This is a genomic window from Pseudomonas sp. UYIF39 (genome assembly GCF_029963765.1).
Lineage (GTDB): Bacteria > Pseudomonadota > Gammaproteobacteria > Pseudomonadales > Pseudomonadaceae > Aquipseudomonas.
On the sequence record NZ_JALBYU010000002.1, the window covers coordinates 230,687 to 342,651 of the forward strand.

108 protein-coding genes and 1 pseudogene are annotated in these 111,965 nt (G+C 59.9%); 51 read left to right on the forward strand and 58 right to left on the reverse strand.

Annotated features, from left to right (window positions below; genetic code table 11):
• Positions 1–62: 62 nt before the first annotated feature.
• The 6 genes from MO767_RS04010 to MO767_RS04035 form a co-directional block, all read right to left on the reverse strand.
• A complete protein-coding gene (locus MO767_RS04010) occupies positions 63–803 on the reverse strand; it encodes a hypothetical protein (protein ID WP_282479495.1) in 741 nt (246 codons plus the stop codon).
• Positions 804–860: 57 nt separating this feature from the next.
• Positions 861–1,241, reverse strand: coding sequence for a RidA family protein (locus MO767_RS04015; RefSeq protein WP_003229509.1), 381 nt, complete (start codon positions 1,239–1,241; stop codon positions 861–863).
• A gap of 24 nt (positions 1,242–1,265) precedes the next feature.
• Positions 1,266–3,371 (reverse strand): bifunctional GTP diphosphokinase/guanosine-3',5'-bis pyrophosphate 3'-pyrophosphohydrolase, encoded by a 2,106-nt coding sequence (gene spoT / locus MO767_RS04020; RefSeq protein ID WP_033059343.1) that lies wholly within the window; start codon positions 3,369–3,371, stop codon positions 1,266–1,268.
• A 56-nt stretch (positions 3,372–3,427) separates the two neighbouring features.
• On the reverse strand, positions 3,428–3,691 hold the full coding sequence (gene rpoZ / locus MO767_RS04025; protein WP_007894670.1) for a DNA-directed RNA polymerase subunit omega: 264 nt from the start codon (positions 3,689–3,691) through the stop codon (positions 3,428–3,430).
• Positions 3,692–3,858: 167 nt separating this feature from the next.
• Complete coding sequence (gene gmk, locus MO767_RS04030; protein ID WP_046045040.1) at positions 3,859–4,479, reverse strand: guanylate kinase; 621 nt, start codon at positions 4,477–4,479, stop codon at positions 3,859–3,861.
• 12 nt (positions 4,480–4,491) lie between these two features.
• Positions 4,492–5,355: a YicC/YloC family endoribonuclease gene (locus MO767_RS04035; protein ID WP_282479496.1), complete on the reverse strand. Its 864-nt coding sequence runs from the start codon at positions 5,353–5,355 to the stop codon at positions 4,492–4,494.
• A gap of 269 nt (positions 5,356–5,624) precedes the next feature.
• Here MO767_RS04035 and rph point away from each other — a divergent pair, with 269 nt between their 5' ends.
• Both rph and MO767_RS04045 read left to right on the forward strand, forming a co-directional pair.
• A complete protein-coding gene (rph, locus tag MO767_RS04040) occupies positions 5,625–6,347 on the forward strand; it encodes a ribonuclease PH (protein WP_010465211.1) in 723 nt (240 codons plus the stop codon).
• 28 nt (positions 6,348–6,375) lie between these two features.
• Complete coding sequence (locus tag MO767_RS04045) at positions 6,376–6,744, forward strand: DUF4870 domain-containing protein (RefSeq protein ID WP_282479497.1); 369 nt, start codon at positions 6,376–6,378, stop codon at positions 6,742–6,744.
• A gap of 81 nt (positions 6,745–6,825) precedes the next feature.
• Here MO767_RS04045 and MO767_RS04050 read toward each other — a convergent pair whose 3' ends face one another.
• Positions 6,826–7,605 carry an exodeoxyribonuclease III gene (locus MO767_RS04050; RefSeq protein ID WP_007934608.1) on the reverse strand — a complete coding sequence of 260 codons (780 nt, stop codon included), beginning with the start codon at positions 7,603–7,605 and terminating at the stop codon, positions 6,826–6,828.
• 82 nt (positions 7,606–7,687) lie between these two features.
• Between MO767_RS04050 and pyrE the strand changes: the two genes are divergently transcribed.
• Positions 7,688–8,332 carry an orotate phosphoribosyltransferase gene (gene pyrE / locus MO767_RS04055; protein WP_282479498.1) on the forward strand — a complete coding sequence of 215 codons (645 nt, stop codon included), beginning with the start codon at positions 7,688–7,690 and terminating at the stop codon, positions 8,330–8,332.
• Between the two features lie 72 nt (positions 8,333–8,404).
• On the opposite strand, the gene MO767_RS04060 is transcribed toward pyrE, so the two are convergent.
• From MO767_RS04060 to coaBC, 7 genes and pseudogenes are all read right to left on the reverse strand, one after another.
• Positions 8,405–8,788, reverse strand: a complete 384-nt coding sequence (locus MO767_RS04060) for a hypothetical protein (RefSeq protein WP_282479499.1) — start codon at positions 8,786–8,788, stop codon at positions 8,405–8,407.
• Complete coding sequence (locus MO767_RS04065) at positions 8,775–9,347, reverse strand: hypothetical protein (RefSeq protein ID WP_282479500.1); 573 nt, start codon at positions 9,345–9,347, stop codon at positions 8,775–8,777. The genes MO767_RS04060 and MO767_RS04065 overlap by 14 nt, the downstream gene beginning before the upstream one ends.
• Before the next feature lie 17 nt (positions 9,348–9,364).
• Positions 9,365–9,574 carry a hypothetical protein gene (locus MO767_RS04070; protein ID WP_282479501.1) on the reverse strand — a complete coding sequence of 70 codons (210 nt, stop codon included), beginning with the start codon at positions 9,572–9,574 and terminating at the stop codon, positions 9,365–9,367.
• A gap of 189 nt (positions 9,575–9,763) precedes the next feature.
• On the reverse strand, positions 9,764–10,669 hold the full coding sequence (gene argB, locus MO767_RS04075) for an acetylglutamate kinase (protein WP_008007602.1): 906 nt from the start codon (positions 10,667–10,669) through the stop codon (positions 9,764–9,766).
• 25 nt (positions 10,670–10,694) lie between these two features.
• Positions 10,695–12,098: pseudogene (locus MO767_RS04080) on the reverse strand (phosphomannomutase/phosphoglucomutase); the annotation flags it as partial.
• A 235-nt stretch (positions 12,099–12,333) separates the two neighbouring features.
• Positions 12,334–12,789 (reverse strand): dUTP diphosphatase, encoded by a 456-nt coding sequence (gene dut, locus MO767_RS04085; RefSeq protein WP_140675509.1) that lies wholly within the window; start codon positions 12,787–12,789, stop codon positions 12,334–12,336.
• A 5-nt stretch (positions 12,790–12,794) separates the two neighbouring features.
• Entirely contained in the window at positions 12,795–14,003 is a 1,209-nt protein-coding gene (gene coaBC, locus MO767_RS04090) for a bifunctional phosphopantothenoylcysteine decarboxylase/phosphopantothenate--cysteine ligase CoaBC (RefSeq protein WP_008150165.1), read from the reverse strand.
• A 136-nt stretch (positions 14,004–14,139) separates the two neighbouring features.
• Here coaBC and radC point away from each other — a divergent pair, with 136 nt between their 5' ends.
• Positions 14,140–14,814 (forward strand): DNA repair protein RadC, encoded by a 675-nt coding sequence (gene radC / locus MO767_RS04095; protein ID WP_282479502.1) that lies wholly within the window; start codon positions 14,140–14,142, stop codon positions 14,812–14,814.
• A gap of 48 nt (positions 14,815–14,862) precedes the next feature.
• Here the strand turns inward: radC and MO767_RS04100 are convergent, their stop codons facing one another.
• On the reverse strand, positions 14,863–16,449 hold the full coding sequence (locus MO767_RS04100) for an ABC transporter substrate-binding protein (RefSeq protein WP_282479503.1): 1,587 nt from the start codon (positions 16,447–16,449) through the stop codon (positions 14,863–14,865).
• A gap of 446 nt (positions 16,450–16,895) precedes the next feature.
• On the opposite strand from MO767_RS04100, the gene rpmB reads away from it, so the two are divergent.
• A complete protein-coding gene (rpmB, locus tag MO767_RS04105; protein ID WP_007894701.1) occupies positions 16,896–17,129 on the forward strand; it encodes a 50S ribosomal protein L28 in 234 nt (77 codons plus the stop codon).
• Positions 17,130–17,140: 11 nt separating this feature from the next.
• Positions 17,141–17,296: a 50S ribosomal protein L33 gene (rpmG, locus tag MO767_RS04110; RefSeq protein ID WP_007894709.1), complete on the forward strand. Its 156-nt coding sequence runs from the start codon at positions 17,141–17,143 to the stop codon at positions 17,294–17,296.
• Positions 17,297–17,411: 115 nt separating this feature from the next.
• Here rpmG and MO767_RS04115 read toward each other — a convergent pair whose 3' ends face one another.
• Positions 17,412–17,774 (reverse strand): cupin domain-containing protein, encoded by a 363-nt coding sequence (locus MO767_RS04115; RefSeq protein WP_095126919.1) that lies wholly within the window; start codon positions 17,772–17,774, stop codon positions 17,412–17,414.
• A 238-nt stretch (positions 17,775–18,012) separates the two neighbouring features.
• On the opposite strand from MO767_RS04115, the gene MO767_RS04120 reads away from it, so the two are divergent.
• Both MO767_RS04120 and MO767_RS04125 read left to right on the forward strand, forming a co-directional pair.
• Complete coding sequence (locus MO767_RS04120; protein WP_282479504.1) at positions 18,013–19,506, forward strand: aldehyde dehydrogenase; 1,494 nt, start codon at positions 18,013–18,015, stop codon at positions 19,504–19,506.
• Positions 19,507–19,666: 160 nt separating this feature from the next.
• Positions 19,667–20,809 carry an MFS transporter gene (locus MO767_RS04125; RefSeq protein ID WP_282479505.1) on the forward strand — a complete coding sequence of 381 codons (1,143 nt, stop codon included), beginning with the start codon at positions 19,667–19,669 and terminating at the stop codon, positions 20,807–20,809.
• 9 nt (positions 20,810–20,818) lie between these two features.
• Here the strand turns inward: MO767_RS04125 and MO767_RS04130 are convergent, their stop codons facing one another.
• Both MO767_RS04130 and MO767_RS04135 read right to left on the reverse strand, forming a co-directional pair.
• Positions 20,819–22,387 carry a phospholipase D family protein gene (locus MO767_RS04130; protein WP_282479506.1) on the reverse strand — a complete coding sequence of 523 codons (1,569 nt, stop codon included), beginning with the start codon at positions 22,385–22,387 and terminating at the stop codon, positions 20,819–20,821.
• 60 nt (positions 22,388–22,447) lie between these two features.
• Positions 22,448–23,881, reverse strand: coding sequence for a PLP-dependent aminotransferase family protein (locus MO767_RS04135; protein WP_282479507.1), 1,434 nt, complete (start codon positions 23,879–23,881; stop codon positions 22,448–22,450).
• Positions 23,882–24,060: 179 nt separating this feature from the next.
• On the opposite strand from MO767_RS04135, the gene MO767_RS04140 reads away from it, so the two are divergent.
• Positions 24,061–24,306, forward strand: a complete 246-nt coding sequence (locus tag MO767_RS04140; RefSeq protein ID WP_046053839.1) for a DUF1127 domain-containing protein — start codon at positions 24,061–24,063, stop codon at positions 24,304–24,306.
• A gap of 47 nt (positions 24,307–24,353) precedes the next feature.
• Here the strand turns inward: MO767_RS04140 and MO767_RS04145 are convergent, their stop codons facing one another.
• Positions 24,354–25,667, reverse strand: a complete 1,314-nt coding sequence (locus MO767_RS04145) for an FAD-binding oxidoreductase (RefSeq protein ID WP_282479508.1) — start codon at positions 25,665–25,667, stop codon at positions 24,354–24,356.
• Between the two features lie 147 nt (positions 25,668–25,814).
• Between MO767_RS04145 and MO767_RS04150 the strand changes: the two genes are divergently transcribed.
• The gene (locus MO767_RS04150) at positions 25,815–26,168 is read left to right on the forward strand and encodes a YkgJ family cysteine cluster protein (protein ID WP_007947437.1); all 354 of its coding nucleotides are present in this window, start codon (positions 25,815–25,817) and stop codon (positions 26,166–26,168) included.
• Between the two features lie 126 nt (positions 26,169–26,294).
• Here the strand turns inward: MO767_RS04150 and MO767_RS04155 are convergent, their stop codons facing one another.
• Positions 26,295–26,783, reverse strand: coding sequence for an Lrp/AsnC ligand binding domain-containing protein (locus tag MO767_RS04155; RefSeq protein WP_003206849.1), 489 nt, complete (start codon positions 26,781–26,783; stop codon positions 26,295–26,297).
• Positions 26,784–26,940: 157 nt separating this feature from the next.
• Between MO767_RS04155 and dadA the strand changes: the two genes are divergently transcribed.
• From dadA to MO767_RS04185, 6 genes are all read left to right on the forward strand, one after another.
• Positions 26,941–28,245 carry a D-amino acid dehydrogenase gene (gene dadA, locus MO767_RS04160; RefSeq protein ID WP_074880408.1) on the forward strand — a complete coding sequence of 435 codons (1,305 nt, stop codon included), beginning with the start codon at positions 26,941–26,943 and terminating at the stop codon, positions 28,243–28,245.
• Positions 28,217–28,570 (forward strand): RidA family protein, encoded by a 354-nt coding sequence (locus MO767_RS04165; RefSeq protein WP_008150191.1) that lies wholly within the window; start codon positions 28,217–28,219, stop codon positions 28,568–28,570. The genes dadA and MO767_RS04165 overlap by 29 nt, the downstream gene beginning before the upstream one ends.
• Before the next feature lie 96 nt (positions 28,571–28,666).
• Positions 28,667–29,740, forward strand: coding sequence for an alanine racemase (alr, locus tag MO767_RS04170; RefSeq protein ID WP_282479509.1), 1,074 nt, complete (start codon positions 28,667–28,669; stop codon positions 29,738–29,740).
• 127 nt (positions 29,741–29,867) lie between these two features.
• Positions 29,868–30,416, forward strand: a complete 549-nt coding sequence (locus MO767_RS04175; protein ID WP_008150195.1) for a cupin domain-containing protein — start codon at positions 29,868–29,870, stop codon at positions 30,414–30,416.
• 182 nt (positions 30,417–30,598) lie between these two features.
• Positions 30,599–31,012, forward strand: a complete 414-nt coding sequence (locus MO767_RS04180; RefSeq protein WP_282479619.1) for a c-type cytochrome — start codon at positions 30,599–30,601, stop codon at positions 31,010–31,012.
• 134 nt (positions 31,013–31,146) lie between these two features.
• Positions 31,147–33,069 (forward strand): acetyl-CoA hydrolase/transferase C-terminal domain-containing protein, encoded by a 1,923-nt coding sequence (locus MO767_RS04185; protein ID WP_282479510.1) that lies wholly within the window; start codon positions 31,147–31,149, stop codon positions 33,067–33,069.
• A 127-nt stretch (positions 33,070–33,196) separates the two neighbouring features.
• Here the strand turns inward: MO767_RS04185 and MO767_RS04190 are convergent, their stop codons facing one another.
• Together MO767_RS04190 and rep are read right to left on the reverse strand one after the other, a co-directional pair.
• Positions 33,197–33,769 carry a xanthine phosphoribosyltransferase gene (locus MO767_RS04190; protein WP_020799401.1) on the reverse strand — a complete coding sequence of 191 codons (573 nt, stop codon included), beginning with the start codon at positions 33,767–33,769 and terminating at the stop codon, positions 33,197–33,199.
• A 57-nt stretch (positions 33,770–33,826) separates the two neighbouring features.
• The gene (gene rep / locus MO767_RS04195; RefSeq protein WP_123367140.1) at positions 33,827–35,836 is read right to left on the reverse strand and encodes a DNA helicase Rep; all 2,010 of its coding nucleotides are present in this window, start codon (positions 35,834–35,836) and stop codon (positions 33,827–33,829) included.
• 262 nt (positions 35,837–36,098) lie between these two features.
• On the opposite strand from rep, the gene MO767_RS04200 reads away from it, so the two are divergent.
• The gene (locus MO767_RS04200) at positions 36,099–37,772 is read left to right on the forward strand and encodes a bifunctional diguanylate cyclase/phosphodiesterase (RefSeq protein ID WP_282479511.1); all 1,674 of its coding nucleotides are present in this window, start codon (positions 36,099–36,101) and stop codon (positions 37,770–37,772) included.
• Between the two features lie 108 nt (positions 37,773–37,880).
• Here the strand turns inward: MO767_RS04200 and MO767_RS04205 are convergent, their stop codons facing one another.
• Positions 37,881–39,278 (reverse strand): NorM family multidrug efflux MATE transporter, encoded by a 1,398-nt coding sequence (locus MO767_RS04205; protein WP_282479512.1) that lies wholly within the window; start codon positions 39,276–39,278, stop codon positions 37,881–37,883.
• A 159-nt stretch (positions 39,279–39,437) separates the two neighbouring features.
• Here MO767_RS04205 and MO767_RS04210 point away from each other — a divergent pair, with 159 nt between their 5' ends.
• The gene (locus MO767_RS04210; protein WP_149630691.1) at positions 39,438–40,358 is read left to right on the forward strand and encodes a LysR substrate-binding domain-containing protein; all 921 of its coding nucleotides are present in this window, start codon (positions 39,438–39,440) and stop codon (positions 40,356–40,358) included.
• A 183-nt stretch (positions 40,359–40,541) separates the two neighbouring features.
• The gene (locus MO767_RS04215) at positions 40,542–42,518 is read left to right on the forward strand and encodes a methyl-accepting chemotaxis protein (protein WP_282479513.1); all 1,977 of its coding nucleotides are present in this window, start codon (positions 40,542–40,544) and stop codon (positions 42,516–42,518) included.
• Positions 42,519–42,581: 63 nt separating this feature from the next.
• Here MO767_RS04215 and MO767_RS04220 read toward each other — a convergent pair whose 3' ends face one another.
• The 11 genes from MO767_RS04220 to MO767_RS04270 are packed head-to-tail and all read right to left on the reverse strand — an operon-like array spanning position 42,582 to position 58,990.
• Positions 42,582–44,012 carry a VWA domain-containing protein gene (locus MO767_RS04220; RefSeq protein WP_282479514.1) on the reverse strand — a complete coding sequence of 477 codons (1,431 nt, stop codon included), beginning with the start codon at positions 44,010–44,012 and terminating at the stop codon, positions 42,582–42,584.
• Positions 44,013–44,069: 57 nt separating this feature from the next.
• Positions 44,070–44,576, reverse strand: coding sequence for a hypothetical protein (locus MO767_RS04225; protein ID WP_282479515.1), 507 nt, complete (start codon positions 44,574–44,576; stop codon positions 44,070–44,072).
• A gap of 4 nt (positions 44,577–44,580) precedes the next feature.
• Positions 44,581–45,315: a hypothetical protein gene (locus MO767_RS04230; protein ID WP_282479516.1), complete on the reverse strand. Its 735-nt coding sequence runs from the start codon at positions 45,313–45,315 to the stop codon at positions 44,581–44,583.
• A 34-nt stretch (positions 45,316–45,349) separates the two neighbouring features.
• On the reverse strand, positions 45,350–46,894 hold the full coding sequence (locus MO767_RS04235) for an SUMF1/EgtB/PvdO family nonheme iron enzyme (RefSeq protein WP_282479517.1): 1,545 nt from the start codon (positions 46,892–46,894) through the stop codon (positions 45,350–45,352).
• Positions 46,884–48,107: an FtsX-like permease family protein gene (locus MO767_RS04240; protein ID WP_282479518.1), complete on the reverse strand. Its 1,224-nt coding sequence runs from the start codon at positions 48,105–48,107 to the stop codon at positions 46,884–46,886. The genes MO767_RS04235 and MO767_RS04240 overlap by 11 nt, the downstream gene beginning before the upstream one ends.
• Positions 48,091–48,792, reverse strand: coding sequence for an ABC transporter ATP-binding protein (locus tag MO767_RS04245; protein WP_282479519.1), 702 nt, complete (start codon positions 48,790–48,792; stop codon positions 48,091–48,093). The genes MO767_RS04240 and MO767_RS04245 overlap by 17 nt, the downstream gene beginning before the upstream one ends.
• A gap of 10 nt (positions 48,793–48,802) precedes the next feature.
• The gene (locus MO767_RS04250) at positions 48,803–50,794 is read right to left on the reverse strand and encodes a vWA domain-containing protein (RefSeq protein ID WP_282479620.1); all 1,992 of its coding nucleotides are present in this window, start codon (positions 50,792–50,794) and stop codon (positions 48,803–48,805) included.
• Positions 50,794–51,822: a hypothetical protein gene (locus MO767_RS04255; protein WP_282479520.1), complete on the reverse strand. Its 1,029-nt coding sequence runs from the start codon at positions 51,820–51,822 to the stop codon at positions 50,794–50,796. Before MO767_RS04255 ends, MO767_RS04250 begins: the two co-directional genes overlap by 1 nt.
• Positions 51,823–51,825: 3 nt before the next feature.
• Entirely contained in the window at positions 51,826–54,537 is a 2,712-nt protein-coding gene (locus MO767_RS04260; protein WP_282479521.1) for a virulence factor SrfC family protein, read from the reverse strand.
• Positions 54,534–57,599, reverse strand: coding sequence for a virulence factor SrfB (locus MO767_RS04265; RefSeq protein ID WP_282479522.1), 3,066 nt, complete (start codon positions 57,597–57,599; stop codon positions 54,534–54,536). Before MO767_RS04265 ends, MO767_RS04260 begins: the two co-directional genes overlap by 4 nt.
• Positions 57,600–57,616: 17 nt before the next feature.
• Positions 57,617–58,990 (reverse strand): SrfA family protein, encoded by a 1,374-nt coding sequence (locus tag MO767_RS04270; RefSeq protein ID WP_282479523.1) that lies wholly within the window; start codon positions 58,988–58,990, stop codon positions 57,617–57,619.
• A 267-nt stretch (positions 58,991–59,257) separates the two neighbouring features.
• On the opposite strand from MO767_RS04270, the gene MO767_RS04275 reads away from it, so the two are divergent.
• Entirely contained in the window at positions 59,258–60,469 is a 1,212-nt protein-coding gene (locus tag MO767_RS04275) for an aldose 1-epimerase family protein (RefSeq protein WP_282479524.1), read from the forward strand.
• A gap of 6 nt (positions 60,470–60,475) precedes the next feature.
• Here MO767_RS04275 and MO767_RS04280 read toward each other — a convergent pair whose 3' ends face one another.
• Positions 60,476–61,969 carry a YifB family Mg chelatase-like AAA ATPase gene (locus tag MO767_RS04280; protein ID WP_282479525.1) on the reverse strand — a complete coding sequence of 498 codons (1,494 nt, stop codon included), beginning with the start codon at positions 61,967–61,969 and terminating at the stop codon, positions 60,476–60,478.
• A 178-nt stretch (positions 61,970–62,147) separates the two neighbouring features.
• Entirely contained in the window at positions 62,148–62,318 is a 171-nt protein-coding gene (locus MO767_RS04285) for a hypothetical protein (protein WP_282479526.1), read from the reverse strand.
• A 245-nt stretch (positions 62,319–62,563) separates the two neighbouring features.
• Between MO767_RS04285 and MO767_RS04290 the strand changes: the two genes are divergently transcribed.
• Together MO767_RS04290 and MO767_RS04295 are read left to right on the forward strand one after the other, a co-directional pair.
• On the forward strand, positions 62,564–62,842 hold the full coding sequence (locus tag MO767_RS04290; protein WP_282479527.1) for a type II toxin-antitoxin system RelE/ParE family toxin: 279 nt from the start codon (positions 62,564–62,566) through the stop codon (positions 62,840–62,842).
• Between the two features lie 8 nt (positions 62,843–62,850).
• Positions 62,851–63,156 carry a HigA family addiction module antitoxin gene (locus MO767_RS04295; RefSeq protein ID WP_282479528.1) on the forward strand — a complete coding sequence of 102 codons (306 nt, stop codon included), beginning with the start codon at positions 62,851–62,853 and terminating at the stop codon, positions 63,154–63,156.
• A gap of 55 nt (positions 63,157–63,211) precedes the next feature.
• Here the strand turns inward: MO767_RS04295 and MO767_RS04300 are convergent, their stop codons facing one another.
• Positions 63,212–63,739, reverse strand: a complete 528-nt coding sequence (locus tag MO767_RS04300; RefSeq protein WP_282479529.1) for a Bro-N domain-containing protein — start codon at positions 63,737–63,739, stop codon at positions 63,212–63,214.
• A gap of 390 nt (positions 63,740–64,129) precedes the next feature.
• Positions 64,130–64,390 (reverse strand): accessory factor UbiK family protein, encoded by a 261-nt coding sequence (locus tag MO767_RS04305; protein WP_123365066.1) that lies wholly within the window; start codon positions 64,388–64,390, stop codon positions 64,130–64,132.
• A gap of 417 nt (positions 64,391–64,807) precedes the next feature.
• Here MO767_RS04305 and glnK point away from each other — a divergent pair, with 417 nt between their 5' ends.
• From glnK to sutA, 4 genes are all read left to right on the forward strand, one after another.
• The gene (glnK, locus tag MO767_RS04310; RefSeq protein WP_002555808.1) at positions 64,808–65,146 is read left to right on the forward strand and encodes a P-II family nitrogen regulator; all 339 of its coding nucleotides are present in this window, start codon (positions 64,808–64,810) and stop codon (positions 65,144–65,146) included.
• Positions 65,147–65,181: 35 nt separating this feature from the next.
• Entirely contained in the window at positions 65,182–66,519 is a 1,338-nt protein-coding gene (locus MO767_RS04315; protein WP_056738728.1) for an ammonium transporter, read from the forward strand.
• A 214-nt stretch (positions 66,520–66,733) separates the two neighbouring features.
• Positions 66,734–67,159: a secondary thiamine-phosphate synthase enzyme YjbQ gene (locus tag MO767_RS04320; protein WP_128604654.1), complete on the forward strand. Its 426-nt coding sequence runs from the start codon at positions 66,734–66,736 to the stop codon at positions 67,157–67,159.
• 102 nt (positions 67,160–67,261) lie between these two features.
• Complete coding sequence (gene sutA, locus MO767_RS04325; RefSeq protein ID WP_282479530.1) at positions 67,262–67,582, forward strand: transcriptional regulator SutA; 321 nt, start codon at positions 67,262–67,264, stop codon at positions 67,580–67,582.
• A gap of 82 nt (positions 67,583–67,664) precedes the next feature.
• On the opposite strand, the gene MO767_RS04330 is transcribed toward sutA, so the two are convergent.
• From MO767_RS04330 to MO767_RS04355, 6 genes are read right to left on the reverse strand one after another with little or no spacing between them, the layout of a single operon-like run.
• Positions 67,665–68,375 carry an HAD-IA family hydrolase gene (locus MO767_RS04330; RefSeq protein WP_282479531.1) on the reverse strand — a complete coding sequence of 237 codons (711 nt, stop codon included), beginning with the start codon at positions 68,373–68,375 and terminating at the stop codon, positions 67,665–67,667.
• Positions 68,372–69,271, reverse strand: a complete 900-nt coding sequence (gene xerC, locus MO767_RS04335; protein ID WP_008150257.1) for a tyrosine recombinase XerC — start codon at positions 69,269–69,271, stop codon at positions 68,372–68,374. The genes MO767_RS04330 and xerC overlap by 4 nt, the downstream gene beginning before the upstream one ends.
• Before the next feature lie 2 nt (positions 69,272–69,273).
• On the reverse strand, positions 69,274–69,999 hold the full coding sequence (locus tag MO767_RS04340; protein ID WP_282479532.1) for a DUF484 family protein: 726 nt from the start codon (positions 69,997–69,999) through the stop codon (positions 69,274–69,276).
• Between the two features lie 13 nt (positions 70,000–70,012).
• Positions 70,013–70,843, reverse strand: coding sequence for a diaminopimelate epimerase (gene dapF, locus MO767_RS04345; RefSeq protein ID WP_282479533.1), 831 nt, complete (start codon positions 70,841–70,843; stop codon positions 70,013–70,015).
• A gap of 4 nt (positions 70,844–70,847) precedes the next feature.
• Positions 70,848–72,095 carry a diaminopimelate decarboxylase gene (lysA, locus tag MO767_RS04350; RefSeq protein WP_111448322.1) on the reverse strand — a complete coding sequence of 416 codons (1,248 nt, stop codon included), beginning with the start codon at positions 72,093–72,095 and terminating at the stop codon, positions 70,848–70,850.
• Between the two features lie 9 nt (positions 72,096–72,104).
• The gene (locus MO767_RS04355; protein WP_282479534.1) at positions 72,105–72,278 is read right to left on the reverse strand and encodes a lipoprotein; all 174 of its coding nucleotides are present in this window, start codon (positions 72,276–72,278) and stop codon (positions 72,105–72,107) included.
• Between the two features lie 351 nt (positions 72,279–72,629).
• Between MO767_RS04355 and cyaY the strand changes: the two genes are divergently transcribed.
• The 3 genes from cyaY (at position 72,630) to rnk (ending at position 73,728) form a co-directional block, all read left to right on the forward strand.
• Positions 72,630–72,962 (forward strand): iron donor protein CyaY, encoded by a 333-nt coding sequence (gene cyaY, locus MO767_RS04360; RefSeq protein WP_282479535.1) that lies wholly within the window; start codon positions 72,630–72,632, stop codon positions 72,960–72,962.
• A gap of 4 nt (positions 72,963–72,966) precedes the next feature.
• Positions 72,967–73,191: a DUF1289 domain-containing protein gene (locus tag MO767_RS04365; protein WP_082555745.1), complete on the forward strand. Its 225-nt coding sequence runs from the start codon at positions 72,967–72,969 to the stop codon at positions 73,189–73,191.
• A 126-nt stretch (positions 73,192–73,317) separates the two neighbouring features.
• Positions 73,318–73,728 (forward strand): nucleoside diphosphate kinase regulator, encoded by a 411-nt coding sequence (gene rnk, locus MO767_RS04370; RefSeq protein ID WP_282479536.1) that lies wholly within the window; start codon positions 73,318–73,320, stop codon positions 73,726–73,728.
• Between the two features lie 7 nt (positions 73,729–73,735).
• Here the strand turns inward: rnk and MO767_RS04375 are convergent, their stop codons facing one another.
• From MO767_RS04375 to MO767_RS04385, 3 genes are all read right to left on the reverse strand, one after another.
• On the reverse strand, positions 73,736–76,582 hold the full coding sequence (locus MO767_RS04375) for a class I adenylate cyclase (RefSeq protein WP_282479537.1): 2,847 nt from the start codon (positions 76,580–76,582) through the stop codon (positions 73,736–73,738).
• A 205-nt stretch (positions 76,583–76,787) separates the two neighbouring features.
• A complete protein-coding gene (locus MO767_RS04380; RefSeq protein WP_008150272.1) occupies positions 76,788–77,033 on the reverse strand; it encodes a TIGR02647 family protein in 246 nt (81 codons plus the stop codon).
• 216 nt (positions 77,034–77,249) lie between these two features.
• Positions 77,250–77,546, reverse strand: a complete 297-nt coding sequence (locus MO767_RS04385) for a hypothetical protein (RefSeq protein ID WP_046045090.1) — start codon at positions 77,544–77,546, stop codon at positions 77,250–77,252.
• Between the two features lie 124 nt (positions 77,547–77,670).
• Here MO767_RS04385 and MO767_RS04390 point away from each other — a divergent pair, with 124 nt between their 5' ends.
• Positions 77,671–78,330, forward strand: coding sequence for a glutathione S-transferase (locus MO767_RS04390; RefSeq protein WP_282479538.1), 660 nt, complete (start codon positions 77,671–77,673; stop codon positions 78,328–78,330).
• 131 nt (positions 78,331–78,461) lie between these two features.
• Here MO767_RS04390 and argH read toward each other — a convergent pair whose 3' ends face one another.
• Positions 78,462–79,856 carry an argininosuccinate lyase gene (argH, locus tag MO767_RS04395; RefSeq protein WP_282479539.1) on the reverse strand — a complete coding sequence of 465 codons (1,395 nt, stop codon included), beginning with the start codon at positions 79,854–79,856 and terminating at the stop codon, positions 78,462–78,464.
• A gap of 459 nt (positions 79,857–80,315) precedes the next feature.
• On the opposite strand from argH, the gene MO767_RS04405 reads away from it, so the two are divergent.
• The 7 genes from MO767_RS04405 (at position 80,316) to rsd (ending at position 86,729) form a co-directional block, all read left to right on the forward strand.
• Complete coding sequence (locus MO767_RS04405; protein ID WP_282479540.1) at positions 80,316–81,062, forward strand: LytTR family DNA-binding domain-containing protein; 747 nt, start codon at positions 80,316–80,318, stop codon at positions 81,060–81,062.
• Positions 81,063–81,199: 137 nt separating this feature from the next.
• Positions 81,200–82,141 (forward strand): hydroxymethylbilane synthase, encoded by a 942-nt coding sequence (hemC, locus tag MO767_RS04410; protein WP_282479541.1) that lies wholly within the window; start codon positions 81,200–81,202, stop codon positions 82,139–82,141.
• On the forward strand, positions 82,138–82,905 hold the full coding sequence (locus MO767_RS04415) for a uroporphyrinogen-III synthase (protein WP_282479542.1): 768 nt from the start codon (positions 82,138–82,140) through the stop codon (positions 82,903–82,905). The genes hemC and MO767_RS04415 overlap by 4 nt, the downstream gene beginning before the upstream one ends.
• Before the next feature lie 16 nt (positions 82,906–82,921).
• Positions 82,922–84,076 carry a uroporphyrinogen-III C-methyltransferase gene (locus tag MO767_RS04420; RefSeq protein WP_282479543.1) on the forward strand — a complete coding sequence of 385 codons (1,155 nt, stop codon included), beginning with the start codon at positions 82,922–82,924 and terminating at the stop codon, positions 84,074–84,076.
• Positions 84,073–85,311 carry a heme biosynthesis protein HemY gene (locus MO767_RS04425; RefSeq protein ID WP_282479544.1) on the forward strand — a complete coding sequence of 413 codons (1,239 nt, stop codon included), beginning with the start codon at positions 84,073–84,075 and terminating at the stop codon, positions 85,309–85,311. Before MO767_RS04420 ends, MO767_RS04425 begins: the two co-directional genes overlap by 4 nt.
• Positions 85,312–85,540: 229 nt before the next feature.
• Positions 85,541–86,092 (forward strand): disulfide bond formation protein B, encoded by a 552-nt coding sequence (locus MO767_RS04430; protein WP_282479545.1) that lies wholly within the window; start codon positions 85,541–85,543, stop codon positions 86,090–86,092.
• 178 nt (positions 86,093–86,270) lie between these two features.
• Positions 86,271–86,729, forward strand: a complete 459-nt coding sequence (gene rsd, locus MO767_RS04435; protein WP_282479546.1) for a sigma D regulator — start codon at positions 86,271–86,273, stop codon at positions 86,727–86,729.
• A gap of 63 nt (positions 86,730–86,792) precedes the next feature.
• Here the strand turns inward: rsd and MO767_RS04440 are convergent, their stop codons facing one another.
• Positions 86,793–87,458 (reverse strand): FKBP-type peptidyl-prolyl cis-trans isomerase, encoded by a 666-nt coding sequence (locus MO767_RS04440; RefSeq protein WP_282479547.1) that lies wholly within the window; start codon positions 87,456–87,458, stop codon positions 86,793–86,795.
• A 192-nt stretch (positions 87,459–87,650) separates the two neighbouring features.
• Between MO767_RS04440 and MO767_RS04445 the strand changes: the two genes are divergently transcribed.
• A complete protein-coding gene (locus tag MO767_RS04445) occupies positions 87,651–88,694 on the forward strand; it encodes an AlgP family protein (protein WP_282479548.1) in 1,044 nt (347 codons plus the stop codon).
• Here MO767_RS04445 and MO767_RS04450 read toward each other — a convergent pair.
• Positions 88,691–89,155, reverse strand: a complete 465-nt coding sequence (locus MO767_RS04450; RefSeq protein ID WP_282479549.1) for a TIGR02444 family protein — start codon at positions 89,153–89,155, stop codon at positions 88,691–88,693. The genes MO767_RS04445 and MO767_RS04450 overlap by 4 nt on opposite strands.
• Before the next feature lie 50 nt (positions 89,156–89,205).
• Between MO767_RS04450 and MO767_RS04455 the strand changes: the two genes are divergently transcribed.
• The 5 genes from MO767_RS04455 (at position 89,206) to MO767_RS04475 (ending at position 95,040) form a co-directional block, all read left to right on the forward strand.
• Positions 89,206–91,116: an ATP-binding cassette domain-containing protein gene (locus MO767_RS04455; RefSeq protein ID WP_282479550.1), complete on the forward strand. Its 1,911-nt coding sequence runs from the start codon at positions 89,206–89,208 to the stop codon at positions 91,114–91,116.
• Positions 91,116–91,697 (forward strand): mechanosensitive ion channel family protein, encoded by a 582-nt coding sequence (locus MO767_RS04460; protein WP_282479551.1) that lies wholly within the window; start codon positions 91,116–91,118, stop codon positions 91,695–91,697. Before MO767_RS04455 ends, MO767_RS04460 begins: the two co-directional genes overlap by 1 nt.
• A gap of 116 nt (positions 91,698–91,813) precedes the next feature.
• Positions 91,814–92,446 carry a homoserine/homoserine lactone efflux protein gene (gene rhtB / locus MO767_RS04465; RefSeq protein ID WP_282479552.1) on the forward strand — a complete coding sequence of 211 codons (633 nt, stop codon included), beginning with the start codon at positions 91,814–91,816 and terminating at the stop codon, positions 92,444–92,446.
• 212 nt (positions 92,447–92,658) lie between these two features.
• On the forward strand, positions 92,659–94,557 hold the full coding sequence (locus MO767_RS04470; protein WP_282479553.1) for an FTR1 family protein: 1,899 nt from the start codon (positions 92,659–92,661) through the stop codon (positions 94,555–94,557).
• 27 nt (positions 94,558–94,584) lie between these two features.
• On the forward strand, positions 94,585–95,040 hold the full coding sequence (locus MO767_RS04475) for a YaiI/YqxD family protein (protein ID WP_150657632.1): 456 nt from the start codon (positions 94,585–94,587) through the stop codon (positions 95,038–95,040).
• A 28-nt stretch (positions 95,041–95,068) separates the two neighbouring features.
• Here MO767_RS04475 and elbB read toward each other — a convergent pair whose 3' ends face one another.
• The gene (elbB, locus tag MO767_RS04480; protein ID WP_282479554.1) at positions 95,069–95,737 is read right to left on the reverse strand and encodes an isoprenoid biosynthesis glyoxalase ElbB; all 669 of its coding nucleotides are present in this window, start codon (positions 95,735–95,737) and stop codon (positions 95,069–95,071) included.
• 115 nt (positions 95,738–95,852) lie between these two features.
• Between elbB and MO767_RS04485 the strand changes: the two genes are divergently transcribed.
• Entirely contained in the window at positions 95,853–97,088 is a 1,236-nt protein-coding gene (locus tag MO767_RS04485) for a sterol desaturase family protein (RefSeq protein ID WP_282479555.1), read from the forward strand.
• Here the strand turns inward: MO767_RS04485 and MO767_RS04490 are convergent.
• Positions 97,069–97,692, reverse strand: coding sequence for a DedA family protein (locus MO767_RS04490; RefSeq protein ID WP_282479556.1), 624 nt, complete (start codon positions 97,690–97,692; stop codon positions 97,069–97,071). The genes MO767_RS04485 and MO767_RS04490 overlap by 20 nt on opposite strands.
• 208 nt (positions 97,693–97,900) lie before the next feature.
• Here MO767_RS04490 and hemB point away from each other — a divergent pair, with 208 nt between their 5' ends.
• Positions 97,901–98,914 (forward strand): porphobilinogen synthase, encoded by a 1,014-nt coding sequence (hemB, locus tag MO767_RS04495; protein ID WP_282479557.1) that lies wholly within the window; start codon positions 97,901–97,903, stop codon positions 98,912–98,914.
• Positions 98,915–98,932: 18 nt separating this feature from the next.
• Positions 98,933–101,155: a polyphosphate kinase 1 gene (ppk1, locus tag MO767_RS04500; protein WP_282479558.1), complete on the forward strand. Its 2,223-nt coding sequence runs from the start codon at positions 98,933–98,935 to the stop codon at positions 101,153–101,155.
• 106 nt (positions 101,156–101,261) lie between these two features.
• On the opposite strand, the gene ppx is transcribed toward ppk1, so the two are convergent.
• The 5 genes from ppx to MO767_RS04525 form a co-directional block, all read right to left on the reverse strand.
• Positions 101,262–102,764, reverse strand: coding sequence for an exopolyphosphatase (gene ppx / locus MO767_RS04505; protein ID WP_282479559.1), 1,503 nt, complete (start codon positions 102,762–102,764; stop codon positions 101,262–101,264).
• A 235-nt stretch (positions 102,765–102,999) separates the two neighbouring features.
• Entirely contained in the window at positions 103,000–103,737 is a 738-nt protein-coding gene (locus MO767_RS04510; protein WP_282479560.1) for an amino acid ABC transporter ATP-binding protein, read from the reverse strand.
• On the reverse strand, positions 103,724–104,374 hold the full coding sequence (locus MO767_RS04515; protein WP_150657625.1) for an amino acid ABC transporter permease: 651 nt from the start codon (positions 104,372–104,374) through the stop codon (positions 103,724–103,726). Before MO767_RS04515 ends, MO767_RS04510 begins: the two co-directional genes overlap by 14 nt.
• The gene (locus tag MO767_RS04520; RefSeq protein WP_046053786.1) at positions 104,371–105,039 is read right to left on the reverse strand and encodes an amino acid ABC transporter permease; all 669 of its coding nucleotides are present in this window, start codon (positions 105,037–105,039) and stop codon (positions 104,371–104,373) included. Before MO767_RS04520 ends, MO767_RS04515 begins: the two co-directional genes overlap by 4 nt.
• A gap of 36 nt (positions 105,040–105,075) precedes the next feature.
• Positions 105,076–105,861, reverse strand: coding sequence for a transporter substrate-binding domain-containing protein (locus MO767_RS04525; protein ID WP_033060641.1), 786 nt, complete (start codon positions 105,859–105,861; stop codon positions 105,076–105,078).
• A 256-nt stretch (positions 105,862–106,117) separates the two neighbouring features.
• Between MO767_RS04525 and MO767_RS04530 the strand changes: the two genes are divergently transcribed.
• The 5 genes from MO767_RS04530 to MO767_RS04550 all read left to right on the forward strand — a co-directional run bounded on the left by MO767_RS04530 (position 106,118) and on the right by MO767_RS04550 (position 111,357).
• Positions 106,118–106,825 (forward strand): FadR/GntR family transcriptional regulator, encoded by a 708-nt coding sequence (locus MO767_RS04530; RefSeq protein ID WP_282479561.1) that lies wholly within the window; start codon positions 106,118–106,120, stop codon positions 106,823–106,825.
• A gap of 120 nt (positions 106,826–106,945) precedes the next feature.
• Positions 106,946–107,275: a thioredoxin TrxA gene (trxA, locus tag MO767_RS04535; RefSeq protein WP_008150340.1), complete on the forward strand. Its 330-nt coding sequence runs from the start codon at positions 106,946–106,948 to the stop codon at positions 107,273–107,275.
• A 248-nt stretch (positions 107,276–107,523) separates the two neighbouring features.
• Positions 107,524–108,783, forward strand: coding sequence for a transcription termination factor Rho (rho, locus tag MO767_RS04540; RefSeq protein ID WP_007942421.1), 1,260 nt, complete (start codon positions 107,524–107,526; stop codon positions 108,781–108,783).
• Positions 108,784–108,922: 139 nt separating this feature from the next.
• The gene (ubiD, locus tag MO767_RS04545; RefSeq protein WP_056738783.1) at positions 108,923–110,389 is read left to right on the forward strand and encodes a 4-hydroxy-3-polyprenylbenzoate decarboxylase; all 1,467 of its coding nucleotides are present in this window, start codon (positions 108,923–108,925) and stop codon (positions 110,387–110,389) included.
• Positions 110,389–111,357 carry a CDP-6-deoxy-delta-3,4-glucoseen reductase gene (locus MO767_RS04550; RefSeq protein WP_282479562.1) on the forward strand — a complete coding sequence of 323 codons (969 nt, stop codon included), beginning with the start codon at positions 110,389–110,391 and terminating at the stop codon, positions 111,355–111,357. The genes ubiD and MO767_RS04550 overlap by 1 nt, the downstream gene beginning before the upstream one ends.
• A gap of 14 nt (positions 111,358–111,371) precedes the next feature.
• Here MO767_RS04550 and MO767_RS04555 read toward each other — a convergent pair whose 3' ends face one another.
• A complete protein-coding gene (locus MO767_RS04555) occupies positions 111,372–111,848 on the reverse strand; it encodes a sn-glycerol-3-phosphate transporter (protein WP_282479563.1) in 477 nt (158 codons plus the stop codon).
• Positions 111,849–111,965 lie beyond the last annotated feature (117 nt).

The window sequence follows — 111,965 nt, forward strand, 5'->3', positions numbered from 1 at the left end:
GGGCAAGGAATTCGACGGTGCAGGCTAAAGAAAAAGGAGCCCGCAGGCTCCTGTATTCTGTATCACTGTTTTTCCAGCAACCACTTGCGATCACCCGGGGTGAACTGCGGCATTTCATCCGCCTGTGCGGTGTTCACTGCCTGGAGGATTTCCAGTTCCTTGCCCTTGCGCGCAAAGATCCAGGTGTTGCCCTGACCATTGGCCTGTAGCCACATGTTGTCATTGCCGCCGCTCATCGACGCGCAATCACCGGCCAGGCACAGGGCATAGCGATCCGTCCCCGGCAGGCCGGCAACCTGGCCGTCAGCCTGGAATTGCACGGTATTGCCTTCACCGGGACCGCTGACGACTTTCCAGCTGCCGCCCATGTAGGCCGAATAAAGCGCGCGCTCGAAGCTGGCGCCGATGGGTGCGCCGTCTGGCACCTGAACCTGCGCGCGGTCAAAAGTTTGCTCCGGCTCATTGTCGCTGGCGACCTGGCTCAATTGCTTGCCGTCACGCTTGAGCTCACTGCTCGAGCTGCCATAAAAGTCGATTTTCCAGGCGCCGGACTGTTCGCCCAGCAGCTTGCCGTCGACATTTTCAAAACCGTTGGTGTAGCGGGCCTGCCCGGCCTTGGTGTTGACGTCCCATTCCAGGTTCGGGCCATAGGCCTGGAGCGCTTCGCGCAGGGGGCCGCCTTTGGCTGCTGCATCGATCGCCACTTGATTGATCCAGGTGCCGCTGATGTCACGGTCGGCAGGGTTGCTGGCACAACCGCCCAAGAGTAGGGCGACCAGCGAGAGAGCTAGCGCTTGGCGCATGGTGGAATCCTTTCAAAGCAAGATCGGCGCAGCCTTTAGAAGGCTGCGCCGGACACATTACTCGATGACCAGAATGGCATCCATCTCAACCTGAGAACCCTTTGGCAGGGCCGCTACGCCGATCGCGGCGCGAGCAGGGTAAGGCTGGTCAAAGTACTTGCCCATGATCTCGTTGACCTTGGCGAAGTGGCTCAGGTCGGTGAGGAAAATGTTCAGTTTGACGATGTCCTTGAACGAACCGCCAGCGGCTTCAGCCACGGCTTTGAGGTTCTCGAATACCTGGACGGTCTGGGCTTCGAAGCCTTCAACCAGTTCCATGGTTTTTGGGTCCAGAGGAATTTGACCCGACATGTAAACGGTGTTGCCAGCCTTGATCGCCTGGGAGTAAGTGCCGATGGCGGCCGGGGCCTTGTCGCTGGTGATAACTGTTTTGGTCATGAATGACTCCTTGTAATGAGTGGCTTACGCACGCATGCGAGTGATGCGAATCACCCCGGTCAGGGCGCGCAGTTTCTTGATCACGCGGGCCAGGTGTACGCGGTCGTGCACGCTGACCACCAGTTGGACCACGCTGATGCGACCATCGCGTTCGTCCATGCTGATTTTTTCGATATTGCCGTCGGCCGCGTTGACGCTGCTGGCCAGCAGAGCGATCAGGCCGCGCTGGTGTTCCAGCTCGACGCGCAGCTCGACATTGAATTCGCCGGTGACATCCTTGGCCCACGAGAGCTGGATGCATTTTTCCGGGTTGTGGCGGATTTCGCTGATGTTGCGGCAGTTGTCCAGGTGCACGACCATGCCTTTGCCCGCGGACAGGTGGCCGACAATCGGGTCGCCCGGGATCGGTGTGCAGCACTTGGCGTAACTGAGTACCAAGCCTTCGGTGCCGCGAATCGCCAGCGGGCCTTCCGCGCTCGGCAGCTGTTCTCCTTCACCAAGCAGTCGGCGGGCGACCACATAGGCCATGCGATTACCCAGGCCGATGTCTTCGAGCAGGTCTTCGATCAGTTCCAGGCGGTACTCGGTGAGCATCGCCTTGACGCGCTCGGCCGCGACTTTTTCCAGCGAGCTGTCGAAGCCATTCAGCACTTTGTTCAGCAGGCGTTCGCCGAGGCTGATGGATTCGGAGCGGCGTTGCAGTTTCAGCGCATGGCGGATGTGGGTCCGCGCCTTGCCGGTGACCACGAAGTTGAGCCACGCCGGATTCGGTCGTGCCCCGGGGGCGCTGACGATCTCGACCGTGGAGCCGCTTTGCAGCGGTTCGGACAGCGGTGCGAGACGTCGATTGATCCGACAGGCAATGCAGCTGTTGCCCACGTCGGTGTGCACCGCGTAAGCGAAGTCGACCGCCGTGGAGCCTTTGGGCAGCTCCATGATCCGGCCTTTGGGCGTGAACACGTAGACCTCGTCCGGGAACAGGTCGATCTTCACGCTCTCGATGAATTCCAGCGAGTTGCCGGCCCGTTGCTGCATCTCCAGTACGCCTTTGACCCACTGGCGGGCGCGGGCGTGAGTACCTTTTGGCTGCTCGTCGCCACTGGACTTATAGAGCCAATGGGCGGCGATGCCGTTGTTGGCCATCTCTTCCATTTCACGGGTGCGGATCTGAATCTCGATCGGTACACCGTGCATGCCGAACAGCGTGGTGTGCAGCGACTGATAGCCGTTGGCCTTGGGGATCGCGATGTAATCCTTGAAGCGCCCCGGCAACGGTTTGTACAAATTATGCACAGCACCCAACACGCGGTAGCAGGTATCGACCTTGTCGACGATGATCCGGAACGCATAGACGTCCATGATCTCGTTAAAGGCCCGACGCTTGCCGCGCATTTTCTTGTAGATGCCGTAGAGGTGTTTCTGACGACCGCTGACCTCGCCCTGAATGCCGTCGATGGCCAGGCAGTGGCTGAGTGATTCTTCGATCTTGTTGACGATTTCCTTGCGGTTGCCCCGGGCGCGTTTGACCGCCTGGTTGATCCGTGCGGAACGCATCGGGTGCATCGCCTTGAAGCCGAGGTCTTCGAATTCTATGCGGATGGCGTGCATGCCCAGCCGGTTGGCGATAGGCGCATAGATTTCCAGGGTTTCCTTGGCGATTCGTCGGCGTTTTTCGCCGGACAGGACTTCCAGGGTACGCATGTTGTGCAGGCGGTCAGCCAGTTTGACCAGGATCACGCGAATGTCGCGGGCCATGGCCATGGCCATTTTCTGGAAGTTTTCGGCCTGGGCTTCGGCTTTGGTTTCGAAGTTCATCTGGGTCAGTTTGCTGACCCCATCGACCAGTTCGGCCACGGTTTCGCCGAATTGCGCTTGCAGCGCTTCCTTGGCAATACCGGTGTCTTCGATCACGTCATGCAGCATCGCAGCCATCAGGCTCTGATGATCCATGTGCATGTCGGCAAGAATATTCGCAACCGCGAGTGGGTGCGTGACGTACGCCTCACCGCTACGGCGGCGTTGGCCGTCGTGGGCTTGTTCGGCGTAGAAGTACGCTCGGCGGACCAGGTTGACCTGGTCCTTGCCGAGGTAGGTCGATAAGCGATCGGCAAGGGCGTCTATGCTCGGCATGATGAATCCTGCCGTTCGCTGTGATCCCGCGCCGTGCTACGTCGACCAGGCATGGCTTAGACTGCCTCGTTGGACTCGTCCTCGAACGCTGCGAACAGCGGTTCGTCTTCGACGATTTCAGCGTTGGCGATGAACTCGTAGCTCATCAGGCCTTCAGCGATTTCACGCAAGGCTACAACGGTAGGCTTGTCGTTTTCCCACTGAACCAGTGGCTCTTTGCCGCCGGTGGCCAGTTGACGGGCACGCTTGGTAGACAGCATGACCAGCTCAAAGCGGTTTTCCACGTGGTTTAGGCAATCTTCAACGGTTACGCGGGCCATGGTATTCCTCGGAGCGAATGCAATATGCGCGCTGCCCGGTTGGGCGAGCGGACTCAACAGTTTAAAAAATCACCAGCGATTAGGGAAGCGCTGATTTTTTGACCAAGCCCTTCAACGCGCTGCAAGTGCCAATGTAAAGCCCTTGCAACGGTTTTGGGAAGAGCTGTTTAGCCGAGCAATTCGGCCAAAAGTTTTCCGTTTCGCTGCTGTTGACGCTTCTGATGCAGCTGATTGGCACGGAAAATCGCCTGCAAATCGCGCAGCGCGTGGGCGAAATCGTCGTTGATGATCAGATAATCGTAGTCGACGTAGTGGCTCATTTCGCTGACGGCTTCGCGCATCCGGCCTTCGATGATCTCGTCGCTGTCCTGGCCGCGATTGGTCAGGCGCTGGTGCAAGGCTTGCAGCGACGGCGGCAGAATGAAGATCGAACGGGCCTGGGGCATCAACTTGCGTACTTGCTCGGCGCCTTGCCAGTCGATTTCAAGAATCAGGTCGTGACCTTCATCCAGGGTTTGCTGCAAATGGCTTTGCGAGGTGCCGTAGAGATTGCCGAACACTTCGGCACGCTCGAGGAAATCCCCATGTTCGATCATCTTCACGAACTCGCTGCGTTCGACGAAGTGATAGTTCACGCCGTTCACTTCACCGGGGCGCATGGCGCGGGTGGTGTGGGAGACCGAGACGCGGATCTCCTGATCAGCGTCGGTCAGGGCCTTGACCAGGCTGCTCTTGCCCGCGCCCGAAGGTGCGGAAATGATGTACAGGGTGCCGGTGCTGTGGGTCATGTCAGGGTTGCCTTACTCAATATTCTGCACTTGTTCGCGCATCTGCTCGATCAACACTTTGAGGTTGACCGCCGCCTGGGTGCTGCGCGGGTCGAAGGCTTTGGAGCCCAGTGTGTTGGCTTCGCGGTTGAGTTCCTGCATCAGGAAGTCCAGGCGCCGACCGGCAGCGCCACCGGATTTGAGCACCCGGCGAACTTCGATGATGTGAGTGCTCAGGCGATCCAGTTCTTCGGCGACGTCGCTCTTTTGCGCGAGCATGACCATTTCCTGTTCCAGCCGCTGCGGGTCCATCTCGGCCTTCATGTCGGCGAAGCGGTCGAGGACTTTCTGGCGCTGGGTGGCGAGCATCTGCGGGACCAGTCCACGCAGGGTCACCACGTCTTCTTCAATGGAGGTCAGGCGATCATTGATCAACCTTGCCAGCTCCGCGCCTTCGCGCTCGCGGCCAGCCTTGAGCTCTTTCAGACCTTCGTTGAACAGTGCCAGTGCTTCGGCATTCAGGGCTTGCGGGTCGGTTGCGTCGCCCACCAGCACGCCGGGCCAGGCCAGGACTTCCAACGGGTTCAGCGCGGCCGGATTCTTGATCAGGCCGGCGATGGTCTCGGCGGCGGCGACCAATTGGGCGGCGCGTTCGCGGTCCACTTGCAGTGGTTTGTCGGTATTTTCTTCGGTGAAGCGCAGGGTGCATTCGAGCTTGCCCCGGGAGATACCCTGGCGCAGGGCTTCGCGGACGGCGCCTTCGAGGTCGCGAAAGGACTCCGGCAGGCGCAGGTGCGGCTCCAGGTAGCGGCTGTTGACCGAGCGCAGTTCCCAGCTCAGGGTGCCTTGGGCGCCGGCTTTTTCGACGCGGGCGAAGGCGGTCATGCTGTGCACCATGGAGGTACCTCGCAATGCAGGTTCATGCGTTACCAAAGGTTTCGCAGGCCTGATCTATATGAATTTAAGCCCAGAGGCAGCAAAGGCGCAGGATTGTAGCGCAGTGGGGCGAATGCGCCCAAACACGCGGAGTGACAAAGGGCTGCAGGTCGTCGGCAAAGCGCTGTTCAGGGCCTTCAGTCGTCGGGGGATTTTTTAGAAGTGCCCACTCGTGGCCCTGCGGCTCTATAATGCTCCGCAGTTTTCCGTCCTCCGTACAGGTATTCCCTATGAAACGTCCAAGTGGTCGCGCTGCCGATCAGCTCCGCTCGATCCGCATTACCCGCAACTACACCAAACACGCCGAGGGATCTGTACTGGTCGAGTTCGGTGATACCAAAGTCATCTGCACCGTCAGCGTCGAGAACGGCGTGCCGCGTTTCCTCAAAGGTCAGGGCCAAGGCTGGTTGACCGCCGAATACGGCATGCTGCCGCGCGCCACTGGCGAGCGTAACCAGCGTGAAGCGAGCCGCGGCAAACAAGGCGGCCGCACCCTGGAAATCCAGCGTCTGATCGGCCGTTCCCTGCGCGCTTCGCTGGACATGTCCAAGCTGGGCGACGTCACCCTGTACGTCGACTGCGACGTGATCCAGGCTGACGGCGGCACCCGCACCGCGTCCATCACCGGCGCCATGGTTGCACTGGTCGATGCCTTGAAAGTGATCAAGAAGCGCGGCGGCCTGAAAGGCGGCGACCCGCTGAAGCAAATGATTGCTGCCGTATCGGTGGGCATGTACCAGGGTGAGCCGGTACTCGACCTCGACTACCTGGAAGACTCGGCCGCCGAGACCGACCTGAACGTGGTGATGACCAGCACGGGTGGTTTCATTGAGGTTCAGGGCACTGCCGAAGGCGCACCGTTCCAGCCGGAAGAACTGAACGCTATGCTTGAGTTGGCGAAGAAAGGCATGACCGAAATCTTCGAGCTGCAAAAGGCTGCACTGGCCGACTGATCGGACTGCTCCACGCAAGGAGGACGCCATGAGTGACGAGCAACAGTTGCTTCCCACACCGAGCAAAGAGGTTCGGCAGTGGGCAATGTTTTGTCACCTGTCCGCCTTGCTGGGGATCTGGGTTCCGTTCGGTACGCTGATCGGCCCGCTGATTCTCTGGCAGATGAAGCGCGAGATGGACCCGTTCATCGATGCTCAAGGCAAGGAGGCGCTGAACTTTCAGCTCACCGTCGCCATTGCCTCCGCCATCTGCTTGCTGCTGATGGTGGTGATCGTCGGGTTCTTCCTGTTCGGTCTGTTAGCGATCGGTGCGCTGGTGCTGACGATCATTGGTGGCGTGAAGGCCAATGAAGGGGTGCCTTACCGGTATCCATTCACCTGGCGGTTGATCAAATAATCACCTCGTTTCCTGTAGAAATGAGGCGCGCACAAAAAAGCCGACACTGATGTCGGCTTTTTTGTGTCTGCGAAAAAACGCTTAGATGGTCAGCGTCCAGTCGTAGTCCACGATCAGCGGCGCGTGCTGCGAGAACCGTGGCTGACGAGGCAAGCGCGCGCTACGTACGAAACGGCGCAGACCCGGCGTCAGCAACTGATAGTCGAAACGCCAACCGAGGTTGAGCATTTCAGCCTGTTCGTTATCCGGCCACCAGCTGTACTGGTCACCTTCACGGCTGACTTCACGCAGGGCATCGACATAGCCCATGTTGCCGACAATCTCGTCCATCCAGGCACGTTCAGGTGCCAGGAAGCCCGGGGATTGCTGGCTGTCACGCCAGTTTTTGATATCCAGCTTTTGTTGCGCCACGTACAGCGAGCCACAGTAAATGTACTCGCGACGTTTGCGTCGCTGTTTATCCAGATAACGGGCGAAATCGTCCATTAGCTTGAACTTCTGGTTCAAGTCTTCATCGCCGTTCTGCCCCGAAGGGAGCAGCAAGGTCGCGATGCTGACCTTATCGAAATCGGCTTGCAGGTAGCGCCCGTAGCGGTCGGCCGTCTCGAAGCCGAGACCGCTGATGACTGCCTTCGGTTGCAGCCGCGAATACAAAGCCACGCCACCTTGGGCGGGAACTTCGGCTTCGCAGGCATAAAGGAAGTAGCCATCCAGTTGGAAGGCTGGATCGTCCAGTTCAAAGGCGGAGGCGCGGGTGTCCTGCAGGCAGATGACGTCGGCATTCTGTGCTTGCAGCCAACTGAGCAACCCTCGCTCCACTGCAGCCTGAATACCATTGACGTTCACACTGATGATCCGCATAAATGGCCCCAAAAATCGCGTGCGTGTATGATACACGGCGTCAACCTAATTAGCTAAATCCGTGGTATTTGGGGTTTTTTTCATGCAAGCGTATCAGCGCGATTTCATTCGTTTTGCCATCGATCGCGGCGTTTTGCGCTTCGGCGAGTTCACCCTGAAGTCCGGACGCACCAGTCCTTACTTCTTCAATGCCGGCCTGTTCAACTCGGGCTCGGCCCTTGCGCAGCTGGGTCGTTTCTATGCGGCGGCCATCGTCGAGAGCGGTATTCCGTTCGATGTATTGTTTGGCCCAGCGTACAAAGGCATCCCTTTGGCGGCGACCACCGCAGTGGCCCTGGCTGAACATCATGACCGAGATTTGCCATGGTGTTTCAACCGCAAGGAAGCCAAGGCTCACGGCGAAGGCGGCAGCCTGGTCGGCGCACCGTTGACCGGCGACGTGCTGATCATCGATGACGTGATCACCGCAGGCACTGCAATCCGTGAAGTGATGCAGATCATCGCTTCCCAGGAAGGTGCGAAGGCTGCGGGCGTGCTCATCGCCCTGAACCGTCAGGAGCGTGGCAACGGCGAGTTGTCGGCCATCCAGGAAGTGGAGCGTGACTTCGGCATTCCGGTGATCAGCATTGTTTCGCTGAACCAGGTGCTCGAATTCCTGGCTGACGATCCGCAGCTCAAGCAACACCTGCCGGCGGTTGAAGCCTACCGCGCGCAGTTCGGCGTCTGACCATAACCCCACAGGGTTGTGTAGGCCAAAAAGACCCCGCTCAGTCGGCCTGAGCGGGGTCTTTTTTTGCCGTCAGCGAAGCCTTCGCCATTTCCCTATCAGCTTTAGCGCCACCCCGAGGTTGAACAGCGCAAGCACCATCAGTGCAAACACAACCATCACGTAAAGTGTGCGATCTACGTCAAAGTCCCAAAGATTCAGCGTGCTGCTGACCATGATTTTCACGGCGGCTGGCAAGTTGACGTAAAACAGCGCCAGGAAGGCGCTGGTCAGAGGGAAGGCGCAGGCGAACAAAACGTTCGTTACCTTTTTTCGACTACGTTTTCTGGCGAGCGGGCCAGATTGGCTTTCATCCAGCTCCAGTGCTTCATGCAGCCTCCGCCACGCCAGGTTGAACATGAAGGTGGTCAAGGTCAGCAGCAATCCACTGACCGCCACGACGTCACTGAACGGCATTGATCCCCAGCGTTGCGCAGAGCAAGTTGTGGGAATCCTCACTGATCTCGAATTGCCCGGCACTGCCTTTACGTTTTGTGATGGGTTTGAAGGTCGGTTCGTTCTGCGTGATCAGCATGTTCAGCTCATCACGAATGACGTCCGAACTGATTACCACCAGGTACACCGTCTGCGCATGTTCCGCAGACTCGATCACGGCTCGCATGCTGTGCTGCAGAATATCGTCCAGCTGATTGCGAAAGCGTGAAACCGTGTTTTTCAGCAGGGTTTTGCTTTGGCTCTGGGTCAGCTGAAATATCGTCGATATCTGCGATTCGGTCGGCAATGTCTGCCCGAAGTAGCTTTGAATCAGATACAGCAAGCGGTCCTGTTTCGCTTCATCGGCCCGACTCGGCATGCCGCCTTCAACTAGCATTTTCAAGTATTCGGTCAGGCTCGCCTTGGCGATACGCTGTAAGGCATGAGCGATTTCGCTGTCGGAAATTTTCAGGGTCTTTTTGACCGGCTCCTTCTGCTCCTGCTCGAAAGCCTGGGCGTCGATCGTGAACGAGATCTGCATGGCTGAGTCTCCCGTGATCACTTACCGGATTTTGGATAAGGGTCGTCCGTTGCGTCTCCTTGGCCGCTGAGGATTTTCCAGCCGTTTTGTACGTGCAATGAATCCAGGCGTTGCGGGCAGGGCGGCAAGGATTTTTTCGATTGGTTGGAATATTCGTAGCCGCAGTCGGCGCATTCGTAGGTGCCTGCGGAAACGTCGCTGCCGTAAGGTGCGTAAACTTTTTGCATGGGGTAGTTCTCCTGTGGATACAGGGAAGATCCTATGCAGATTGATTCCTTTGTGATGTCAGACGTTTCGCTTAATCAGGTCAGGCATTTCCTGCACGAATAAAAAAGATCGCAGCTTTCGTCAGCTCCTACGGAATATTCGTACATCCATAGGTGCTGCTGAAGGCTGCGATCTTTTGCGTTTTTGAATCAGTGACGCTTGCGATTGCTGATCAAGGTCCCCACACCGGTGTCGGTGAAGATTTCCAGAAGAATCGCATTCGGCACCCGGCCATCGATGATCAACGAGCTGCCCACGCCACCTTGCACGGCTTCCAGCGCGCAACGGATCTTTGGCAGCATGCCGCCGTAGATGGTGCCGTCGGCGATCAAGTCGTCGACCTGTTGGGTGGTCAGGCCGGTCAGGACTGTGCCCGACTTGTCCATCAGACCGGCGATGTTGGTCAGCAGCATCAGCTTTTCAGCTTTAAGCGCTTCGGCGACTTTACCGGCCACCAGGTCAGCGTTGATGTTGTATGACTCGCCGTTGGCGCCGACACCGATTGGCGCGATCACCGGGATGAAGTCACCTTTGACCAGCAGGTTCAGCAAGTCGGTGTTGATCCCAACCACCTCGCCGACCTGGCCGATGTCGATGATTTCCGGTTGAGTCATCTCCGGCGTCTGGCGCGTTACGGTGAGCTTTTTCGCACGAATCAGCTCGGCATCTTTACCGGTCAGGCCGATGGCGCTGCCGCCATGACGGTTGATCAGGTTGACGATGTCCTTGTTGACCTGGCCGCCGAGGACCATTTCCACCACGTCCATGGTTTGCGCGTCAGTCACGCGCATGCCATCGATGAAATGGCTCTCGATCGACAGGCGCTTGAGCAGGTCGCCGATTTGCGGGCCGCCGCCGTGAACCACCACCGGGTTAATGCCGACGGCTTTCATCAGGACGATGTCGCGGGCGAAGCCGGTTTTCAGCTCCTCGCTTTCCATCGCGTTGCCGCCGTATTTGATCACCAGCGTCTTGCCGACATAGCGGCGAATGTAAGGCAGCGCTTCGGACAGGACCTTGGCGGTGTTGGCGGCGGCTTCGCGTTCGAGGGTCATTCAGGGCTCCGGGTGCTTCAGAAGATCAAAACGGTAATTGGAGATCAGGTGCAACACGCTTCAACTGGACGTGGAAAACATCCTTGATGCGCTGCAATTCCGCCTCGTCATCGGCCTCGAAGCGCAGCACCAGCACCGGTGTGGTGTTGGACGCGCGCACCAGGCCCCAGCCTTTGGCGTAGTCGACTCGCACGCCGTCAATGGTGGTCAGGTCGGCGCCTTCGCCCCACTTCGCGTCGTGCAGTGCATCAATGATGCTGAATTTGCTCTCTTCGGTCACATGGATATTGATTTCCGGCGTAGAAATATCGTTCGGGAAGGTCGCAAACAGCTCTTCCGCGGTGGATTTTTCTTTGCTGAGGATCTCCAGCAGACGCGCAGCGCTGTAAATGCCGTCGTCGAAACCGAACCAGCGTTCCTTGAAGAAGATGTGCCCGCTCATTTCGCCGGCCAACAGGGCGCCGGTTTGTTTCATTTTCTTTTTGATCAACGAGTGACCGGTCTTCCACATGAGCGGACGGCCGCCGTATTCCTTGATCAGCGGCGTCAGGCGACGGGTGCATTTGACGTCGAAGATGATCTCCGCGTCAGCGTTGCGCGCCAGCACGTCACGGGCGAACAGCATCAGCAAGCGGTCCGGGTAAACGATGCTGCCGGTGTTGGTCACCACGCCGACGCGGTCGCCATCGCCGTCGAAGGCCAGGCCGAGGTCAGCGTTGGTTTCCTTGACCTTGGCAATCAGGTCCACAAGGTTTTCAGGCTTGCCCGGATCCGGATGGTGATTCGGGAAGTTGCCGTCGACGTCGCAGAACAGCGGGATGACTTCGCAGTTCAGGGCTTCAATCAGTTGCGGGGCAATCACGCCGGCCGCGCCGTTGCCGCAGTCGACCACGACTTTGAGGCGACGAGCCAGTTTGATGTCCTCGACGATTTCGGTGTTGTAGCGGTCGAGGATCTCGACCTTGGTGATGCTGCCCTTGCCGCTGCTCAGGTTGTTGGTCTTGAGGCGTTCGTGCAGGGCCTGGATCTGTTCGTTGGCCAAGGTGTCGCCAGCGATGACGATCTTGAAGCCGTTGTAGTTCGACGGGTTGTGGCTGCCGGTGAGCATCACGCCGGACTTGCCGGCCAGTACGTTGGCGGCGTAGTACAGCGCAGGCGTTGGCACCAGGCCGACGTCGCTGACGTGGCAACCGCTGTCGGCGAGGCCTTTGATCAGTTGTTCGACCAGTTCCGGACCTGACAGGCGACCGTCACGGCCGACGGACACGTTGGGTTCGTCCTGGGCCAGGCTCTGGGAGCCGATGGCGCGACCGAGCCAATAAGCGGTTTCAGCGTTCAAGAATTCCGGGACGGTGCCGCGAATATCGTAGGCGCGGAAAATGCTGTCGGGGAACTTGGGTGCGACTTGGGCTGGGCTGCTCATTACTGGAAATGCTCCATCTCGAAGGGTGGCAGGACCTGCTGCGAAGAACTCGTCGACAGGCTCAAACTGAAGGGTATGACGTCGTTTTCCACTGAGAGTTCGTGGTGTGCAAAGGCCATGACCCCGACATCAGCGTTTAATGGAACGGCCAATGCCTTGATTTTCAGTGATAAACCATTCAGATGAACTTTGTGTAGTTCAGTGCAAAACCTGTGGGAGCAAGCCCGCGCCCACAAAGTCATCAATGGCTGCCGGAATGCCCGAAACCGCCAGTGCCGCGCTCGGTTTCAACGAACTCTTCGACCATCTCGAAGTGCGCTTGAACCACCGGCACCAAAACCAGTTGAGCCAAACGCTCGCCGACCACGATGTTGAAGTCGGTCTGGCCACGGTTCCAGCACGACACCATCAGCGGGCCTTGATAATCAGAGTCGATCAGGCCGACAAGGTTGCCCAGCACGATGCCGTGCTTATGGCCCAGGCCCGAGCGCGGCAGAATCAGCGCCGCCAGGCCTGGATCGCCGATGTACACCGACAGGCCGGTAGGAATCAGCAAGGTTTCGCCCGGCTTGATGACGGTGTCTTTTTCCAGCATGGCGCGCAGGTCGAGGCCGGCGGAGCCTGGCGTGGCGTACTGCGGCAGCGGGAAATCGGTACCGATGCGAGGGTCGAGGATCTTGGCTTGCAAAGTGTGCATGTAAATTAAACCTGGTTCAGACGTTCGGCGATAAAAGTGATCAGCTGGCGAGCAATCTTGCTCTTGCTGGTCTGGGCGAAAAGTGTGGCGTGTAGCTGGCGGTCGATTACGCTGCAGGCGTTTTCTTCGCTGTTGAAGCCAATGCTCGGGTTTGCGACGTCGTTGGCGACGATCAAATCGAGGTTCTTGTCTTTCAACTTGCGGGCAGCGTAATCGAGCAGGTGTTCGGTTTCAGCGGCGAAACCGACACTGAACGGACGGTCAGGGCGGGTGGCGATGGTGGCCAGAATGTCCGGGTTACGCACCATCTGTAGCAACAAGCCGTCGCCGTTCGTAGGGTCTTTCTTGAGTTTCTGTGGGGCGACGACTTCCGGACGGTAGTCCGCGACCGCTGCCGAGGCGATGAACAGGTCGCAAGGGATCGCGGCTTCACAAGCGGCGAGCATGTCGCGGGCGCTGACCACGTCGATGCGGGTGACGCGATCCGGGGTCGGCAGGTGCACCGGGCCGGTTATCAGCGTTACGCGGGCGCCGGCTTCCACTGCGGCCTCGGCCAGGGCAAAGCCCATTTTTCCGGAGCTGTGGTTGGTGATGTAGCGCACCGGGTCGATGTTTTCCTGGGTCGGGCCGGCGGTGATCAGCACGTGTTTGCCGGTCAGCGCCTGACGCTGGAAGCAGTCCGCCGCACACTGAGCGAGGTCGGTGGCTTCGAGCATGCGGCCCATGCCGACATCGCCGCAGGCCTGGCTGCCGGAGGCCGGGCCGAAGGTTTTCAGGCCGCGGCTTTCGAGGGTTTGCAGGTTGGCCTGGGTGGCCGGGTCGCGCCACATGGCCTGGTTCATCGCCGGGGCAACGGCGACCACGGCGTCGGTGGCCAGCACCAGCGTGGTCAGCAGGTCGTCGGCAATGCCTTGGGCCAGGCGGGCAATGAGGTCCGCGGTGGCGGGGGCGATCAGCACCAGGTCGGCCCATTTGGCCAGCTCGATGTGGCCCATGGCAGCTTCGGCCGCCGGGTCGAGCAAATCGAGGTGGACTGGATGCCCGGACAAGGCCTGCATGGTCAGCGGTGTGATGAACTCGCTGCCGCCGCGGGTCATGACCACGCGCACTTCGGCGCCCTGGTCGATCAAGCGGCGAACCAGGTCGGCGCTCTTGTAGGCAGCGATACCGCCGCCGACGCCCAGAACGATGCGTTTCCGATACAGCCGCTGCATAGGTCTGCCTTTCATTTCGTTGATGACTGCATGGCGATACCCCCTCCCCAGGGATGAAATCGCCCGCAAAAAAGATGGGCTACGATATCACAGCGACCGCTACGGAACAGCGGCGCCCACAGACCAGGGAGGTGCTATGAGTATTCGCGATTGGCCCGCGGCGGAACGGCCGCGGGAGAGGTTGCTTGAGTTGGGCTCGGGGAGCCTTTCAGACGCCGAATTGCTGGCGATTTTTTTACGAACCGGCGTGTCGGGTAAAAGCGCGGTAGATCTGGCGCGACACCTGTTGAATCAGTTTGGCAGCCTGCGCTCACTGCTCGAGGCCGATCAGGAAGCGTTCAGCAGGCAATTGGGGCTCGGGCCGGCGAAATTCGCTCAGTTGCAAGCGGTCCAGGAAATGAGCCGGCGGCATTTGGCCGAACGTGCGCGCCAAAAATCGGCGCTGGAGAATCCGCAGGCGGTTCGTGATTACCTGAAGTCAATGTTGCGCCATGAGCCTCACGAAGTGTTCGGCTGTCTGTTTTTGGATTCCAGGCATCAAGTGCTGACCTTTGAAGTGCTGTTTCGCGGATCCATCGACAGCACTAGTGTCTATCCGAGACAAGTGGTTAAACGCGCGTTGGCCCACAACGCCGCAGCGTTGATCCTCTGCCATAACCATCCGTCGGGCAATACCAACCCCAGTCAAGCCGACCGAGTGCTGACCAAGCGCCTGCAAGAGGCGCTGGATTTGATCGATGTGCGGGTGCTCGACCATTTCATCATCGGTGACGGCGATCCGCTGTCCATGGCCGAGTACGGGTGGATGTGACTGGGTGCCGGAATTAACTGAGTCCCACAGGTTTTGTGGCGACGCCGACTACTTGATGATGACCTTCGAGTAATCCTGGCGGCCGAACGGGCTCACTTGATACCCCTCAACGTCCTTGCGCGTCAGCGCGAACGCCGTCGGGTGCGCTAGCGGCAGCCACAGCGCCTGCTGCTGGATCTGTGCCTGGGCCTGTTCGTAGAGCTTGGTACGCACACCTTGCTCGCCGGTGGTCTTGCCGGCGCTGATCAGCTTGTCCAGGTCCTGGTTGCAGTAGCGTGCGAAGTTAGTGCCGGATTTGACTGCGGCGCAGGAAAACTGCGGCGTGAGGAAGTTGTCCGGGTCACCGTTGTCGCCGGCCCAGCCCATGAACAACAGGTCGTGTTCACCGGCTTTGGCGCGGCGAATCAGCTCGCCCCATTCGATCACCCGAATCTCGGCCTGGATGCCGATTTCCGCGAGGTCCGATTGCAGCATTTGAGCGCTGAGGCTCGGGTTCGGGTTGAGCAGACTGCCAGAAGGTCGGGTCCAGATGGTGGTCTGGAAACCGTCCTTGAGCCCGGCCTTCGCCATGAGCGCTTTGGCTTTTTCGACGTCATGCGGATAACCCGGCAGGCCTTTGGCATAGCTCCAGGTGTTCGGCGGGTATGGACCGTTGGCAGGTTCGGCGGTGTCTTCGAACACGGCTTTGACGTAGCTGGCCTTGTCGAACGCGAGGTTGATCGCCTGGCGCACTTCAGGCTTGTCCAGCGGCGGATGCTGGCTGTTGATACCGACGAACGCGGTCATGAAGGCGTCAGTCTTTTCCACTTTCAGGGTCGGTTCTTTCAGCGCGGCCTGTACGTCCAGAGGCTTGGGCGACAGGGCTATCTGGCACTCGTTTCGGCGCAATTTCTGCAAGCGCACGTTGGCGTCAGGGGTGATGGCGAAAATCAGCGGATCCACCGAAGGCTTGCCGCGGAAGTAGTCCGGGTTGGCCTTGTAGCGGATCGAGGCATCTTTCTGGAAGCGCGTGAAGATGAATGGCCCGCTGCCGATTGGCTGGCTATTGAGCTTCTCCGGGGTGCCGGCTTTCATCAGTTTGTCGGCATATTCGGCGGAATAGATCGAGGCGAAGCCCATGCTCAGGGTGGCAAGGAAGGTCGAGTCCGGGTGATCGAGGGTGAAACGCACGGTCAGCGGGTCCAGTGCGTCGATCTTCTTGATCAGCGCCGGCAACTGCATCGACTGCGCGTGCGGGAAGCCGCTCTGGGCGACTTTGTGCCAAGGGTTTGCCGGGTCGAGCATGCGGTCGAAGCTGAATTTCACGTCTTCGGCGGTCATGTCGCGCGACGGGCTGAAGTACTCAGTGCGGTGGAATTTCACCTGCGGGTGCAATTTGAAGACATAGGTCAGGCCGTCGGGCGTGACTTCCCAGCTGTCGGCGAGGCTGGCGACCACTTTGCCGCTGGCGGTATCGAAGTCCACCAGACGGTTCATCAGCACGTCGGCCGAGGCGTTGGTGGTGGTCAGCGAGTTGTATTGCACCACGTCGAACCCTTCCGGGCTTGCCTCAGTGCAAACGCTCAGAGCGGCGGCATGGGCCAATGGGCTCAGCAGAAGAGGGGCGAGCAACAGCGGTAGGGCAGCGAGGCGCATGGTCGGATTCCTTTACAGATCGAAGGCCCATCTGCAAGTGCAGTCTGGAAAAGGCTTACCCTAGTGGGCTCTTTTGTAAATGACTATCCCCTTTTTCATTTTAAGGGGACTATGTGCGACTGTTTTCGGTGAGTGCAGGCTGAGAAAAATCCTGAATCGGTGTGTTGGCCGGTTCTCTGCGACGAGCGGTCTCTATCGACGAGAGCCTTTATCCAAGGGGCTCGAAGCCCGGAAAGCGGGGTTTTTATCAAGTCTGTTCACACGGAATGTTGTTGCTCTCCAGTCTTTCTGGTATAAAGCAGCGCTCTTTTCTAGGGGCCCGGTTCCTTCACTGTAGGTGTAGCCGGTAAGACCTCTAAAGAAACGCGGCGCCTGGCGCCAAATGACTGAGAGATTAAGCGGCCAACCCATGCCGGGTTGGGCATGTGGTTTTAGAGGGCTGAGGCATGTCGAGAGTATGTCAAGTTACCGGTAAGGGTCCGGTGACTGGGAATAACATTTCCCACGCAAACAACAAAACCCGTCGTCGTTTCCTGCCGAACCTGCAGCATCACCGCTTCTGGGTTGAAGAAGAGAAACGTTTCGTGCGTCTGCGCGTATCTGCCAAAGGCATGCGTATCATCGACAAGCGTGGCATCACTGTCGTGCTGGCCGAAATCCGCAAAGCTGGCAAGATCTAAGGGAGCTAATCATGCGTGAATTGATTCGTTTGATTTCGAGCGCCGGTACTGGTCACTTCTACACTACCGACAAGAACAAGCGCACTACTCCGGACAAAATCGAGATCAAGAAATTTGATCCGGTTGTTCGTAAGCACGTGATCTACAAAGAAGGCAAAATCAAGTAATTGATTTTTCCGACTTACGAAAAAGGCCCGTATCGCGAGATACGGGCCTTTTTTGTTGCCTGTAGATAGGCGTTACCTGTCAGGGCCTCTTCGCGGGCCCAAGCAGCTTAAGTCTTCAGGCCTTCTGTTCAAACACCACATAGATCTTGCGGCACGGTTCCAGCACCTCCCAGGTGCCTCTGAACCCGGCCGGGATCACGAAGCGATCGCCCACGCGCAGGGTCTTGCCGTTGCCTTCGTTGTCGCGCAGCACTGAAACCCCCTGAACAATTTCGCAGTATTCATGCTCGGTGTAGTTCACATGCCACTGGCCGACTTCGCCTTCCCAAACGCCTGCGCTCATCTGGCCGCAAGGACTGTTGTAGTGGTTGTACACTGCTTGTTCAGGGTCGCCCTTGAGGACTTTCGCCGGGTCTGGCCGATAGCGATCGGGCTGGGTGGTGGCCTGGCTGAAGTCGACGATGTCCTGGATGCTCATTGTTGTTATCCCCCGTGATTGCGGCGCGGTTGGTTGGAAAGTCCAAAGTCTATGTTTATTAAAATGAACATCGCAAGGCCGTTTGCCGGCCTCGTGTCAAATATATTGAAACTTCACCTGCCGCTGGTTTAGGGTGGCGGTTGCCTTGGGCCGAAAAAGCAGGCTGGCCGGGCAGTATTCCTGAGGACGCCCGCGAAGAACGCGGGGCGCTCGTATTCAACAAGAGGAGGACACTCGAATGACCACCCTGACTCGTGCCGATTGGGAACAACGGGCTCGCGATCTGAAGATCGAAGGCCGCGCCTACATCAATGGCGAATACACCGATGCTGTCTCTGCCGAGACCTTCGAGTGCATCAGCCCGGTCGATGGCCGTCTGCTGGGCAAGATTGCCAGCTGTGACGCCGCCGACGCCCAGCGCGCTGTTGAAAACGCCCGCGCCACTTTCAATTCCGGCGTCTGGTCGCGCCTGGCGCCGACCAAACGTAAAGCCGCCATGATCCGTTTCGCCGGCCTGCTGAAACAGCACGCCGAAGAGCTGGCCCTGCTTGAAACCCTGGATATGGGCAAGCCGATCAGCGATTCCCTGTACATCGACGTTCCAGGTGCGGCGCAAGCCCTGAGCTGGAGCGGTGAAGCCATCGACAAGATCTACGATGAAGTGGCCGCGACTCCCCATGACCAGCTGGGTCTGGTGACCCGCGAACCGGTCGGCGTAGTCGGCGCGATCGTGCCGTGGAACTTCCCGCTGATGATGGCCTGCTGGAAACTCGGCCCGGCGCTGTCCACCGGTAACTCGGTGATCCTCAAGCCATCCGAAAAATCGCCGCTGACCGCCATCCGCATCGCCGCGCTGGCCGTCGAAGCCGGTATTCCGAAAGGCGTGTTGAACGTCCTGCCAGGCTACGGTCACACCGTCGGCAAGGCCCTGGCCCTGCACAATGATGTGGACACCCTGGTGTTTACCGGTTCGACCAAGATCGCCAAGCAACTGCTGATCTACTCCGGCGAATCGAACATGAAACGCGTCTGGCTCGAAGCCGGCGGCAAGAGCCCGAACATCGTGTTCGCTGATGCACCGGACCTGCAAGCTGCCGCTGAATCGGCTGCCGGCGCCATCGCCTTCAACCAGGGCGAAGTCTGCACCGCCGGCTCGCGCCTGCTGGTGGAGCGTTCGATCAAGGATAAATTCCTGCCGCTGGTGATCGAGGCCCTCAAAACCTGGAAACCAGGCAATCCGCTGGACCCGGCAACCACCGTCGGCGCGCTGGTGGATACTCAGCAGATGAACACCGTGCTGTCCTACATCGAATCCGGCCACACCGACGGCGCCAAACTGGTGGCCGGTGGCAAGCGCATTCTTCAGGAAACCGGTGGCACCTACGTTGAGCCGACGATTTTCGACGGCGTCAGCAACGCGATGAAAATCGCTCAGGAAGAAATCTTCGGCCCAGTGCTGTCGGTGATCACTTTCGATACCGCCGAAGAAGCCATTGCGATTGCCAACGACACCCCTTACGGCTTGGCCGCAGCGGTGTGGACCAGGGATATTTCCAAGGCTCATCTGACTGCCAAGGCACTGCGCGCTGGTAGCGTGTGGGTCAACCAGTATGACGGCGGCGACATGACGGCCCCGTTCGGTGGCTTCAAGCAGTCCGGCAACGGTCGCGACAAGTCGCTGCATGCGTTTGACAAGTACACCGAGCTGAAGGCGACCTGGATCAAGTTGTAAGCTCAATACAACGCAGATCCTTTGTGGGAGCGAGCTTGCTCGCGATAGCGGTATGACAGTCGACGTCAATGTTGAATGTTGCTCCGTCATCGCGAGCAAGCTCGCTCCCACATTGCGTTGTGCGGCGGTTAAAAAATAACAATCCACAGGAGCGTGGGAAATGCGTTGGGCGACTTATTTCGCCGTATTGGCGTCTGTCTTGAGTGTCGGACTCGCGCTGGGCGTCAGCATGCCGTTGGTGTCGTTTCGCCTGGAAGGCTGGGGTTACGGCTCGTTCGCTATCGGCGTGATGGCAGCGATGCCCGCCATTGGCGTATTGCTGGGGGCCAAGATATCCAGCCATCTGGCCGCGCGTCTGGGCACGGCCAATCTGATGCGTTTGTGCCTGTGGGCCGGGGCGTTGTCCATCGGTTTGCTGGCGCTGTTGCCGAGCTATCCGATTTGGTTGGTATTGCGGCTGATGATCGGGGTGATCCTGACCCTCGTCTTCATCCTCGGCGAAAGCTGGATCAACCAGCTTGTGCTGGAAGAGTGGCGCGGGCGATTGGTGGCGCTGTATGGCAGCAGCTATGCGCTGAGTCAGTTGGCCGGGCCGTTGCTGCTTGGCGTACTGGGCACCGAGCACGATTACGGATTCTGGGTCGGCGTCGGTTTGCTGATGGCGGCACCGCTCCTGTTGCTGGGCCGCAGCGGCGCGCCGACCAGCGAAGCCAGCAGCGTGACCTTCAGCGACTTGCTGGGCTTCTGCCGTGGCCTGCCGGCGATTGCCTGGGCGGTGTCGCTGTTCGCAGCGTTCGAAGCGATGATCCTGACGTTGTTGCCGGTTTATTGCCTGCGTCAGGGCTTTACGACGGAAATTGCGTTGGCGATGGTCAGCACGGTGGTGGTGGGTGATGCCTTGCTGCAATTGCCGATTGGCGCACTGGCTGATCGCTTGTCGCGACGTACGTTGTTCACCGGGTGTGCGGTGGTCCTGCTGATATCGAGCCTGGCCATCCCGTTGTTGATCGACACGTTGCTGATCTGGCCGTTGTGGGTGTTGTTCGGTGCCAGTGCCGGCGGCTTGTTCACCTTGTCACTGATCCTGATCGGCGAGCGCTATCGCGACGATGCGCTGGTGCGCGCCAATGCGCATATCGCGCAGCTGTGGGGGATCGGTTGCCTGATCGGACCGCTGGCGGCTGGTGCGGGCAGTCAGTGGGTCAGCGGGCATGCGTTGCCACTGCTGATGGCGGCCGGGGCGCTGGGGTTGGTGATTCTGCTGTCGCGGCAAGGCGCGTTTGGTGCCGTTCAGCCGGCATAGATCAAAAGTTCACAACATCCGTTCCAGGCCGACGGTGGTGCTCATCCACGCATTGAAGCGACGCCACCAAGTCCCCGGCTCCTTGGTCAGCGTGTGCAGTTTGCCGTCATCTTCGGTGACCCAGACAATCTGGCCATTTTCCAGCTTGGCCTGATAACTCAGGGCCGGCGCCATGCCTTGAAACGCCAGTTCACGCACGCGCGCGGCGAGTTCCGGGCTGTCCACCAGCACCCCGACTTCGGTGTTCCACAGCACTGAGCGTGGGTCGAAATTGAACGAGCCAATGAAAGACTTCTGCTGGTCGAAAATCATCGCCTTGCTGTGCAGGCTGGAGTCGGAGCCGCGGTAGGACTTGCTGTAGAACAGATGGGGTCCGCTGCCGCCGCCTTCGCCAGGCTGGCGACGCAATTCGAACAGCTGCACGCCATGCTCCAGCAGTGCCTTGCGATACGGCGCGTAGCCGCCATGCACCGCTGGGACGTCAGTGGCTTCCAGTGCGTTGGTCAGCAGGCTCACCGACACCCCGGCATTGGCGCGCCCGGTCAGGTACACCAGCCCCGGCTGGCCGGGTACGAAGTAGGCCGAAACCATGATCAGCTCTTTGCTGACACCATTGAGCTCGGGCGCCAACTGCGTGGTCAGCAGCAACTGCGGGTCGGGCTCGCCGTCGGCCAGCACCTTGCTCGGCGCGTCCCACAGTGCCTGGTTCCAGGCCCAGATCAACTCCCGACGCCAGATTGCCAGGCGCGGGTGAGTGGTGTAGGTCGTCAACTGCTGGTAGAGCGCGTGATTCTGTTTGCGCGTTTCCTCAAGCGATTCTTCCAGTCGGGTCCGGGTGTTTTCCAGGTCTCTGGCCGTCGGTTTGCTCGAGAGGAACTCGTCGATCGGCTTGCTCAGCGCACTGTTCCAGTATTGGTCAAAACTGTGCCCCAGCTGTTCGGCGACCGGGCCGACGCCGAGCATGTCGATGTCAGTGAAATTCAGGTTGGGTTCGGCATCGAAGTACTCATCCCCCAGATTGCGTCCACCGACAATGGCCATGCTGTTGTCCGCCAACCAGAGCTTGTTGTGCATGCGCCGGTGTTGCTGCGACAGGTTGAACAACCGTCCCGCCGTTCGTGTCACGCCGGTACTGCGGCCAAGGTGCAATGGGTTGAACACACGGATCTGGATCTGCGGATGCGCCGCCAGCGTGGCGATGATGCGGTCCAGGCCATCGCTGGTGGTGTCGTCGAGCAGAATGCGTACGCGCACACCGCGGTCGGCAGCCTTGAGCAGTTCATCCACCAACATCCGTGTGCTGATGCCGTCGTGAACGATGTAGTACTGCAAATCCAGGCTGCTTTGGGCGTTGCGGATCAGCTCGGCGCGGGCCGTGAAGGCTTCGGTGCTGTCGGACAGCAGGCGAAAGCCGGATTGCCCCTCGTGGGGCGCCGCCTGAGCCTGGATCGAGCGGCCGAACGCCGAGTCACTGGCGGGCAGCGCCTGGCTCGGTTCGCGCGGAACGTTGAACGTTGCACAGCCGCCGAGGAGCGAGGCGAGAAGCAGAAGAGCGAGCAGGGGCTGTCTGACTCTCACGTGGGATCGTTCCGATTGGCGGCAGGTGTCGACATGTGGACGCTGGATTCCCGAGAAAGGTCAGTCGGTGATGCAGTCGGTTTCCGCGAGCAGTTTGATCGCTGCGGCGCCGACCTTGCGCACTGCTTCTTCAATCTGTGGCGTAGGCTTGGCAGCGTAGTTCATCCGCAAGCAATTGCGGTATTTGCCCGACGCCGAAAAGATGCTGCCGACGGCAATCTGTACGCCTTGATCATGCAGCGCACGATTCAGTTTCAGGGTGTCAAAACCCTCCGGTAGTTCGACCCAGAGCATGAAGCTGCCCTGGGGGCGACTGGCGCGGGTACCGGCCGGAAAATAGCGGCTGACCCAATCGATCATCACGTCGCGATTGCGTTGGTATTGGGTGCGCACCCGCCGCAAATGCGGTTCGAAGTGCCCGGCCTTGAGAAATTCGGCAATCGCGATCTGCGGTTGCGGCGCGGTAGAGCCGGTGCTGATGTATTTCATGTGCAGCACCCGTTCCAGATACCGTCCCGGCGCCACCCAACCGATACGCAGCCCCGGCGCCAGGGTCTTGGAAAAGGAACTGCACAGCAGGACGCGGCCGTCTTCGTCAAAGGATTTGATCGTGCGTGGGCGCGGGTAGGTGTAGGCCAGTTCGCCATACACATCATCCTCGATGATCGCCACGTCGAAACGCTGTGCGAGTGTCAACAACGCGCGTTTGCGCGACTCCGGCATGATGTAGCCCAACGGGTTGTTGCAGTTGGGGGTCAACTGTATGGCCTTGATTGGCCATTGTTCCAAGGCGAGTTCGAGGGCATCGAGGCTGATCCCGGTGAGCGGATCAGTGGGGATTTCCAGGGCTTTCATGCCCAGGCCTTTGAGGGTCTGCATGGCGCCGTGAAAGCTTGGCGAATCCACGGCGACAATGTCGCCCGGCTCGCAGATGGAGCGGATGCTGGTGGACAGCGCTTCGTGACAACCGGTGGTGATCACCAGGTCGTTGGCGCTCAACTGGCAGCCGGAATCGAGCAGCAGGCGGGCGATCTGTTCGCGCAGTTCGAGGGTGCCGTAGATGTTGTCGTAATACAGACCGGGCATGTCCTGGCGCCGGCTGATTCGCGCCAGGTTGCGCAGCAGCGGTTTCATGGTCGGCGTGGTGATGTCCGGCATGCCGCGACCCAGTTGCACGACGTCCTTGCGTGGCACGGCGCGAATCAACTCCAGTACCTGATCCCACTGGGAAATATCCACCGGACGCTGGGCCGGGCGACCAATGGCCGGAAGCTCCGGCAGTTCGCGACCCACTGGTACGAAGTAGCCCGACTTGGGTTTGGGGGTCGCCAGGCCGCTGTCTTCCAGCACGCGATACGCCTGTTGCACCGTGCTCAGGCTGACGCCGTGTTCAACACTCAACGCCCGCACCGACGGCAGCCGGTCACCGGGGCGATAGAAGCCCTGTTCGATACGCGTGCCGAGCAGTTCGGCGAGGTTGACGTAAAGGGTCATGGTGCAGTCTCGGTGTGGGTGATTCGGTTAACCAGTACAGATGGGTCGAAAATATGGGATTCAGACGCTGAAATGCAAAATCTGTATGGAGTTAATACAGTCTCGTTGAATCTGTAATGCTTTTTGCCGTCCACGCATCATGAAAGCTCTGGCTACCCAAGTAAACAGGAGCAATCAAAATGAACGGCTTGAGCGATGTGCGGCTGACGTTACACAGTCAGGAACTGGCGGCAGGGCAAATCAACGGCGCACGCGAGGCGGTCATGCGCAACGCACCGTCCGGCCTCAGTCGCTGGGGTCTGTTCTGGCATCGTCTGCACACGCGCAAGGCGTTGCTGGAGCTCACGACTGAGCAGCTTAAGGACGTCGGGTTGAGTCGGGAGCAGGCGCGGGAGGAGGGGCTTAAACCGTTTTGGCGGATCTGACTTCTGACGATCGTTCCCGCGCAGGAGCGTGGGAACGATCATCTACCTCAAGCCAACTCTTTAAGCCGATGCCACAACATCCCCAGCGCCAACAACGGCGAGCGCAAATGCTTACCGCCAGGGAACGTGATATGCGGCACCTTGGCAAACAGATCGAACCCTCCACTCTGCTGACCACTGATAGCCTCAGCCAACAACTTCCCCGCGAGGTGCGTGGCATTCACGCCATGACCGGAATAAGCCTGGGCGTAATACACATTCGGCTGATCCTTGAGCCGGCCGATCTGCGGCAGACGGTTGGCGCCGATGCCGATCATCCCGCCCCATTGATAGTCGATCTTCACGCCGGCCAGTTGCGGGAAAACTTCCAGCATCTTGGGCCGCATGTAGGCGGCGATGTCCTTCGGGTCGCGACCTGAATAATGGCAGGCGCCGCCAAACAGCAGGCGGCGGTCCGCCGAGAGCCGATAGTAATCCAGTGCCACCCGTTGATCGCAGACCGCCATGTTCTGCGGCAGTAGCGAGTGTGCCAGCGCTTCACTCAAGGGTTCGGTGGCGATGATGTAGCTGCCGGCGGGCAGCACCTTGCCGCTGAGTTCGGGATTAAGTTCATTGAGGTAGGCGTTGCAGCCCAGCACCAGCGTCTTGGCGCGGACCGAACCTTGGGAGGTGTAGACCTTGACCTCTGGGCCGTAATCAATGCGAGTGACTGCCGATTGTTCGAACAGCTTCGCCCCCAACTGCTGCGCTGCGGCCGCTTCGCCCAATGCCAGGTTCAGCGGATGCAGGTGCCCTGAGCCCATGTCGATCAAACCGCCGACATAGCGGTCGGAACCCACTACGGAATGCATTTCACTGGCTTGCAGCAGACGGGTTTCGTAACGGTAACCGAGGCTACGCAGCTCTTCGGCGTCCTCGGCAAAACCTTCGAGGTCTCGGGGTTTGTTCGCCAGATCGCAATAACCCCAAGTCAGGTCGCAGGGGATCTGAAAACGCTCGACGCGCTGTCGGACGATTTCTACCGCTTCGAGGCCCATGAGTTTCATCTGACGCACGCCGTCCGCACCGACCACGTCAGTAAACTGATCGAGGCCATGGCCGACGCCACGAATCAACTGCCCGCCGTTGCGGCCGCTGGCGCCCCAACCGATTTTGTGGGCTTCGAGCAGGATCACACTGAAACCGCGTTCGGCCAGTTCGAGCGCCGTGTTCAACCCGGAGAACCCGCCACCGACCACGCACACGTCAGCCACCAGGTCGCCTGTGAGCACCGGATGATCGGGCTGCGGCAGGCTGCTGGCGGCGTAGTAAGAAGCAGTGTGCTGGTGGTTCGGGGCAGGTTGCTGAGCACGGGCATTCATGTGCGTGTTCCTGATTCTTGTGTTTAGAAAATTTGACGGAGCATAAGCCGGACCTTCGGACACGGGCAACACTGGTCGGTTGGTGCTGTCTGGATCAGGGCTTTTACGTCAGAATCCCGCTCTATTCCGCTTTTGGTCACCGCTTCGATGAGCTGCAACAGTCAGAAAATTCGCACGCTACGACAGCAGATCCCCTCGTTCGAGTGCGTGCCCGGCTGCCATGACTGCTGTGGGCCGGTAACCACCTCGCCGGAAGAAATGTCCCGCCTGCCGCGCAAGACCCGGGCCGAGCAGGACGCTGCGATGGACGAACTCAATTGCGTTCACCTCGGACCCAACGGCTGCACCGTGTATGACGAGCGGCCGCTGATCTGTCGACTGTTTGGCACTACGAAGACCTTGCCGTGCCCGAATGGGCGGGGGCCGGTGGAGCTGATTCATCCGCGGGTCGAGAAGCAGATTCATGAGTACATGGCCAGCACCCGGCAAGTCCTCGTCTAAGCGGAGACCGAGTCGCCTGCCATCGCGAGCAAGCTCGCTCCCACAGGTACAGCGTTGACCTTGTGGGAGCGAGCTTGCTCCGGGCGGCGTTCCGACGATGGGGCCCGAACAGGCACCGCAAAACTCTCAGTCGGGAATTGGCAGGTTCAAGCTCTCTTTCACCTCTTCCATCACGATGTAGCTCTTGGATTCGCGCACATGCGGCAGCTTGAGCAGGATGTCGCCCAGCAGTTTGCGGTACGAGGCCATCTCGGAAATCCGCGCCTTCACCAGATAGTCGAAATCCCCTGACACCAAATGGCACTCCAGCACGTGGGGGAGTTTCAGGACCGCGCGTCGGAACTCTTCGAAAGTATCGCCGGATTTGTAGTCGAGGCTGATCTCGACGAACACCAGAAGACTACCCTTGAGGTGCTGCGGGTTGAGCCGGGCGTTGTAGCCCATGATGATCCCTTCGCGCTCCAGCCGCCGGACCCGCTCGGTACACGGCGTGGTCGAGAGCCCGACCTTTTCCCCCAGCTCAGTGAAGGAAATGCGTCCGTCCGCTTGCAGGATCCGCAGGATGTTGCGGTCGATCTTGTCCAGCTCACGTTTGGTCTGAGTGTTGGTACGCATAGGGGATGCGCCTCCGTGAAAAGCGTTTTTGCCGAGAATTCTCGCCAAATATAGGCACTTATATAGTGAAAAGCACTGCCTAATCTTTTTTACACTGCGCACATCAATGCTCGACAACTACGAACGTCAGCGGCAAGCCGCGATGAGGGATATGAAAATGCGCGTTATGGTCTTGGGTAGCGGCGTCATCGGTACCACCAGTGCTTACTATCTGGCGCGTGCCGGGTTTGAAGTGGTGGTCGTGGACCGTCAGCCGGCCGCTGCCATGGAGACCAGCTTCGCCAACGCCGGGCAGGTGTCGCCGGGTTATGCCTCGCCGTGGGCCGCGCCGGGCGTGCCGCTCAAGGCCATCAAGTGGCTGTTGCAGCGCCACGCACCGCTGGCGATCAAGGCCACCGCCGACATCGACCAATACCTGTGGATGGCGCAAATGCTGCGTAACTGCACCGCCAGCCGTTATGCGGTGAACAAGGAGCGCATGGTCCGACTGTCCGAGTACAGCCGTGACTGCCTCGACGAATTGCGCGCCGAAACCGGCATCGCCTACGAAGGCCGTAGCCTCGGGACTACCCAACTGTTCCGCACCCAGGCTCAACTCGATGGCGCCTGGAAAGACATCGCCGTGCTGAAAGAGTCCGGCGTGCCGTTCGAACTGCTCGACCGCGCCGGCATTGCCCGCGTTGAGCCGGCGCTGGCCAGCGTCACCGACATCCTCGCCGGTGCCCTGCGCCTGCCGAACGACCAGACCGGCGATTGCCAGATGTTCACCACCCGCCTGGTCGAAATGGCTACCAAGCTGGGTGTGGAATTCCGCTTCGACCAGGACATTCAGCGCCTCGACTATGCCGGTGATCGCATCAACGGCGTATGGATCGACGGCAAGCTGGAAACCGCTGACCGTTACGTGTTGGCCCTGGGCAGCTATTCACCGCAACTGCTCAAGCCGCTGGGCATCAAGGCGCCGGTGTATCCGCTCAAGGGTTATTCCTTGACCGTGCCGATTACTAACCCGGCGATGGCCCCGACCTCGACTATCCTCGACGAGACCTACAAGGTCGCGATCACCCGTTTCGACAACCGCATCCGCGTCGGCGGCATGGCTGAAATAGCCGGTTTTGACCTGTCGCTGAACCCGCGTCGGCGCGAAACCCTGGAGATGATCGTCAACGACCTCTATCCTCAGGGCGGCGATCTGGCCCAGGCGAGTTTCTGGACCGGTCTGCGTCCGACTACGCCGGACGGCACGCCGATTGTTGGCGCAACCCCGTTCAGCAATCTGTTTTTGAACACCGGTCACGGTACGCTCGGTTGGACCATGGCGTGCGGTTCCGGTCGCTTGCTGGCTGATCTGATGGCGAAGAAAACGCCGCAAATCAGCGCCGAAGGCCTCGATATTTCCCGTTATGGAAAAAAACTTCAGGAGTCTGCAAAACATGTCAATCCAGCGCCAGCTCACCAATGAGCGCATGAGCCAGATCGTAGTTCACAGCGGTACCGTGTATCTGGCAGGGCAGGTCGGCGACGATATGAACGCCGGGATTGAACAGCAGACCCGTGAAACGCTTGCCAACATCGAGCGTTTGCTGGATCTGGCCGGGACCGACAAAAGCCGTTTGCTGTCGGTGACAATTTACTTGAAAGACATTGATGCACACTTTGAAGGAATGAACGCGGTCTGGGACAAGTGGCTGCCAAAAGGCGTCGCACCGGCCCGTGCCACCGTTGAGTCGAAGTTGTGCGAACCGGAAATCCTGGTTGAGCTGTCGGTTGTCGCCGCTCTGCCATAAGCCCGTCAGAAAGATCCCTCTCCCGGTGCTACTGGCGGTTCACGCCGTCAGCCAGCGCCGGTTTTTCTTCCCATGACCGCCTAGAAGTCTGCCGCCATGCGTCCAGCCCGTGCCCTGATCGACCTTCAAGCCCTGCGTCACAACTACCAAATCGCCCGTGAAGTCACGGGGGCCAAGGCCCTCGCGGTGATCAAGGCCGATGCCTACGGCCATGGCGCGGTGCGTTGCGCCCAGGCGCTGGAAGACGAGGCGGACGGGTTTGCCGTGGCCTGCATTGAAGAAGCGTTGGAGCTGCGAGCCGCGGGCATTCGTGCGCCGGTGTTGTTGCTGGAAGGTTTTTTCGAGGCCGATGAGTTGGCGCTAATCGTCGAGCATGACTTCTGGTGCGTGGTGCATTCGCTGTGGCAACTCGAAGCGATCGAGAAGGCTGCATTGAGCAAGCCGATCACGGTCTGGCTCAAACTGGATTCGGGCATGCATCGGGTGGGCTTGCATCCAAAGGATTATCAGGCGGGCTATCAACGGCTGCTGGCCAGCGGCAAGGTGGCGAAGGTTGTACTGATGAGCCACTTCGCCCGGGCCGATGAGCTGCACAGTCAGGCCAGTGTCGAACAGGTTGCGGTGTTCGAAGCGGCGCGCCAGGGCTTGTCGGCCGAGGTCAGCCTGCGCAATTCGCCGGCAGTGCTCGGTTGGCCGCAGATTCCGAGTGATTGGGTTCGCCCGGGCATCATGCTTTATGGTGCCACGCCGTTTGAAGAAGCCAACGCCGTGGCATCCCGCCTGCAACCGGTGATGACCCTCGAATCGAAAGTGATTTGCGTGCGTGAACTACCGGCCGGCGAGCCGATCGGTTATGGCGCCAATTTCATCACCCAGAAACCGATGCGCGTGGGCGTGGTGGCCATGGGTTACGCCGATGGCTACCCCCGTCAGGCGCCGACCGGTACGCCCGTGATGGTTGCCGGGCAGCGCAGCCAGTTGATTGGCCGGGTGTCGATGGACATGCTCTGCATCGACCTGACCGATGTGCCGCAAGCCGGCCTCGGTTCGACCGTCGAGTTGTGGGGCAAAAACATTCTCGCCAGTGACGTGGCCGCGGCCGCGGGCACGATTCCTTATCAGATCTTCTGCAACTTGCGCCGGGTGCCAATGCTCTATTCCGGGGCTTAGGTCAAAGCACGCCGACCGAAAGTCGCTTCACCGAACAGGATTCAGGTCCAAGTGTTGTAAATACTGAACGCTGTCGCCATGATATCGCTCAATATTCCAACAACCTGAATCCCTGGAGGCTCCAGCATTGGACGTCGGTGAACGACTGCAATCCATCCGTAAGCTCAAAGGACTTTCCCAGCGTGAACTCGCCAAACGCGCGGGTGTCACCAACAGCACGATTTCGATGATCGAGAAGAACAGCGTCAGTCCCTCGATCAGTTCGCTGAGGAAAGTACTGGGCGGGATTCCCATGTCCATGGTCGAGTTCTTTTCCGAAGAAATCCTGCAGGAAAAACCGACGCAGATCGTCTACAAAGCCAACGAGCTGATCGATATTTCCGATGGCGCAGTGACCATGAAACTGGTCGGTCGGGCGCACCCGAGCCGGGCTATCGCCTTCCTCAATGAAATCTACCCGCCTGGCGCCGACACCGGTGACGAGATGCTCACCCATGAGGGCGAGGAAACCGGGATTTTGCTCGAAGGTCGACTTGAACTGGTGGTGGGGCTTGAAACTTTTGTGCTCGAAGCGGGCGATAGCTACTACTTTGAAAGTACTAAACCACACCGTTTCCGTAATCCGTTCGATGCGCCAGCGCGACTAATCAGCGCAGCCACGCCCGCGAATTTCTAAGAGAAGAGGCGTCCTGCCGGCATGGCTGAGGCGCCCGGACCGTTTTTCCATTGCGCAACAAAACCCCTTCGACTTTGGGGTTGTTTCAGTGTGACGGGGTTACCGTTATACTTGCGCCCGCCTGCGAACCGTGGCCGTAGGCGTGACTAGCCACCATTGAGGGTGAACGCGTGAATCTAATTATGAAAATGCTGGCCGTACCAGCAACCGTATTGGCCCTATGGGCAGTCAGCGCACAAGCAGCGACGAACGACGATATTGCAAAACGCCTTGAGCCCGTCGGCCAGGTCTGTGTGACCGGTAAAGAGTGCAAGGGGATGGAAGTTGCTGCTTCGGCGGGTGGCGGTGATGCCAAGACCCCTGACTCAGTGATTGCAAAACATTGCAACGCTTGCCACGGCACTGGCCTGTTGGGCGCGCCGAAAATCGGTGACACCGCAGCGTGGAAAGAACGTGCCGATCACCAGGGCGGCCTCGATGGCATCCTGGCCAAAGCCATTACCGGTATCAACTCGATGCCGCCTAAAGGCACTTGTGCAGATTGCACCGACGCCGATCTCAAAGGCGCCATCCAGAAGATGTCCGGCCTGAAATAAGCCTTCATCTTCAGCAAAAAGCCGCTTTCGAGCGGCTTTTTTGTGCCTGCGATTTACGCCTGAGACTGTTCATTGAAGCAAAGACCCGGCAAGCTCGGTCCAACCCCAGTTCACGGAATGTAAGGGAGGATCAGATGGTGCAGCTGTGTTCTATCGAGCAAGCGGTCGATGATGTCTTGGCACGGTTGCCGGCGCATATCCACATGGGCCTGCCCCTTGGTCTGGGCAAACCCAACCATTTCGTCAATGCGCTGTTTCAACGTGTCGCGCGGTTGCCCGAGCGGCAGCTGACGATCTACACCGCCCTTTGTCTCGGTCGTCCTGCGTTGGGCGACGGCTTGCAAAAACGCTTTCTCGAACCCTTCATCGAGCGGGTTTTTGGCGATTATCCGGAACTGGATTTCCTGGCCGAGCTGCATCGCGACAGCCTGCCGCCCAACATCCATGTTCAGCAATTCTTCATGCAGCCCGGCAGCCTGCTCCACAGCGCACAGGCCCAGCAGGATTACATCAGCAGCAATTACAGCCACGCCGCGCGGGACATCAACGCGGCCGGATTGAACCTGGTGGCGCAATTGGTGGCGAGCCACAGCGAACATCCCGACCGCCTGAGCCTGAGCTGCAACCCGGATATCACCCTCGACCTGTTCCCCATGATCGCCAAGCGTCGGGCGGCGGGGGAGACGATCCTGCTGGTGGGCCAGGTGCACAATGATTTGCCCTACATGCCGGGGGACGCGGAAGTCGGCATGGACGCTTTCGACCTACTGATCGACGAGAAGGACAGCACCACGCTGTTCTCCACGCCGAACATGCCGGTGGGTTTCCAGGATCACTTCATTGGGCTGCACGTCAGCACGCTGGTGCGCGACGGCGGCACCCTGCAGATCGGCATCGGTGCCATAGGTGATGCCCTGATCGCTGCGCTGCTGGCACGGCAGGCCGACAATGACGGTTACAAGGCGTTGCTGGCGGACGTGAATCTCAGCCAGTGGGCGCAACTCATCGACCGCGAAGGCGGCGTCGAACCTTTCGCCAAAGGCCTTTACGGTTGCAGCGAAATGTTCGTCAACGGCTTGCTGGTGCTGGCCGACGCCGGGATCGTGCGGCGCAAGGTCTACCCGGACGTGCCGACCCAGCAACAGGCCAATGCCGGCACCCTCGACGAGGCCGCACAAACCGATGGCATCTCGGTGCATGGCGGTTTCTTCCTTGGGCCGCGCAGTTTCTATGAGCGCCTGCGCGAGCTGCCGCACAGCAAGCGGCTCGAATTCAACATGACCCGCATCAGCTACATCAACGAGCTCTACGGTCAGGAAGAACTCAAACGCTTGCAGCGCCTGGATGCGCGTTTCATCAACACCGTGTTTACCATGACCTTGCTGGGTGCCGGCGTGGCCGATCAGCTCGAAGACGGGCGGGTGCTCAGCGGTGTCGGCGGGCAGTACAACTTCGTCGCCCAGGGGCATGCGCTGGAGGGCGCGCGGTCGGTGCTGCTGTTGCGCAGCTGGCGTGAGTCGGGCGGTGAGGTCAGTTCGAACATCGTCTGGGAGTACGGCCATTGCACGATCCCGCGACACCTGCGAGACATTGTGGTTACCGAGTACGGCATCGCCGATCTGCGGGGCAAGACCGATGCGGCGGTGATCGAGGCGTTGTTGAATATCAGTGACTCACGTTTCCAGCCGGGGTTGATCGAACTGGCGCAGAACGTTGGCAAGTTGCCGAAGGGTTTCCGCATCGATCCGCGTTTCGCCGACAACAGCCCGGAGCGCTTGCAGGCGATTCAGGCGCTCCATCCGAATTTGTTTCCGGAGTATCCGCTGGGGTGTGATTTCACTGAGGTGGAGAGGGATCTATTGCGGGCGCTGAACTGGCTGAAGAGCAAGCTCAAGCTCACGGAGATTCTGGAGCTGGGCAAGGCTGCGCTGGATGCGCCAGAGGCTTCGGCGTTTCCTGAGCATCTGGAGCGGATGCAGTTGACCAACCCGGAAGGGTTGAAAGAGGATTTGTTTCAGCGGTTGTTGCTCACCGGCCTCAAAGCCACCGCTTTGTAACGACCAACACCAATCAACTGTGGGAGCGAGCTTGCTCGCGATAGCGGCACATCAGCCAACAGAGATGTTGAATGTGATGGCCTCATCGCGAGCAAGCTCGCTCCCACATTGTTTTGCGGTGTGGCTTTTATTCGATGAAGGTCACAACGCCGCCAGCCAGCGACTGCACGCGAGCCAGCGATTCAACGCGATAACCCTGAGCATCCAGTTCCGCACGGCCGCCCTGGAACGACTTCTCGATCACGATACCCAAACCCGCGACGGTAGCGCCGGCCTGTTTGATGATCGAGATCAGCGCTTGCGACGCCTTACCGTTGGCCAGAAAGTCGTCGATGATCAGCACGCGGTCGCTGCTGGTCAGGTGGCGCGGGGAGATCGCCACGGTGCTTTCGGTCTGCTTGGTGAACGAGTAAACCGTCGCCGACAGCAGGTTTTCGGTCAGGGTCAGGGATTGATGCTTGCGCGCAAAAATCACCGGCACGCCGAGGTTCAGTCCGGTCATGATCGCCGGCGCAATGCCCGAGGCTTCGATGGTGACGATCTTGGTGATGCCCGAATCCTTGAACAGCGTGGCGAATTCATCGCCGATCAGCTTCATCAGGGCCGGGTCGATCTGGTGGTTCAGAAAGGCGTCGACTTTCAGGACCTGGTCGGAAAGCACGATGCCTTCTTCGCGAATTTTCTTGTGCAGTGCTTCCATGAAGCTTTCCTCTACGGGCGGCTTGTGCGCCTAAGGCTGGTTAAAAAGTAGTCGATTCTAGCGCTTTAACATCGCGCGTATATCCGCCAATGCCGTATTACCGCGAACAGCTTTGACTTCAACGGGCGTGTCGTCGTTGCCTTCCCAGGCCAGGTCGTCCGGCGGCAGTTCATCGAGGAAGCGGCTCGGTGCGCAATCGATGATCTCGCCGTATTGCTTACGCTTGGCGGCGAAGGTGAAGGCCAGGGTCTGACGCGCTCGGGTAATTCCGACGTAGGCCAGCCGGCGCTCTTCTTCGATGGTGTCGGCTTCGATGCTGGAACGGTGCGGGAGGATTTCCTCTTCCATGCCCATGATGAACACGTAAGGAAATTCCAGGCCCTTGGAGGCGTGCAGGGTCATCATTTGCACACCTTCGGCGCCGTCTTCCTCTTCCTGCTGGCGTTCGAGCATGTCGCGCAAAACGAGTTTGCCGATGGCGTCTTCGACGGTCATCTCGCCTTCTTCGTCTTTCTCCAGGGTGTTTTTCAACGCCTCGATCAAGAACCAGACGTTACCCATGCGGTAATCGGCGGCCTTGTCGCTGGAGCTGTTGGTGCGCAGCCAGTTCTCATAGTCGATGTCCATGACCATGCTGCGCAGCGCCGAGATCGGGTCTTCGCCGGCGCACTGCTCGCGGACCTTGTCCATGAAGCGCTTGAAGCGCGACAGGCGATCGGTGAAGCGCGTATCCAGATGCTCACCCAGACCGATTTCGTCGGTGGCAGCGTACATCGAGATTTTGCGTTCGGTGGCGTAGTTGCCGAGCTTTTCCAGCGTGGTCGAACCGATCTCCCGGCGTGGGACGTTGATCACCCGCAGAAAGGCGTTGTCGTCGTCCGGGTTCACGATCAGGCGGAAGTAGGCCATCAGGTCTTTCACTTCCTGACGTCCGAAAAAGCTGTTGCCGCCGGACAGGCGATACGGAATCTGGTGGTGTTGCAGCTTCAGCTCGATCAGCTTGGCCTGGTAGTTACCGCGGTACAGGATCGCGAAATCGCTGTATGGACGGTCCGTGCGCAAGTGCAGGGTCAGCAACTCGACGGCCACGCGCTCGGCTTCGGCGTCTTCGTTGCGGCAACGGATCACGCGGATCTCGTCGCCGTGGCCCATCTCGCTCCACAGTTGCTTTTCGAATTCGTGCGGGTTGTTCGAGATCAGCACGTTGGCGCATCGCAGGATGCGGCTGGTGGAGCGATAGTTTTGCTCCAGCATCACCACTTTCAGGGACGGGTAATCATCCTTGAGCAGCATCAGGTTTTCCGGCCGCGCGCCGCGCCAGGCATAGATCGACTGGTCGTCATCGCCCACCACGGTGAACTGGTTGCGCGTGCCGATCAGCAGCTTCACCAGCAAATACTGGCTGGCGTTGGTGTCCTGGTATTCGTCCACCAGCAGGTAGCGGACTTTGTTCTGCCATTTTTCGAGGATGTCGGCGTGTTCCTGGAACAGCTTCACCGGCAGCAGGATCAGGTCGTCGAAGTCCACCGCGTTGAACGCCTTGAGCGTGCGCTGATAGTGGGTGTAGACGATGGCGGCGGTCTGTTCCTTGGGGTTGCGCGCGTTTTCCAGGGCTTCGGGCGGCAGGATCAGGTCGTTTTTCCACGACCCGATCATGTTCTTGATCTCGTCGACGCCGTCGTCGCCCGAGTATTCCTTCTGCATGATGTCGGTCATCAGGGCTTTGACATCGGTCTCGTCGAAGATCGAGAAGCCCGGCTTGTAGCCCAGCCGCACGTGTTCCTTGCGGATGATGTTCAGGCCCAGATTGTGGAAGGTGCAGACGGTCAGGCCGCGGCCTTCGCCGCCCTTGAGCAAGGTGCCGACCCGTTCCTTCATCTCCCGCGCGGCCTTGTTGGTAAAGGTCATGGCAACGATGTACTGGGCGCGAATGCCGCAATTCTGGATCAAGTGGGCGATCTTGCGCGTGATCACGCTGGTCTTGCCGGAGCCTGCGCCGGCGAGCACCAAAAGAGGGCCGCCGACGTAGCTCACGGCTTCTTGCTGCCGGGGATTGAGTCGGGACATACGAAATCAGGGAGTCGTTTGTGAAATGGGCCGGCATTTTAACAGGCTCAGCGAATTGTGCTGCTCTCTCCGACTTGTGATGCAACACGCTATCTATATTTGCCGGTTTTGATACTTTCACGCAGGATGCGCGGTGAGTTTCGTCTAATGTTCGTAATTTCGGATACAAAGCCGCGTTTGATAACCGAGGTCAGTTGGTCATTGGTTGCCGGCGCTGCATAATGCCCGCCGCCTACATCTTTGCAGAGTCTAGGGAGCTAGCTTGTCTACGCCTGTCGAACCCTTGCGTTTGCTGCTACTGGCCGAAGAGCCAGCGTGGGCAGCGTTGTTGCGTGAGTGTCTGGCTCCGATGGGGAGCTCGACCGTGCTGATCAGCGCGCCGAGCTGGGAGTCAGTCAGCAGTCTGTTCGATGACAACCGCAACGCGGTGTTATTGACGATTCCAGCGCTTCAACCTTTACCTGGTCGTTGCAGCCTGCCGACGGTATTGCTGCTCGAACATGAGCCGCTGTCTCCGCCCGATGGTGTGAGCGACTGGCTGGTACGCGATCACCTCGATCCCGGCATGTTGCCTCGGTGCCTGCGGCATGTGCGCGAGCGGGGCGTGCTGGAAAACACCCTGCAGCGCCTGGCCGAGCAAGACCCGCTGACCGGCATCGCCAATCGCCAGGGTTTCCAGACCTTGCTGGCGGCACGCCTGGCGGAAAACGACGGCCGCGGCCTGGCCCTCGGCCACCTCGACCTCGACAACTTCCGTCACGCCAACGATGCCCTCGGCCACCAGGCCGGTGACCGGTTGATCCTGCAAGTGGTCGCGCGGCTGAAAAGCCAGCTTGAGGCTGGCGATCAACTGGCGCGACTGGGCAGTGATGAGTTCGCCCTGCTGATCGACACCCGCCGCGCGCCTCAGCGCGCCGAATGGATGGCCGAGCGCATTACCGAAGCGCTAGCCGAGCCTTACTGGGTCGACGGCGAAAGCCTGTTGATCGGTTCCAGCCTTGGTATTGCCCACGCCCGGGCCCAGGCCGGCGCCGACCCGCTGATGTGGCACGCACACATCGCCATGCAACAAGCCAAAAGTACGCAGGGCTGTACCTTTCACATCTTCAACGAACGCATCAACCGCAATGCCCGCAGTATGGCCGACCTCGAAAGCGAGCTGCGCCGGGCGTTGCGCCGTGATGAACTGGAACTGCATTACCAGCCCCGCCTGAACCTTGAGGACGGGCAGATCGTCGGCCTCGAAGCCTTGGTGCGCTGGCGTCATGGCGAGCGCGGCTTGCTGCCACCCAGCGAGTTCGTGCCGCTGGCCGAGCAAAGCGGCTTGATCGTGCCGCTGGGTTACTGGGTGATTTCCCGTGCCTTGCGCGACATGCAGGCGTTGCGCGAACGGGGTTTGCCGGCGTTGCACATGGCGATCAACCTGTCGTTCCGGCAGTTTCAGGACAGCCAATTGTTGTCGACTCTGAGCCGTCTGATTGCCGAGCGTGGCGTCGAGGCGCAATGGCTGGAATTCGAACTCACTGAAACCGCGGTGATGCGCCGCAGCGATCTGGTGAAGCAGACCATGGACGCCCTTGGGCGCTTGGGCGTGCGCTTCTCGCTGGATGACTTCGGCACCGGGTTTTCGTCGTTCGTGCACCTCAACAGCCTGCCGATTGCCTTGTTGAAGGTCGACAAGAGCTTTGTCGGTGGCATGGAGGAGCGGGAAGAGAATCGCAAACTGGTCCACGCAATGATCAATCTGGCGCACAACCTCAACCTTGAAGTGGTCGCCGAAGGCGTAGAGACGCCGGAGCAACTGGATCTGTTGCGCGGGTTTGGTTGCGATCAGGTGCAGGGATATTTGATCAGCAAGCCGTTGCCGTTGGCGGAGCTGGTGGAATACCTGACCTTTGGTTCCAGCCAGCAGCCGATGATGGAAGTGGTGAATTAACCACATACCAAATGTGGGAGCGAGCTTGCTCGCGATAGCGGAGTGTCAGTCAACATAGTTATTTACTGACAGACCGCAATCGCGAGCAAGCTCGCTCCCACAGGGTTCTCAGTCAGTCTGGGCGACCCGGAAGCCTTGCTCCGGCGCCGGTTCGCGCTTGATCATCCGCTTCATCTTCCACTCAAACGCCAGCGTCAGACTCACTGCCGCGCACGCCAGCCCCAGCGCCAACCCCCACCAGACACCCGTCGGCCCCCAATTCAAATGGAAGGCCATCCACCAGGCAGCCGGCGCGCCAATCAGCCAATAGCAGCCCAAACCTACCAGGAACGTGGTCTTGGCATCCTTGAGTCCGCGAATGCAGCCCATGGCGATGGTTTGCGTGCCGTCGAACAGCTCGAACCACGCGGCGACCGCCAACAGGCTCACGGCCAGGTTGATGACGTCGCGAAACGCCGGGTCGTTGTGGTCCAGGAACAAACCGATCAACTGATTCGGCAGCAACCAGAAGACCATTGCGAAGCCAAGCATCGCCGCCGCGCCAAAAGCGATGCCTACCCGTCCGGCCAGCCGTGCAGTCAGCAGCTGCCCGGCACCGTAATGCTGGCCGATGCGCATGGTGATCGCATACGAAAGCCCCGCCGGAATCATGAACGCCACCGAAACAATCTGCAGGGCGATCTGGTGTGCGCCCAGTTGCGTACTGCCCATGGTGCCCATGCATAGCGCGGCGAACGCAAACAGTCCGACTTCCACCGCGTAGGTGCCGCCAATCGGCAGGCCCAGGCGCCACAGTTCCTTCAGATACTGACGGTTAGGCCGCGACAGGCCTTGGCGCAAGGGATAAGCGTCGTAGGCCGGATGCCGACGGATGTGCCAGGCCAGCGCAAGCGCCATGCAGTTGGCAACAATAGCGGTAACCAGCCCGATGCCCATCAACCCCAGTTTCGGCAGACCGAACATGCCGGTAATCAACGCGTAATTGAGCAGGAAGTTGGCCACAGTGCCGCCGAGGCTGATGACCATCACCGGTGTTGCCCGGCCGATGGCGCTGGTGAAGCCGCGCAGGGCCATGAAGCTCAGGTAGCCGGGCAGGGCGAACGGCAGGATCATCAGGAACTGCCCGGCCGCGTGGACGTTGGTTTCGGTCTGGCCGAACAGCAGCAACATCGGCTTGAGGTTCCACAGCAGCAGCCCGGCCACCAACGCCATCAGCCACGCCAGCCATAACCCGGCCTGGGTCAGCCTGGTGGCGCCGACGATGTCGCCGGCACCCTGACGGATGGCCACGAGGGTGCCAACCGCGGCGATCACGCCAATGCAGAAGATCGACACGAATGAGTAAGTTGCTGCGCCCAGACCGCCACCGGCCAGCGCCTCTGGACTCAGGCGCGCCATCATCAAGGTGTCGGTGAGGACCATCAGCATGTGCGCCAACTGCGAGGCAATCAACGGCCCCGCCAGCCGCAGGATGGCCCAGAGTTCGGTACGTGCTGGATGCTGCATGGTCATCACGCTCGATAATTAATGAGGGACAGGAAAGCGTCGATTCTCGGCGCTCTACGGGGTTTGCACAAAGGGATAAAAAGGATGGGTTGCATGATTCAAACTCATGCTGGAGAGTTTCTGCTAGGGTGGCCGAATCCCGCTGTAGGAGCTTTCCGAATGTCCCGTCGTCTTCCTCCCTTGTATGCCCTGCGCGCATTCGAAGCGGCGGCGCGGCATAGCTCGTTTACCCGTGCGGCCGAAGAGTTATCGATTACTCAAAGTGCGGTCAGTCGGCACATTCGTACGCTCGAAGAGCATTTTGCCTGTCGGCTGTTTCACCGCAGCGGACGCAATCTGCAATTGACCGAATCGGCGCGGTTGATCTTGCCCGGCATTCGCGAAGGCTTCACCGCCCTGGAGCGGGCCTGCAATACCTTGCGCGCCGAAGATGACATCCTGCGCATGAAAGCGCCGTCGACCCTGACCATGCGCTGGCTGCTGGCACGGCTCAGCCGCTTTCGGCACCTGCAACCGGGCAACGAGGTGCAATTGACCAGCGCCTGGATGGACGTCGACTCGGTGGACTTCAACCATGAACCGTTCGACTGCGCCATCATCCTCAGCAACGGAAATTTCCCGCCGGACTGGGAGGCGAGTTTCCTGTTCCCGGAAGAGCTGATTCCAGTCGGCGCGCCGAATCTTCTGCAGGATCAACCGTGGGATGTCGCACGGCTGGCCAATGCCGAACTGCTGCACCCGACACCGGATCGTCGCGACTGGCGCAGTTGGCTGGAACGCATGGGGCTGGCGGATCAGGTGTCGCTCAAGGGTGGGCAGGTGTTCGACACGCTGGAACTGGGCATGATCGCCGCCGCCCGGGGTTATGGCGTGTCCATGGGCGATCTGCTGATGGTGGCGGAAGATGTGGCTCAGGGACGTCTGAGTCTGCCGTGGCCGACGGCCGTCGCCAGCGGTGAGAAATATTACCTGGTCTGGCCGAAAACCCGCCCCGGAGGTGAACGTTTGCGCAGGCTCAGCGACTTCCTGCAAGGCGAAGCCCGAGCAATGGAATTGCCCGACGTTCAACACTTGGGCTGAATCGATAGAGCCGCCGCAATGGCGGCCTTTGGCCATTTCCCGGCTAACTACTCAAGTATTCAGATTCTCCGCCGAAAATGCAGATGGAACCCTCGTGCAGGTTCGATGCAATTCCCATTATTAGAATTTTGCTGAGTGTGCAGCCAGATCAAAGAGGATCCGGTCGCTCGGCCAGGAGCTGTCATGTCTCAACCTCGTGCCCGGATCGCCTCACAGCTTGGTCTTGCGCTTGCCGTGATACTGGCGATTGTCATCAGCGGCAGTACCGTGTTCGCCCTGCGTTCGCTGGACACCGCCAACCTCGCCACCCGCGAAGAGCACTTGGCCAGTGAAGCCCGGTTGCTGGCCGATCAGTTGAGTACCTTTCACGGCACGTTGCGTGAAAGCACCCAGCGCCTGAGCGGTCTGTTCGAGAAGCGCTTCAGCGCCGGTTTGAGCGTGCATCCGGACGAACCGGTGGCCGTGGCGGGCGCTCAGACCCCGGGCCTGCACCTGGGCAGCGAAGTGCTGAACAACAATTTCAAGGAAGTGGACGAGTTCAAGCAAATGACCGCCGGCGTTGCAACGGTGTTTGTGCGCAGCGGCGAAGACTTCATTCGGGTCAGCACGTCCCTGAGCAAACAGGACGGCACCCGAGCCATCGGCACGCTGCTCGATCACGCGAATCCGGCCTATGCCCGCTTGATGGCGGGGCAGGCCTACGTCGGTCGCGCCTTGCTGTTCGAACGTTCCTACATGACTCAGTACACCCCCGTACGTGATAGCGGCGGTAAGGTGATTGCTGTTCTGTTCGTAGGATTCGATTACACCGACGCGCAGAACGCGCAGTTCGCCAACCTCAAGCGCTTCCGTATCGGCCAGACGGGGTCCCTGGCGCTGCTGGATGAACAGAGCAAATGGCTGGTGCCGATCGCGGGCGTACAAGCGCTGGATCAAGCCGTCCCGGCCATCGTTAGTCTGGCTAAAACGCCGGGCAAGGGTGAGTTCTGGAGCGACAAGGCCGAAGATTTCTACAGCATTGCCGTACCGTTTGAAGGCGGTCCATGGTCGGTCGTGGCGAGCATGCCGAAAACCGAAATCCGTGCCGTGACCTGGAGTGTCGGCATTCAATTGGCGATTGGCAGTCTGCTGGCGATGTTGATCGCGGTGGGTTCGGCGGTCTGGTTGCTGCGCAGCAAACTCGCGCCGCTGGGTGATCTGGTGAGTCAGGCCGAAGCCTTGGGCGCCGGTGATTTGAGCGTGCGGTTGAACGTATCGAGCAACGATGAGATCGGTCAACTGGCCCGCGCCTTCAACCAGATGAGCCAGGCCTTGTCGACCATGGTCGAACACATCCGCAAGGCCTCCCAAGAGGTTAACAGCCGCGCCCAGGCCTTGTCCGGTCTGTCCGGTGGCGCCTATGAAGGGATGGAGCAGCAGTCGGGCGAAATCACCAGCATGGCCGGTGCCGTGGAAGAGTTCAGCGCCACTTCCCTGAACATCGCCGACAACATGGGCAGCACTCAGCGTCTGGCCCAGGAAAACGCACAGCAAACCCAGATCGGTCGTACGTCGATGGACGAAGCGTCCTCGTCTCTGGAGCAAATCGCTGGTGCGCTGAACAGCACGGCGACAGTGATCAATACCTTGGGTCAGCGCTCCCAGGAAATCGGTGGCATCGTCGGTGTGATTACCTCGATTGCCGATCAAACCAACCTGCTGGCGCTCAACGCCGCCATCGAAGCCGCCCGTGCCGGTGAGCAGGGGCGTGGTTTTGCCGTGGTAGCCGATGAAGTTCGTAACCTGGCCTCACGCACTCGCGAAGCGACCGACGAAATTTCCGGCATGATCCAAAGCATTCAGCAGGAAACCGGTAACGCCATCAGCACCATGGAGCAGGGCAACCTGTTGATGCAGGAAGGCCTGTCGCGCAACGCCAACGTTGCTTCGGCCCTGGCGCTGATCGATGAGCAAAGCCGCTCGGCCGGTCAGCAATTCGCGGCGATCACCACCGCCACTCAAGAACAAAGCAGTACCGCCACCTTGCTCAGCAGCAACCTGCAAAGCATTGCCCTGGCGAACAGTGAGCAGCGTGAAGTGGTGTCCAATCTGGCGATCACTGCCAAAGAGCTGGAGAAGCTGGCGGCGGACTTGCGCCAAGAGGTTGACCGGTTTCGTTGAGGCACCGCTGAAATAGCTTTCGTCGGAACGATGGGGTCACCTCAACTCAGGATCTATCCCCGGCTAGTTGCACTTGGCACTGCTGGATACTTCCTTGCTTGCCTGTTTCAACTGGTTACTCAACTCAGCCGCGTTGGTGCTGTTGTAAACCCGACCTCCGGTGTTTTCAGCGATACAGCGTGACGGGCCGCCAGCACCGATTTTCACCACGTTGACCCGCAGGCGCGGTTGTTCCCTGGCGATTCGACGGGATACCGCGCAAACGTCCTGACCGCAACCGTCTTCTCCGTCGACGAACATCACGATAACCGCATCGTTATTGCGCCCGTCGACGGTACTCGCTGCGCGGGCCAGGCTGTCGGCCAGCGGTGTGCCGTCGTCGGGAACCAGACCTCGAATCCCGTTGATCAGCCGCGGGCGGTCGCCGAACTTGAACACACCTCGGTCCGGTGTTCTTTCACAGCCGGCGAAGGTGATCAGGCGTGTGTCGATCTTCGGGTCCAGGCCGTTGATCATGCTGGCCAGCGAGTCCTTGGCGACGTCCATGCGGCTGGGTTTGGCGGTGAGCCGCATGGTGCGGTTCGGGTCCAGGAGCTTGTTGAGGTCACTACCGAAGTACCAGTCCTCGTCGGCTTTCACTGACTTGATGTTCAAGTTCATCGAACCCGAGGTATCGAGCACCACCACGAATTGCGGGATCTCTGCGTTCGGCGCATTTTTACGGCATGCGAAGTTGTCCAGCGTCGGGGCTGGTGGCGGGGCAGCCACTACCGGTTTTGGTGGTGGAACCGGCTTGGGTTCCGGTGCCGGTTTTGGTGGCGGGACTGGCTTGGGTTCCGGTACCGGAGCGGGTTTCGCTTCCGGTTCCGGTTCCACGACAGGCTCGGGGACAGGCTCAACCGGTTTCTCAACCGGCGTCACCACCGGCGCAACAGGCGCTACAGGCGGAACCACGACAACCGGCTCACGGTGCAGGAACCACCAGAGCCACAGCGCCAGAAGCAGCAACAGCAGCGCGAGCAAAGCCGCCGCGATCCACCAGCCACGACGCGATGGCGGCACGACCGGCACCACCGGCGGCACCGGCGGCACAATCGGTTTGGGCGGACGCTGGTTCCAGCGCACCACCAACGGCTCACCGTTGAGGCTGTAGAGTTTGTCCAGCTCCGGTGTACCGAGCAGGCTGCGCAGGTCTTCGGCTTCCGTCGGTTGACCGCGTTTTTGCAGTTCGTCCGCCAGCTGTCCAAGGGACGTCTGACGTACTTCATAGGTTTCCAGCAATCGTCGTTGCGCGTCCTCGTTGAGGTCGGCATAGGGCGTGGGTTGGCCACCCAGTTCGGTCCACCACTCCAGCACGTCGCCGCTGCCCATCCGCGGGATGGCAAACAGACTGGCGACGGTCGGCGGAAAGTGTTTCTGGATGAGGGCGACTTTGGCTTGCAGCGCACTCATCCCCTCCGATGTGGCGTGCGCATCCCTGATGACCCGCTGCATGACGACGATTCCTGAAAAAGTGCAGGCATCCGTCGGGATGCACTGCGGGGTGAAAAGTTACTCTTCGTAGCCGAGGCTGAATTGCAGCTGATTGACCTTCTTCTGCAACGCCTTCAGCTCTTCCTGCTTGGCCTTCAGCGTCGCTGGAGTGGCTTTGGTCGTTGGCGCAGCCTGCGAAGCCTTGAGCTGCTGCTCGAGGCCGGCGATCTGCTTTTGCACCTGGCTTTCATTGCCATGCCGGGCCTTGAGCGAGGTCAGCAATTTTCCCAGTGACTGATTCAGCGCCGCCTGGGCTTTCTGCTGGCTGGCCAGGTCGGTTTTAGTGCTCAGCTGCTGGGCCTGAATGTTCTCGTACACCTGACGGAACATTGCGTTTTGCTGACGGGACTCGTTCAGCGCCAGTTCCTTCTGCTTGACCTGATCGCTGTAACCACCGGAGTAGTCGCAGTTCATCTTGGTCAGCATGCTGCTGTCGCGATTGGTCGCATCGCACTCGCCCGGCTTGGTCGCGCAACCGCTCAAGACCAGGACGGCGGAGAGGACCGCCAGTTGTCGTAGCGTCATGTGCTTAGCCCAGGGTGATGGCGGAGCGTTGGCTGTACAGACCGTCGACTTCCTTCTGCAGGGCAGCGACTTTCTGGTTCATTTTCATAATGTTCATGTCCACCTGCTTGATCTCGGCGCCGGTGGCGCCTTGTGCACGCTCGGCGTCTGCCACTTTGGTGTACTCGGTGACTTTGATGCGCATGTTGCCGAGGTCTTTACGCAGGCGTGCGATGTTCGAATCGATCTCGGCGATTTGCACCTGGGCCTGGGCCTTGTCGACTTTCTTGTTGGCGATGTCCTTTTTGATCTGGGCGATTTGCGCCTGGTCATCCTTGATCACTTGCTGAGCGGTCGCGGTACGGGCGATCACGTTCTGCGTGTCTTGTTCGACGTCGCTGTTCATTTTAGCCAAGCGGGTGGTGGTGTCGGAGTATTCGCTGCGACGCTGATCCAGGTAGTAGTTCGCGCCCATGGCCACGCCACACGCAGTAATACCGGCGGCGATGGCGCAGACACCCTTGTTGTTGCTGTTGGACAGTGCGCAAGCGAGGATGCCGACACCAGCGCCCATGGCGCAGGCCTGATAGCCGGACTTGCTGAAGAACTCTGCATCTTGGCCCTGGGTCAGGCGCGGGTCGGCCCCCTCGTTGTCTCCGAGCATGGAGCTACCGGTGTTGGCGCAACCGGTCAGCAACAGGCTGCCGGCGACAACGAAAGCGATCTGTAGCTTGAAGCGAGTCCAAAGGCTGCGCGACATGGTGAAACTCCTCGGTGACGGTGTTGACGTGTTGTTATTGAGAGACGGTTTTGCAGCTGGTCAGCCAGGCTTCAGTATCGATTTTCTGCTTTTGCAGGAACGCCTTCTGATTGGCCCAGTGGGTGCGCAAGTAAGGTTTTAGGTCTTGCAGCTGTTTGTTGCGGGTGATGATTTCTTCCATCACCGGGACCTGCGTTTCAAGCAGTGGCTGGCCGTACAAGGTCGCCGATTCCACCAGGCTGCTGGCATAGTAGCGGCTGAGCTTGTGCAGGCGATCCTTCTGCTCGTCGAGCTTGGTTTTACGCATATCGCAACTGGCATCTTTGTCTGCGCTTTCGCAGTTGAGCTTGTAGTTCTTTTGCAGGAAATCCACGTACTGGCCGTCGTCGAGCATCTTGGTGCACAGGAACGCACCCAGGTTGAGGCTGGCGCGGATCGCCTGGTCGCGGGTTTCTTCCTGCTGCTGGTTGCTGGCGCGCAGCTGGTTTTCCAGGGCCTGGAGTTTTTCCTTGAGCGCTTTGTCTTCGACGCCCGAGGCGAGGTTGTTCAGGGATTGTACGGTGCCTTTGTCGGCGGATTCGGTTTCCTTGCTGCCGGTGCCGAGTTTCTTCCAGCTGCTTTCGATGCTGGCGACCCGCTCGCGAGAGGTGAGGGTCGGTGAGACCATGACCAAGCGCAGGCCGGTGGTTTTGTTTTTCACCTGGCCTTCGGCGTTGTAATACGGCTCTTCCTTACGCAATGCCGTACGCAGGTCGGCCTGCGCGGTCAGGTAGTTGCCGCCACGGACGACGTAGCCGCCGGCCTGACCGTGCTGGCGGTCGAGTTTGTTCAGGCGAAACGGCTCGAACATCATTTCGTCAACGTTACCGAGCATGTCATGCAGGCCCAGTGGGTTGGGCTTTTGCAGTCCGGTCAATTGCACTGTGCCGTTGGACGATTGCGCCCCGGCGAACCACTCGTAGGCGTTGATGCCTTCCGGCATCGGGTAGTGCGTGTCGCGGAATTCAGCGGCACCGACTTCCAGCCCGCCGCGCGCGGCGAACTCCCACTCGACTTCGGTCGGCAGGCGCAGGAAACCTTGCGCGCCGTCTTCCTTGGGCAGCTTGCCGGCGGCGTTTTTGCGCAGCCACAGGTTGTACTTGTCGGCGGCTTCGATGGCTTGCACCCAGCTCACCGCCGTTTGCGGCAAGCGCATCTTGGTGGCGGCGGTGGGGCAGGTTGCTTCGGTCAGCGCGGCGTATTGCAGTTGACTCATCTCGTACTTGGCCATCAGGTAGTAGCGGGACTTGTCGTTCTTGGCCCCGGTAAAACTGCCGGCGATAAAGGTCGGACGGGTCTGTTCGACGTAGCCGTATTCCGCACCGTCCTGACCGATGTTGATCGGGTAGTCATCCAGCGGCCCGGCGACCGGGATGAACACCTTGCGGAACACCATCGAGCCTTCGCAGGGCATCGGTAGCACGACGTCGCTAGCCTCGGGCATCGGGTTGTAATACTTCTCTTCCCAGCCCGCCGCTGAGGCGTCGAGCACGTAGCCCAGGCTCAGGGGCAACAGCAAGCCAAAACGTTTATAGCTCACGCAGACTCTCCGCAGGTTGGATGTTGATGGCTCGCAGGGCGCCGATCACGGCCACCAATGCAGCGACCAAAAAGGTCAGGAGCAGGGCGGCAACGCCGTGCCAAACAGTGATGTGGCAAACGAAGGTGCCGGTGGCCTGGCTGCTGCCGAGCAAGTAGTCGAACAAATGACTGCCCACGGCATAAACCCCCAGCCCGCCAACGTAGCCGGCCAGACTCAGCGCTAGCGCTTGCAGGACCACGAAACCGCCGACGGACCTGCGTTTGAAACCCAGCAGACGCAGGACCGCCAGGCTTTTGCGTTTACGGTCGATGTTGGCCAGGAACGCGCCGACCATCGATGCCACGCAGCCGATCAACGCCGCCACGGCGATCACACTGAAGATCAGCCCCAGCACATGGTTGATGGCTTTGACGTTGTCGATGTCGGCCAGTCGGCTCGAGGTTTCGATGTGTTGTTCGTTGAGCCAGCGCTCCAGCGGTGCGACTTGATCGATGTCGCGCGCATACACGCGGGCGCGGGCGTACAGCGGTTGCAGATCGCCCAGAGGCTTGCCGGTGACAACGCCGAACGCACTCACCTGATAACCGTCGCGAAAGCGCTCCAGATCCAGCAGCAGCGGCGGGGCGACAAACCCGGCCGCGCGGCCGAAACGGGCACCGTCGAGCACGGCCAGTACCGTCAGCGTCATCTCGCCACGTTCATTGACACCTTCCAGGCGGCGCAAGGCCCGCATTTGCACGCTGTCGCCGGCCTTGGCCTGCAAGCGTTGCGCTGCGCTGGCGCTGAGGATCACTTGATTGCCGACGGGATTGAGTGGCGCCAGGTTCAGTTGTGGGTCGCCCGGCTCGGTGGCGATGATTTCGGCACCTTCGACAAACCGTTGCATGCCGATCAGCAGGTCAGCCTGGGTATTGAGCGAGCGGGTCTGGCCGAGAGCAAAACCGGTCTCGGGGCGCAGGCGCAAACGCTCGATCCAGGCTGTGTCGTAGTTGCCGTTGCTGAGCATCTTCACTTCAAGGTTGCGCGGGTCGCGCAGCAGTTCGTCCTGCAACTGGCTGACCACCCCGTGTTTGAGCCCGAACAGCAACAACAACGGCGCGATCACCGCCACCAGGGAGGCGGCGATGCACAGCGAAACCTTGCGGTCGTGCCAGAGGTCTTGCAGCGCCAGTGAGCCCAGCAGGCGCAAGCGATCAGTCCATCGGTTCAAACAGAGTCTCTCCCTGATGGCTGATAGCGCCGAGTCGCGGTAAGCCGAAATCTTTCAGCAAGGCCCAGTCATGGGATACAACGAGTGCACTCAGGCCCATGTTCGACACCAGGCTCAGGAGCAACTCGAACAAACGCCGGGCACTGTGAGGGTCGAGCGCGGCGGTCGGCTCGTCGGCCAACAGCAGCAGCGGTTCATGGGCAATTGCCCGAACGCAGGCAACGCGCTGGCGCTCGCCGATCGACAAGGCCTGAGGTTGTTTGTCCAGCAATCCTTGCAGGCGCAACACGTCAACGGCGTGGTCGATGTGATCGCTCTTTGCCGGCATCCCGAGCAATCGGCGCGGCAGGCTGATGTTGTCCCGCACGTTCAGGAATGGCAGTAAGCCGCCGCTCTGCAAAATGAATCCCAAATGCCGTGAACGCACCGCTGCAAGAGCAGGCTGGTCGTCATTCGCCAGCAGTTGGGCGATATCTTGAGCGTGCGTCGGGCCCAGCCGAAAGCGCTCGAGTTCCACCGGCGCGAGCAACAGGCCGATGGCTTCGAGCAGCGTGCTTTTGCCACTGCCACTCTCGCCGGTGATGGCGAGGATTTCCCCGGCGCCGACCTGCAAGTTCGGCAGTCGCACGTGATGAGCCTGTGTGCCTTCACCACGGCGCACCAGCAGGTTCTTGATATCAAGCATGGGCGTCTCGTTAAGGCATCATTTCCAGTGGGACGGGGTACACGTTGTCCCGCGCATCGCTGTCCTTGGCCAACGCTACCCAACGGTCGACATCCGCGTTGTAACGCTGGTAATGCCGCAGTTTGGTGTTCAGCGTGCGGATGAATTTTTCTTGTGCCAGACCGTCCCAGCTCTTCCAGGTCTCTTCATCCAGGTTCAGCACTTCACTGTGATAAGGCAGGTCTTCGAGGTACTCGCCGAGGACGCCCATGTCCGCCAGTTTGGCGTTGCCGTTCTGCTTCAGCTGATTGGGATCGGCGCCCATGGTCGCCGCCACGGAACGCAGGCGATCGAACATTTCCGTGGGTGAAATCAGGCCTTCGTTGGCGGCATCGAGGATCTGCTTCATCACGTCGCTCAAGTCGCTGAGCTGTGACTTGGTCAGCAGTACCCGCACGTCGGTGGTCGGGATGTTCTGCTTGATCAGGTCGCGGTCGGTGATCCACGCCTTGAACACCGGCGGGGCCTTGCTGTTGGTCTTCTCGCCGAGATAAGCGAGTTGCATGGCGTGGCCGATCAGCGCCGCGTCTTCGAGCATTTTTTTCTCGGCCGGGTCCTGCTTGGCGTTCGCCGCACTGCCGATGGCGTCTTCGCCCATGTAAGCGGCTTTGACTTGTGTAGTGATCGCCGCGGCCAGTGTGTCGACCTTGCGCCCGAATTCCTGCACATCGCCAGCGTTCACCGGGTAGTACAGCGAAGTGTTGGTGCCCGGGTAGGTCGACAGGTTCTGGTATTGCGCCTCGGCCTTGGCGTGGTCCTTGGCCCCGGCCGGGGTTTTCAAGTGCAGGGTGTAAATCGCCACGCCAGGGTTGGCGGCCTCCATACGCACCTGCGCGGCGCTCAAACCGGTCTTCGATAGTTTGTCGTCGCCTTCGATGGCGCCCGCGTCGGTGATCAACACCACGTAGCGCGCGCCGAATTGGCTCCAGTCGACCTTGTCGATGCTCTCCATGACCCCGGCAAACGAGTCTTCATCGAAGCTGCTGCTCGACACGGTGGCTTGTTTGAGGTCGGCGATCTTGGCGAAAAAGTCGGCGCTGTCTTTCACCTGCGTCGGGTCGGCGTACATCTTGGTGGTGTATTCCAGCCCCGGTACCGCCTGGGTGTTGGAGCGGAAAGCCACCAGGCCGAACTTGACCTGTTTGCCGAGATTCTGCGCTTCGATCTTCTGGTAAACCTTGCGGATCGCCTCGCGGGTGCGGTCGATGTAGGGGTCCATCGAAATCGTCGAGTCGATGACAAATACTACGGCCGCACTGAATTCCTTCAGCTGGTTGGCCTTTTTCTCTTCGGCTTCCTTGCTGCCGGCAGCGCTGTTTGCAGCACCGCCCTTGGCGTTCTTGTCATCCGGCTTGCTGACGGAGGCGACGTTGAGCAGGCGCGTGCGGAAACCGCTTTCGGTCATGACTTCTTCGCCACTGAGTACCGGCAGCAGGTAGAACTGCTTTTGCAGGTCGACGAAGTATTCAGGTTCTTCAGCCAGTACGCCCGGTGCTTGCTGGCCCTTTTTCAGCTTGGCCCGCAGCGGCGCGACTTTGCTGACCGGGTCCGGCGCATCAAGGATGCCTTCGACAGTGGCGCGGTCCTTGAAGAACAGCAAACGGTCGCGGTTGGCCGGGTTGGTGAAGGCCAGCGTCAGTTGCATCTTCCAGTCGGTGGTGCAGCCGGCGGGCAACCAGCCAATGGTTTTACCGTAACTGTCGGGGCCGACTTTCAGCCACTCGGCGTTCTTTGCTTGCGCGCGCTCATACACATAAAAGCGGCTGAAGACTGGTTGTGCGTCACCTTCGGCACCGCCCGCCGTCGGGCTGATTTTGCAGCCCGGCGTGGTCAGCACGCGTTGGAACAGGGTCTTTTTACCAGCCTGGATCAGCGGTTTGTCATCGGCCTGGGACAGCGGGCTGATGCACAGCGCCAGTAACGCGGCACTGCTCAGCAGGAATCGACTCAGGGGCGAACGCATCACTTCTGCAACTCCTCGAAGCGCTGCTTGGCTTCGGCGTTGTTCGGGTCCTGGGTGAGGATGGTTTCATACCAGTAGGCGGCGGTGGCGTTGTCCGCGGCCGGGAAGCACTCGCTGGCCTTCAGATATTTTGGGTCGTATTCGCGGGCATAGGCGTTGGCGATCAATGCGTCACCGGCCTGGGCACGGTTGGCGTACAGGCGCTGGGCGACGCCGCAGTGCTTGCCGGCCTTGGCCTGGGTGATGATCTCCAGCAACTTGGCACTGTCGGGTGCCGCCTTGATGCAGGTCTGGACGAAGGTCAGTTCGGGGAGGCTGTTCATGCTGTCGAGGGTGCAGGCTTGAGCGTCGGCGTTGGCCGGTGCAGCGGCAGGGGTTGCGGCCACGGGGGCAGGCGCCGGGGTGCGTTTGTAGAACCAGAATCCTGCGCCCGCGGCCAGCAACAACACGACAATCAATAGACCGATCAGGCCTTTGTTGCTTTTCTTCACCGGTGCGGGAGGCGGCGTATAGGCAGGCTCGGTGAGCACCGACTCCAACTCCACTTCTGGCTCGGCGGTGGACAGGACCAGTTCCGGCAGCTCCGGGATTTCCGGGATTTCCGGCGCCGGCACGCTCGGCGCCGTCAGTTCGGCGCCGCCGTACGTCGAGCGCGTCTGGCCGCCGGCCGTGGAAGGCAGCACACCAACGCCGGGCCGAACCACGCCCTTGTCCGCATGGCCTTGGCTCTGTTCACGCAGTTCGATCTGGAATTGCGAGTTGGCGCCGCCTTCCAGCAGCGGGTCAACCACATCCGGGCCGACCTGCGCTTCCAGGCCATCGCCGCTGGCCGTGACGTTGAAACGCGAGACCTTGAACCAGAATGGATTGTTGCTCCAGGCCTTGTGGTCCTGGAGGTAAAAACCGTCCTGGTTGCGCTGAATTGAAAACTCCAGCTGTTCCTCGCCACCCTGCCATTTCTTCACAGTGAGGCGGGCCTGGCCAGGCACGTTGGGCTCTAACGCGAGCAGGTCGACACGAATTGGCATTGCTTATCTCGCTGCGAAGGCTGTGAGCACTTGGCCCAGCCGTTCGTTCTGTTCAGGGGTGATTTCACGTCCGGCGCCATGGCCGGCATTGTCCTGCGTGATGTAGGCCAGGCCCGAGAGCCAGTCGCCGAGATACCGCTGCGCCTGATTCGCCGGTTGCGACGGCAGGACGGGGACTTGTCCCGGGCCAATGTCGGAGTAGAACGAAAACAACGGCTCCTTGGTACCGGCGCGGCTGTTCGGACGCTCGTTCACCGGCATCTGGAGGTAACCGAACCAGGACACGAAATCACGCAGCACACGCTGCACTTCCAGTACCTGGCGCTCGACCAGTTGATCGCGCCGCGCGCCGCTTTGCGCACGCTTGAGGACGGCGCGGCTCAGCTGGCCCGGCAAGTCCTGGCGATAGCCGGCGGTAATCAGTTCATCGACCACCGCTTCCAGCAAGGCCTTTTCCAACCCCAGCAGGTTGAGCAGGCTTTGGCGGGTGGTCAGTTCACGCAGGTGCGCGATCCAGGCCTTGAAGGCCGCTTTGGCAAAACGGTGCTCGTTGCTTTGCAGTTCGGGCGCAGGGGTGCCGGTTTTGCTGCTGACTGGCGCGTCGTGGCTCAGGTCGTCACTGAAATCGAAATCGAAACCGGCGTCGTTGCCGTACAGGCTCTGGCTCGGTGTCGGGGCGACCGGCTCATCGTTCACGGCCGGCTCGTCATCGGTTTCGTACACGCCGCTGAGGTACAGGTCGCGCACCTCTTCGCTCGGCATGTCGAGTTGATCGATCAACTCACCGAGCACCGCCGGGCGACGGCCCAGCCCCGTCAAAATCATTTGCGCCTTGGCTTTCTTGGCGGCTGCGGCACCATCGCCGTCGGCGTGGTACCAGGGGCTCAGGCCGTGAGTGGTCAGGCCTTCGAGGCACTCGCTCAATTGCTCGCGGATGCGCTGCAATTTGAATTCGATATTGGCCACGCCTTTGAAACTGCCGCTGAAGTGGCTGATGCCACCGTCATCGTTGCGCAGCATTTCTGCCCAGGCGTTGGCCGGGTCCTTGATGTGTTTGCACACCAGAGCGTTGCTGGCGAAGCTGGTGCCCAGCGCGCTGACACGTTCCTGATAGATGGCATTGAGGCCGGTTTCCGCACCGGTCGCGTCTTGCCCGATGAACGCCGCGTCCATGCGGGGTTTGCGTACCAGGTAGGTGTTCTGGAACGGTGTGCCGGCCCAGTCGTTCATCCAGCTCAGGCTGCCGAAGCGCTCCAGCATGGTCAGCTTGACCATGCCGTTCCAGCTCTCGTCGTACTGATCCGGTGTCAGGCTGAGGGAGTTGGTAATGCGCAGATCGAGCATGGTCAGCGCCCAGATCAGGCCGGTGTCGCGCTTGCTGCGAGCGGCCGAGTCGGCGCCCTGGGTCTTTTCGATCCAGCGGGTCAGCACCGGGCCCACGTCGTTGACGTCGCTCTGCTTGGTCGAGCCTGTGCAGACCACCAGCGCGTTCATTTCCTGGTTGTCGGTGTAGCGTTCGAACAGGTAGGCGACCTTGCCGCGCAGGATCAGCTGGGAAACGGAGTTGTCTTTGGCGGTGGATTGCGGGTCGTTGGAATCGGCGATCTCGTGCAGTTTCTGGCGCCCGCGATAACCGGGGAAATCCAGCAGGTCGACCTGATTGACGATGTCATCCACCGGCGCTTCGATCAGGCGGAAGGTCATTTCGGCGGTCAGTGCCGCCAGTTGCGCGACCGCAATCGCCTGACTGTTTTGCAGGCGATCGCCAACCAGCGGTCGAACTTCAATCGGCAAGTCCAGCGGGCTGCCGAAGCGTTCGAGGATGTCGACGTTCATGATGCTGTCGCGCTGGCTGTAGGTGTCGTTTTCGAAACTCACCAAGGCCTTCAACGGTGCAAACACGGTCTCGGGCAGGCCCAGCTTGTGCAGCGCGCCGGCCAGTTGCTGGTACGCGCGCGTCAACTCGCTTTGCTCACCCCAGAGAATCGAAAACAGCTCGGCCCGTTCCTGGAAATTCAGGCGTGGCGCCAGTTGCAACGCTTTGGGCCAGTACAGGTGTTCAAGCTTCTTCACCGAGTTGCGGAAGTTGTCGCGCAGGTAATCCCACAGTGACACCAGATCGTCGGCATTGACCCCCGTTTGCAGCGGGCCGGTTTCGCGGCCCTCGAACGGTTTGAGCACGCGCTGGATGCGCTCTTCGTCGATCTCGTAGGAAATCCTCTCAAGGTCGAAATCCTTGAACCAGGCGTTGGCGAGAATCTTCGCCAGCTCGATTTCCTTGAACAGCGTGAGTTCTACCGGGAAGTCATTGTCCTGACTTTCCGTCGCCCGACGGCTGAAGCGCGTTACCAGGCCGGTGGCTTCCTTGCCACCACCCACCGGGTTGATGTGCTTGATGAAATCCAGGCGATGGTCGCCGAACTCGGTTTCCAGCTTGCCGTTCTGACCGGCGGCGAGGGCCGAAATCAGGTAGGACTTGCCGGCCTGGGACAAGCCGAAAAAGCCAATGGTCATCGGCGTGCAGGCCACGCGACCGAGGCTTTGAGCCAGATTGCGGGCGCGATGCAGGCGGATGTTCAGGTTGTCGGCTTCGCTGTCCAGGCGCGGCGCATTGCCGCGCGTCTGGCCAATCCAGTCCAGCGCCTGACCGGCGCCTTCATAAACAGCGGCCCAACTGGCAGAGAGCTGAGTTTGATCGGGGGTCAGGTCTTTCATTTGCGTTTCACACTTCCACTGTCGAGCCAGTACTTGGTCTCGCTCAGGCCGGCGTCGAGCATGGTGTTGAGTTCCAGCTCGAGGTCGCTGCGCGGGTTGAAGTTGACGTTGTTACTGTTGGATTCGATGTCACGAACCGAGAGGCGGTCGCTGACCAGATCCTGCTTGCGCGTGTATTTGTCTGCCGGTTTGACCTCAAACCGCACCTTGAGCAGCGGCGCGCTGCCGTTTTCACCGATTGCGCGGGAAAACTTCTCCCGACCCGCCTTGGTGAACCGCAAGGTGTACAGCGGCGAGGCGGCCCAACGGTCGGCGGCCAACTGACGGAAACCGAGGCGCAGGTCGCCACGCATTTCCAGCTGTGGCGTGTCGGCGGCGTCGCCAACGCCAATGACCGGCAGCTTTATTTTGTAGTCTTCAGACTGGATGTCGCGGTACAGCACGTCGGCATCCTTGATCACGTTGTTCAGGTCGATGACGCCGATGTGCTTGACCGTCGAATACGGCTTGAGCGCCGATGCACGGAAGTAGAAGTTCGGCACGCTATGGTTGGCGCACAACAGGCAGAGCATGGCGCCGACCGACGCGGTGCTTTTCGGGTCGTCGATCCGGCCGTTCTTGTGAAACGGATACCAGCCGCCGGTGCGGTAGTTTTGCAGCGCCAGAATGCGTCCCGGTGGCAGCGGCAGCACCTTGCGAATGAACGCCTGGATGCCGGGCAGGCGCGAAGGGCGGCCGGTCAGCAGCAGGACGTCGCACGGGTAATGCGCGACCACTTCGCACAGCGCACCGAGAATCTTGGTGATGTTGATCTGATCGTTTAGGAACGCGGCGTGGAGCTTTTGCAGGTCGAAGCTGATCGGCGCGGCATACAGGTCGAAACCGCTCTGAACGCCAACGTCGCGGCGCACGGCGGCGTTGACGTAGTCGAGCACGGTCTGACTGATCGCGTTGTCACCCAGCAATTGGCGATAGCTTTGCGGGGTAACTTCTTGCGGCACTTGCGGATCGTAATGTTCGTACGCCTTGAGCAGCGCCAGGCCCAGCGGGGCGAATACCTGCAGGTTCAATTGCTGGCGCAGGATCATGTCCTGGGCGCTGACCGATTCATCGCCACACAGCCGTGACATCAGCGAATCCGGGGCTTTCACGCCGGCGTTCTGCAAGGCTTTTTCGAAGCTCGGCAGGATGAAGTCCTGAATCACGTCCAGCAGGATGTCGTCGCCGGCCACTTTGAAGCCATCGCGAAAACGCTGCTCGGGCACGATGTGCACGTTGCTGCCGCTGCCGGTATTACCCGCGCGGTCGAGGCGATAGTCGGTGATCACCAGATCGGTAGTGCCCCCGCCGATGTCGATGGTCGCGAGGGTGATGCGTTGGCGGTCGGTCTTGTCTGGCCGGGCGATGGTGTCAAAAAACTCTTCCGGATGACCGGCGAAGTTCTCGTTGACCTCGGTGTACAGGTACACCAACTGGCCGCAGGACGCTTCGTCCCATTCCACGCGGATACTTGGGATCGGCGTGCGCGGGCTGACGGCCTGATCCTGATGTGGATCTTCCTCGCCGACATGCCAACCGAGGCTTTTCCACACCAGGCCGATGGCTTGTAGCATGCGTTCGTTGAGGATGCTGCGCTCGGCCTGCGGCATGCCCGGCGGCACGGTCAGGGTGATGCTGTTGAGTTGGCGCGGTACGCGGGTGTGACCCTGGCGCGAACGCTGGGCCGGGCTGTTGATTTGCGACAGCGCCTGGGCCAGCACTTCGGCGAGCATGAAGGTCATTAGCGAGCTGCGTGAATAACGCGGCATGAACACTGGCAGACGATCGTCTTCTTCGAGGCTGTATAGCGCCTCGCCGGTTTCGTTGATCAGATGCGAGAACGGCGCGGCGGTGGCGTACGGCTCGTTGTCGGTCTTGATGTACGAGCAGTTGAAGCGCCAGCCGTGGCCATAGGCGTTTTCGTCCCACAGATAGCGTTTCGGGCTGGACAGGCCAGTGGAGCCTTCGGTGCCGCGACGACGACTGGCCAGACGGCTGGCTTCATTGCCGACACGGGCAATCGTCGCCCATTGGAACGCATCGTGACGGCCGCTCTTGACCGAGCAGTGGTCCTTGCCGAAGTACGCCTGGGCGAATTCCACGCGGCTTTCGAACGGCAGGTTGTAGGTGTGTTCGGGGGTGATCAGGTCGCGCAGTTCCAGCACGTAGTTCTGCTTCAGCCCGGAGCCGGCCTGGCCGTGGTTTTCGATCAGGATGCCGCAGGTGCGCGAGTTGCCGACGTCCAGCACCAGGTCCACAGGAATCGGTTTGACCAGGCCATTGCTGTCGTTGGCGACCACTTTCAGTTCGGGGATTTCAACTTTCGCCCGGGCCGTCGATTGCTGGGCGGCGGACGGCTTGCTCAACAGGCTGAGCAAGTTGAGGTAGTGCGCCAGGTGATAGTTGGCGCGGATATCGATGTCCAACTCTGCGCGCGAACGGTGGGCATTGCCCTCGTTGAACACTTCCAGCAGCCATTCATTGACCCACGGCTGCGCCAGAAACCAGCGAGTTTCGCTAGCCTTGGTCGCCAGTTTGAAAGACACGCCGGAGCTGATGTCTTCTTCGTTTGGCGCCAGGTAAGCAGTGCCGTCACGCTTGGGCATCACACGGCTGTCGAACGCCATCGTCAGGCGGTGGGTGTTGCCGTCAATGTCGGGTATTGCCAGTTTGACCAGACGCATGCGCGACCAGTTGGTCGGACCTTCATCGAAGCGATGCGGCGGCATGAAGCGGAAAAACGGGGTCGGCAGCCAGATACCGTCGAGCAATTCGAGGCTGCTTTTCATGTCGACGCTGAACGCAGGTTTGGCTTTTTCGACCTTTTCCGGTTCTGGCTCGTAGAAAAAGAAGTCTTTCTCTTCGTTGTACGCCAGGCGGCAGATCAATCCGCTGATCATCGGCGCGAATTCGCCCGCCGGTTCCTTGCGAGGATCCAGGCGCAGGGCGAAATCCATGAACTGGATGCCGGTGTCGCTGACCAGCGTGACGGTGTCTTCGAATTGGGTGACTTCAGGCAACATGTCGGGTTATTCCGTTTTTATTCGGCCACGTGCCGCATGGACATGGGGAATTGATCTTTTCCGTAACCGCCGGTGCAGTCCGCGACCGTGGTCGCCCCTTTGCGGCAGTTGACCTTGGGCATGTCGTAAGTGCTGCCGTCGCCACATACGGCTTGGCCCTGGCTGTCGATGGCCAGGCTGCCTCCCTTCATGGTAGCGCTCACTGGCCCGCTGCACTTCGTGCCGTCGGCCTGCTGCACGGTGACTTCGCCCTTGCCGTCCTTTAGCTGGTACTCCAGACGCAGCGGTTTACCGGTCCGACGATCCTGAATACCAGCCCCGGCGCGGTACTGTCCGTCGAGGAACTTGGCGGCACCGTCAGCGGCGTCTGGCGGAATGCTCAAGGGAGGGCCGGGTTTTGCGGCGGCGGATTTTTCTGCCTCGGGCGATGTGACATCCGGCGGCGCGGTTTTGTTTTCGGGCGGGGTGACAGGCGATTCGGCGGCCGGGTCTTTGGCAGGGTCATTGGTCAAGTCGGCGGGTGCTGCGTCAGCCTCGTTACCTTCGACCGCGGGCGCTTCCACGCCATGGGTTCCCGTCACGGCGGTACCGGTGCCAGTTCCTGTGGTGGAGCCCACAACGGTGCCATTTACCGGAACGCCATTCAATGTCGTGACATTGCCGGTCAGTGGCGGCTCTTCCAGTTGTTTTTCCACCGGCACGAGGCCCTCAGGCAGCAAATCTACCGCCACCAACGGAATCGGAACGCAACCGCGCAAACCGAGCAACAACCACAAAAGTAGCAGCAGGAACGGCAGCAGCAACAGCCACCACCAGCGACGCCACCATGGAAGAGTAATCACCGGCACGACGGGCGCAACAACAGGCGCTTCGACCTCGGGTGGCAGCGTGAACGCGGGCGGAACTTGATAGAGGGAGTGCAGAGGATCGCGATTGTCGGTACCGGCATGCTCGAAACCCCAAAAGGTCAGCACCGGTTTGCCTTGCACCAGGTAGACGAAATTCTCGTCGGGGAAATGGATCACGCGCTTGAGCAACTTGCCGAACACGGCTTTGTCGCCTTGCTGCTGTTCTCCGGAATCAGTGACCAGGAAACGCTGGCTCAATTCTTCGAGCGCGGTCTTCAGGGCTTCAAGCTGGCGGCGGGCAGGCGCGCGTTCTTCTTCGGTCGCGCTGCTCCACGGAATCACATCGCCGTCGAGGGCGCTGTACCAATCGATCTGGTTGCCGAGTTCATCGCTTTGAGGAATGGCCAGATGATCGACCAAATCGGGGTTCTTGCGGCGAATGGCTTCGCGCAATTGCAGGGCTGCCCGGTAGACCGGTTGACCTGTTTCGCCGAGGGCAGTGAATGACCCGCTCTTACCGCTGCGTAATAGTGCCCCGCGCATTCAAACTCCATACGATCCGTTGCGCAAAAATGACAGACAAATCTGTCTGTGCTTGCTCCTGCATTTAGCGGGCGACCTTAATGTCATCATGATATCGCCGTCAATCTGCCGGAGGTTCAAACCTTATGAGACTAACGTAAGCGTGCGGAGGTTGCATAAGGTCAATTTTAATTGGCTTGGGAAGGATCGGGCGTAAGCTTTTTTAAGCTTGCTGAATCGTTTCATCAGCGCTATAAAAAATGCACAACTCCAAGAAAGGCTTTCCCCATGACCTCGCTCAAACTCCTCGTCGCCCTTGGCGCGCTTTCCGCCTCCCACGCCATGGCCTGGGATTACGTCCTGCTCGACACCGACAAGGCGGCCCAGAACTGGCAGATCACCAGTCAGCAGCTCGGCCTCAAAACCGACAAACCCTTCTCGGTCACCCTGCGCACCTTGCACGGCGGTCGGCAGGAGGGCGTCAGCATCGTCGACATCAATAACGGCAACATGAAACTCTCGGTGGTGCCGACTCGCGGGATGAACGTCCTGCAGGCGTCGGTCGGTAATGTGCGCATGGGCTGGGATTCGCCGGTCAAGGACGTGGTCAATCCGTCCTTCATCGAGCTCAACGGTCGTGGCGGCCTGGGCTGGCTCGAAGGCTTCAACGAGCTGGTCGCCCGCTGCGGCTACGAATGGGTCGGCCACCCGGGCATGGACAACGGCGAACTGCTGACCCTGCATGGCCGCGCCGCCAACATCCCGGCCAGCAAAGTTACCCTGCATATAGATGAAAAACCGCCATACGCGATCAGCCTGCGCGGCGAACTCAAAGAGCAGGCGTTCAAGAAAGTCGACTTCTCGGTGCTGACCGAACTGGTCACCGAACCCGGCAGCGCAGCGTTCGCCCTCAACGACACCCTCACTAACAACGGCGATTATCCAAAGGAATATCAGGCGCTGTACCACAGCAACTTCAGCACCCCATTCCTGGAGCAGGGCGCCCGTTTCGCCGCACCGGTGAAACAGGTCTCGCCGTTCAACGACAAGGCCAAAGGCGATTTGCCGGACTGGCAAACCTACCGCGCGCCGACCAAGGACTATGACGAGACGGTTTACAACGTCGTGCCGTATGCCGACGCCAAGGGCGATACGCTGACCGTGTTGCATAACAAGGCCGGCAGCCTCGGGGTTTCGGTGGGTTTCAATACTCAACAGTTGCCGGTGTTCTCCCTGTGGAAAAACACGGACACCCAAGGGCAGGGCTATGTCACGGGGCTTGAGCCAGGAACGAGCTTTTCCTACAACCGCCGGTATCAGCGGCCACTGAATCTGGTGCCAACGATTGCTGCCAAGGAGCAGAAGCAGTTCCAGATCAGCTACAGCTTGCTGGCGGATAAAGGGGCTGTGGATAACGCGTTGAAGCGAGTGAGCGAGATTCAGGGCGGGCGGCAAACTGAGGTGCGGCAAACGCCGTTGGTGGATCTCACCAAGGAATAATCCCTGCTAATTGGTGCTCGGCCGGTATTGCAGCGCCTCGGCCAGATGCTCGCGGGTGATGCCATGGACTTGCTCAAGGTCCGCCAGGGTGCGCGCCACTTTGAGCAGTCGATGGGCTGACCTCAGTGACAAAGTCAGTCGCTCACACGCAGTTTCCAGCCAGGTTTCGTCGGCTGTGGATAAGTTGCAATGACGGCGCAGGCCTGGCAAATCGAGAAAGGCGTTGGCGCAGCCCTGGCGTTTGTGTTGCCGCTCTCGTGCATCGGCGACCAGCACCGCGGCAGTGGCCGTGTCGTCGCCGGCCTTTAACGCGGGGTTCAACGCCGTAGCTTCACGGGCGACGGTCAGGTGCAGATCGATTCGATCCAGCAGTGGCCCTGACAGTTTGTTGCGGTAGCGCTGGACCATGTCCGGCGTACAAGAGCAGCGGCCGCTCGGCTCGCCAAGATATCCACAGGGACACGGGTTCATTGCCGCCACCAATTGGAATCGGGCCGGGAATCGTACGCGGTCCCTGGCGCGGGAGATCACGATGTGGCCGGATTCCAGTGGCTCCCTTAAAACCTCCAATACTTTGCGATCAAACTCCGGCAGCTCATCCAGGAATAGAACGCCATGGTGGGCGAGGGTGATTTCGCCGGGTTGCGGTTTTGAACCGCCGCCAACCAGCGCCGCACCTGAGGCGGAATGGTGGGGCTGGCGAAACGGTCGCTGCGGCCAGTGGCTTAATGGCACGCAACTGGTGACGGATTGAATGGCTGCAACTTCCAGCGCTTCATTTTCGGCCAATGGAGGAAGCAGTCCCGGCAAACGACTCGCCAAAAGTGTTTTCCCTGTCCCTGGCGGTCCGCTGAACAACAGGTTGTGAGCGCCCGCCGCCGCAATCAGCAAGGCACGCTTGGCCGAAATTTGTCCCTGCACTTCATTCAGGTCTGGATAGGGCTTGCTGGCGTAGAGCAATCCATTGGAAACATAGGGCTCAACCGGTGTGTGACCGTTGAAATGTGCAACCGCTTCCAGCAAATGATCCACCGCGATCACCTTCAACCCCGAAGCCAGGCATGCTTCCTCGGCATTCGCCCGCGGCACCATCAACGAACGCCCGGCTTTGCGCGCGGCCAGCGCTGCCGGCAACACCCCCCGAACTGCCCGCACGGCGCCAGAGAGCGCCAACTCCCCCAGACACTCCACATCATCCAGCGTCAACGTAGGCACTTGAACACTGGCCGCCAGAATCCCAAGGGCAATCGCCAGATCGAACCGCCCACCATCCTTCGGTAAGTCGGCTGGCGCTAGATTCAGCGTGATGCGCCGCGCCGGAAATTGCAGGCCCGAGTTGATGATCGCACTGCGCACTCGATCTTTGCTTTCCTTCACTGCCGCCTCCGGCAAACCGACCATCGTAAGCGATGGCAAGCCATTGGCGAGATGAACTTCGACGGTGACGGCAGGCGCATCCACACCAATCTGGGCGCGGCTGTGGACGATGGAGAGGGACATGGTCGTTCCTTGAGCTGACGGGAGCCGCTTCCTGCGGTCTTTTGAAGGGTAGTTGGCGGTGGAAATTCTGGTGGGGTGGTTTAGGCGGCAAACTTTCACTGGATGTTGCGAGTACAAAGCAGGCCAATCGCGAGGCACAAAAAAACCGCTACTCGGGCGGTTTTTTCGGGGAGCCTGGTCAGACTCGTGCACCTGCAAGCAAGCCATCAGGTTCAAGTTCTTTGCCATACGTTGCTGCCACTTTAAAAAAGCGACGCTGACTGGCTGAAACGCTTCCGGCCAAGCGGAGGGCCTCGGCATGATACTCAGCGATCATTAACGGCTTCGCTTTTTGCTTTTTGCGTTTCATAGACACCTCGCGTGCCTTGATGAGTGTTCGAGTCAATCAGCTTAAGAGATGTGCTTACTTGTGAGGCAATGGGAATTGGAGGTTTTTTTTGTAGGACTCAGCTTGGATTTGAAGGCCTTCTGAAGGGCATAGGTAGTCCTTTTCTTAGATTTTTGAAAGGGAGGCTAAAAGTCAAAACAGCACGTTTGCATTTGTGAATTCAGGTTATACACTCAAGATTAATGCTTAACGTTAAGCTTTAAATTATGATCGTTAGCTTTAAATGTTCTGAGACCGAGTACCTGTTCCGCAACGGTAGAACCCGTATGTGGTCAGCCATTTTAAGTGTCGTGGAACGAAAGCTGACGATGCTTGATGCCGCGGCTGTGTTGATAGATCTTCGATCACCACCAGGCAATCGCTTGGAGGCGCTGGAAGGTAATCGCAAAGGGCAATACAGCATTCGTATCAATGCTCAATGGCGAATTTGCTTTATCTGGGGCTTGAACGGACCGGAAAGTGTCGAAATCGTCGATTATCACTGAGGTGAGTAATGACTAAGAATGGTATGCGCCCGGTCCACCCTGGCGAGATCCTCAAAGAGGAATACCTGGAGCCTCTGAACCTTACAGCTGCGGCTTTGGCCAGAGCATTGAGTGTCTCGACACCGACGGTGAATGACATCGTGCTCCAGCGTCGGGGCGTCAGTGCAGATATGGCGCTCAGGCTTTCCATCTGCCTGGATACGACTCCAGAATTTTGGCTGAACCTGCAAACGACCTACGATTTGCGTAAGGCCGAGATTGAACGGGGTGCCACGATTCGCGATCAGGTTGAGCGTCTTCCTCACTGCGCCTGATCTTTTGTATTAATCGAACCCCACGTTAAAGACGTGGGGTTCTTTTTTTTGGGGATCAGAATGGGTGAAGCAGATTCGATGCTCGCTTCCACCAAGGTTCGTTGACGGCGCTTCGTGGTCGATCCTGGTCTGGCAACATCTGCGGAACATCCTTCAGTCGAATCCACGGCTGGTTATTCCAGTGCAACAAGCTCAACGACATCTCCGGCCAGTACAGCAGGCTCAGGATCGGGCGTTCGGTTGATGTCGGTTGTTGGGCGTCTCTGAGGGCTGGCACTACGTCGTGAGTTAGCCATTCGCGCAGGGCCCGGTATTCGGGGCAGTAGTGGTAGACCAGCAGTGCGTAGACGCCGGACTCGCTGATCAGATGTGTGTTTTCGATGCTGCCGTGGATGAGTATCCGCAAGAATTGGTGTTGGTCGGGATCGAGTTTTCGGACGGCGAGTTCGTCGAGGTAGAGGCGAAGCAGGCGGCCTAGGTCTCGGGCGCTGAACCAGGGTTGGTTTTCCAGGAGGAGGGCGTGGAGGTGGAGTTTGTGGCGGGTGAAGACTTGGGGGACTAGATAAGCGTCATCGCTATTCATTGATACAGCTCCTTTTGCTTAAGGGCTGCCGGCAATCGTCGCCAAACGAATGGGTGGCAGCTATACGCGGGTTGGCGAACCGGAGCAAAAGGAACCCGGCAGATCCGAAGATCTCCCACGCACAGCCGCCATGACTCAAGTAGATGGTCGTCGTGCGCCTTAAGCTTCCAGGTCGCCAAACCTAGTGCTGAACATTCAGCATTGGGTGAGCTTAGGAACCGGAGCTTGGCGGCGCAATCGGACGGCGGTGGTTTTGTTGTAGGAAGATGCCGGGACTTTTGCGGAGGTGAGGATCAAAAGATCGCCGCCTACGGCAGCTCCTACAGATAAATCTGAAGGTCGTTCCGACCTTATCGCGAGCAAGCTCGCTCCCACAGTTGATCGGTGGTGTTACTCGGAAGGCGGATTCAGCTTCGCTTCAAGCTCCGCCACCTTCGCCTCAAGACTTTCCAACCGAGCCCGCGTCCGTGCCAGCACGACCATCTGACTATCAAACTCTTCCCGGCTCACCAAGTCCAGCTTGCTGAAGCCGCTCTGCAACAGCGCCTTGAACTGGCTTTCGATTTCGCTTTTCGGCAGTGGGGTGTCGCCGCTGAAGAGGCGGGAGGCAGTGCCGCTCAGGGCATCGAGGAAGTCTTTGGGTGCGAGCATGGGAAATGTCCTGTCAACAATGGCGGGCAGTGTATCACGCAGTGTCTATAGTCAATCTCGCCGTCAGGGGTGCACGCTTTTCGCGCATGGGGACGGACGGCTGCGCACTGTTGTTGTGCGTATCCGGCGAGTCATTTGCGCGAAGCAGCTTGCGGCAGCGGCCAAAGGCTTGAAATCAGTGGGTTTTGGCGAGATGGCAAGCTTTCTGCTTAGTCGGTAGTGACCCATGCACTGATGCAGTCGCTGTGACGAATGCAGTGCGCCAAGCGGAACGGGGAAGTGTTTCGTGCGGAGTGGTTAGCAGGCGTCGGACGGGCAGGTAAGGCCGACGATGCGTTACAAAGCCAGGCACTGCGCTTAGACTTGAGTCGGGTTTGTTTTCCTGGGGCAAGTCCACCAATTCGGGAGAGAGTTTTCATGAAGCTAGTCACTGCCATCATCAAGCCGTTCAAACTGGACGACGTACGCGAGTCGCTGTCCGAGATCGGCGTGCAGGGCATTACCGTTACTGAAGTCAAAGGCTTCGGTCGGCAGAAGGGTCACACCGAGCTGTATCGCGGCGCGGAATACGTGGTCGATTTCCTGCCAAAGGTGAAGATTGATGTCGCCATTGACGACAAGGATCTTGACCGGGTTATCGAGGCGATAACCAAGGCGGCCAACACCGGCAAGATCGGTGACGGCAAGATCTTCGTGGTTAATCTGGAACAGGCGATTCGCATCCGTACCGGCGAAACCGATACCGACGCAATCTAAGCCGCCACAAACCCAACGCCCCAGGAGAAAACAATATGACTCTGCGTAAATTCGCAGGGCTAGGAGCCCTGTTGTCCCTCGTAATGCCCAGCCTGGCTATGGCGGCAGACGAAGTGGCGGCTCCAGTCCTCAACTCCGGCGATACTGCCTGGATGATGACCTCGACAGCCCTCGTGCTGTTCATGACCATTCCCGGCCTCGCACTGTTCTACGGCGGCATGGTTCGCTCCAAAAACATTCTTTCCGTGATGATGCAGTGCTTCGCCATTACCGGTCTGATCAGCATCCTGTGGGTCATTTATGGCTACAGCATCGCGTTCGACACCACGGGCATGGAACAGGGCGTCATCAACTTCAACTCGTTCTTCGGTGGCATGGGCAAGGCATTCCTCGCCGGTGTCACGCCAGCAAGCCTGACCGGCCCAGCGGCGCTGTTCCCTGAAGCGGTGTTCGTCACTTTCCAGATGACGTTCGCCATCATCACTCCTGCGCTGATCGTCGGTGCTTTCGCCGAGCGGATGAAGTTCTCCGCCATGCTGATCTTCATGGGCGTCTGGTTCACTCTGGTTTATGCACCGATTGCGCACATGGTCTGGTCCGGTAACGGCGGCCTGTTGTGGGACTGGGGCGTGCTGGACTTCGCCGGCGGCACCGTGGTGCACATCAATGCCGGTGTGGCCGGTCTGATTGCCTGCCTGGTACTGGGCAAACGTAAAGGCTTCCCGACCACCCCGATGGCGCCGCACAACCTCGGTTACACCCTGATGGGCGCTGCCATGCTGTGGGTTGGCTGGTTCGGCTTCAACGCCGGCTCCGCCGCAGCGGCCAACGGCACGGCTGGTATGGCGATGCTGGTGACCCAGATCGCAACCGCCGCCGCCGCACTGGGCTGGATGTTCGCCGAGTGGATCACTCACGGCAAACCAAGTGCCCTGGGTATCGCTTCGGGTGTTGTGGCCGGTCTGGTGGCAATCACGCCAGCCGCTGGCACCGTGGGCCCGATGGGCGCGCTGGTCATCGGTCTGGCAGCGGGCGTGGTGTGCTTCTTCTGCGCCACCACCCTGAAACGCAAACTCGGCTATGACGATTCCCTGGACGCCTTCGGTGTGCACGGTATCGGCGGTATCCTCGGCGCGATCCTGACCGGTGTGTTCGCCGCACCGTCCCTGGGTGGCTTCGGCACCGTTACCGACATCGCCGCACAAGTCTGGATTCAGTGCAAAGGCGTGGGCTTCACGGTGATCTACACCGCGATCGTCACCTTCATCATCCTCAAGGTCCTGGACGCCGTGATGGGTCTGCGTATCACTGAGGAAGAAGAGGCAGTCGGCATCGATCTGGCACTTCACAACGAACGCGGCTACAACTTGTAAGTACGCGCACAAAAAACTTGCCCGGCTTGCCGGGCATTTTTTTGTCTGGAGTTTGTCAGTGAAGGAACTGCTGAAAGGTTTTTTCGTACACGTTTAGTGGCGTTTACGACGAGCGTTTTTCTGCGGCCAATGGCTTACATGATTGAAGGAATATTAGGGCCTTTGTTTTTTCCCAGAGCGCGCTAGAATGCGCCCCGAACGTGCGGAGAACTGTATGTGGCAACAGACTCTGATTACCCTGCGGGCGAGGCCCCGGGGCTTTCATCTGGTAACGGACGAGTTACTCGCCGGCCTGCCTGAACTCAAGGCATGTCGGGTCGGTCTGTTGCATTTGTTGCTGCAGCATACCTCGGCGTCGTTGACCATCAACGAGAACGCCGATCCGGCGGTACGTCGCGACTTCGAACGATTTTTCAATCGTCTGATCCCACAAGGAACAGACGGCTATGAGCATAACGACGAAGGCCTGGACGACCTCCCGGCGCACTTCAAGGCCAGCGTGCTTGGCTGTCAGCTCAGTTTGCCGATTTCGGCGGGCCGACTGGCGCTGGGGACCTGGCAAGGCGTTTATCTGGGCGAGCACCGTGATTTTGGCGGTGCCCGTAAAGTCCTCGCCACCGTGCACGGTGAAGAGGCATAAGCCGCTGGTTGCCAGCGGTCGTAGAATTTTTTCCGGCGGCCTTCGACAGACGGCGAAGCTGGGCTATAACTAATCTGCTTTTCGCAAGTCATGAGGTAGAACATGAGCGACGATGATCTGGAAAACGACGACCTCGAAGTAGGCGACGACGAAACCGAAGAAGGTCTGGAAGCAGCGACGGACGACGTCGCTGAAGACGATGGCGGCGAAGCGCCCGCTCCGACCGCCAAAGGCAAAGCCAAGGCAGCGGTATCGGTCGATGAGCTGCCGAGCGTCGAAGCGAAAAACAAGGAGCGTGATGCTCTGGCGCGGGCCATGGAAGAGTTCCTGGCCAAGGGCGGCAAGGTGCAGGAAGTGGAGGCCAATGTGGTCGCCGATCCTCCCAAGAAGCCTGATAACAAGTATGGCAGCCGGCCTATCTGAGCCTTCTACTTGCTTGCTGAAAAAGCCCGCCGTCGCTGCGGGCTTTTTCATGGGCGCAATAAAATCGTGAGCCTGCGTGATCTCAGGATTGGTGTTGGGAATTCCACCGCGCCAACAACGCCGGCAACTCGCTCAGGCTGCTAATCTCGGCGTCCGGTGCCTTCTCGGCTTCCCAAACTTTGCCCGCCGGGTTAAACCAGATTGCTCGCAAACCTGCCTGCTGGGCGCCGGCAATGTCGTCACCTGGATGATCGCCAATATGCACGGCCGTCTCGGCCGTCGCACCACCACGCTGCAACGCCTCATGAAACAGTCGCGCATCTGGCTTGCCGATGCCGATGTCTTCGGCGCACAAGGCAAACTTGAAGTAATCCGCCAGCCCTAGCCGACGCACATCGGCGTTGCCATTGGTGACCACGCCCAGGGCATAGTGATTGGCCAGAGTCTCCAGGGTCGGTTGCACCTCCGGGAAGATTTCCAGCTGATGCCGGGCATGCAGAAACACCTCAAAACTCTGATCGGCCAGGTCTGAGGCCTGACCATGGTCGTAACCAGCCTCTTCCAACGCGTGGAACAAGACTCGGCGGCGCAGGGCGCTGATGCGGTGCTTGAGGCCTGGTTCACTGCTCAGGATCCGTTCGCGAATCGCCCACAAATGCTCCACCGGCACGGCGCCCAGATTTGGTGCATGTTCGGTCAGCCATTCACGCAATATGGCTTCGGCGCTGACGATCACCGGGGCGGTATCCCACAGGGTGTCGTCGAGGTCGAAGGTGATCAATTGAATTCTCATGACTCATCGCCTTTGATGCGTTTGGCCCGTGGATGGGCGCTGTCGTAAACCGTCGCCAGGTGCTGGAAGTCCAGGTGGGTGTAGATCTGGGTGGTTTTGATGTCCGAGTGGCCGAGCAACTCTTGAACCGCCCGCAGGTCCTGGGAAGACTCGAGCAAATGGCTGGCGAAGGAGTGTCGCAGCATGTGCGGATGCAGGTTCTGTCCCAGCTCGCGCTCGCCAGCGGCTTTAACCCGCACCTGAATTGCCCGAGGGCCGAGGCGCCGGCCTTGCTGGCTGACAAACACCGCATCGTCCGCAGGGTTGGTCATGGCCCGTAGTGGCAGCCACAACTCCAGCGCTTCGCGAGCTTTTTTGCCGACCGGCAGCAGTCGGGTCTTGCTGCCCTTGCCAAGCACTTGAACCATGCCGTCGGCCAGGTCCAGCTGATCCAGATTGAGCCCGGTCAGTTCCGACAACCGCAAACCTGAGGAATAGAACAACTCCAGAATCGCCTGATCCCGACGGGCCAGAAAATCATCCTCCACCGCGCCCTCAAGCAGTTGCAGCGCGCGGTCGGTGTCGAGGGTTTTTGGCAGCCGACGTTCGCCCTTCGGCGGCGCCAGGCCGTTGGCCGGGTCGTGGTCGCAGAGGCCTTCGCGGTTCAGATAGTGATAGAGCCCGCGCACCGCCGACAGCAGCCGCGCCAGGCTGCGCGAAGATTGGCCCTGTGAATGCAGGCGAGCGATCAGGCTACGCAGGCGCTGGATGTCCAGGGCCGCCCAACTGCTGATGTTCTGTTTGACGCACCAGCCCAGCACTTTGTCGAGGTCGCGACGGTAGGCGTACAGCGTGTGAGGCGACACCTGCCGCTCACTGCGCAGGTGTTCGCAGTAAGCGTCCAGTTGCCGTTCCACGATCAGCGTACCGAGCGCAGGGAAGTGTTGACCCGTGGCAGCACGCGGCCCATGACTTCGGCGATGTAGCTGAGGAACAGGGTGCCCACCGAACTCTTGTAGTGCTGCGGGTCGCGGCTGGCGATGGCCAGGACGCCATGGATGCCTTGGTAGCTGATGGCGACGACGGCGGTGGAGCCGATCTGTTTGCGCTGTTCTTCGCCAAACAGGAAGTCCAGTTCGTGTTCACGCAGGCTGCCGCTGACGCTTTTTTCTTCCGAGAGCAATCCGCCGATGGCCGTTTGCGCGTCGGCATGGGTCACCCAGCGGCCGACCGGCATCGGGTTGTCACCCAGCAAAATCAGGCTGACGAAGGGCACCTGGAAGTCCTGGCGCAGACTGTCTTCGACGCTGATCACCACGTCTTCCAGGCTGGTGGCGTCCATCAGCGCGAGAATCAGGCGGCGGGTCTTGTCGAAAAGGCGGTCGTTGTCGCGGGCCACGTCCATCAAGTGCGAGAGGCGATGACGCAATTCGATATTGCGGTCGCGCAGGATGGTCATCTGGCGTTCGACCAGCGAAATGGTGTCGCCACGCTGGTGCGGGATGCGCAAGGTTGCGAGCAGTTCTTCGTGCTCGACGAAGAAATCCGGATGAGCCTCCAGGTACGCGGCAATCGCCGCCGCCTCAAGGCTTTCGGAAGGGGATTCGTCGGGCTGTAGGGCGGGAACCTGGGGCTTATCTTTCATGGATTCGACTCTCTCAAAGACGCACTTGTCCTTCATAAACGCGCACTGCCGGGCCGGTCATCATGACCGGTTGGCCAGGGCCTGCCCATTCAATGGACAAACGCCCGCCGGGCAGGTCGATCAATAGTGGCGAATCCATCCACCCCTGGCTGATCGCAGCCACTGCGGCAGCGCAGGCGCCGGTTCCGCAAGCCTGGGTTTCCCCGGTCCCGCGTTCCCAGACGCGCAGCTGCGCGCGGCTCCGGTCGATGACCTGGAGAAAACCGACATTGACCCGCGCCGGGAAGCGCGGATGGTTTTCGATTTTCGGCCCCAGTTCATGCACCGGTGCATTGTTGATGTCGCTGACCCGCAGCACGGCATGGGGGTTGCCCATGGACACGGCGGCCAGGTCGACCAGAGTGCCGTTGACGTCAACCTGATAGCTCGTAGCCTGCTCCGGCGCTTCAAATGGAATCTCGGCCGGCACCAGGCGCGGTGCGCCCATGTTGACGCCGATCTGCCCGTCGCTGCGGATATCCAGTTCGATGATGCCGCTTTTGGTCTCGACGCGGATCTGCCGCTTCGCGGTCAGGCGCTTGTCGAGCACGAAGCGAGCGAAACAGCGCGCACCGTTGCCGCACTGTTCCACTTCGGAGCCGTCGGCGTTGAAGATCCGGTAGCGGAAATCCACGTCCGGGTTGCTGGGCGCTTCAACGATCAGCAACTGATCGAAACCGATACCCGTATGCCGATCGCCCCATTGCTTGGCATGTTTGGGCAGGATGTGCGCATGCTGGCTGACCAGGTCGAGGACCATGAAGTCATTGCCCAGGCCGTGCATTTTGGTAAAACGCAGCAGCATGGTTTTACTCCGGCAGCAGGCTTTCGCCAGCAAACAACTCGGCTACCGTCTCACGGCGACGCACTTCAAATGCCTGATCACCGTCCACCAACACTTCAGCGGCACGGCCGCGGGTGTTGTAGTTGGAACTCATGACAAACCCGTAGGCACCGGCCGAATGCACGGCCAGCAGGTCGCCTTCTTCCAGGGCCAGCTGACGATCCTTGGCCAGGAAGTCGCCGGTCTCGCAGATCGGCCCGACGATGTCGTAGGCGCGAGCTGCGGTAGTGCGCGGTCGCACGGCGGTGACGTCCATCCAGGCCTGGTACAGCGCCGGGCGGATCAGGTCGTTCATGGCTGCGTCGACGATGGCGAAGTCTTTGTGTTCGGTGTGCTTGAGGTACTCGACCTGGGTCAGCAGTACGCCGGCGTTGGCGACGATGAAGCGGCCTGGCTCGAACACCAGCGCCAGGTCGCGACCGTCGAGACGCTCGCGCACGGCTTTGATGTAGTCGGCAGCCAATGGCGGCTCTTCATCGCGATAACGTACGCCCAAACCACCACCGAGATCGATGTGGCGCAGGTAAATGCCGCAATCGCCGAGGCGGTCGACCAGGCCCAGCAGGCGGTCGAGAGCATCGATGAAGGGCGGCAGGGTGGTCAGTTGCGAACCGATGTGGCAATCGACACCGACCACTTCCAGGTTAGGCAGCTGCGCGGCGCGGATGTACACGTCTTCGGCGTCGGCGATGGCGATGCCGAATTTGTTCTCTTTAAGACCGGTGGAAATGTACGGGTGAGTGCCGGCGTCGACGTCCGGGTTCACGCGCAGCGAGATCGGTGCGCGAACGCCCAGCTCGGCGGCGACGACTTGCAGGCGTTCCAGCTCATCGGTGGATTCGACGTTGAAGCAATGCACGCCGACTTCCAGGGCACGACGCATGTCGTCACGGGTCTTGCCGACACCGGAGAAGACGATCTTGTCGGCGCTGCCGCCAGCGGCCAGTACGCGTTCCAGTTCGCCACGGGAGACGATGTCGAAACCGGCGCCCAAACGTGCCAGGACATTCAGTACACCCAGGTTGGAGTTGGCCTTGACCGCAAAGCAGACCAGGTGCGGCATGCCGGCCAGCGCATCAGCGTAAGCCAGGTACTGGGCTTCGATGTGCGCGCGGGAGTAGACGTAAGTCGGTGTGCCAAAGCGTTCGGCGATGGCGGACAGGGCAACACCTTCCGCGAACAGCTCGCCGTCACGGTAGTTAAAAGCGTCCATGGCGTTCCCTTATTGGTAGACGTCGTGCTTGTGTGCTTTCGACGGAGATTGCTGCGACGACTGGGCCTGCTCGGCAGGGTCCTGGCTATCGTCAGGCAGGTACAGCGGGCCTTTTTGACCGCAGGCCGACACAAGGCAGGCAACCGCGAGGAGCGCAGCAAGGGAAGAGATCAGGCGCTTCATGGCGAAATCCTTGAAAATGCATTAATTGCGCCGGAGTATACCGGCCACCCGGCAGCTTGCCTATGCGACGGGGCTCCCGTCCGGCGGGGCTTGTGGTGAGGGGATTTATCCCCGTTCGGCTGCGCAGCAGTCGCAAGCACTCCCGTTTAACCTTGAACTGCTGGGGCTGCTTCGCACCCAGCGGGGCGGTGCGACGCTTCGCTAAATCCCCTCACCACAAAGGCCCGCTCCCACAGGTACAGTGTTTGATGTACCTATATCGACGCTTGGTCGTTATCCTTTGCAATCACCGGGGCTCGCCCGTATCTTGCGGCGCTTGAGCGTGAGTAGACACTTTTTGAGGTTCCCGCAATGAGTTTGACTGAAGCCCGTTTCCACGATCTGGTCGATGCCACCCAGCAGACGCTGGAGGATATTTTTGACGAGTGTGACCTGGATATCGATCTGGAGAGCTCGGCCGGTGTGCTCACCGTCAAGTTCGAAAATGGCAGCCAGTTGATCTTCAGCCGTCAGGAGCCGCTGCGGCAGCTGTGGCTGGCGGCCGTTTCCGGTGGTTTCCACTTCGACTACGACGAAGAGAGCGAGCGCTGGATGTGCGACAAGAGCGAAGAGCAGCTGGGCGAAATGCTTGAACGCATCGTCAAGCAGCAAGGTGACGCCGAGCTCGATTTCGAAGGCCTGTGAGATCGTGACCCAGCCTGCGCCCGTTCGTCCGCCCAAACCGCTCTACAGCAATGTCAGCCCGGCGGTGGCTTCGCCGTGCAGCGGCGTGTGTCGGCTGGATGAGCAGAAGGTCTGCCTTGGGTGTTTTCGCCATGTCGAAGACATCCGCGAATGGCGCTCGGCCGATGATGATCGTCGTCGGGTTATCTGCGCCCAGGCCGCACAGCGCAAACAGGTCGGCGGGGCCTGACTTGTATATTTATTGAGCTGTGATAGTGTCCGGGTACGCCTCAACCCATCGAGGTTCGTGAAAACCCCGCCTTTTTCTGGCGGGGTTTTGCTTTTTCTGTGCAGAAGAAAGGAGTCTGCCTCTATCATGATCGCACCTTCCATTACCCTTACCCGTCTGGACGTTCAACGTCTGGAGCGCCTGATCGACAGCCTGGATGACACGCTGCCGGGCGTTATCGCGCTGCAAACCGAACTGGATCGCGCCGATACCCTGGTCGGTCACGATGAAGTGCCCGCCGATGTCGTGACCATGAATTCCCGTGTGCATTGCCGTGAAGAGATCAGCGGCAAGGACTATCACCTGACACTGGTTTACCCGAAGGATGCCAATGCCGACGAAGGCAAAATTTCCATTCTTGCGCCAGTGGGCAGTGCTTTGCTCGGTATGAAGGTGGGTCAGCACATCGACTGGCCGGCTCCTGGTGGCAAGACCCTCAAGCTAACCCTGCTTGAAGTCGAATCGCAGCCTGCCAATGGCGGCGACTTCCCGGAATGACCCTCCCTCAGACCTGTTCGAGCGCCTCGTTCAACGCGCGTTCCAGGTCTGCCTTGTAGCGCAGGTACAGATTGCTTGAGTTCTGCCCATCACCGAGCAGGCCCGTCAGGTCCAGGTCGGTGATGTAACAGCGATAGCGTTCGGTTTCACGGCGCTGCTCGACGATTTCCCGGGCGACCACACTGAACAGTTGGTCGCCATGTTCCAGCTCTGAAAACTCCCGCTGATTGCAATACAACGTGACGTGCACCTGCCCCGGTGCGGCTTTGCCGACAATCGCCTGCACGTCGTAGTACGGTTTGTTGACCGGGGTCTGCGGCGCAGGCCGAGCTTCGACCCGACGCGCCCGTACGGGGCCGGAAGGCAGCAGTTGGTAATACAAGGTGTCCAGGCTCAGCGGCTGGGCGATATCCATCGGCAGCAAGGCGTCGCGCCGGTACTGGATCGATTGCAGGAAACGTTGCAGCGGCACCAGCAGGCTCTGCTCGTCGTGGTAGGGCAAGCGCTGCTGCCACAGGGCATTGAATTCATCCAGGACATACAGGTCAGCGTGGTATTCGTTGATCCGGTAGAACACCTGGATGCAATCGGGCTGGCCCATCGGCAGGACCAGCGCCAGGTCGTGGTCTTCCAGTGCCATCGGGTCCAGGTGCAGCGGGCTGTAGCTTGTCAGCTCTTCGCCCAGGTAATCGACCAGCGCCGGCAGCGTGGCGAGGGCGACATGATTGACCTGACCGGGCACCAGTTCCAACACGTGGTAGTGCTGCTGGACCTGAATCAGGTAGCGATGATTGAGTTTGCTCAACAGCAGGTTCTGCGCGGTGTCGAGGATTTCTTCGACCCGTCGGGCGATGAACTGCGCGCGGTTGTGGCAGAAGCACCGAACCCGCAACGTGGGTTGTTGTAACCCGTCGGGCAGGTTGTTGAGGTAATCGCGCATGCAGTCGAGCAGTGCGTGGGGGCCGTCGAAGCGGTTGACCAGCACTTCGTTCCAACTATTGAGCGTGACCTGATCCAGGGTCAGCACCAGGTTTTCCCGGACGCCGGCGTAGCTCAGGGAATCGGTGCGCTCGGTGGTCATCAGGATGTTCAGGTCGCGGTGGTGCTTGAGTGGATCGACGCCGACGTTCACCAGGATCAGCACTTCACTCGGCACACTGGCGCGCAGTAATGGTTCTTCGGCGACGGTCGTCAGCGGCAGGACGATGCTCTGTTGCAGGCTGCCGAGCAGGTTGAACAGTTCGAACTCGCTCAAATCGCTGGTGCCGGGATGCAAGGCCAGGCGAGTGCTGCTGTCGATCACGCCATTGCGGTGACACCAGGTCAGCAGTTCCAGCAATTGGCGGCTGCGCTTGATCGGTGCGAAATGCTCCCATTCGAGGGCCGTCAGGCTGCCGTTGTACAAGCCCCACTGAGGTTGACCCGATTCTTTTTTGTTCGGCGCATGCACCAGCGTAAGGGTGTCTTCGGCCAGGTCCGGGGCGATGCCAGGGTTGATGAACTCGACCTTGTCGGCCTTGCGCTCGAAGGCCGCGTACAGCCGTCGACCCAGCACATTGAGGTCGCGCTTGTTGATCAGGCTGACGGTCTGTTCGTTGCGGGCGAACTGGGTCAGGAAGCGGTAGCGGTAATTGAGCTCGTTGACCAAGGCCCGGCGTTCAGAGCTGACCTGACGGACTTTCCACTGGCTGCGGCTATCGAGCAGGGCCAGTTGACGATGATCCCACTGCCATTCGTGGGCCAGGCGTTTGAGCAACGAACGCTGCCAGCTCTGAGTGCGACTGCTGCTGCCGGTGAGTTTGCGATTGACCTTCAGGTACAACGCCCGGCGTACCAACTCCAGCCGTTCCGGCTCGCCACGGGCAGTTAGATATTCCTCGATGCGCCGGTAAACCACGACGTACGGGTCCAGCTCATCAAGGTCGAGCCGATTAGCAAACACCGCTTGCTTGAAGCGCAGGCTCAGGCAATGAACCGTGGGGTGTTCGCTGGCATAGACCTCGGTCAGCAGCAGTTTGAGTACCGATTTGTATGGCGACTCGATGCCCTTGAACAACTGCCAGAGCCCGGCGCCGATGTATTCGCCAGGCGGGATATAGGCCAGATGCCCCAGGTCCAGGGTTTCGTCGGCGCGGATGAAGCGCTTGGACATCAGTGTGTGGGTGTAACGGTCGTAGCTCGCTTCTTCGTAGACCGGCACCAGCCACCAGACAGGCGTGCGTCCGGCCAGCCAGATCGCGGTGCGATAAAACTCGTCCAGCAGCAGATAGTGCTGGGTGGTGCCGCAGTCTTCCGAGCTCAGTTGCGTATCACGTTCGCCGCGTACGAAACGGGCCGGGTCGATCAGGAAAAAATGCGCCTCGGCGCCCTGGCTGGCCGCCCAGATTTCGAGGAGCTGGCATTTTTTGCGCAGTTCAGTGAGTTCGCTTTCGCTCAAGTCCGGCCCGTGGCAGACCCATACATCCATGTCGCTCTGGTCGGCCTGGGCGAGGGTGCCGAGGCTGCCCATCAGGAACAGGCCGTGAATCGGTCGCGGCGGATTGCTGCCGTGGCGGGGCTTATAGGAAAACGAGCGGGTCAGGCGTTGGGCTTCGGCGAGGGCGTTGGCGTCGGGTTCGTAATTCGACAGCCCGGCCGGCGTGCTGCCCGAAACGTACCCCGGCAACAGCGGATGATTGACGTGGAAAAACAGCGGTAACAGGGTCAGCACCGCTTGCTGGCGGGTCGATAACCCTTCCATGGCCCGGGCCATACGGCCTTCGTTGAGCTTCAGAAAGCGTGCGCGCAGTTGGCTGAGAACCTTGCGGTCGATTCCCTCGTCCAGATCGGGGCGGATTTCATGGGTGCGGGTCATGTCAGCTCAAACCGGCTCGCGGGGCACAGACATGGGTGTCTGCGGATGAGGGGCAGTTTAGCGCCTCGGCTCCAGGACTTTTAAGCTGATTTTGTTTTTCTGGCGTCAGATTTTTATCGCGGGGCGACGGCAGGTAACAGGCAAGTAACGAAATGTGCCCGCGGAAATCCCGTAGCAGGGGTTTCCGTGGGCGCTACGGTAATGCTCAGGCAGTTTCCCGGACGTTGAGAATGGTCAGAACGGTTTGCACATTTTGCGCGGCATCACGACCCAGGCTGGTCAGATAACCGCCATCGGGCTGAGTGATCAGTTCTTTATCGAACAGGCGTTGGGCGGCGGCAATGGCTTTCGGGGCAGCGGTCTGATGAATTTTCAAACCTTCCTGGGAACTGTCCAGGTTGAAGAGTGCGAGGATTTCCAGTTCGGCAACCAACTCAGGGGTAAGCGACATAAGGACTCCAGACTTTCTAGGAATTGGACGACAGCGTCCCTAAGGTGATCCCACTCGAGCGGCATGTCCAGTGCTCGCGACAGGGTTTTTTCGCCTTGGGAAGCATTCCCCGGCGGGTGGTTCGGCAGCGGGGTGGATTCAGTGTAGTCAGGGTCTGAGAAACGGTTGCCTGAATTGAAAAAGATCGCAGCCTTCGACAGGTGCGATCTTTTGATTTTATTTCTTTTCCGGCGGCAACTCTGGCAATGCACGCAACGCGGCTTCATACCATTCAGTGTTGAACGCGCGGTCTTCTTCGAGGATCGCGTCGATTTCCACTGCCAGAACGTGGGCCATCAGATTGAGGATTTCTTCACGCTCGTAACCCACCAATGTCAGCTTGTTGAAGGTTGCTTTGGCGGCTGGCGGGTTGTCGCTTTCGATCTGGTTTTCGATGGCTTCGACCAGGGTGTTTTCGGCGAACTCTTCTTCGTCGATGTCGTCGTTGTTGATGCCGGGGGTTGGCTCGCTCATGGCAGGCTCCTCAAGTTAAGGCGGCCAGTTTACCTGCATTCAGCGCTGTGATGCTGCTGGCAAGAAACGCCGCGGCATTCTATAAAAGGCACCTGCCAACCCCGCACGGCCTGGAGGCTATGTGATGCTCAAGCTTTATGGATTTTCCGTCAGTAACTACTACAACATGGTCAAGCTGGCGCTGCTCGAGAAGGGACTGCCGTTTGAAGAGGTACTGTTTTACCCGGGGCCGAGCCCCGAGGCATTAGCCATCAGCCCGCGTGGGAAGATACCGGTGCTGGGCGTCGAACAGGGTTTCGTCAACGAAACCAGCGTGATTCTCGAGTACCTCGAACAAAGCCAGAAAGGCACGCCGCTGTTGCCGAGCGATCCCTTTGAGCGTTCGCAGGTCCTGGCACTGGCCAAGGAAATCGAGATGTACATCGAATTGCCTGGGCGTGCCTGTTACGCTGAAGCATTTTTCGGCATGACGGTGCCGGATGCGATCAAGGACAAGACCAAAGCCGAGTTGCTGCTGGGGTTTGCCTCACTGGGCAGGCACGGCAAGTTCGCCCCTTATGTGGCAGGTGACAGCCTGAGCATTGCGGACTTGTATTTCCTCTACAGCGTGCCACTGGCCTGTGCGGTGGCGCAGAAGCTGTTTGACCTGGATTTGCTGGCTGAGATGCCGGCGGCCAAGGCGCTGCTGGAGCGTCTGGAGCAGAATCCGAACGTACAACGGATTACGGCGGACAAGGATGCGGCAATGCCTGCGTTTTTGGCGATGGTCGCGTCCAAGAAGTAGGTTTTTTTAGCGTCTTCAAGACCGCATTCGCGAGCAGGCTCGCTCCCACATTGGATCTATGGTGTTCACAAGGTTTGTGTTCACCACCGATTTAATGTGGGAGCGAGCCTGCTCGCGAAGCTTTTGACGGTTTAGCGGCTGGCGAGTAACGCCTGTCCGCGAACCACAGCCTTTTTGACCTGTGCCGGCGCAGTCCCGCCGATGTGGTCACGGGCATTCACCGAGCCTTCCAGCGTCAACACGGCGAACACATCCTGATCGATCTGGTCGCTGAACTTGCGCAGCTCTTCCAGGCTCATTTCCGCCAGGTCTTTACCGCTTTCCACGCCGTACTTCACGGCATGGCCAACGATTTCGTGGCAGTCACGGAACGGCAGCCCGCGGCGAACCAGGTAGTCGGCCAGGTCGGTGGCGGTGGAGAAACCGCGCAAGGCTGCTTCACGCATCATCGCGTGCTTGGGTTTAATCGCCGGAATCATGTCGGCAAAGGCCCGCAGCGAGTCGCGCAACGTGTCGGCAGCGTCGAACAGAGGCTCTTTATCTTCCTGGTTGTCCTTGTTGTAGGCCAGGGGCTGGCCTTTCATCAGGGTCAGCAGGCCCATCAGCGCGCCGAATACGCGGCCGGTCTTGCCACGCACCAGCTCTGGGACGTCCGGGTTTTTCTTTTGCGGCATGATCGAGCTACCGGTGCAGAAACGGTCCGGCAGATCGATGAACTGGAACTGCGCGCTGGTCCATAGCACCAGCTCTTCGGAGAAGCGCGACAAGTGCATCATCGCGATGCTCGCGGCCGAGCAGAACTCGATGGCGAAGTCACGATCGGACACGTTGTCCAGCGAGTTACCGCCCACAGCGTCGAAGCCCAACAGTTGGGCGGTGAATTCGCGGTCGATCGGGTAGGTGGTACCGGCCAGTGCGGCGCTGCCCAGCGGCATGCGGTTGGTACGTTTGCGGCAGTCGACCAGACGCTCGTAGTCGCGGCTGAGCATCTCGAACCAGGCCAGCATGTGGTGCCCGAAGGTGACCGGCTGTGCGGTTTGCAGGTGGGTGAAGCCTGGCATGATGCTACCGGCTTCGCGCTCGGCCTGCTCCAGCAAGCCTTTTTGCAGACGGGTGATTTCGCTCAGGATCAGGTCGATCTCGTCACGCAGCCACAGGCGGATGTCGGTGGCGACCTGGTCGTTACGGCTGCGGCCGGTGTGCAGCTTTTTACCGGTGACGCCGATGCGGTCGGTCAGACGCGCCTCGATGTTCATGTGCACGTCTTCGAGGTCGATGCGCCAGTCGAACTGGCCGGCCTCGATTTCACCCTGGATGGTCTTCAGGCCATCAGTGATGCTGTCGCGCTCGGCATCAGTCAGCACGCCGACCTTGGCCAGCATCGTGGCGTGAGCGATCGAGCCCATGATGTCGTGGCGATACAGGCGCTGGTCGAAAGTGACGGAGGCGGTGAAGCGGGCGACGAAGGCGTCGACGGGTTCACTGAAGCGGCCGCCCCAGGACTGATTGGTCTTGTCAGTGCTCATGAATTCGCTCGTGTCGGCTGAAGAAAGATGGCGTAGAAAGCTGTCGCGGATAATAACAGGGTTGCCAATCCTGTCGCTGACACTGGTCGATACGTTTTTTTCTGAGGTGGCGGTCCATACTCGAGTCAACGCTGAGGGGATTTGCGCAACGATATTTTTCAATTGAGCAATATCGTGCCGGCAACCGTCTACAGTTGGACAGTAGGATCAGCGCACTTCTAGACGCTGCAGCTGACTATAAGAAGAGGGGGTGTTCATATTGTGTATCAACAAACCCTACGGCGATGCCTCGCCAACGCGGGCCTGGGCCGCCAAACGCACGACAGATGAAAATTTAGCCGTCGGACGGGCGGCACTTTTTGGCCCTCGCGCTAGTCTTAGCGTGGATCGCGGTGACGGACGTCACTTCACCTGTCTACGCTATCCTTGTGCGAGACTCACGCAGGAATCCAGCGCAATATGAATGTCCTGATCGTTGATGACGAACCCCTTGCCCGCGAGCGCCTGAGCCGAATGGTTGGCGAACTCGAGGGATACAGTGTCCTGGAGCCTAGCGCCACGAACGGCGATGAGGCGTTGGCTCTGATCGACAGCCACAAACCCGATATCGTGCTGCTCGATATCGGCATGCCGGGCCTCGATGGCCTGCAAGTGGCTGCACGATTGTGCGAACGCGAAACCCCGCCCGCCGTGGTGTTTTGCACAGGGCCCGATGAATTTGCCGTGGAAGCCTTACTGGCCAGCGCCGTAGGCTATCTGGTGAAACCTGTGCGTACAGAACAATTGCATGAAGCGTTGAAAAAAGCCGAGCGGCCCAATCGCGTCCAGCTCGCGGCCCTGACCCGTCCCGCCGCCGAAAGTGGCAGCGGCCCGCGCAGCCACATCAGCGCCCGTACCCGTAAAGGTATCGAATTGATCCCGTTGGGTCAGGTGGTCTACTTCATTGCGGATCACAAATACGTGACCTTGCGCCACGAAGGCGGCGAAGTGCTGCTGGATGAGCCGCTCAAGGCCCTTGAAGATGAATTTGGCGACCGCTTCGTGCGAATCCACCGCAACGCGCTGGTCGCCCGCGAACGCATCGAACGCCTGCAACGCACGCCTCTAGGACATTTTCAGCTGTTCCTCAAAGGCTTGAACGGCGACGCCCTGATCGTCAGCCGACGGCATGTGGCCGGCGTGCGCAAGATGATGCAACAGCTTTAAACCGCCATTTATGGGCGGTTTTCATCCAGATCGCTGGATGTCTGAGGCCAGGGAGGCCACGCGGTTTCTGATACAAGTCAAAGTGGATTTGGCTGAGCTGTTATTATCCGCCGTATCTATTCAGTACGGATTGATCCATGTCCTCTCGCGAAATCCGCATCGCCACCCGCAAAAGTGCACTCGCCCTGTGGCAGGCCGAATACGTCAAAGCCCGTCTGGAAGAGGCCCATCCGGGTCTGCTTGTGACGTTGGTGCCCATGGTCAGTCGCGGTGACAAGTTGCTCGACTCGCCACTGTCGAAAATCGGCGGCAAGGGCCTGTTCGTCAAAGAACTGGAAACCGCGCTGCTGGAAAACGAAGCCGACATCGCGGTGCACTCGATGAAAGACGTGCCGATGGACTTCCCTGAAGGCCTCGGTCTGTTTTGCATCTGCGAGCGCGAAGACCCGCGTGATGCCTTCGTTTCCAATACCTACGCCAGCCTGGACGAATTGCCGCAAGGCAGCATCGTCGGCACTTCCAGCCTGCGCCGTCAGGCCCAGTTGCTGACCCGTCGTCCGGACCTGGAAATCCGCTTCCTGCGCGGCAACGTCAACACGCGCCTGGCCAAGCTCGATGCCAGCGAATACGACGCCATTATCCTCGCCGCCGCCGGCCTGATTCGCCTGGGCTTTGAAGACCGCATCACCTCGGCCATCAGCGTCGACGACAGTCTGCCGGCCGGTGGCCAAGGCGCGGTGGGTATTGAATGCCGCAGCGTCGACAGCGAAATTCACGCGCTGTTGGCACCGCTGCACCATCAGGACACCGCCACCCGCGTGACCGCCGAACGTGCTCTCAACAAACATTTGAATGGCGGCTGCCAAGTGCCGATCGCCTGCTATGCCATGCTTGAAGGCGAGCAGATTTGGTTGCGTGGTCTTGTCGGTGATCCGAACGGCGGTCTGCTGCTCAGCGCCGAGGCTCGTGCGCCACGCAGCGAAGCCGAAGCCTTGGGCGTGAAAGTGGCTGAAGACCTGCTGAGTCAAGGCGCCAACGACATCCTGAAAGCAGTTTACGGCGAGGCAGGTCACGAGTGACGGGTTGGCGCCTGCTGCTGACGCGTCCCGCGGATGAGTCGGCGGCGCTGAGCAGTCTTTTGGCCGAAAAGGGGATTTTCAGCCGCAGTTTGCCGCTTTTGGAGATCGAGCCGATTCCTGCCTCTGACACAATGCGCGAGGTGATTCAGGGACTGGATCGCTTTTGCGCGGTGATCGTGGTCAGCAAGCCGGCCGCCAGAATTGCTGTGGATCTGCTTGACCGGTATCGGCCGCAACCCCCTGGTTTGAAGTGGTTCAGCGTGGGCGCAGCCACCGCGCAGATCCTCGAGAATCGCGGGTTGGACATCAGCTTCCCGGTGGATGGCGATGACAGCGAAGCCTTGCTTGAGCTTCCCCGGTTGCGCGAGGCAATCGCGCGGCCCGGTCCGCGCGTGCTGATCATGCGCGGGGAGGGGGGGCGCGAGTTGCTGGCTGAGCGTTTGCGCGAGCTTGGTGCTAGTGTCGAGTATCTGGAGTTGTACCGCCGCGACCTGCCGCACTACCCGCCGGCAGCGCTGCCTGACCTGATCGAAGCGGAACGCTTGAACGGGCTGGTGGTCAGCAGTGGGCAGGGTTTTGAGCACCTGCATCAATTGGCCGGCGATGCCTGGCCGCAATTGGCGCGGTTGTCGTTGTTTGTTCCAAGCCCCCGGGTCGCCGAGCTGGCACGTGCCGCCGGGGCCCAAACAGTTGTGGATTGTCGTGGCGCCAGTGCCGCGGCTTTGCTGACGGCGTTACGGGAGCATCCCGGACCCGTTCTCTAATGCAAAGGATGGATACGTGAGCGAAACAGCCTTGCCTAAAGATGACGTCCAGCCAGTGCTCGGTGCACCGGTTGAAGCACCGGTTGAAGCCGGGCCACCTGCTGCAGTGCAGCGCCGAGGCAATGGGCTGGCAATCGTCGCGCTGCTGCTGGGCGCTGCCGGTGTCGCCGTGGGCGGTTGGGGAGTCTGGCAGGTGCGTCACCTGCAAGCCAATACTCAACAACAGTTGAGCCAGGTCCAGGCATTGAACGATCAGGCACAGGACCTGAAGCTCAATGAACAACGCCTGACTGCCCGCCTGGAACAAATGCCTGCCGCCGCCGAGCTCGACGCGCGCAGTCGTTTGGTCACTCAACTTCAGGGCGATCAGCAACGCTTGAATCAACGTCTGGAAACGGTTCTCGGCGCCAGCCGCAAGGATTGGCGTCTGGCTGAGGCCGAGCACCTGCTGCGTCTGGCCAGCCTGCGTCTTTCCGCGTTGCAGGACATCAGCAGTGCCCAGGCTTTGGTGCAGGGTGCCGATGAAATTCTGCGCGAACAGAACGATCCGGGCTCTTTTGCCGCTCGCGAGCAAGTGGCCAAAACGCTGGTGGCATTGCGTAGCACCCAACAGCCGGATCGCACCGGTTTGTTCTTGCAACTGGGGGCGCTGCGCGATCAGGTGATCAGCCTCACCGAGCTGGCACCCGAGTACAAGGACCGTGGCGAATCCCTGTTGGGTCTCACCGCCGATGGCGACGGCGCCAGTCGTTGGGCGCAATGGTGGGATCAAGTCTCGCGCTACATCCGCATCGATTTCAACGCCGACAAGAATGTGCGTCCGTTGCTGGCCGGGCAGAGCCTGAGCCAGGTGCGCCTGGCCCTGAGCCTGGCGCTGGAGCAGGCGCAATGGGCTGCGCTCAATGGCCAGGCCGCGGTTTATACCCAGGCGCTTGCCGAAGCGCGGGATGTGCTCAAGGGAAACTTCAACCCGGACAACCCTCAGAGCAAAGTCATGCTTGAGCAGGTTGGCGAGTTGAGCAAGCAACCGGTCACCGTTGTCACGCCAGACCTGACCGGCACGCTGAGTGCGGTTCAGGGGTATCTGGAGCGGCGTAATGTCAACGCCGAGGACTCGATCAAACCGATGGCCAAACCTGCCGCGGACACCGCTCAGGAGGCGACGCCATGAAACGCCTCTATGTGATCGTGTTCCTGGTGATCGCCGCGGCTGCCGCGCTGGGACTGGCGATTGCCGAGCATTCCGGTTACGTGCTGATCGCCTACAAAAGCTTTCGTTACGAATCCAGCCTGTGGGCAACCCTGGCGTTGGTCGCCGTGCTCTGGCTGGTGTTTTGGGGCATCAAGGCGTTGATCGAATTGGTGACGACCTCCAGTGGCGTGGTCAATCCCTGGTCGCGGCGCAATCGAAGTCGCCGGGTGCAGGTGGCGATTGAACACGGTCAGCTGGATCTGGCCGAAGGTCGCTGGGCCAGTGCGCAGCGTCATCTGCATCGGGCAGCGGAAGCCGAGCGCCAGCCTTTGCTTTACTACCTCGGCGCTGCCCGGGCCGCGAACGAACAGGGTCAATACGAGGAAAGCGACAACCTGCTGGAGCGCGCTCTGGAGCGACAGCCCCAGGCAGAATTGGCGATCGCCCTGAGCCACGCGCAATTACAGACTGACCGCGGCGATACCGAAGGCGCCCTGGTGACCCTGCAAGCCATGCACGAGCGTCATCCTCATAACGTCCAGACCTTGCGCCAGTTGCAGCGCTTGCACCAACAGCGGGGCGACTGGTCGGCCGTGATTCGCCTGCTGCCGGAGCTACGCAAGGACAAGGTCCTGCCACCGGCCGAACTGTCTGAACTGGAACGCCGGGCCTGGGGTGAGAACCTGTCCCTGGCGGCGCATCAGGAAGAAGACGGGACGGTCGGCTTGCAATCGCTCAATCGCGCCTGGCAGCAGTTGACCTCTGCTCAACGTCAGGAGCCGCAACTGGTGCTCGCTTATGCCGAGCAACTTCGGCAACTGGGTGCTCAGGTCGAGGCCGAAGAGATCCTGCGAACAGCGCTCAAGCGCAACTACGACAGTCATCTGGCGCGCCTCTACGGACTCGTTCGCGGTAGCGATCCGACCCGTCAACTGCACACCGCCGAGGGCTGGCTCAAGGATCATCCGGCCGACCCAAGCCTGTTGCTGACCCTGGGGCGCTTGTGTCTGCAAAGCAGCCTTTGGGGCAAGGCCCGGGATTATCTGGAAAGCAGCTTGCGCGTGCAGCGCAACCCGGAAGCCTGTGCGGAACTGGCGCGGCTGTTGGCGCAGCTGGGTGACACAGAACGCAGCAATCAGTTGTTCCAGGAGGGCTTGGGCTTGTTGGACGAGCGCTTGCTGGCGGCACCGTTGCCGGTTCCTGTTCACGCTTGAAGAGTGGACGACGGGTCGCTCGAACGAGCGATCCAGTCGCCTGCAAACTGTCGGGATTTTATCTTTGTAGTCCATCAACGGCAGAGTCCTACAGAGGACTACACCTAATCCTCTCGTTCCTGTCGGGAATTCCCTACACCTCTGTTGAAGTGTCCCCTCTGGCCTGCCTTGAAAGGCTGCCGCGCTTTCCTCTACCGTAACCGCCTGTCTCTACTGTTACGGAAATGCCATGTCTTTGGCCTGCTCACGCTCCTTGTTTTTCATGGCTTTCATTGCAGGTGCCCTGGCTCTGGGCGTGTCCTATTACCTGGAATATGCGGTCGGCCTCAAGCCTTGCGGGTTGTGCCTGTTGCAGCGATCTTGCCTCGCGTTACTCACGGGTATTAGCCTGACGGCTTCGGTTCATGGTCCGGGCCGCTTTGGCTCTTTTCTGTATTGGATGCTCAGTCTGGTTTGCAATCTGGCGGGTACGGTCACGGCGTGGCGGCAGGTTTTGCTGCAGAGCGATCCAACGCATCAGCTGTTGACGTGTCCGCCTGATCTGGCTGTTCGGTACGAGGACTTGCCCTGGTTTTGCCAGATGACACAGATGTTTAAAGGGGAGGGAGAGTGCGCGGAGATTTCGTGGACGCTGTTCGACCTGAGCATTCCTGAATGGAGTCTGCTGCTCTTCATGGCGATGACGATTTTAGGAATTTATCAGATGCTGCGTCTTGCCTGGAAAGCTTGTCAGCGACCGCTCAGCGGCGGTTCGTCGCACCGGGCGCTGGCGGGTGATTAAACACTTGTATGAACTTTATCTCCTGCGTACCTTGAAGCCATTGTCGCGCGGGCATAATCTGGCCCGCACGTGTCATTGGAATTATGTTGCTCGAATGACGCTCTGCCTGGCCGATACTTGACCTTCAAGTGAGCGACGGGTGTAGGGCAGCATGACCCACAAGGGAAGAGAGATCACCATGCTCGAAAGTTGTCAGAATGCTCAGGAACGTTGGGGTGGAGTGCATCTGCTGATCGATCGCTGGTTGCAGGAGCGTCACGAGCTGGTTCGGGCCTATGATGCTCTCGGCGCCAAGCCTGAGGCACTGGGTGAGAACCGTAAGCCGTTGCAGGAATTCTGCGGGGTGCTGGTCGATTACGTGTCTGCCGGGCACTTCGAGATCTACGAACAGCTGACCGGCGAAGCGAGGGCGTTTGGTGACACTCGCGGGCTTGAGTTGGCCGAAACTATCTACCCTCGCATCGATGTCATCACCGAGAAGCTGCTCGCGTTCAACGACCTATGTGATGCAGGTCAATGCGTGGCAGAGAAATTCAAAGAGCTGGGTGGCCTGTTGCACGAGCGCTTCGAACTGGAAGACTGCCTGATCGAAGTGCTGCACACCGCTCACAAGGAAGAGGATTCGGTTCAGGCCTGAACCCCCTTCCTGCAAGACCTCCAAAAACGGTGCGCTATGCGCGCCGTTTTTCGTTTCCGGTATTCAGCTTGTGGCACCGCGAAGTTCGACTTCGAATACCAGCGGTGTGAACGGCGCAATCAGGTCGCCTGCACCCTCGGCGCCATAGGCTTCGGCCGATGGAATCACCAGACGCCATTTCGCACCGACCGGCATTTGCTGCAACGCGCTGCGCCATCCGCTGATCACACTGTCGAGACTGAACCACTGCGGCTGACTGTTCTGATCGAACACCGTGCCGTCGGGAAGGCGACCGATATACAGCACCTGGACTTTGCCGTTGGGGCCAGCTTTGGCACCAGTGCCTGGCGCCAACTCCGTTAGCAATATTCCATCTGCCAGTTCACGAACGCCCGGTCTGGCTTTTTCCTCAGCGAGAAAAGCCTGCTCCTTTTCGAGGGCGATTTCACTTTGCGGCGTGCTCGGTTGCAAGGCGACCTGGGCTTCATGCTCGGCAAGAATCTGTTCGATCTGCTCATCTTTCAGCGCCAGGGGTTTGCCTTGATAGGCTTGTTGCAAGCCTTGGATCAGCGCCTGAAGTTGCAGATCGGGAACCTCTTGTCGCAGGCGTTCGCCCAGGCTTGCGCCCAGGCTGTAAGAGAGATCATGAGTGTCATTTTCTTTGGTTTTTTCGGCGGCCTGGGCCACGGAGAAAAACACGCACAGTGATAAAAAAAGGTAGCGCGACATGGGCACTCTCCGACCTGAGATGCGGGGGATTATGCCAGTGTGAATGCGCGATACGGTGAACTGGTTTTGCGCAAGCGCAGAAGAATTTCAATCCGTTGCAACGCAGCGCTCTGGATACTGTCAACATGCCCTAGCGGCGGTAGCAGCAGAGGTCTAGTATGAGCCGCACCCACGTCAGCCAGGAGGTAAATCATGTCGGCCACCAAGAAGCCTGTAAATACTCCGTTGCACTTACTCCAACAACTCTCGGGCAGCTTGCTCGAGCATCTGGAAAACGCTTGTTCCCAAGCCTTGGCTGATGCTGAAAAACTGCTCGCCAAATTGGAAAAGCAACGCGGAAAAGCGCAAGAAAAATTGCACAAGTCCCGTACCAAATTGCAGGACGCTGCGGCGGCCGGCAAGGCCAAGGCACAAACCAAAGCCAAGGGCGCGGTGAAGGAGCTTGAGGACTTGCTCGATGCCCTCAAGGATCGTCAATCCGAAACTCGCAGCTACATTCTGCAACTCAAGCGCGATGCTCAAGAAAGCCTGAAACTGGCCCAGGGCGTCGGTCGTGTACAAGAGGCTGTCGGCAAGGCGTTGTCCCTGCGTTCGGCCAAGCCTGCTGCGGCTCCTGCCAAGAAAGCCGCTGCCAAACCGGCTGCTGCAAAAGCACCGGTCAAGTCTGCCGCGGCTCCTGTTAAAAAAGGTGCCGCCAAAGCACCGGTGAAAGCCGCAGCAAAACCTGCCGCTAAACCTGCGGCAAAAAAACCAGTCGCTGCTAGCGCTGCAAAACCGGCTGCTAAAACAGCCGCTGCCAAACCTGCCGCCAAGCCAGCCGCCAAGCCAGCCGCTGCCAAAACTGCTGCCGCTAAACCGGCTGCAAGAACCGCTGCTGCTAAACCGGCGGTAGCGAAAACTGCAGCGGCGAAAGCAGCTGCCAAACCAGCCGCAAAACCGGCTGCAAAAACTGCCGCGGCGAAACCTGCTGCCAAGCCAGCTGCAAAACCAGCTGCCAAGCCAGCTGCCAAGCCAGCTGCAAAAGCTGCCGCCAAACCTGCCGCTGCCAAACCGGCTGCAAAACCAGCGGTGAAAAAACCGGTTGCCGCCAAGCCGGCCGCCGCGCCAGTTGCCAAGCCAGCCAACCCGGCTCCGGTAGCAACGTCTGCTTTAGCCGCAGCCACCTCGACAGCCACGCCAGCGCCAACGCCGGCCGCCGCATCGATCGCAGCAGCCACCCCAACCAGCGCTTCCTAAGTGCTGCTTACCGCGACGCGCAGCTGATGCAGCGCGTCGCGGTCCAGGTGGGCGGCGCCAGCCGTTACACCTTCCAGCCAGGCCGATAGATCGGTCGCCTCACCTTGCGGCCAACTCAACGCCGATCGTTCCAGTCGCACCAACAGATGTCGCTCGGCGTCCAGTTCGAGTGCCTTCACTTGTTCGCGCAGAGCATTCAGTTCGAAATCGTCGGCGGCGACGACTTTCCAATTCACCCGCAAGGCTCGCAGCGGGCGCACCACGTCTGCGTCCCACGACTCGGCCACGCTACGCAGTTGCTGCAATCGGTGTTCGTTACAGGCGACGCCACGCTCTCCCAGCCACAGCCCGCAAAGCAGCAAGCACACATTGATACCCGCCGACTGCAATTGCAGGCATGCGGGTTCAACGCCGGGACGGGCGTAGGTACTAAGGGAAAAGCTCCACAGGTCAGAGGACATAGTGCTACTCGCGCCAGTTGCGAGCGAAGCTGGTAGACTCCGCCGCCATTATGATTCGACTTCAGAACCTGACTTTACAGCGTGGCCCTCAACGTCTGCTAGAAGACGCCGAGCTGACCCTGCACGCCGGCCACAAAGCCGGCCTCATCGGTGCCAACGGCGCCGGCAAATCGAGCCTGTTCGCCTTGCTTCTGGGTGACCTGCACCCTGACTCGGGTGACTGCTTCCTGCCGGCGGACTGGCGCATCGCCCACATGCGCCAGGAGATCGACACCCTCGATCGCGTGGCGGTCGACTATGTGCTTGATGGCGACCTGCGCCTGCGCGAGGTGCAACGCGACCTCGCGGCAGCCGAAGCGGCCCATGACGGTACCGCTCAGGCCCGCCTGCACTCGGAACTCGACAGCGCCGACGGTTACACCGCCGATGCCCGGGCCCGCAAGTTGCTGGCCGGCCTTGGGTTCACCAATGAACAGATGGATCGCCAGGTAGGAGATTTCTCTGGTGGTTGGCGGATGCGTCTGAACCTGGCGCAGGCTTTGATGTGCCCCTCGGACTTGTTGTTGCTCGACGAACCGACCAACCACTTGGACCTCGACGCCATCATCTGGCTCGAAGAATGGCTCAAAAGCTATCCCGGCACCTTGATGCTGATTTCCCACGACCGGGACTTCCTCGATGCCGTGGTCGATCACGTGGCCCACGTCGATCAGCGCAAGATCACCCTGTATCGCGGTGGTTACAGCGCCTTCGAACGCGCTCGCGCCGAACGTCTGGCCCAGCAACAGCAGGCCTACGAGAAGCAACAGGCGCAACGTGCGCACATGGAAAGCTACATCGCCCGCTTCAAGGCCCAGGCCACCAAGGCCCGTCAGGCCCAGAGCCGGATCAAGGCGCTGGAGCGGATGGAAGAGCTGTCCGCCGCCCACGTCGATTCGCCATTCGATTTCGTTTTCCGCGAATCAGTAAAAATCTCCAGCCCATTGATTGATCTCTCCGACGCCCGACTGGGTTACGGCGAGCGAGCCGTGCTGGAGAAGGTCAAGCTGCAACTGACCCCCGGTGCGCGGATCGGTTTGCTCGGCCCGAACGGTGCCGGTAAATCGACCCTGATCAAAAACCTTGCCGGTGAACTTGAGCCGTTGTCCGGCCGCCTGACCCGTGGCGAGAACACCGTCGTTGGCTACTTCGCCCAGCATCAACTGGACTCACTCGACTCCAAGGCCAGCCCGTTGCTGCACATGCAGCGCCTGGCGCCGACCGAGCGCGAGCAGACGCTGCGCGACTTCCTCGGTGGTTTCGACTTCCGCGGTGCGCGGATCGATGAGCCGGTGCTGAACTTCTCCGGTGGCGAAAAGGCGCGCCTGGCGCTGGCGTTGATCGCCTGGGGCCGGCCGAACCTGTTGCTGCTCGACGAACCGACCAACCACCTGGATCTGGAAATGCGCCTGGCGCTGACCATGGCCCTACAGGAATTCAGTGGCGCGGTACTGGTGGTCTCCCACGATCGCCATTTGCTCAAAAGCACCACCGACAATTTCTATCTGGTGGCGGACGGCAAGGTCGAGGAATTCGACGGCGACCTGGAAGACTACACCCGTTGGCTGGTGGACTACCGTCAGCGCAACGCCCCGGTCAGCAATACGCCGGTCAATCCGGACAAGACCGACAAGAAGGCACAGCGCCAGGCGGCGGCCGCGTTGCGTCAGCAACTGGCGCCGCACAAGCGCGAGGCTGACAAGCTCGAAGCCGAGCTGGGCAAGCTGCACGAGAAACTGGCGAAGATCGATACCAGCCTCGGCGACAGCGACATTTATGAGCCCACGCGCAAGAACGACTTGCGTGATCTGCTGGCCGAACAGGCCAAGCTGAAGGTCCGTGAAGCCGAGCTGGAAGAAGCCTGGATGGAAGCGCTGGAACTGCTCGAAAGCATGCAGGCGGAGCTAGAGGCGCTGTCTTGATGGAAGCCTTCAAGCTGCCATTGCCTGCTGTGTGGATCGAGCCGATCTGGCTCTTCGTGCAGATCCTGCTGATTCTGTTGGCGGGATATGTTGCCCAGCGTTGCGTCGCCAAGTGCCTGACTCGCCTGGGTGAGCGCTATCCGTTGCCGCCACAATTGCTGATGCCGCTGCGCGGTGGTCTGCGCTGGCTGATCATGGGCAGTGCGCTGATCTTCGTGCTGGAACGCCTCGGGGTGTCGGCGACGGTGCTCTGGACCGCGTTGTCCGGGTTTGTCGCGGTAGCGGCAGTGGCGTTCTTCGCTATGTGGAGCGTGCTCTCGAATCTGTTGTGCGCAATCCTGATCTTCACCGTCGGCCCGTTCCGCCTCGGCGACGTGGTCGAGTTGGTGGACACCACCGACAAGCCCGGCGTCAAAGGCCGGGTCGTTGCGATCAATCTGCTCTACACCACGCTGATCGAAGCCGAAGAGCTCGGCACCGGCAGCGCCATGGTGCAAGTGCCCAATAGCCTGTTCTTCCAGCGCTCGGTTCGACGCTGGCGCGGCAGCGATGTATTCCCTTCCAGCGGTTTCGAAAAGTAGCCGAAATGCCGACCACGCTGGTCGGCAGCTGTGCTGTCCTGCAAAAAAACCGGTAGTCATTGGCTCGAAGCCGCATTAGCTTAGACGTCTGTCACGAGTCTGAGTCGAGGTGTGCGATGGAGCTTCAAACTTGGCTGGCTTTTTTTGCCGCCTGCTGGGTGATCAGTCTGTCTCCCGGTGCCGGCGCCATTGCGTCGATGTCCAGCGGTCTGCGATACGGATTCTGGCGCGGTTACTGGAACGCCCTGGGCCTGCAACTGGGCCTGGCAGTGCAGATTGCGATTGTCGGTGCCGGTGTTGGCGCGATTCTCACGGCGTCGGCCACGGCCTTCTATGCGATCAAATGGTTCGGTGTCGCCTATCTGGTTTACCTTGCGATCAAGCAATGGCGTGCGCTGCCCAGCGACATGAGCGAAGACGCGGCCGTGCGTCAGATTGGCAGGCCGATGGCCCTGGTGTTCCGTGGTTTTCTGGTGAACATCAGCAACCCCAAGGCGCTGGTGTTCATGCTGGCGGTGTTGCCGCAGTTCATTGATCCGCATGCGCCGCTGCTGATCCAGTACCTGATCATTGGTGTGACCATGGTCTGCGTTGATCTGATCGTCATGGCCGGTTACACCGGGCTTGCATCGAAGGTGCTGCGGATGTTGCGCACGCCCAAGCAGCAGAGACGTATGAACCGCACGTTTGCCGGGCTGTTCATTGGTGCGGCGGCATTCATGGCGACCCTTCGCAAAGTGGCTGTGTAAAACCGTCAGGCACTAAAAAGGCGACCTTTTCAGGTCGCCTTTTTTATTTGTCGCTGTTCCGTCCTGAATAAGGTTTACACCTTCTGATCTGTTTTTCAGGACTAGACACGCTGACTTTGCACGCTGTCGTGCAGGAAATACCAACAAAGCTTGAGTGAAACGCATTGGAAGTGAACAATGTGTTACTTCGTATTTCCATTTGAGATTCGTTTATGATTGCCTCCTCCCGCTTTCTGGCATGGCTAGTGCTGCCTGTTATTGCGTTTTGCAGCTTCAACGCGCTGGCCGAAACGGCGGAAGGCGCGCCAAAGGCGCTGCATTTACTCGACTACATTGGCGCCGATTACCCGGTAACGGTCCAGGCCGGTAAGGTCATTGATGAGTCGGAATACCGCGAACAATTGGAGTTTCTCGGGGTTCTGCAAGACCTGGTCAGCGGATTGCCGGTCAGGCCCGAACGCACGGAGCTGGAGCAGGGCGTCGGCGATTTGCGCAGAGCAATCGCTGCGCGCAAAGACGGCGCCGACGTCGCCCGCCAGGCTCGGCAGCTTGGGGCGAAGCTGGCGGTGGCTTATGAAGTCAGTCAGGCCCCAGTGATTACCCCCGACCCAAGCCGTGGTGCTCCGCTGTATGCACAGCAATGCTCGGTGTGCCACGGCGACGCGGGAGCCGGTGACGGCCCGGCAGGCGTCGGCATGACGCCGCCACCAGCCAATCTGCGAGATGCCGCGCGACTGGGCCGACTGAGCCTCTACGCGATCTACAACACCTTGGGGATGGGCGTTGAAGGCACCGACATGCCGGCCTTCGCCGATCAGCTGGACGATCGTCAGCGTTGGGACCTGGCGACCTACATCGCCAGCTTCAGCGCCGACCCGGCTGCTGCAAAATCCGAAAAAACCTACAACATCGCCGACCTGGCCCGGCAGACTCCCGCAGAAGTGCAGGTTGCCGAGGGGCCGCAAGCTGCGGCGACCTTCCGGTCGCAACGGGCGCAACCGCCGCAGGTCAAGCGTGGCCCGGCGCAGTTGCTCGACTACACCGCCGCGACCCTGGACAAGAGCATCGCGGCCTACCGTGCGGGTGATCACGATCAGGCCTATGACCTGTCGGTGGCGGCTTATCTGGAGGGCTTCGAACTGGTCGAAAGTTCTCTGGATAACGTCGACGCCAATGTGCGCAAAGACACTGAAAAATCGCTGATGGCTTACCGTCAGTCCTTGCAGGACGGTTTGCCGATGGCCCAGGTCCAGCAACGACTGGACGCGGCCAAGACCAAGTTGAAGACGTCTGCCGGCCTGCTGGGCAGCGATGGTTTGAGTTGGTCCCTGAGCTACATCTCCGGTTTATTGATTCTGTTGCGCGAAGGCCTGGAAGCGATTCTGGTGCTCGCGGCGATCCTCGCGTTCCTGCGCAACACCGGCCAGCAATCGGCGGTGCGCAGCGTCAACGTCGGCTGGGGGCTGGCGCTGCTGGCCGGTCTCGGGACTTGGGCGTTGGCGGCGTATGTGATCGATGTCAGCGGCTCGCAGCGCGAATTGCTGGAAGGCGCGACGGCGTTGTTTGCCGCCGTCATGGTGCTTTGGCTCGGCGTGTGGATGCACGACCGTCGTCACGCGGCGGCTTGGCAGGATTACATCAAGAGCACTCTGGTGGGCGGCGGTGGGCGTTTCGGGTTTGCGACGCTGGCGTTCTTCTCGGTGTATCGCGAACTGTTTGAAGTGATCCTGTTCTACGAGACCCTGTGGCTGCAGGCAGGTCCAGCGGGCCATAACGCGGTCCTGGCGGGTGGTGCGACGGCGTTGGTGTTGCTGGTCGGTCTGGCTTGGGTGATTCTGCGTGGCTCGGCGAAGCTGCCGCTGTCACTGTTCTTCAGTATCAACGCCGGTCTGTTGTGTGCGTTGTCGGTGGTGTTTGCCGGGCATGGCGTGAAGGCGTTGCAGGAAGCCGGGATTTTCGGCACCCGGCCGGTGCCGTTCTTTGACTTCGACTGGCTGGGGATCCACGCTGATGCGTATTCGCTGAGTGCGCAGGCGGTGGCGATTATCGCGATCATCGTGCTGTATAGCCGTAGTCGGCTGGCTGAGAAGCGGCGGGTGCAGGTTTCCTGATCCGAGTGATCCTCAAGAGGTAAAAACATGCGTGTGTGGATCGATGCCGACGCCTGCCCCCGGGCGGCCAAGGATCTGGTGGTGAAGTTCGCCCTCAAGCGCCAGTTCGAAGTGGTGCTGGTGGCCGGACAGCCGCAGATCAAACCGGGTTTGGCCCTGGTGAAGCTGATCGTGGTGCCAAGCGGTCCGGATGCCGCCGACGACTATCTGGTGGAACACGCGGTACCCGGTGAATTGGTGATCTGCAGCGATGTGCCGCTGGCCGACCGACTGGTGAAAAAGGGCGTTGCGGCGCTGGATCCACGGGGCAAAGAGTTCGATGCGCAGAACATGGGCGACCGATTGGCGGTGCGTAACCTGTTCACCGATCTACGTGAACAGGGGCAGATGAGCGGCGGGCCAGCGCCATTTGGTGAGCGTGAGAAGCAGGCGTTTGCCAATGCGCTGGACCGGATCCTCACGCGGCTTTCCCGCAAAACCTGAGCCTTGTGGTGAACACTGTGGGAGCGTGTCAGGCGTCGTTTTCGTGGGTCAGTTCCAGAACGCGGTCGACCAGTTTGTTGATGCCTGACGCCGCTTCACTGATCGATTGGGCCAGCATATAAGCCGGGGTGCACACCAGTTTGCGGGCCTTGTCTTCGACGATGTCGCTCACCGCGCAATCTTCGTGTGTAGCGCCCATCTTGTTCATGGCGGCTGCAGTATCGGCGTCGTTGCCGATGGTGCAGGTCACACCCGGTCCATAGATCTTCGCCGCGAGCGCCGGCGAGATGCAGATCAGCCCGACCGGTTTACTGGCCTCGGCAAAGGCTTCAGCCAGCGCCAGGACTTCCGGTTGCACGGTGCAGCCGGCGCCTTCGACGGCGAAGTTCGACAGGTTCTTGGCCGCCCCGAAACCGCCCGGAACGATCAGCGCATCGAAGTCTTCAACGTCCGCTTCGCGGATATCCTTGATATTGCCCCGGGCGATCCGCGCCGATTCCACCAGCACGTTGCGCGACTCGGGCATTTCTTCGCCGGTCAGGTGATTGATCACATGTAGCTGCGCGATGTTCGGTGCGAAACACTGCACCTGAGCCCCCCGCTGGTCCAGGCGCAGCAGGGTGATCACGCTTTCGTGTATCTCGGCGCCGTCGTACACGCCACAGCCGGATAGGATCACTGCAATTTTTTTGCTCATGGGCTTTTCTCCAGATTCATGGCGTTAAATGTCCACTAATTTGTCACTCGTTGCCATAGGGTTAATTCGCGGCTACACCTAGGATCTGTCCTCAAGATTCCGATCAGGGCGCGTCATGGACTTCATTCTGTATGCGGTGCCGTTTTTCTTTGTGCTGATTGCCGTCGAACTGCTGGCCGACCGTTGGCGCGGAGTGAGCAATTATCGTGTGGCTGACGCGATCAACAGCATGAGCACCGGCGTGCTGTCGACCACCACCGGCCTGTTGACCAAAGGCGTCGGCCTGGTGACGTATGCATTTGCCCTCAAGCACCTGGCGCTGTTTGAACTCTCCGCCGACAGCGTTTGGGTCTGGATTTTCGCCTTTGTCCTCTACGACTTCTGCTACTACTGGCTGCATCGCATGGGCCACGAACGCAACATCTTCTGGGCAGCGCACTCGGTGCATCACCAGAGCGAGGATTACAACCTGTCCACGGCGCTGCGCCAGACCAGTACCGGCTTCCTGTTGAGCTGGATCTTCTACCTGCCGATGGCCGTGCTCGGCGTGCCGCTGCTGGTCTTCATAAGCGTCGCCTCGCTGAACTTGCTGTACCAATTCTGGGTGCATACCAAACACATTCCCAAGCTCGGCTGGTTCGAGTGGTTCTTCGTCACGCCGTCCAATCATCGGGCTCACCATGCACAGAACGCTCTCTACATGGATCGTAACTACGGCGGGGTGTTCATTATTTGGGACCGTCTATTCGGCTCGTTCCAGGAAGAGGACGATAACGAACCGGTGATTTTCGGTGTCACTACGCCGCTCGCGAGCTGGAATCCGGTGTGGGCGAACGTGCAGTTCTACGCGCAGCTGTGGGATGACGCGCGGCGTGCGCAAAGCAAATGGGACAAGCTGCGCATCTGGTTCATGCGCACCGGTTGGCGGCCGGCGGACGTGGCGGCCAGGTACCCGATGAACAAGCCAGACCTGAGTCAGTTCCGTAAATTCGAAGTGCCGCTGGACGGGCGTCAGCAGTTGTATGTCGTGTTGCAGTTCTGCGTCTACATCGCGCTGGGTAGCTATTTGATGAACCTGGAGCACAGTTTGCCAACCGCCGCGCTGGTGCTCGGCTGGAGTGCCGTGGCGTTGGGTTTGTTTACGTTGGGCGTGGCCCTGGAGAATCGTCCGTGGGCGCTGAAGCTGGAGCTGCTGCGCCTGGCGTCGAATGTGCCGCTGGTGTGGCTGGCGCCGGTCGTTGGGCTGTGGCCTGCCAGCGCGGCAGGCTGGGTCGGCCTGCTGAGTTACAGCCTGCTCAGCGGAATCGGTCTCTACTGTTGCAGAAACCGTTTCACTCGCCTGGCGTCTTAGTCTCGGCAGATTTTGCGCGTTCGGCCTGCTCGTCGGCGTAGATCTTCTTCGCCAGGCGGGCATTCTTGAAGCGCCGGCGCAACCACAGGCCAAAGCCCAGGATCAGCAAGGCGCCGAGCACCCACAGCTCGTACTTCTTGACGCTGCCAAGCATGCCTTCGAGCACCGCACCGAAGTGATACGCGGCGGCAGCCAGCGCGGCGGCCCAGATCGCGGCACCAATCCCGTTGAGCAGCAGATAACGTCCTGGCGGATAGCCCGACAGGCCGATCGCCACGGGCATCACCGTGCGCAGGCCATAGACAAAACGGAAGCTCAGCACCCAGATGTCCGGGTGCTTGCGGATATGTTCCAGCGCCCGATCGCCCATCATCTGCCAGCGCGGTTTGCGTGCCAGCAACTTGCGGCCGTGCTTGCGCCCCAGGAAATACCAGAGCTGATCACCGGCATAACTACCGAGGAACGCCACGATCATGACCACTTTGAGGTCCATGTATCCGCGGAACGCGAGGAAGCCTGCGAGCACCAGAATGGTTTCGCCTTCGAAAAACGTGCCGAGAAAGAGGGCGAAGTAGCCGAATTCCTGAAGAAATTGTTGGAGCATTGTCTGGATGCTGGCGAAATGAACGCGCAGCCTAACCCTTCGGGAACATTCATGAAAGTGTCCAAATGTGTCTCGACGTGAACATTTCCTACAAGGACAATGGAATGCGGCTGCGTGTCACAGGGCTAAGCACAACTGACATCTGTTCGTCATAATGCCCGCTTATAACTGTCACGCTCGCCCGCCAGTGCGGGCTCAGGAGTCTGCCGTGAGCTTTACCCCCGCCAACCGTTTGTTTCCTGCAACCCGCCTGCGTCGCAATCGCCGTGATGATTTTTCGCGTCGACTGGTCCGTGAAAACGTTCTGACCGTCGACGATCTGATCCTGCCGGTGTTCGTGCTGGACGGTGAAAACCGTCGCGAAGCGGTGGCGTCGATGCCAGGCGTCGAGCGCCTGACCATCGATCTGTTGCTTGAAGAAGCGGCCAAGTGGGTCGAGCTGGGGATTCCGGCCTTGGCGTTGTTCCCGGTGACGCCGCCGGAGCTCAAGTCTCTGGACGCCGCCGAAGCCTGGAACCCGAACGGGATCGCCCAGCGCGCCACCCGTGCGTTGCGTGCGCAATTTCCTGAACTGGGCGTGATCACCGACGTCGCCCTGGACCCGTTCACCACCCACGGCCAGGACGGCATCCTCGACGAAGAAGGCTACGTGCAGAACGACATCACCGTCGACGCACTGGTCAAGCAGGCGCTGTCCCACGCCCAAGCCGGTGCTCAGGTGGTGGCCCCGTCGGACATGATGGACGGTCGCATCCAGGCGATCCGAGAAGCGCTTGAACTGGCCGATCACGTCAACGTGCGGATCATGGCTTACTCGGCGAAGTACGCCAGCGCCTATTACGGCCCGTTCCGCGATGCGGTCGGTTCAGCGCTGAACCTGGGCAAGGCCAACAAGGCCTCCTATCAAATGGACCCGGCCAACAGCAACGAAGCCCTGCACGAAGTGGCGGCAGACTTGTCAGAAGGCGCGGACATGGTCATGGTCAAGCCAGGGATGCCGTATCTGGACATCCTCTACCGGGTCAAAGAAGAATTTAAAGTGCCGACCTTTGTTTATCAGGTCAGCGGTGAATATGCCATGCACATGGCGGCAATCCAGAATGGCTGGTTGAGCGAAGGGGTTATCCTCGAATCCCTGACCGCTTTTAAACGTGCAGGCGCTGATGGCATCCTGACTTACTTTGCCGTCCGTGCTGCTCAATTGTTACGAGAGCAAAAATAGCCCTCCCAGGAACATTCGATGAATACCGAAGTACTCACTGAAGTTGCCGTAAAAGACGCTCAACCTGTGGTGGAGCAAATCGCCGAAACCCCGCCGGAACTGGAGCCTGCTGCTCCCGCAGCGGTGGCCGAGGCCGCAGTAGCGGCACCGGCGATTGCCATTCCCGGCCTGGATGACAGCAGCCTGTACATCCATCGCGAGCTTTCGCAACTGCAGTTCAACATCCGCGTGCTGGAGCAGGCACTGGATGAGTCCTACCCGTTGCTGGAGCGGCTGAAGTTTCTGCTGATCTTCTCCAGCAACCTGGACGAGTTCTTCGAGATTCGTGTGGCCGGCCTGAAGAAGCAGATCACCTTCGCCCGTGAACAGGCCGGCGCCGATGGCCTGCAACCGCACCAGGCCCTGGCCCGCATCAGCGAACTGGTGCACGGTCACGTTGACCGCCAGTACGCGATCCTCAACGATATTCTGTTGCCGGAACTGGAAAAGCATCAGGTCCGCTTCATCCGCCGGCGTCACTGGACCACCAAGATCAAAACCTGGGTGCGCCGCTATTTCCGCGATGAGATCGCGCCGATCATTACCCCGATTGGCCTGGACCCGACGCACCCGTTCCCGTTGCTGGTCAACAAGAGCCTGAACTTCATCGTCGAGCTCGAAGGTATCGACGCCTTCGGTCGCGATTCCGGTCTGGCGATCATCCCGGCGCCACGCCTGCTGCCGCGCGTCATCAAGTTGCCGGAAGAAGTGGGCGGCTCGGGCGACAACTACGTGTTCCTGTCGTCGATGATCCATGCGCACGCCGATGACCTGTTCCAGGGCATGAAGGTCAAGGGCTGCTACCAGTTCCGTCTGACCCGAAACGCCGACCTCGCCGTCGACACCGAAGATGTAGAAGACCTGGCCCGCGCCCTGCGCGGCGAGTTGTTCTCCCGTCGCTACGGTGACGCGGTGCGCCTGGAAGTCGCCGACACCTGCCCGAAACACCTGTCCGACTACTTGCTCAAGCAGTTCAACCTGCACGAGACCGAGCTGTATCAGGTCAACGGTCCGGTCAACCTGACCCGCCTGTTCAGCATCACCGGTCTGGACAGTCAGCGAGCGCTGCAATACACACCGTTCACCCCGCAGATCCCGAAACTGCTGCAAAACAGCGAGAACATCTTCAGCGTGATCAGCAAGCAGGACATCCTGCTGCTGCACCCGTTCGAGTCCTTCACTCCGGTGGTCGACCTGCTGCGCCAGGCGGCCAAGGACCCGCATGTATTAGCGGTCCGTCAGACCCTGTACCGCTCCGGCGCCAACTCGGAAATCGTCGATGCGCTAGTCGATGCGGCGCGTAACGGCAAGGAAGTCACTGCGGTGATCGAGTTGCGTGCGCGGTTCGACGAAGAGTCCAACCTGCAACTGGCCAGCCGTCTGCAAGCGGCCGGTGCGGTGGTGATTTACGGCGTGGTCGGTTTCAAGACCCACGCCAAGATGATGCTGATCTTGCGTCGCGAGGCCGGCGAGATTGTCCGTTACGCCCACTTGGGTACCGGCAACTACCACGCGGCCAACGCCCGTCTGTACACCGACTACAGCTTGCTGACCTCGGATGACGCCTTGTGCGAAGACGTCGGCAAACTGTTCAGCCAGCTGATCGGCATGGGTAAGACCCTGCGCATGAAAAAGCTGCTGCACGCGCCGTTCACGCTGAAGAAGGGCATGCTCGACATGATTGCCCGGGAGACCCAGTTCGCCCTCGATGGCAAACCGGCGCACATCATCGCCAAGTTCAACTCGCTGACCGATCCGAAGATCATCCGCGCGCTGTACAAGGCCAGTCAGTCCGGGGTGCGCATCGATCTGGTGGTGCGCGGCATGTGCTGCCTGCGTCCGGGCATCGCCGGGGTTTCGCACAACATCCACGTGCGCTCGATCATCGGTCGCTTCCTGGAACACACCCGGGTCTTCTACTTCCTCAATGGCGGCGAAGAGCAGATGTTCCTGTCCAGCGCCGACTGGATGGAGCGCAACCTCGACAAGCGCGTCGAGACTTGCTTCCCGGTCGAGGGCAAGAAGCTGATCATGCGGGTCAAGAAAGAGCTGGAGCTGTATCTCACCGATAACACTCACAGCTGGAGCCTGCAGGCGGACGGCCGTTACATCCGCAACACGCCGACCGGCAACCAGAACCCGCGCAGCGCGCAGGCGACTTTGCTGGAACGTTTGGGCAGCCCGATTCTGCCCGTTCGTTAACGCAGATTCGGTTGGGTAAAAAAGGGCGATCCATATGGGTCGCCCTTTTTGGTTTTAGCTACTTACCTGTGGTGATGGGATAAATCCCCTCACCACAGAAACGGTGTTAGCGAACGTTCAGGGTGAAGCCTACGCGGGTCAGCCACTCCGCTTCCAGACCGAAGTCGGCCTGAGTCAGCTGGTTTTCGTCCAGCCAGTTATCCGGGAACAACACATCCAGGCTGTCGCCATTGGCGTGCAGCACGACCTGGGGCATTTCCTGGGTGCCGCGGATGTGATGGAACAGAATCGCAAAGCGCAGCAGCACGCACAGGCGAATCAGCTTGATACCGTCATCGCCGAACTCGGCAAACTTGTCCTTCGGAATATTGCGCCGGTGGCCGCGCACCAATAGCGCGAGCATTTGCTGGTCTTCGCGGGAGAACCCGGCCAGGTCCGAGTGCTCGATCAGGTAGGCGCCGTGCTTGTGGTAGTGATAGTGAGCGATGTCCAGGCCCACTTCATGGACCTTGGCCGCCCAGCCGAGCAACTCACGCCAGACCCCGTCATCCAGCTCCCAATCCTCAGCCACTTGATCGAAAGCATGCAACGCCTTGCGCTCAACGCGCACTGCTTGCTCCAGATCGACGTGATAGCGCTCCATCAACGAGCTGAGGGTGCGCTCACGGACGTCTTCGTGATGATGACGGCCCAACAGGTCATAGAGCACGCCTTCGCGCAGGGCGCCTTCACAGTGGTCCATGCGTTGCAGCTCGAGCGCGTCGAAGATCGCTTCGAGAATCGCCAGACCCGCCGGAAAGATCGCCCGGCGGTCAGGCTTGATGCCTTCGAAATCGATCTTGTCGACATCGCCCAGTTTGAACAGCTTGCGCTTGAGCCAGGCAAGGCCTTCGGCGTTGACCTCACCAGTGCCATGACCGCCGGCCTTCAGCGCCAGGCCAATGGCGCGGATGGTGCCCGAGGAGCCGATGGCTTCATCCCAGGTCAGGCGGTGCAGGGCGTGTTCGATGCTCATGATCTCCAGCCGCGCCGCCGTGTACGCCTGGGCGTAGCGGGCCGGGGTGATCTTGCCGTCCTTGAAATAGCGTTGGGTGTAGCTGACGCAGCCCATTTGCAGGCTTTCGCGCAGCAGCGGTTCGAAGCGCTGGCCGATGATGAATTCGGTACTGCCGCCGCCGATGTCGGCCACCAGGCGTTTGCCCGGGGTGTCAGCGAGGGTGTGGGAAACGCCGAGGTAAATCAGGCGTGCTTCTTCTCGGCCGGAGATGACTTCCACCGGGTGGCCAAGGATTTCTTCAGCGCGGTGGATGAATTCGCCACGGTTACGGGCTTCACGCAGGGCGTTGGTGCCGACGATCCGCACGGCGCCGGGCGGCATACCGTTGATCAGTTGGGCAAAACGCTTAAGGCAATCGAGCCCGCGTTGCATGGATTCTTCACTGAGCTGGCGCTCATCGTCGATGCCGGCGGCCAGCTGAACCTTCTCCCCGAGACGCTCGAGAATACGGATTTCGCCGTTCTGGGCCTTGGCCACGACCATGTGAAAGCTGTTGGAGCCCAGGTCGATTGCGGCGATCAGGGACAGATTCTTGGCTTGGGATTGCGGCATGGTCAGGGGGTCTCGGTCGATAACCTCGACATCGTGCCACGATCAAACGCTGCCGCCAACGCGCAGTGTTCAAAGCCTTGATCCTGCGCAGGAAAGCAGATGGCCGCTGCGCGGCCAATCGCGAGCAAGCTCGCTCCCACATGGATTTTGTGTCGTTTACGGAATCGCGGCGCACACCGAACCCTGTGGGAGCGAGCTTGCTCGCGATGGCGGCCTCAATGGCGCTGAGGACCTTTCAGCCCGCCGCCTCAACCGTCCCAATAAAGTTTGCCAGCTCCGCCGTCTGCGGGCTGGCGAACAAAATCTTCGGATCCCCCACCTCATGCACCTTGCCCTGATGCATGAACACCAACTTATCCCCAACCTCCCGGGCAAAACGCATCTCATGGGTGACCATAATCAACGTCATCCCTTCCTTGGCCAGTTGCCGGACCACACTCAGCACTTCATTGACCAATTCCGGGTCCAGCGCCGAGGTAATCTCATCGCACAGCAAGACCTTCGGCGACATCGCCAGCGCCCGGGCAATCGCCACCCGCTGTTGCTGCCCGCCAGACAACCGATCCGGGAAGGCATCGAATTTCTCCCCCAGCCCGACCCGCTCCAACATCTCCCGCGCCAGTTCGGCCGCTTTGGCTTTCGGTACTTTCTGCACCACTTGCGGCGCGAGCATCACGTTCTCGCCGACCGTCAGGTGCGGGAACAGGTTGAACTGCTGAAACACCATCCCGACTTTCTGTCGCAAGCTGCGCAGATCCGCACGAGCGGCGTCGAGGTAGTCGCCGTCGACTTCAATCACGCCGTCGTTGATCGATTCCAGGCCATTGAGGGTGCGCAGCAAGGTGGATTTTCCCGAACCGCTGCGGCCGATGATCGCCACCACCTGGCCTTCCTCGACGCTCAGGTCGATGCCTTTGAGTACATGGTGATCGCCGTAATATTTATGCAAAGCGGAAATTCTAAGCAGAGGCATGCAGTCTCCTTTCCAGGTAGCGGGCACTGAGGGACAAGGGGTAGCAGAGCAGGAAGTAACCGAGGGCCACGAGGCCGTAGACCATGAACGGTTCGAAGGTTGCGTTGGCGAGCATGCCGCCGGTCTTGGTCAGTTCGGTGAAGCCGATGATCGAGGTGACGGCGGTGCCTTTGACCACTTGCACGGAGAAGCCCACGGTCGGCGCGACGGCGATCCGCAATGCTTGCGGCAGGATCACGTAGCGCAGTTGCTCCAGCGGGTTCAGCGCCAGGCTCGACGAGGCTTCCCACTGGCCGTTGGGGATCGATTCGACGCAACCACGCCAGATCTCCGCCAGGTAGGCGCTGGTGAACAGCGTCAGGGCAATCGCCGCGGCCATCCACGGCGAAATCTCTACCCCGGCCAACGCCACACCGAAGAACACCAGAAACAGCTGCATCAACAGCGGCGTGCCCTGGAACAGTTCGATGTAGGTGCGGGCGAAGCTGCGGGGCAGGGATTTTTTCGAGATGCGCATGATCATGATCAGCAAGCCGATCAGTCCGCCACCGATAAATGCGACCAGCGACAGCGCCAGGGTCCATTGCAGGCCGGTGAGCAGGTTGCGTACGACGTCCCAGAAGGTGAAATCGCTCATTGGCTGCTCCTTGCGACAAAACGGCGGCCAATCCAGTTCAGCAACTGGCGGATCAGTAGCGCCATGCACAGGTAGAGCAGCGTGGTCAGGGCGTAGGTTTCAAAGGCGCGGAAGTTGCGCGACTGAATGAAGTTGGCGGCGAAGCTCAGCTCTTCGGTGGCGATCTGCGAGCAGACCGCCGAACCCAGCATCACGATGATTATCTGGCTGCTCAATGCCGGCCAAACCTTGCCCAGCGCCGGCAGCAGCACCACGTGGCGAAAGGCTTCGAAGCGCGTCATTGCCAGCGCCGCAGCGGCTTCAAGCTGTCCTCGAGGGATTGCTTGGATGCCCGCGCGGATGATCTCGGTGGAATAGGCGCCGAGGTTGATCACCATCGCCAGCACCGCCGCCTGCCACTCGGAAATCTGCACGCCCAGTGACGGCAGGCCGAAGAAGATGAAAAACAACTGCACCAAAAACGGCGTGTTGCGGATCAACTCGACGTAGACCCCGAAAATGCCGGCGAACGGACGGATGTTCCACGCCCGCACCAGCGCCCCGACGATGCCCAGCCCCACCCCGAGCACCGCGCCGATGGCCGTCAGTTCAAGGGTGAACAGCGCACCGCGCAGCAGCAGGTCGGTGTTTTGCACCACCGGAATGAAATCGAACTGATAAGCCATGTTTAGGCTCCTTGTTTAAACGGCGTCGCACGACAATCAGAGATCGGCCGGCAGCGGCTCTTTGAGCCAGGTCCGGGAGTTCTTCTCCAGTGCGCCGTCGGTCTTGGCGGTGGCGAGGATCTGGTTGACCTTGTCCAGCAGCGCCGGCTCGTTTTTGTTCACGCCGACGTAGACCGGCGAATCCTTGAGCTTCACTTTCAGCGCCGGAATACGTTTCGGGTTGCGCTCGCTGATGGTCACCATCACCACGTTGCCGCTGGCGATCAGATCAACTTGCCCGGCGAGGTAAGCGGCGATGGTCGAGTTGTTGTCTTCGAAGCGCTTGATGGTCACGCCTTCGGGCGCGACTTTGGTCAGCTCGATGTCTTCGATGGCGCCACGGGTGACGCTGATGGTTTTGCCCTTGAGGTCGTCCAGGCTTTTGATACTGGCGTCTGGCGGACCAAATACGGCGAGGTAGAACGGCGCGTAGGCACGGGAGAAGTCGATGACCTTCTCGCGCTCGGGGTTCTTGCCGAGGCTGGAGATCACCAGATCGACCTTGCCGGTGGTCAGGAACGGAATGCGGTTGGTGCTGTTGACCGGCGTCAGCTCGAGTTTGACCTTGAGTTGGTCGGCCAGCAGTTTTGCAGTATCGATGTCCAGGCCGCGCGGTTTCATGTCCGGGCCGACCGAGCCGAAGGGCGGGAAGTCCTGAGGCACGGCAACCTTGAGGACGCCGCGCTTGACCACATCCTCCAGACCGTCGGCGTGGGCGGGCGCCTGGCTCAGCATCAGGCTGGCAAACAGGGCGGCGAGGAGGGCGCTGTAACGCTGGGTCATGGCAAATCTCCGAATCGGCGAGAAGTGAATTCTGCGGATCGACAGAGCACGGGCCGTGCCAAGAGTCGGTTTTAGATGCCGCAGGCCACGGTTTTGCTGGACTAATTCGGTCTTACTGGTCTGAACAGTCGTGCAGGGTTTCGCACCCCGATAGCGCACCACTGGAATTCGTCGAACCCCCATGGGGCACGACTTGCCGGGCGTCGCGAATAGCTTTACAACTAACCGCTCATTGGCCTGGTTCGTCTGAAAAACCATGAACTCGATCTCCCGCGCCGTACCTGAAGTGGCGCTGCAAGCCATCCGTAAACTCATCACCGAGCAAGGTTTCGGGCCGGGCGATGCATTGCCCTCGCAACGGGATTTGGCGGTGCAATTGGGGGTCAGTCGTGCCTCGCTGAGAGAGGCGTTGTCATCGCTGAGTGCGCTGGGCGTGATCAGCATCCAGCCGGGCAAAGGCGTGTTCGTGCAGCCGCCGGTTGATTTGCCGCGAGGTGATGCGGGGCTGAGTTGGCCGTTCGCGGCTCAGGCCTCGCCGCTGGACATCTTTCAGTTGCGCTATGCCCTGGAAGGCTTTGCCGCCGGTTTGGCCGCGGTGACCCTGAGTACTCACGAGCTTGATGCACTGGAAGATAACGTCGCCGCCATGCGCATCGAATTGAAGGCCGGCGACTTCGAGGCCGCGGCGCGACTGGATTTCGAGTTTCACCGGCGCATCCTGCTGGCAAGCGGCAATCAAGCGATGCTGAGCATTCTGACGGCCAGCGCCGACATTTTTCTAGAGAGCCAGAAACTACCGTTCATCCGGGCAGAGCGGGCCATGGAAACCTGGCAGGAACACCGCAAAATCCTCCGCGCACTGGCCCGGCGGGCGTCCGGCGCAGCGCAGAAGGCCATGCACGAACATGTGCGCAACGCGGCGCTGCGCACAGGAATTGCCTTCGTCGCTCCCGCCACCTCGTGACTTGGGCTATACCCAAACTCATGCGGCACCATAGCGAGACTCAATCATCTGCACCTTCCTGAACGAGGGAAGGGCAGCTATGATGGGCCACGTTTTTTTGCTTACAACCTGGAGACTTCCATGAGCAGCGATCTTATTAAACACGTCACCGACGCTAGCTTCGACGTCGACGTCCTCAAGGCCGAAGGCGCTGTACTGGTCGACTACTGGGCTGAATGGTGCGGCCCTTGCAAAATGATCGCTCCTGTTCTGGACGAAATTGCTGAAACCTACAAAGGCAAGCTGACCGTTGCCAAACTGAACATCGACGAGAACCAGGAAACCCCGGCCAAGCACGGCGTGCGTGGTATCCCGACTCTGATGTTGTTCAAAAACGGCAACGTTGAAGCCACCAAGGTCGGTGCACTGTCGAAGTCGCAACTGGCTGCCTTCCTCGACGCCAACATCTAAGCATCGTTGTAAAGCGTCATTTAAAAGGCCCCGCATATTGCGGGGCCTTTTCGTTATTCAGGGCTAGACGCTCCGAAACTCAGGTGGTACATTCGGCCCCGCACTGGTTTCTCCACTGCCCCCTGCTAGCCGTCGCCGACGCACTCCTTTTCGAATAAGTACGCGATCCTGTCGCCTTCTCTGCGGCGCGGCCTCATTAAGCCAAAAGCTTAATTTCCCCCCTCCATAAATGATTACGTCATTCCTATATGAATCTGACTGAACTCAAGCAAAAGCCGATTACCGAACTGCTCGAATTGGCCGAACAGATGGGCATAGAAAATATGGCCCGTTCGCGCAAGCAGGACGTGATTTTCTCCCTGCTCAAAAAGCACGCGAAAAGCGGCGAGGAAATCTCCGGTGATGGCGTGCTGGAGATTCTCCAGGACGGCTTCGGCTTCCTACGCTCCGCTGACGCTTCCTATCTCGCCGGCCCAGACGATATCTACGTCTCGCCGAGTCAGATCCGTCGCTTCAACTTGCGCACCGGTGACACCATCGTTGGCAAGATCCGTCCTCCAAAGGAAGGCGAGCGTTATTTCGCGCTGCTCAAGGTCGACACGATCAACTACGATCGTCCCGAGAACGCGAAAAACAAGATTCTCTTCGAGAACCTGACCCCGCTGTTCCCGACCGTGCGCATGAAGATGGAAGCCGGCAACGGTTCCACCGAAGACTTGACCGGTCGTGTCATCGACCTGTGCGCCCCGATCGGCAAAGGCCAGCGCGGTCTGATCGTTGCACCGCCGAAAGCCGGTAAAACCATCATGCTGCAGAACATCGCAGCGAACATCGCTCGTAATAACCCTGAAGTTCATCTGATCGTTTTGCTGATCGACGAACGTCCGGAAGAAGTAACCGAAATGCAGCGCACCGTGCGCGGCGAAGTGGTTGCCTCGACGTTCGATGAGCCGCCAACCCGCCACGTGCAGGTTGCCGAAATGGTGATCGAGAAGGCCAAGCGCCTGGTCGAACACAAGAAGGACGTGGTGATCCTGCTCGACTCCATCACCCGTCTGGCTCGCGCCTACAACACCGTGATTCCGAGCTCCGGCAAAGTGCTCACCGGTGGTGTCGATGCCCATGCCCTGGAGAAACCGAAACGTTTCTTCGGCGCCGCGCGGAACATCGAAGAAGGCGGTTCGCTGACCATCATTGCCACTGCGCTGGTTGAAACCGGCTCGAAGATGGACGAAGTGATCTACGAAGAATTCAAAGGCACGGGCAACATGGAACTGCCTCTGGATCGCCGCATCGCTGAAAAACGCGTGTTCCCGGCCATCAACATCAACCGTTCCGGCACCCGCCGCGAAGAGTTGCTGACTGCCGACGACGAGTTGCAACGCATGTGGATCCTTCGCAAGCTGCTGCACCCGATGGACGAAATCGCTGCCATCGAGTTCCTGGTCGACAAGCTGAAAACGACCAAGACCAACGATGAGTTCTTCCTGTCGATGAAACGCAAGTAAGTCGAACGGGCCAAAAAGCCGGGGAAACCCGGCTTTTTGCTATCTGATTTTTGATGAACCGGCAGTTCGTGGTTCTGAATAGAGGGGTTCGGCGCTAAACTGCCACCCCCGAACGGCACGGCCAACACGAGGCTCACGCATGCAGTATCGCGACTTGCGCGACTTTATCAGCGGCCTGGAAAAGCGCGGCGAACTCAAGCGCATCCAGGTTCCGGTGTCCCCAGTGCTCGAAATGACCGAGGTCTGCGACCGCACCTTGCGGGCCAAAGGTCCGGCCCTGCTTTTCGAAAAGCCCACGGGTTATGACATCCCGGTGCTCGGCAACCTGTTCGGCACCCCTGAGCGCGTGGCGCTGGGCATGGGCGCAGAGGCGGTCAGCGAATTGCGCGAGATCGGCAAGCTGCTGGCGTTCCTCAAGGAGCCCGAGCCGCCCAAAGGCCTGAAAGATGCCTGGTCCAAGCTGCCGATCTTCCGCAAGATCATCGCCATGGCACCGAAGGTCGTCAAAGACGCGGTCTGCCAGGAAGTGGTCATCGAAGGCGACGACGTCGACCTCGCTATGCTGCCGGTGCAGACCTGCTGGCCGGGCGATGTCGGCCCGCTGATCACCTGGGGCCTGACCGTCACCAAAGGTCCGAACAAGGATCGCCAGAACCTCGGCATCTACCGTCAGCAAGTGATTGGTCGCAACAAGGTCATCATGCGCTGGCTCAGTCACCGCGGCGGCGCGCTGGATTACCGCGAGTGGTGCGAGAAGCATCCTGGCCAGCCGTTCCCGGTGTCCGTGGCGCTGGGCGCTGACCCGGCGACCATTCTTGGCGCTGTAACGCCGGTCCCGGACAGCCTTTCCGAATACGCTTTCGCCGGCTTGTTGCGCGGCAACCGCACCGAGTTGGTGAAGTGCCGTGGCAACGACCTGCAAGTGCCGGCGACTGCCGAGATCATCCTTGAAGGCGTGATCCATCCGGGCGAAATGGCCGATGAAGGCCCGTACGGCGACCACACCGGCTACTACAACGAAGTCGACAGCTTCCCGGTGTTCACCGTCGAGCGCATCACCCACCGCATCAAACCGATTTATCACAGCACCTACACCGGCCGTCCACCGGATGAGCCGGCGATTCTCGGCGTGGCGCTGAACGAAGTGTTCGTGCCGATCCTGCAAAAGCAATTCCCCGAGATCACCGACTTCTACTTGCCGCCTGAAGGCTGCTCGTACCGCATGGCCATCGTGACTATGAAGAAGTCGTATCCCGGCCATGCCAAGCGGGTAATGCTGGGTGTCTGGTCGTTTTTGCGACAGTTCATGTACACCAAGTTCGTTATCGTCACTGACGACGACATCAACGCACGCGACTGGAACGACGTGATCTGGGCCATCACCACGCGCATGGACCCCAAGCGCGACACGGTGATGATCGACAACACGCCGATCGATTACCTGGACTTCGCCTCGCCGGTTTCCGGCCTGGGTTCGAAGATGGGGCTCGATGCCACGCATAAATGGCCGGGCGAAACCACTCGCGAGTGGGGCCGGGTGATCGTCAAGGACGAAGCCGTTACCCAGCGGATCGATGCCATCTGGAATCAGTTAGGAATAGATTGATGCGTGTAACCTTGCAGCCCTCCGGAGCAGTGCTACAGATTCTGCCCGGCGAGCGGATTCTCGATGGCGCTCGGCGTCTGGGCTTTGAATGCCCGCAAAGCTGTCGAAACGGCAATTGCCACGTGTGCGCCGCACTGCTGGTGGAAGGGCGGGTCGAACAGGAAGGCGGTGTGCGCGACCATGGCGAGTTCTACACTTGCATTGCAGAGCCGCTGGAAGACTGCATCGTGCTGTGGGATGGCGTGCTCGCGCAGGGAGAATTGCCGGTGCGCAGCTTGTCGTGTCAGGTCATTGAATGCAGGGACGTCGGCGGCGATACCTGGCGTGTGCGTCTGCGAGCACCGGCCGGCAAGCCACCGCGTTATCACGCCGGTCAGTACTTGATGATCGAGCGCGAGAATGGTGATAAATCCGCGTTCTCCCTGGCCTCAGCCCCGCATGGCGGGCGTGATCTGGAAATCCATGTGCTGGCGCGCGAAAGCAGTGCGCTGAACCTGATCGACCAGTTGCAACGCAGCCCGATGGTGCGGATCGAAATGCCGTTCGGCGACACCCATTTGGCTGAGTTGCCGGACGGTCCGCTGGTGCTGATCGCTGCAGGCACCGGCATGGGCCAGATCCATAGCCTGATCGAACATTGCCGTGCCACGGGCTTCAAACATCCGGTGCATCTGTATTGGGGCGTGCGTCGTCCTGAAGATTTTTATGACATCGAACATTGGGATGAATGGCTGAAACTGCCCAATCTATTCCTGCATAAAGTCGTCAGCGATCAATGCGGCTGGCGGGGGCGCTGCGGGATGTTGCATGAGGCGGTGTGTGAAGACTTCACTGATCTGAAAGCCTTGCATGTCTACGCCAGCGGCTCTCCGGCCATGGTCTACGGCACGCTGGATGCTTTGGTCGAAGCCGGGATGGACGCTCATCAGATGCGCGCCGATGTATTTGCGTACGCGCCGCGATCGTAGATGGGCGAACCGTTCTAGAAGCGCACCCCGGTCGTCACCATGACGGCATTGAAGCCGAGCAACACCAGCTCGGCTGCCAGCGGTCCGTAGTGTGCACCGAGTGAAGGAATGATCACCGGCGCGACGCCGAAATGATTCAGGGGGATCTTGTCCTTGGATTTGCCGCTGTAACCTTGTAGCAAACCGCCACTCAGTTTGAAGTACACGGGATAGTCGGCGCTCTCGTAGCGTTTGCCCGCATACGCATAAAATGAACGCTGGCTGAACGAGTTGCGAAAAGTTGCGCCACCAAACAACCAACCGGACGCTTGCTCACGCTCAAGGCCGATGAGGTCCTGATTGTTATTGTGGTCGGGGTCGTCGGAGTAGTGTTTGGTATAGACGCTGGTCTGCAAATACCAAGAGCCCGTGTCCTTCTCGGAGGTATCTTCTGCCCGCAACTGCTGCGCCATAAGCACCAGAAGTAATCCGTAAATCCATGGTTTTTTCATCGGTCAGGCCTGTAAGGCAGTTTGGCTTGCGCCTGTGGGTGGTCGTTATACGCAATACATACTGCAACGGACAGGCGGGAAAACTGAAGGATGTATAGGAAGTTTCTCCTAAGTGGG

Bases quoted from the DNA above. Each gene is read 5' to 3' on its own strand.
- MO767_RS04010 (WP_282479495.1), bottom strand. From the start codon at position 803: ATGCGCCAAGCGCTAGCTCTCTCGCTGGTCGCCCTACTCTTGGGCGGT.
- MO767_RS04015 (WP_003229509.1), bottom strand. From the start codon at position 1,241: ATGACCAAAACAGTTATCACCAGCGACAAGGCCCCGGCCGCCATCGGC.
- spoT (WP_033059343.1), bottom strand. From the start codon at position 3,371: ATGCCGAGCATAGACGCCCTTGCCGATCGCTTATCGACCTACCTCGGC.
- rpoZ (WP_007894670.1), bottom strand. From the start codon at position 3,691: ATGGCCCGCGTAACCGTTGAAGATTGCCTAAACCACGTGGAAAACCGC.
- gmk (WP_046045040.1), bottom strand. From the start codon at position 4,479: ATGACCCACAGCACCGGCACCCTGTACATCATTTCCGCACCTTCGGGC.
- MO767_RS04035 (WP_282479496.1), bottom strand. From the start codon at position 5,355: ATGGTGCACAGCATGACCGCCTTCGCCCGCGTCGAAAAAGCCGGCGCC.
- rph (WP_010465211.1), top strand. From the start codon at position 5,625: ATGAAACGTCCAAGTGGTCGCGCTGCCGATCAGCTCCGCTCGATCCGC.
- MO767_RS04045 (WP_282479497.1), top strand. From the start codon at position 6,376: ATGAGTGACGAGCAACAGTTGCTTCCCACACCGAGCAAAGAGGTTCGG.
- MO767_RS04050 (WP_007934608.1), bottom strand. From the start codon at position 7,605: ATGCGGATCATCAGTGTGAACGTCAATGGTATTCAGGCTGCAGTGGAG.
- pyrE (WP_282479498.1), top strand. From the start codon at position 7,688: ATGCAAGCGTATCAGCGCGATTTCATTCGTTTTGCCATCGATCGCGGC.
- MO767_RS04060 (WP_282479499.1), bottom strand. From the start codon at position 8,788: ATGCCGTTCAGTGACGTCGTGGCGGTCAGTGGATTGCTGCTGACCTTG.
- MO767_RS04065 (WP_282479500.1), bottom strand. From the start codon at position 9,347: ATGCAGATCTCGTTCACGATCGACGCCCAGGCTTTCGAGCAGGAGCAG.
- MO767_RS04070 (WP_282479501.1), bottom strand. From the start codon at position 9,574: ATGCAAAAAGTTTACGCACCTTACGGCAGCGACGTTTCCGCAGGCACC.
- argB (WP_008007602.1), bottom strand. From the start codon at position 10,669: ATGACCCTCGAACGCGAAGCCGCCGCCAACACCGCCAAGGTCCTGTCC.
- dut (WP_140675509.1), bottom strand. From the start codon at position 12,789: ATGCACACTTTGCAAGCCAAGATCCTCGACCCTCGCATCGGTACCGAT.
- coaBC (WP_008150165.1), bottom strand. From the start codon at position 14,003: ATGCAGCGGCTGTATCGGAAACGCATCGTTCTGGGCGTCGGCGGCGGT.
- radC (WP_282479502.1), top strand. From the start codon at position 14,140: ATGAGTATTCGCGATTGGCCCGCGGCGGAACGGCCGCGGGAGAGGTTG.
- MO767_RS04100 (WP_282479503.1), bottom strand. From the start codon at position 16,449: ATGCGCCTCGCTGCCCTACCGCTGTTGCTCGCCCCTCTTCTGCTGAGC.
- rpmB (WP_007894701.1), top strand. From the start codon at position 16,896: ATGTCGAGAGTATGTCAAGTTACCGGTAAGGGTCCGGTGACTGGGAAT.
- rpmG (WP_007894709.1), top strand. From the start codon at position 17,141: ATGCGTGAATTGATTCGTTTGATTTCGAGCGCCGGTACTGGTCACTTC.
- MO767_RS04115 (WP_095126919.1), bottom strand. From the start codon at position 17,774: ATGAGCATCCAGGACATCGTCGACTTCAGCCAGGCCACCACCCAGCCC.
- MO767_RS04120 (WP_282479504.1), top strand. From the start codon at position 18,013: ATGACCACCCTGACTCGTGCCGATTGGGAACAACGGGCTCGCGATCTG.
- MO767_RS04125 (WP_282479505.1), top strand. From the start codon at position 19,667: ATGCGTTGGGCGACTTATTTCGCCGTATTGGCGTCTGTCTTGAGTGTC.
- MO767_RS04135 (WP_282479507.1), bottom strand. From the start codon at position 23,881: ATGACCCTTTACGTCAACCTCGCCGAACTGCTCGGCACGCGTATCGAA.
- MO767_RS04140 (WP_046053839.1), top strand. From the start codon at position 24,061: ATGAACGGCTTGAGCGATGTGCGGCTGACGTTACACAGTCAGGAACTG.
- MO767_RS04145 (WP_282479508.1), bottom strand. From the start codon at position 25,667: ATGAATGCCCGTGCTCAGCAACCTGCCCCGAACCACCAGCACACTGCT.
- MO767_RS04150 (WP_007947437.1), top strand. From the start codon at position 25,815: ATGAGCTGCAACAGTCAGAAAATTCGCACGCTACGACAGCAGATCCCC.
- MO767_RS04155 (WP_003206849.1), bottom strand. From the start codon at position 26,783: ATGCGTACCAACACTCAGACCAAACGTGAGCTGGACAAGATCGACCGC.
- dadA (WP_074880408.1), top strand. From the start codon at position 26,941: ATGCGCGTTATGGTCTTGGGTAGCGGCGTCATCGGTACCACCAGTGCT.
- MO767_RS04165 (WP_008150191.1), top strand. From the start codon at position 28,217: ATGTCAATCCAGCGCCAGCTCACCAATGAGCGCATGAGCCAGATCGTA.
- alr (WP_282479509.1), top strand. From the start codon at position 28,667: ATGCGTCCAGCCCGTGCCCTGATCGACCTTCAAGCCCTGCGTCACAAC.
- MO767_RS04180 (WP_282479619.1), top strand. From the start codon at position 30,599: ATGAAAATGCTGGCCGTACCAGCAACCGTATTGGCCCTATGGGCAGTC.
- MO767_RS04185 (WP_282479510.1), top strand. From the start codon at position 31,147: ATGGTGCAGCTGTGTTCTATCGAGCAAGCGGTCGATGATGTCTTGGCA.
- MO767_RS04190 (WP_020799401.1), bottom strand. From the start codon at position 33,769: ATGGAAGCACTGCACAAGAAAATTCGCGAAGAAGGCATCGTGCTTTCC.
- rep (WP_123367140.1), bottom strand. From the start codon at position 35,836: ATGTCCCGACTCAATCCCCGGCAGCAAGAAGCCGTGAGCTACGTCGGC.
- MO767_RS04205 (WP_282479512.1), bottom strand. From the start codon at position 39,278: ATGCAGCATCCAGCACGTACCGAACTCTGGGCCATCCTGCGGCTGGCG.
- MO767_RS04210 (WP_149630691.1), top strand. From the start codon at position 39,438: ATGTCCCGTCGTCTTCCTCCCTTGTATGCCCTGCGCGCATTCGAAGCG.
- MO767_RS04215 (WP_282479513.1), top strand. From the start codon at position 40,542: ATGTCTCAACCTCGTGCCCGGATCGCCTCACAGCTTGGTCTTGCGCTT.
- MO767_RS04220 (WP_282479514.1), bottom strand. From the start codon at position 44,012: ATGCAGCGGGTCATCAGGGATGCGCACGCCACATCGGAGGGGATGAGT.
- MO767_RS04225 (WP_282479515.1), bottom strand. From the start codon at position 44,576: ATGACGCTACGACAACTGGCGGTCCTCTCCGCCGTCCTGGTCTTGAGC.
- MO767_RS04230 (WP_282479516.1), bottom strand. From the start codon at position 45,315: ATGTCGCGCAGCCTTTGGACTCGCTTCAAGCTACAGATCGCTTTCGTT.
- MO767_RS04245 (WP_282479519.1), bottom strand. From the start codon at position 48,792: ATGCTTGATATCAAGAACCTGCTGGTGCGCCGTGGTGAAGGCACACAG.
- MO767_RS04250 (WP_282479620.1), bottom strand. From the start codon at position 50,794: ATGCGTTCGCCCCTGAGTCGATTCCTGCTGAGCAGTGCCGCGTTACTG.
- MO767_RS04255 (WP_282479520.1), bottom strand. From the start codon at position 51,822: ATGCCAATTCGTGTCGACCTGCTCGCGTTAGAGCCCAACGTGCCTGGC.
- MO767_RS04260 (WP_282479521.1), bottom strand. From the start codon at position 54,537: ATGAAAGACCTGACCCCCGATCAAACTCAGCTCTCTGCCAGTTGGGCC.
- MO767_RS04265 (WP_282479522.1), bottom strand. From the start codon at position 57,599: ATGTTGCCTGAAGTCACCCAATTCGAAGACACCGTCACGCTGGTCAGC.
- MO767_RS04270 (WP_282479523.1), bottom strand. From the start codon at position 58,990: ATGCGCGGGGCACTATTACGCAGCGGTAAGAGCGGGTCATTCACTGCC.
- MO767_RS04275 (WP_282479524.1), top strand. From the start codon at position 59,258: ATGACCTCGCTCAAACTCCTCGTCGCCCTTGGCGCGCTTTCCGCCTCC.
- MO767_RS04280 (WP_282479525.1), bottom strand. From the start codon at position 61,969: ATGTCCCTCTCCATCGTCCACAGCCGCGCCCAGATTGGTGTGGATGCG.
- MO767_RS04285 (WP_282479526.1), bottom strand. From the start codon at position 62,318: ATGAAACGCAAAAAGCAAAAAGCGAAGCCGTTAATGATCGCTGAGTAT.
- MO767_RS04290 (WP_282479527.1), top strand. From the start codon at position 62,564: ATGATCGTTAGCTTTAAATGTTCTGAGACCGAGTACCTGTTCCGCAAC.
- MO767_RS04295 (WP_282479528.1), top strand. From the start codon at position 62,851: ATGACTAAGAATGGTATGCGCCCGGTCCACCCTGGCGAGATCCTCAAA.
- MO767_RS04300 (WP_282479529.1), bottom strand. From the start codon at position 63,739: ATGAATAGCGATGACGCTTATCTAGTCCCCCAAGTCTTCACCCGCCAC.
- MO767_RS04305 (WP_123365066.1), bottom strand. From the start codon at position 64,390: ATGCTCGCACCCAAAGACTTCCTCGATGCCCTGAGCGGCACTGCCTCC.
- glnK (WP_002555808.1), top strand. From the start codon at position 64,808: ATGAAGCTAGTCACTGCCATCATCAAGCCGTTCAAACTGGACGACGTA.
- MO767_RS04315 (WP_056738728.1), top strand. From the start codon at position 65,182: ATGACTCTGCGTAAATTCGCAGGGCTAGGAGCCCTGTTGTCCCTCGTA.
- MO767_RS04320 (WP_128604654.1), top strand. From the start codon at position 66,734: ATGTGGCAACAGACTCTGATTACCCTGCGGGCGAGGCCCCGGGGCTTT.
- sutA (WP_282479530.1), top strand. From the start codon at position 67,262: ATGAGCGACGATGATCTGGAAAACGACGACCTCGAAGTAGGCGACGAC.
- MO767_RS04330 (WP_282479531.1), bottom strand. From the start codon at position 68,375: ATGAGAATTCAATTGATCACCTTCGACCTCGACGACACCCTGTGGGAT.
- MO767_RS04340 (WP_282479532.1), bottom strand. From the start codon at position 69,999: ATGAAAGATAAGCCCCAGGTTCCCGCCCTACAGCCCGACGAATCCCCT.
- dapF (WP_282479533.1), bottom strand. From the start codon at position 70,843: ATGCTGCTGCGTTTTACCAAAATGCACGGCCTGGGCAATGACTTCATG.
- lysA (WP_111448322.1), bottom strand. From the start codon at position 72,095: ATGGACGCTTTTAACTACCGTGACGGCGAGCTGTTCGCGGAAGGTGTT.
- MO767_RS04355 (WP_282479534.1), bottom strand. From the start codon at position 72,278: ATGAAGCGCCTGATCTCTTCCCTTGCTGCGCTCCTCGCGGTTGCCTGC.
- cyaY (WP_282479535.1), top strand. From the start codon at position 72,630: ATGAGTTTGACTGAAGCCCGTTTCCACGATCTGGTCGATGCCACCCAG.
- rnk (WP_282479536.1), top strand. From the start codon at position 73,318: ATGATCGCACCTTCCATTACCCTTACCCGTCTGGACGTTCAACGTCTG.
- MO767_RS04375 (WP_282479537.1), bottom strand. From the start codon at position 76,582: ATGACCCGCACCCATGAAATCCGCCCCGATCTGGACGAGGGAATCGAC.
- MO767_RS04380 (WP_008150272.1), bottom strand. From the start codon at position 77,033: ATGTCGCTTACCCCTGAGTTGGTTGCCGAACTGGAAATCCTCGCACTC.
- MO767_RS04385 (WP_046045090.1), bottom strand. From the start codon at position 77,546: ATGAGCGAGCCAACCCCCGGCATCAACAACGACGACATCGACGAAGAA.
- MO767_RS04390 (WP_282479538.1), top strand. From the start codon at position 77,671: ATGCTCAAGCTTTATGGATTTTCCGTCAGTAACTACTACAACATGGTC.
- argH (WP_282479539.1), bottom strand. From the start codon at position 79,856: ATGAGCACTGACAAGACCAATCAGTCCTGGGGCGGCCGCTTCAGTGAA.
- MO767_RS04405 (WP_282479540.1), top strand. From the start codon at position 80,316: ATGAATGTCCTGATCGTTGATGACGAACCCCTTGCCCGCGAGCGCCTG.
- hemC (WP_282479541.1), top strand. From the start codon at position 81,200: ATGTCCTCTCGCGAAATCCGCATCGCCACCCGCAAAAGTGCACTCGCC.
- MO767_RS04425 (WP_282479544.1), top strand. From the start codon at position 84,073: ATGAAACGCCTCTATGTGATCGTGTTCCTGGTGATCGCCGCGGCTGCC.
- MO767_RS04430 (WP_282479545.1), top strand. From the start codon at position 85,541: ATGTCTTTGGCCTGCTCACGCTCCTTGTTTTTCATGGCTTTCATTGCA.
- rsd (WP_282479546.1), top strand. From the start codon at position 86,271: ATGCTCGAAAGTTGTCAGAATGCTCAGGAACGTTGGGGTGGAGTGCAT.
- MO767_RS04440 (WP_282479547.1), bottom strand. From the start codon at position 87,458: ATGTCGCGCTACCTTTTTTTATCACTGTGCGTGTTTTTCTCCGTGGCC.
- MO767_RS04445 (WP_282479548.1), top strand. From the start codon at position 87,651: ATGTCGGCCACCAAGAAGCCTGTAAATACTCCGTTGCACTTACTCCAA.
- MO767_RS04450 (WP_282479549.1), bottom strand. From the start codon at position 89,155: ATGTCCTCTGACCTGTGGAGCTTTTCCCTTAGTACCTACGCCCGTCCC.
- MO767_RS04455 (WP_282479550.1), top strand. From the start codon at position 89,206: ATGATTCGACTTCAGAACCTGACTTTACAGCGTGGCCCTCAACGTCTG.
- MO767_RS04460 (WP_282479551.1), top strand. From the start codon at position 91,116: ATGGAAGCCTTCAAGCTGCCATTGCCTGCTGTGTGGATCGAGCCGATC.
- rhtB (WP_282479552.1), top strand. From the start codon at position 91,814: ATGGAGCTTCAAACTTGGCTGGCTTTTTTTGCCGCCTGCTGGGTGATC.
- MO767_RS04470 (WP_282479553.1), top strand. From the start codon at position 92,659: ATGATTGCCTCCTCCCGCTTTCTGGCATGGCTAGTGCTGCCTGTTATT.
- MO767_RS04475 (WP_150657632.1), top strand. From the start codon at position 94,585: ATGCGTGTGTGGATCGATGCCGACGCCTGCCCCCGGGCGGCCAAGGAT.
- elbB (WP_282479554.1), bottom strand. From the start codon at position 95,737: ATGAGCAAAAAAATTGCAGTGATCCTATCCGGCTGTGGCGTGTACGAC.
- MO767_RS04485 (WP_282479555.1), top strand. From the start codon at position 95,853: ATGGACTTCATTCTGTATGCGGTGCCGTTTTTCTTTGTGCTGATTGCC.
- MO767_RS04490 (WP_282479556.1), bottom strand. From the start codon at position 97,692: ATGCTCCAACAATTTCTTCAGGAATTCGGCTACTTCGCCCTCTTTCTC.
- ppk1 (WP_282479558.1), top strand. From the start codon at position 98,933: ATGAATACCGAAGTACTCACTGAAGTTGCCGTAAAAGACGCTCAACCT.
- ppx (WP_282479559.1), bottom strand. From the start codon at position 102,764: ATGCCGCAATCCCAAGCCAAGAATCTGTCCCTGATCGCCGCAATCGAC.
- MO767_RS04510 (WP_282479560.1), bottom strand. From the start codon at position 103,737: ATGCCTCTGCTTAGAATTTCCGCTTTGCATAAATATTACGGCGATCAC.
- MO767_RS04515 (WP_150657625.1), bottom strand. From the start codon at position 104,374: ATGAGCGATTTCACCTTCTGGGACGTCGTACGCAACCTGCTCACCGGC.
- MO767_RS04520 (WP_046053786.1), bottom strand. From the start codon at position 105,039: ATGGCTTATCAGTTCGATTTCATTCCGGTGGTGCAAAACACCGACCTG.
- MO767_RS04525 (WP_033060641.1), bottom strand. From the start codon at position 105,861: ATGACCCAGCGTTACAGCGCCCTCCTCGCCGCCCTGTTTGCCAGCCTG.
- MO767_RS04530 (WP_282479561.1), top strand. From the start codon at position 106,118: ATGAACTCGATCTCCCGCGCCGTACCTGAAGTGGCGCTGCAAGCCATC.
- trxA (WP_008150340.1), top strand. From the start codon at position 106,946: ATGAGCAGCGATCTTATTAAACACGTCACCGACGCTAGCTTCGACGTC.
- rho (WP_007942421.1), top strand. From the start codon at position 107,524: ATGAATCTGACTGAACTCAAGCAAAAGCCGATTACCGAACTGCTCGAA.
- ubiD (WP_056738783.1), top strand. From the start codon at position 108,923: ATGCAGTATCGCGACTTGCGCGACTTTATCAGCGGCCTGGAAAAGCGC.
- MO767_RS04550 (WP_282479562.1), top strand. From the start codon at position 110,389: ATGCGTGTAACCTTGCAGCCCTCCGGAGCAGTGCTACAGATTCTGCCC.
- MO767_RS04555 (WP_282479563.1), bottom strand. From the start codon at position 111,848: ATGAAAAAACCATGGATTTACGGATTACTTCTGGTGCTTATGGCGCAG.